The 112,546-nt window shown below is 57.1% G+C and carries 115 protein-coding genes (2 of these 115 cut by a window edge); 60 read left to right on the plus strand and 55 right to left on the minus strand.

The genetic code is table 11. The annotated features are described in order from the left end of the window. Together QZQ97_RS02375 and QZQ97_RS02380 are read right to left on the minus strand one after the other, a co-directional pair. Positions 1–287: the 5' portion of a phosphoglycerate mutase gene (locus QZQ97_RS02375; RefSeq protein ID WP_311992085.1), read on the minus strand. 286 nt of this gene lie to the left of the window's left edge; only the first 287 of its 573 coding nucleotides appear in the window; its start codon is at positions 285–287; its stop codon lies off the left edge, out of view. A gap of 182 nt (positions 288–469) precedes the next feature. Next, positions 470–2,845, minus strand: a complete 2,376-nt coding sequence (locus QZQ97_RS02380) for a glucose/quinate/shikimate family membrane-bound PQQ-dependent dehydrogenase (protein WP_311992086.1) — start codon at positions 2,843–2,845, stop codon at positions 470–472. Positions 2,846–3,317: 472 nt separating this feature from the next. On the opposite strand from QZQ97_RS02380, the gene QZQ97_RS02385 reads away from it, so the two are divergent. Further along, complete coding sequence (locus QZQ97_RS02385; RefSeq protein WP_311992087.1) at positions 3,318–4,307, plus strand: aldo/keto reductase; 990 nt, start codon at positions 3,318–3,320, stop codon at positions 4,305–4,307. 45 nt (positions 4,308–4,352) lie between these two features. Here QZQ97_RS02385 and QZQ97_RS02390 read toward each other — a convergent pair whose 3' ends face one another. Continuing rightward, positions 4,353–5,246 carry a LysR family transcriptional regulator gene (locus QZQ97_RS02390; RefSeq protein ID WP_311992088.1) on the minus strand — a complete coding sequence of 298 codons (894 nt, stop codon included), beginning with the start codon at positions 5,244–5,246 and terminating at the stop codon, positions 4,353–4,355. A 247-nt stretch (positions 5,247–5,493) separates the two neighbouring features. Here QZQ97_RS02390 and QZQ97_RS02395 point away from each other — a divergent pair, with 247 nt between their 5' ends. Then, a complete protein-coding gene (locus tag QZQ97_RS02395; protein ID WP_006319298.1) occupies positions 5,494–5,889 on the plus strand; it encodes a (R)-mandelonitrile lyase in 396 nt (131 codons plus the stop codon). 63 nt (positions 5,890–5,952) lie between these two features. Here QZQ97_RS02395 and QZQ97_RS02400 read toward each other — a convergent pair whose 3' ends face one another. Both QZQ97_RS02400 and gabD read right to left on the minus strand, forming a co-directional pair. Further along, on the minus strand, positions 5,953–6,321 hold the full coding sequence (locus tag QZQ97_RS02400; RefSeq protein WP_311992089.1) for a glyoxalase superfamily protein: 369 nt from the start codon (positions 6,319–6,321) through the stop codon (positions 5,953–5,955). A 98-nt stretch (positions 6,322–6,419) separates the two neighbouring features. Then, on the minus strand, positions 6,420–7,895 hold the full coding sequence (gene gabD / locus QZQ97_RS02405; RefSeq protein WP_311992090.1) for an NADP-dependent succinate-semialdehyde dehydrogenase: 1,476 nt from the start codon (positions 7,893–7,895) through the stop codon (positions 6,420–6,422). Positions 7,896–8,085: 190 nt separating this feature from the next. On the opposite strand from gabD, the gene QZQ97_RS02410 reads away from it, so the two are divergent. Beyond that, on the plus strand, positions 8,086–8,301 hold the full coding sequence (locus QZQ97_RS02410; RefSeq protein ID WP_311992091.1) for a glycogen synthesis protein: 216 nt from the start codon (positions 8,086–8,088) through the stop codon (positions 8,299–8,301). A gap of 45 nt (positions 8,302–8,346) precedes the next feature. On the opposite strand, the gene QZQ97_RS02415 is transcribed toward QZQ97_RS02410, so the two are convergent. Both QZQ97_RS02415 and QZQ97_RS02420 read right to left on the minus strand, forming a co-directional pair. After that, the gene (locus QZQ97_RS02415; RefSeq protein ID WP_311992092.1) at positions 8,347–9,261 is read right to left on the minus strand and encodes a pyridoxamine 5'-phosphate oxidase family protein; all 915 of its coding nucleotides are present in this window, start codon (positions 9,259–9,261) and stop codon (positions 8,347–8,349) included. A 5-nt stretch (positions 9,262–9,266) separates the two neighbouring features. Beyond that, positions 9,267–9,884, minus strand: coding sequence for a glutathione S-transferase family protein (locus QZQ97_RS02420; protein ID WP_311992093.1), 618 nt, complete (start codon positions 9,882–9,884; stop codon positions 9,267–9,269). A 98-nt stretch (positions 9,885–9,982) separates the two neighbouring features. Between QZQ97_RS02420 and QZQ97_RS02425 the strand changes: the two genes are divergently transcribed. The 6 genes from QZQ97_RS02425 to QZQ97_RS02450 all read left to right on the plus strand — a co-directional run bounded on the left by QZQ97_RS02425 (position 9,983) and on the right by QZQ97_RS02450 (position 15,892). After that, on the plus strand, positions 9,983–10,882 hold the full coding sequence (locus tag QZQ97_RS02425; protein WP_311992094.1) for a LysR family transcriptional regulator: 900 nt from the start codon (positions 9,983–9,985) through the stop codon (positions 10,880–10,882). A 161-nt stretch (positions 10,883–11,043) separates the two neighbouring features. Continuing rightward, complete coding sequence (locus tag QZQ97_RS02430) at positions 11,044–11,838, plus strand: alpha/beta hydrolase (RefSeq protein ID WP_311992095.1); 795 nt, start codon at positions 11,044–11,046, stop codon at positions 11,836–11,838. A 3-nt stretch (positions 11,839–11,841) separates the two neighbouring features. Continuing rightward, positions 11,842–12,213 carry a RidA family protein gene (locus QZQ97_RS02435; RefSeq protein WP_311992096.1) on the plus strand — a complete coding sequence of 124 codons (372 nt, stop codon included), beginning with the start codon at positions 11,842–11,844 and terminating at the stop codon, positions 12,211–12,213. Positions 12,214–12,273: 60 nt separating this feature from the next. Then, on the plus strand, positions 12,274–13,461 hold the full coding sequence (locus tag QZQ97_RS02440) for an amino acid aminotransferase (RefSeq protein WP_311992097.1): 1,188 nt from the start codon (positions 12,274–12,276) through the stop codon (positions 13,459–13,461). Between the two features lie 18 nt (positions 13,462–13,479). Further along, entirely contained in the window at positions 13,480–14,880 is a 1,401-nt protein-coding gene (locus QZQ97_RS02445; protein ID WP_311992098.1) for an amino acid permease, read from the plus strand. Positions 14,881–14,974: 94 nt separating this feature from the next. Beyond that, on the plus strand, positions 14,975–15,892 hold the full coding sequence (locus tag QZQ97_RS02450; protein ID WP_311992099.1) for a DMT family transporter: 918 nt from the start codon (positions 14,975–14,977) through the stop codon (positions 15,890–15,892). A gap of 11 nt (positions 15,893–15,903) precedes the next feature. Here the strand turns inward: QZQ97_RS02450 and pdxR are convergent, their stop codons facing one another. The 14 genes from pdxR to paaA all read right to left on the minus strand — a co-directional run bounded on the left by pdxR (position 15,904) and on the right by paaA (position 28,754). Further along, positions 15,904–17,382, minus strand: a complete 1,479-nt coding sequence (pdxR, locus tag QZQ97_RS02455; protein WP_311992100.1) for a MocR-like pyridoxine biosynthesis transcription factor PdxR — start codon at positions 17,380–17,382, stop codon at positions 15,904–15,906. Between the two features lie 81 nt (positions 17,383–17,463). Next, positions 17,464–18,060 carry a phenylacetic acid degradation protein PaaY gene (gene paaY / locus QZQ97_RS02460; RefSeq protein ID WP_311992101.1) on the minus strand — a complete coding sequence of 199 codons (597 nt, stop codon included), beginning with the start codon at positions 18,058–18,060 and terminating at the stop codon, positions 17,464–17,466. Positions 18,061–18,062: 2 nt separating this feature from the next. After that, positions 18,063–19,007 carry a phenylacetic acid degradation operon negative regulatory protein PaaX gene (paaX, locus tag QZQ97_RS02465; protein WP_311992102.1) on the minus strand — a complete coding sequence of 315 codons (945 nt, stop codon included), beginning with the start codon at positions 19,005–19,007 and terminating at the stop codon, positions 18,063–18,065. A gap of 78 nt (positions 19,008–19,085) precedes the next feature. Then, positions 19,086–20,393, minus strand: coding sequence for a phenylacetate--CoA ligase PaaK (gene paaK, locus QZQ97_RS02470; RefSeq protein WP_311992103.1), 1,308 nt, complete (start codon positions 20,391–20,393; stop codon positions 19,086–19,088). A gap of 16 nt (positions 20,394–20,409) precedes the next feature. Further along, positions 20,410–21,615, minus strand: a complete 1,206-nt coding sequence (gene pcaF / locus QZQ97_RS02475) for a 3-oxoadipyl-CoA thiolase (RefSeq protein ID WP_311992104.1) — start codon at positions 21,613–21,615, stop codon at positions 20,410–20,412. Then, positions 21,612–22,052, minus strand: coding sequence for a hydroxyphenylacetyl-CoA thioesterase PaaI (gene paaI / locus QZQ97_RS02480; protein ID WP_311993863.1), 441 nt, complete (start codon positions 22,050–22,052; stop codon positions 21,612–21,614). Before paaI ends, pcaF (QZQ97_RS02475) begins: the two co-directional genes overlap by 4 nt. Further along, positions 22,052–23,572, minus strand: coding sequence for a 3-hydroxyacyl-CoA dehydrogenase (locus QZQ97_RS02485; RefSeq protein WP_311992105.1), 1,521 nt, complete (start codon positions 23,570–23,572; stop codon positions 22,052–22,054). Before QZQ97_RS02485 ends, paaI begins: the two co-directional genes overlap by 1 nt. Before the next feature lie 2 nt (positions 23,573–23,574). Continuing rightward, complete coding sequence (paaG, locus tag QZQ97_RS02490) at positions 23,575–24,366, minus strand: 2-(1,2-epoxy-1,2-dihydrophenyl)acetyl-CoA isomerase PaaG (protein WP_311992106.1); 792 nt, start codon at positions 24,364–24,366, stop codon at positions 23,575–23,577. 3 nt (positions 24,367–24,369) lie between these two features. Continuing rightward, complete coding sequence (paaF, locus tag QZQ97_RS02495; RefSeq protein WP_311992107.1) at positions 24,370–25,143, minus strand: 2,3-dehydroadipyl-CoA hydratase PaaF; 774 nt, start codon at positions 25,141–25,143, stop codon at positions 24,370–24,372. A 9-nt stretch (positions 25,144–25,152) separates the two neighbouring features. Next, positions 25,153–26,211, minus strand: a complete 1,059-nt coding sequence (gene paaE / locus QZQ97_RS02500) for a 1,2-phenylacetyl-CoA epoxidase subunit PaaE (protein ID WP_311992108.1) — start codon at positions 26,209–26,211, stop codon at positions 25,153–25,155. A 26-nt stretch (positions 26,212–26,237) separates the two neighbouring features. Further along, positions 26,238–26,735, minus strand: coding sequence for a 1,2-phenylacetyl-CoA epoxidase subunit PaaD (gene paaD, locus QZQ97_RS02505; RefSeq protein ID WP_311992109.1), 498 nt, complete (start codon positions 26,733–26,735; stop codon positions 26,238–26,240). A gap of 10 nt (positions 26,736–26,745) precedes the next feature. Next, positions 26,746–27,504, minus strand: coding sequence for a 1,2-phenylacetyl-CoA epoxidase subunit PaaC (gene paaC / locus QZQ97_RS02510; protein WP_311992110.1), 759 nt, complete (start codon positions 27,502–27,504; stop codon positions 26,746–26,748). An 8-nt stretch (positions 27,505–27,512) separates the two neighbouring features. After that, the gene (gene paaB, locus QZQ97_RS02515; protein WP_311992111.1) at positions 27,513–27,800 is read right to left on the minus strand and encodes a 1,2-phenylacetyl-CoA epoxidase subunit PaaB; all 288 of its coding nucleotides are present in this window, start codon (positions 27,798–27,800) and stop codon (positions 27,513–27,515) included. Between the two features lie 15 nt (positions 27,801–27,815). Then, entirely contained in the window at positions 27,816–28,754 is a 939-nt protein-coding gene (gene paaA, locus QZQ97_RS02520) for a 1,2-phenylacetyl-CoA epoxidase subunit PaaA (RefSeq protein WP_311992112.1), read from the minus strand. Positions 28,755–29,073: 319 nt separating this feature from the next. On the opposite strand from paaA, the gene paaZ reads away from it, so the two are divergent. Next, positions 29,074–31,146: a phenylacetic acid degradation bifunctional protein PaaZ gene (gene paaZ / locus QZQ97_RS02525; protein WP_311992113.1), complete on the plus strand. Its 2,073-nt coding sequence runs from the start codon at positions 29,074–29,076 to the stop codon at positions 31,144–31,146. Positions 31,147–31,187: 41 nt separating this feature from the next. Here the strand turns inward: paaZ and QZQ97_RS02530 are convergent, their stop codons facing one another. Then, on the minus strand, positions 31,188–32,750 hold the full coding sequence (locus QZQ97_RS02530; protein WP_311992114.1) for a sensor domain-containing diguanylate cyclase: 1,563 nt from the start codon (positions 32,748–32,750) through the stop codon (positions 31,188–31,190). 278 nt (positions 32,751–33,028) lie between these two features. Here QZQ97_RS02530 and QZQ97_RS02535 point away from each other — a divergent pair, with 278 nt between their 5' ends. Continuing rightward, the gene (locus QZQ97_RS02535) at positions 33,029–33,223 is read left to right on the plus strand and encodes a hypothetical protein (RefSeq protein WP_311992115.1); all 195 of its coding nucleotides are present in this window, start codon (positions 33,029–33,031) and stop codon (positions 33,221–33,223) included. Positions 33,224–33,276: 53 nt separating this feature from the next. Here the strand turns inward: QZQ97_RS02535 and QZQ97_RS02540 are convergent, their stop codons facing one another. Continuing rightward, positions 33,277–33,693: a VOC family protein gene (locus QZQ97_RS02540; RefSeq protein WP_311992116.1), complete on the minus strand. Its 417-nt coding sequence runs from the start codon at positions 33,691–33,693 to the stop codon at positions 33,277–33,279. A gap of 268 nt (positions 33,694–33,961) precedes the next feature. On the opposite strand from QZQ97_RS02540, the gene QZQ97_RS02545 reads away from it, so the two are divergent. The 5 genes from QZQ97_RS02545 (at position 33,962) to QZQ97_RS02565 (ending at position 37,032) form a co-directional block, all read left to right on the plus strand. Then, positions 33,962–34,735 (plus strand): SDR family oxidoreductase, encoded by a 774-nt coding sequence (locus QZQ97_RS02545; RefSeq protein ID WP_311992117.1) that lies wholly within the window; start codon positions 33,962–33,964, stop codon positions 34,733–34,735. A 53-nt stretch (positions 34,736–34,788) separates the two neighbouring features. Continuing rightward, positions 34,789–35,691, plus strand: a complete 903-nt coding sequence (locus tag QZQ97_RS02550; RefSeq protein WP_311992118.1) for a LysR family transcriptional regulator — start codon at positions 34,789–34,791, stop codon at positions 35,689–35,691. Between the two features lie 393 nt (positions 35,692–36,084). After that, positions 36,085–36,282 (plus strand): glycine zipper domain-containing protein, encoded by a 198-nt coding sequence (locus QZQ97_RS02555; RefSeq protein WP_311992119.1) that lies wholly within the window; start codon positions 36,085–36,087, stop codon positions 36,280–36,282. A 15-nt stretch (positions 36,283–36,297) separates the two neighbouring features. After that, positions 36,298–36,546, plus strand: coding sequence for a GlsB/YeaQ/YmgE family stress response membrane protein (locus tag QZQ97_RS02560; RefSeq protein WP_153859874.1), 249 nt, complete (start codon positions 36,298–36,300; stop codon positions 36,544–36,546). A gap of 93 nt (positions 36,547–36,639) precedes the next feature. Beyond that, entirely contained in the window at positions 36,640–37,032 is a 393-nt protein-coding gene (locus tag QZQ97_RS02565; RefSeq protein WP_311992120.1) for a YidB family protein, read from the plus strand. Between the two features lie 3 nt (positions 37,033–37,035). Here the strand turns inward: QZQ97_RS02565 and QZQ97_RS02570 are convergent, their stop codons facing one another. After that, positions 37,036–37,968, minus strand: coding sequence for a LysR family transcriptional regulator (locus QZQ97_RS02570; protein WP_311992121.1), 933 nt, complete (start codon positions 37,966–37,968; stop codon positions 37,036–37,038). 111 nt (positions 37,969–38,079) lie between these two features. Here QZQ97_RS02570 and QZQ97_RS02575 point away from each other — a divergent pair, with 111 nt between their 5' ends. Next, positions 38,080–39,132, plus strand: coding sequence for an SDR family oxidoreductase (locus QZQ97_RS02575; RefSeq protein ID WP_311992122.1), 1,053 nt, complete (start codon positions 38,080–38,082; stop codon positions 39,130–39,132). Positions 39,133–39,241: 109 nt separating this feature from the next. Continuing rightward, positions 39,242–40,324, plus strand: a complete 1,083-nt coding sequence (locus QZQ97_RS02580; RefSeq protein ID WP_311992123.1) for an endonuclease/exonuclease/phosphatase family protein — start codon at positions 39,242–39,244, stop codon at positions 40,322–40,324. A 38-nt stretch (positions 40,325–40,362) separates the two neighbouring features. Here the strand turns inward: QZQ97_RS02580 and QZQ97_RS02585 are convergent, their stop codons facing one another. The 3 genes from QZQ97_RS02585 to QZQ97_RS02595 all read right to left on the minus strand — a co-directional run bounded on the left by QZQ97_RS02585 (position 40,363) and on the right by QZQ97_RS02595 (position 42,622). Then, positions 40,363–41,370, minus strand: coding sequence for an NAD(P)H-quinone oxidoreductase (locus QZQ97_RS02585; protein ID WP_311992124.1), 1,008 nt, complete (start codon positions 41,368–41,370; stop codon positions 40,363–40,365). 161 nt (positions 41,371–41,531) lie between these two features. After that, positions 41,532–41,741 (minus strand): hypothetical protein, encoded by a 210-nt coding sequence (locus QZQ97_RS02590; RefSeq protein WP_006319262.1) that lies wholly within the window; start codon positions 41,739–41,741, stop codon positions 41,532–41,534. Between the two features lie 509 nt (positions 41,742–42,250). Next, on the minus strand, positions 42,251–42,622 hold the full coding sequence (locus tag QZQ97_RS02595) for a hypothetical protein (RefSeq protein ID WP_311992125.1): 372 nt from the start codon (positions 42,620–42,622) through the stop codon (positions 42,251–42,253). A 547-nt stretch (positions 42,623–43,169) separates the two neighbouring features. Here QZQ97_RS02595 and cspE point away from each other — a divergent pair. Together cspE and dsrB are read left to right on the plus strand one after the other, a co-directional pair. Further along, entirely contained in the window at positions 43,170–43,382 is a 213-nt protein-coding gene (gene cspE, locus QZQ97_RS02600) for a transcription antiterminator/RNA stability regulator CspE (protein WP_004946278.1), read from the plus strand. Between the two features lie 346 nt (positions 43,383–43,728). Then, the gene (dsrB, locus tag QZQ97_RS02605) at positions 43,729–43,923 is read left to right on the plus strand and encodes a protein DsrB (protein ID WP_311992126.1); all 195 of its coding nucleotides are present in this window, start codon (positions 43,729–43,731) and stop codon (positions 43,921–43,923) included. 237 nt (positions 43,924–44,160) lie between these two features. On the opposite strand, the gene rcsA is transcribed toward dsrB, so the two are convergent. Both rcsA and QZQ97_RS02615 read right to left on the minus strand, forming a co-directional pair. Then, on the minus strand, positions 44,161–44,790 hold the full coding sequence (gene rcsA, locus QZQ97_RS02610) for a transcriptional regulator RcsA (RefSeq protein WP_311992127.1): 630 nt from the start codon (positions 44,788–44,790) through the stop codon (positions 44,161–44,163). Positions 44,791–45,542: 752 nt separating this feature from the next. Further along, positions 45,543–46,958, minus strand: a complete 1,416-nt coding sequence (locus QZQ97_RS02615; RefSeq protein WP_311992128.1) for a pyridoxal phosphate-dependent decarboxylase family protein — start codon at positions 46,956–46,958, stop codon at positions 45,543–45,545. A 100-nt stretch (positions 46,959–47,058) separates the two neighbouring features. On the opposite strand from QZQ97_RS02615, the gene QZQ97_RS02620 reads away from it, so the two are divergent. Next, positions 47,059–47,931, plus strand: coding sequence for a LysR substrate-binding domain-containing protein (locus QZQ97_RS02620; RefSeq protein WP_311992129.1), 873 nt, complete (start codon positions 47,059–47,061; stop codon positions 47,929–47,931). Between the two features lie 2 nt (positions 47,932–47,933). On the opposite strand, the gene QZQ97_RS02625 is transcribed toward QZQ97_RS02620, so the two are convergent. Together QZQ97_RS02625 and QZQ97_RS02630 are read right to left on the minus strand one after the other, a co-directional pair. Continuing rightward, entirely contained in the window at positions 47,934–49,319 is a 1,386-nt protein-coding gene (locus QZQ97_RS02625) for a CoA transferase (protein WP_311992130.1), read from the minus strand. Positions 49,320–49,384: 65 nt separating this feature from the next. After that, on the minus strand, positions 49,385–51,568 hold the full coding sequence (locus QZQ97_RS02630; protein ID WP_311992131.1) for a glycoside hydrolase: 2,184 nt from the start codon (positions 51,566–51,568) through the stop codon (positions 49,385–49,387). Positions 51,569–52,083: 515 nt separating this feature from the next. Between QZQ97_RS02630 and QZQ97_RS02635 the strand changes: the two genes are divergently transcribed. Next, on the plus strand, positions 52,084–52,782 hold the full coding sequence (locus QZQ97_RS02635) for an MgtC family protein (protein WP_311992132.1): 699 nt from the start codon (positions 52,084–52,086) through the stop codon (positions 52,780–52,782). Positions 52,783–52,982: 200 nt separating this feature from the next. Continuing rightward, complete coding sequence (mgtA, locus tag QZQ97_RS02640) at positions 52,983–55,682, plus strand: magnesium-translocating P-type ATPase (protein WP_311992133.1); 2,700 nt, start codon at positions 52,983–52,985, stop codon at positions 55,680–55,682. A gap of 32 nt (positions 55,683–55,714) precedes the next feature. Here the strand turns inward: mgtA and QZQ97_RS02645 are convergent, their stop codons facing one another. From QZQ97_RS02645 to QZQ97_RS02660, 4 genes are all read right to left on the minus strand, one after another. Next, a complete protein-coding gene (locus QZQ97_RS02645; RefSeq protein WP_311992134.1) occupies positions 55,715–56,488 on the minus strand; it encodes a DUF3307 domain-containing protein in 774 nt (257 codons plus the stop codon). A 2-nt stretch (positions 56,489–56,490) separates the two neighbouring features. Continuing rightward, positions 56,491–57,087 (minus strand): hypothetical protein, encoded by a 597-nt coding sequence (locus QZQ97_RS02650; protein ID WP_311992135.1) that lies wholly within the window; start codon positions 57,085–57,087, stop codon positions 56,491–56,493. Positions 57,088–57,214: 127 nt separating this feature from the next. Beyond that, positions 57,215–57,664, minus strand: a complete 450-nt coding sequence (locus QZQ97_RS02655) for a DMT family transporter (protein WP_311992136.1) — start codon at positions 57,662–57,664, stop codon at positions 57,215–57,217. Between the two features lie 4 nt (positions 57,665–57,668). Next, positions 57,669–58,133 carry a DMT family transporter gene (locus tag QZQ97_RS02660; protein ID WP_311992137.1) on the minus strand — a complete coding sequence of 155 codons (465 nt, stop codon included), beginning with the start codon at positions 58,131–58,133 and terminating at the stop codon, positions 57,669–57,671. 101 nt (positions 58,134–58,234) lie between these two features. Between QZQ97_RS02660 and QZQ97_RS02665 the strand changes: the two genes are divergently transcribed. Then, the gene (locus tag QZQ97_RS02665; RefSeq protein ID WP_311992138.1) at positions 58,235–59,155 is read left to right on the plus strand and encodes a LysR family transcriptional regulator; all 921 of its coding nucleotides are present in this window, start codon (positions 58,235–58,237) and stop codon (positions 59,153–59,155) included. A 69-nt stretch (positions 59,156–59,224) separates the two neighbouring features. Here QZQ97_RS02665 and QZQ97_RS02670 read toward each other — a convergent pair whose 3' ends face one another. Next, the gene (locus QZQ97_RS02670) at positions 59,225–59,404 is read right to left on the minus strand and encodes a hypothetical protein (RefSeq protein WP_006319248.1); all 180 of its coding nucleotides are present in this window, start codon (positions 59,402–59,404) and stop codon (positions 59,225–59,227) included. Between the two features lie 131 nt (positions 59,405–59,535). After that, the gene (locus QZQ97_RS02675; protein WP_311992139.1) at positions 59,536–60,645 is read right to left on the minus strand and encodes a YbdK family carboxylate-amine ligase; all 1,110 of its coding nucleotides are present in this window, start codon (positions 60,643–60,645) and stop codon (positions 59,536–59,538) included. Between the two features lie 166 nt (positions 60,646–60,811). Here QZQ97_RS02675 and QZQ97_RS02680 point away from each other — a divergent pair, with 166 nt between their 5' ends. The 3 genes from QZQ97_RS02680 to arsC all read left to right on the plus strand — a co-directional run bounded on the left by QZQ97_RS02680 (position 60,812) and on the right by arsC (position 62,957). Further along, positions 60,812–61,150 carry a metalloregulator ArsR/SmtB family transcription factor gene (locus tag QZQ97_RS02680; protein WP_311992140.1) on the plus strand — a complete coding sequence of 113 codons (339 nt, stop codon included), beginning with the start codon at positions 60,812–60,814 and terminating at the stop codon, positions 61,148–61,150. A gap of 71 nt (positions 61,151–61,221) precedes the next feature. Then, complete coding sequence (locus QZQ97_RS02685; RefSeq protein WP_311993864.1) at positions 61,222–62,505, plus strand: arsenic transporter; 1,284 nt, start codon at positions 61,222–61,224, stop codon at positions 62,503–62,505. Between the two features lie 20 nt (positions 62,506–62,525). Then, positions 62,526–62,957 (plus strand): glutaredoxin-dependent arsenate reductase, encoded by a 432-nt coding sequence (gene arsC, locus QZQ97_RS02690; protein ID WP_311992141.1) that lies wholly within the window; start codon positions 62,526–62,528, stop codon positions 62,955–62,957. Between the two features lie 16 nt (positions 62,958–62,973). Here arsC and pcaD read toward each other — a convergent pair whose 3' ends face one another. From pcaD to QZQ97_RS02710, 4 genes are read right to left on the minus strand one after another with little or no spacing between them, the layout of a single operon-like run. Further along, positions 62,974–63,741, minus strand: a complete 768-nt coding sequence (gene pcaD / locus QZQ97_RS02695; RefSeq protein ID WP_311992142.1) for a 3-oxoadipate enol-lactonase — start codon at positions 63,739–63,741, stop codon at positions 62,974–62,976. Then, positions 63,738–64,940 (minus strand): 3-oxoadipyl-CoA thiolase, encoded by a 1,203-nt coding sequence (gene pcaF / locus QZQ97_RS02700; protein WP_311992143.1) that lies wholly within the window; start codon positions 64,938–64,940, stop codon positions 63,738–63,740. Before pcaF (QZQ97_RS02700) ends, pcaD begins: the two co-directional genes overlap by 4 nt. After that, complete coding sequence (locus QZQ97_RS02705) at positions 64,918–65,598, minus strand: 3-oxoacid CoA-transferase subunit B (protein ID WP_311992144.1); 681 nt, start codon at positions 65,596–65,598, stop codon at positions 64,918–64,920. Before QZQ97_RS02705 ends, pcaF (QZQ97_RS02700) begins: the two co-directional genes overlap by 23 nt. Before the next feature lie 11 nt (positions 65,599–65,609). Next, the gene (locus QZQ97_RS02710; protein WP_311992145.1) at positions 65,610–66,296 is read right to left on the minus strand and encodes a 3-oxoacid CoA-transferase subunit A; all 687 of its coding nucleotides are present in this window, start codon (positions 66,294–66,296) and stop codon (positions 65,610–65,612) included. 232 nt (positions 66,297–66,528) lie between these two features. On the opposite strand from QZQ97_RS02710, the gene QZQ97_RS02715 reads away from it, so the two are divergent. Then, entirely contained in the window at positions 66,529–67,365 is an 837-nt protein-coding gene (locus QZQ97_RS02715) for an IclR family transcriptional regulator domain-containing protein (protein ID WP_311992146.1), read from the plus strand. Between the two features lie 307 nt (positions 67,366–67,672). Further along, positions 67,673–68,092: a translesion error-prone DNA polymerase V autoproteolytic subunit gene (gene umuD / locus QZQ97_RS02720; protein WP_442995184.1), complete on the plus strand. Its 420-nt coding sequence runs from the start codon at positions 67,673–67,675 to the stop codon at positions 68,090–68,092. Between the two features lie 140 nt (positions 68,093–68,232). On the opposite strand, the gene QZQ97_RS02725 is transcribed toward umuD, so the two are convergent. Both QZQ97_RS02725 and QZQ97_RS02730 read right to left on the minus strand, forming a co-directional pair. Then, positions 68,233–71,667: an autotransporter outer membrane beta-barrel domain-containing protein gene (locus tag QZQ97_RS02725; protein WP_311992148.1), complete on the minus strand. Its 3,435-nt coding sequence runs from the start codon at positions 71,665–71,667 to the stop codon at positions 68,233–68,235. Positions 71,668–71,804: 137 nt separating this feature from the next. Further along, positions 71,805–72,197: a hypothetical protein gene (locus tag QZQ97_RS02730; RefSeq protein WP_311992149.1), complete on the minus strand. Its 393-nt coding sequence runs from the start codon at positions 72,195–72,197 to the stop codon at positions 71,805–71,807. A 511-nt stretch (positions 72,198–72,708) separates the two neighbouring features. Between QZQ97_RS02730 and QZQ97_RS02735 the strand changes: the two genes are divergently transcribed. After that, positions 72,709–74,109, plus strand: a complete 1,401-nt coding sequence (locus QZQ97_RS02735) for an HdeD family acid-resistance protein (protein ID WP_311992150.1) — start codon at positions 72,709–72,711, stop codon at positions 74,107–74,109. A 5-nt stretch (positions 74,110–74,114) separates the two neighbouring features. After that, a complete protein-coding gene (locus tag QZQ97_RS02740) occupies positions 74,115–74,900 on the plus strand; it encodes an Lnb N-terminal periplasmic domain-containing protein (protein WP_311992151.1) in 786 nt (261 codons plus the stop codon). A gap of 101 nt (positions 74,901–75,001) precedes the next feature. On the opposite strand, the gene QZQ97_RS02745 is transcribed toward QZQ97_RS02740, so the two are convergent. Continuing rightward, positions 75,002–75,496, minus strand: coding sequence for a thioredoxin family protein (locus QZQ97_RS02745; protein WP_311992152.1), 495 nt, complete (start codon positions 75,494–75,496; stop codon positions 75,002–75,004). 216 nt (positions 75,497–75,712) lie between these two features. Between QZQ97_RS02745 and dsbG the strand changes: the two genes are divergently transcribed. Next, positions 75,713–76,474, plus strand: a complete 762-nt coding sequence (dsbG, locus tag QZQ97_RS02750) for a thiol:disulfide interchange protein DsbG (RefSeq protein WP_311992153.1) — start codon at positions 75,713–75,715, stop codon at positions 76,472–76,474. Positions 76,475–76,523: 49 nt separating this feature from the next. Here the strand turns inward: dsbG and oxlT are convergent, their stop codons facing one another. Then, positions 76,524–77,780, minus strand: a complete 1,257-nt coding sequence (gene oxlT / locus QZQ97_RS02755) for an oxalate/formate MFS antiporter (RefSeq protein WP_311992154.1) — start codon at positions 77,778–77,780, stop codon at positions 76,524–76,526. Positions 77,781–78,386: 606 nt separating this feature from the next. Between oxlT and umuC the strand changes: the two genes are divergently transcribed. Continuing rightward, a complete protein-coding gene (gene umuC / locus QZQ97_RS02760; RefSeq protein WP_311992155.1) occupies positions 78,387–79,655 on the plus strand; it encodes a translesion error-prone DNA polymerase V subunit UmuC in 1,269 nt (422 codons plus the stop codon). Positions 79,656–80,123: 468 nt separating this feature from the next. Here the strand turns inward: umuC and QZQ97_RS02765 are convergent, their stop codons facing one another. Continuing rightward, complete coding sequence (locus QZQ97_RS02765) at positions 80,124–80,474, minus strand: hypothetical protein (RefSeq protein ID WP_311992156.1); 351 nt, start codon at positions 80,472–80,474, stop codon at positions 80,124–80,126. Positions 80,475–80,909: 435 nt separating this feature from the next. Between QZQ97_RS02765 and kynA the strand changes: the two genes are divergently transcribed. The 3 genes from kynA to pcp all read left to right on the plus strand — a co-directional run bounded on the left by kynA (position 80,910) and on the right by pcp (position 83,023). Beyond that, positions 80,910–81,752, plus strand: a complete 843-nt coding sequence (kynA, locus tag QZQ97_RS02770; protein WP_006326156.1) for a tryptophan 2,3-dioxygenase — start codon at positions 80,910–80,912, stop codon at positions 81,750–81,752. A 46-nt stretch (positions 81,753–81,798) separates the two neighbouring features. Further along, a complete protein-coding gene (gene sbmC, locus QZQ97_RS02775; RefSeq protein ID WP_311992157.1) occupies positions 81,799–82,269 on the plus strand; it encodes a DNA gyrase inhibitor SbmC in 471 nt (156 codons plus the stop codon). A gap of 106 nt (positions 82,270–82,375) precedes the next feature. Next, on the plus strand, positions 82,376–83,023 hold the full coding sequence (gene pcp / locus QZQ97_RS02780) for a pyroglutamyl-peptidase I (protein ID WP_311992158.1): 648 nt from the start codon (positions 82,376–82,378) through the stop codon (positions 83,021–83,023). 60 nt (positions 83,024–83,083) lie between these two features. Here the strand turns inward: pcp and QZQ97_RS02785 are convergent, their stop codons facing one another. From QZQ97_RS02785 to ydgT, 3 genes are all read right to left on the minus strand, one after another. Beyond that, positions 83,084–84,118 (minus strand): NADP-dependent oxidoreductase, encoded by a 1,035-nt coding sequence (locus QZQ97_RS02785; protein WP_311992159.1) that lies wholly within the window; start codon positions 84,116–84,118, stop codon positions 83,084–83,086. Between the two features lie 172 nt (positions 84,119–84,290). Beyond that, on the minus strand, positions 84,291–84,710 hold the full coding sequence (gene uspC, locus QZQ97_RS02790) for a universal stress protein UspC (RefSeq protein WP_311992160.1): 420 nt from the start codon (positions 84,708–84,710) through the stop codon (positions 84,291–84,293). A gap of 152 nt (positions 84,711–84,862) precedes the next feature. Continuing rightward, positions 84,863–85,078: a transcription modulator YdgT gene (ydgT, locus tag QZQ97_RS02795; protein ID WP_006319160.1), complete on the minus strand. Its 216-nt coding sequence runs from the start codon at positions 85,076–85,078 to the stop codon at positions 84,863–84,865. Between the two features lie 1,442 nt (positions 85,079–86,520). Between ydgT and flhD the strand changes: the two genes are divergently transcribed. The 6 genes from flhD to cheW all read left to right on the plus strand — a co-directional run bounded on the left by flhD (position 86,521) and on the right by cheW (position 91,977). Beyond that, complete coding sequence (flhD, locus tag QZQ97_RS02800) at positions 86,521–86,871, plus strand: flagellar transcriptional regulator FlhD (RefSeq protein WP_006319158.1); 351 nt, start codon at positions 86,521–86,523, stop codon at positions 86,869–86,871. Next, positions 86,871–87,455 (plus strand): flagellar transcriptional regulator FlhC, encoded by a 585-nt coding sequence (gene flhC / locus QZQ97_RS02805; protein ID WP_158586339.1) that lies wholly within the window; start codon positions 86,871–86,873, stop codon positions 87,453–87,455. The genes flhD and flhC overlap by 1 nt, the downstream gene beginning before the upstream one ends. A 158-nt stretch (positions 87,456–87,613) precedes the next feature. Further along, positions 87,614–88,504, plus strand: a complete 891-nt coding sequence (gene motA / locus QZQ97_RS02810) for a flagellar motor stator protein MotA (RefSeq protein WP_006319154.1) — start codon at positions 87,614–87,616, stop codon at positions 88,502–88,504. After that, the gene (motB, locus tag QZQ97_RS02815) at positions 88,501–89,466 is read left to right on the plus strand and encodes a flagellar motor protein MotB (RefSeq protein ID WP_311992161.1); all 966 of its coding nucleotides are present in this window, start codon (positions 88,501–88,503) and stop codon (positions 89,464–89,466) included. The genes motA and motB overlap by 4 nt, the downstream gene beginning before the upstream one ends. Positions 89,467–89,470: 4 nt before the next feature. After that, on the plus strand, positions 89,471–91,444 hold the full coding sequence (cheA, locus tag QZQ97_RS02820) for a chemotaxis protein CheA (RefSeq protein ID WP_311992162.1): 1,974 nt from the start codon (positions 89,471–89,473) through the stop codon (positions 91,442–91,444). Positions 91,445–91,476: 32 nt separating this feature from the next. After that, complete coding sequence (gene cheW / locus QZQ97_RS02825; RefSeq protein ID WP_004946138.1) at positions 91,477–91,977, plus strand: chemotaxis protein CheW; 501 nt, start codon at positions 91,477–91,479, stop codon at positions 91,975–91,977. A 100-nt stretch (positions 91,978–92,077) separates the two neighbouring features. On the opposite strand, the gene QZQ97_RS02830 is transcribed toward cheW, so the two are convergent. Beyond that, positions 92,078–92,281, minus strand: coding sequence for a hypothetical protein (locus QZQ97_RS02830; protein ID WP_311992163.1), 204 nt, complete (start codon positions 92,279–92,281; stop codon positions 92,078–92,080). Positions 92,282–92,538: 257 nt separating this feature from the next. Here QZQ97_RS02830 and QZQ97_RS02835 point away from each other — a divergent pair, with 257 nt between their 5' ends. The 9 genes from QZQ97_RS02835 (at position 92,539) to QZQ97_RS02875 (ending at position 103,040) form a co-directional block, all read left to right on the plus strand. Then, a complete protein-coding gene (locus QZQ97_RS02835; RefSeq protein WP_442995185.1) occupies positions 92,539–94,194 on the plus strand; it encodes a methyl-accepting chemotaxis protein in 1,656 nt (551 codons plus the stop codon). A gap of 85 nt (positions 94,195–94,279) precedes the next feature. Beyond that, positions 94,280–95,905, plus strand: a complete 1,626-nt coding sequence (locus tag QZQ97_RS02840; protein ID WP_311992165.1) for a methyl-accepting chemotaxis protein — start codon at positions 94,280–94,282, stop codon at positions 95,903–95,905. 28 nt (positions 95,906–95,933) lie between these two features. After that, positions 95,934–96,806: a protein-glutamate O-methyltransferase CheR gene (gene cheR / locus QZQ97_RS02845; protein WP_311992166.1), complete on the plus strand. Its 873-nt coding sequence runs from the start codon at positions 95,934–95,936 to the stop codon at positions 96,804–96,806. After that, positions 96,806–97,855 (plus strand): protein-glutamate methylesterase/protein-glutamine glutaminase, encoded by a 1,050-nt coding sequence (locus QZQ97_RS02850; protein ID WP_311992167.1) that lies wholly within the window; start codon positions 96,806–96,808, stop codon positions 97,853–97,855. Before cheR ends, QZQ97_RS02850 begins: the two co-directional genes overlap by 1 nt. A gap of 337 nt (positions 97,856–98,192) precedes the next feature. Further along, positions 98,193–98,582 carry a chemotaxis response regulator CheY gene (cheY, locus tag QZQ97_RS02855; RefSeq protein WP_311992168.1) on the plus strand — a complete coding sequence of 130 codons (390 nt, stop codon included), beginning with the start codon at positions 98,193–98,195 and terminating at the stop codon, positions 98,580–98,582. 10 nt (positions 98,583–98,592) lie between these two features. Further along, positions 98,593–99,237: a protein phosphatase CheZ gene (gene cheZ, locus QZQ97_RS02860; RefSeq protein WP_311992169.1), complete on the plus strand. Its 645-nt coding sequence runs from the start codon at positions 98,593–98,595 to the stop codon at positions 99,235–99,237. 176 nt (positions 99,238–99,413) lie between these two features. Next, on the plus strand, positions 99,414–100,565 hold the full coding sequence (flhB, locus tag QZQ97_RS02865) for a flagellar biosynthesis protein FlhB (RefSeq protein ID WP_311992170.1): 1,152 nt from the start codon (positions 99,414–99,416) through the stop codon (positions 100,563–100,565). Then, entirely contained in the window at positions 100,558–102,636 is a 2,079-nt protein-coding gene (gene flhA, locus QZQ97_RS02870; protein WP_311992171.1) for a flagellar biosynthesis protein FlhA, read from the plus strand. The genes flhB and flhA overlap by 8 nt, the downstream gene beginning before the upstream one ends. Next, the gene (locus QZQ97_RS02875; protein WP_311992172.1) at positions 102,636–103,040 is read left to right on the plus strand and encodes a flagellar protein FlhE; all 405 of its coding nucleotides are present in this window, start codon (positions 102,636–102,638) and stop codon (positions 103,038–103,040) included. The genes flhA and QZQ97_RS02875 overlap by 1 nt, the downstream gene beginning before the upstream one ends. A gap of 42 nt (positions 103,041–103,082) precedes the next feature. On the opposite strand, the gene QZQ97_RS02880 is transcribed toward QZQ97_RS02875, so the two are convergent. From QZQ97_RS02880 to flgA, 5 genes are all read right to left on the minus strand, one after another. Beyond that, positions 103,083–103,385, minus strand: a complete 303-nt coding sequence (locus QZQ97_RS02880; RefSeq protein WP_311992173.1) for a helix-turn-helix domain-containing protein — start codon at positions 103,383–103,385, stop codon at positions 103,083–103,085. Beyond that, complete coding sequence (locus QZQ97_RS02885; protein WP_311992174.1) at positions 103,378–103,749, minus strand: type II toxin-antitoxin system RelE/ParE family toxin; 372 nt, start codon at positions 103,747–103,749, stop codon at positions 103,378–103,380. Before QZQ97_RS02885 ends, QZQ97_RS02880 begins: the two co-directional genes overlap by 8 nt. A gap of 218 nt (positions 103,750–103,967) precedes the next feature. Continuing rightward, positions 103,968–104,402, minus strand: coding sequence for a flagella synthesis protein FlgN (locus QZQ97_RS02890; protein WP_311992175.1), 435 nt, complete (start codon positions 104,400–104,402; stop codon positions 103,968–103,970). 82 nt (positions 104,403–104,484) lie between these two features. Beyond that, the gene (gene flgM / locus QZQ97_RS02895) at positions 104,485–104,811 is read right to left on the minus strand and encodes a flagellar biosynthesis anti-sigma factor FlgM (protein WP_311992176.1); all 327 of its coding nucleotides are present in this window, start codon (positions 104,809–104,811) and stop codon (positions 104,485–104,487) included. Between the two features lie 121 nt (positions 104,812–104,932). Next, positions 104,933–105,586 (minus strand): flagellar basal body P-ring formation chaperone FlgA, encoded by a 654-nt coding sequence (gene flgA / locus QZQ97_RS02900; RefSeq protein WP_311992177.1) that lies wholly within the window; start codon positions 105,584–105,586, stop codon positions 104,933–104,935. A gap of 159 nt (positions 105,587–105,745) precedes the next feature. On the opposite strand from flgA, the gene flgB reads away from it, so the two are divergent. From flgB to flgJ, 9 genes are all read left to right on the plus strand, one after another. Next, positions 105,746–106,159, plus strand: a complete 414-nt coding sequence (flgB, locus tag QZQ97_RS02905; protein ID WP_311992178.1) for a flagellar basal body rod protein FlgB — start codon at positions 105,746–105,748, stop codon at positions 106,157–106,159. A gap of 5 nt (positions 106,160–106,164) precedes the next feature. Next, positions 106,165–106,569 carry a flagellar basal body rod protein FlgC gene (gene flgC / locus QZQ97_RS02910; RefSeq protein WP_004946094.1) on the plus strand — a complete coding sequence of 135 codons (405 nt, stop codon included), beginning with the start codon at positions 106,165–106,167 and terminating at the stop codon, positions 106,567–106,569. Positions 106,570–106,581: 12 nt separating this feature from the next. Next, entirely contained in the window at positions 106,582–107,259 is a 678-nt protein-coding gene (flgD, locus tag QZQ97_RS02915) for a flagellar hook assembly protein FlgD (RefSeq protein WP_006321445.1), read from the plus strand. A 61-nt stretch (positions 107,260–107,320) separates the two neighbouring features. Then, positions 107,321–108,553 carry a flagellar hook protein FlgE gene (gene flgE / locus QZQ97_RS02920; protein ID WP_311992179.1) on the plus strand — a complete coding sequence of 411 codons (1,233 nt, stop codon included), beginning with the start codon at positions 107,321–107,323 and terminating at the stop codon, positions 108,551–108,553. A gap of 12 nt (positions 108,554–108,565) precedes the next feature. Then, complete coding sequence (locus QZQ97_RS02925) at positions 108,566–109,321, plus strand: flagellar basal body rod protein FlgF (RefSeq protein WP_311992180.1); 756 nt, start codon at positions 108,566–108,568, stop codon at positions 109,319–109,321. A gap of 18 nt (positions 109,322–109,339) precedes the next feature. Beyond that, entirely contained in the window at positions 109,340–110,122 is a 783-nt protein-coding gene (gene flgG, locus QZQ97_RS02930; RefSeq protein ID WP_004946081.1) for a flagellar basal-body rod protein FlgG, read from the plus strand. 75 nt (positions 110,123–110,197) lie between these two features. After that, a complete protein-coding gene (gene flgH, locus QZQ97_RS02935; protein ID WP_064799270.1) occupies positions 110,198–110,899 on the plus strand; it encodes a flagellar basal body L-ring protein FlgH in 702 nt (233 codons plus the stop codon). Positions 110,900–111,044: 145 nt separating this feature from the next. After that, positions 111,045–112,145 carry a flagellar basal body P-ring protein FlgI gene (locus QZQ97_RS02940; protein WP_311992181.1) on the plus strand — a complete coding sequence of 367 codons (1,101 nt, stop codon included), beginning with the start codon at positions 111,045–111,047 and terminating at the stop codon, positions 112,143–112,145. Then, positions 112,145–112,546 carry the 5' end (the start) of a flagellar assembly peptidoglycan hydrolase FlgJ gene (flgJ, locus tag QZQ97_RS02945; RefSeq protein ID WP_311992182.1) on the plus strand. It continues 540 nt past the right edge of the window, so 402 of the gene's 942 nt are visible here — the first part of the coding sequence; the start codon lies at positions 112,145–112,147; the stop codon falls past the right edge of the window. Before QZQ97_RS02940 ends, flgJ begins: the two co-directional genes overlap by 1 nt.

Genomic DNA, 112,546 nt, shown 5'->3' on the forward strand with positions numbered 1-112,546 from the left:
CGTAAACGTAGCAGCGGTACAGATAAAACCGGCAGTTCGGCTTCGCAGAACAGGGCGTCGCTCTCGTGGGGGTGCAGGCCCAGCAAGGCAAGTGAAGCCAAGGCTCTGGGCAGGGTGCTGGCGACGACATAACGGGGTTGCGCAGACAGCGTTCTGGCGTTTTCGGGCGGCGTATCGGCGATGCCCGCAAGATTGTATTGATCGATCCAGGCGCGCATTTCGCGGGCGCGCTGAAGTTTGTCGGTATCGATGTTTGGCTGACCATGACGCAGTAGAATGATGTCCATTTATCGCCCCCCTTCGGCGGCGCATTATGGCACAGAGCCGAGGATGTCGGCAGCGGTTTGCATTGCCTGACGCACCGGATGCTCATTGGTTGACTGTCTGCGGTGGGAATGTATTGCGAATGAAGATTTGGGGGAGGTGGGGGGATAGAGCACGCCGGATGGCGTGCTCCAGAGTCAGGCGATTATTTCTCGTCCGGCAGAGCGTAAGCGACGATGTAGTCGCCCAGCTTGGTGCCGAAGGAGCCATGTCCGCCTGCGGAAATCACCACGTACTGCTTGCCGTTAACCTCATAGGTCATTGGCGTTGCCTGGCCACCGGCCGGCAGACGCGCTTCCCACAGTTTGTCACCGTTGGTTACGCTGAAGGCGCGCAGGTAGTTGTCCGCGGTTGCGCCAATGAAGAACACATTACCGGCGGTAGAAACCGGCCCGCCCAACATCGGCATACCCATCTTGAACGGCAGCGGCAACGGAGAGCTGTCGCGCACGGTACCGATGCGTTTTTTCCACACGATGTCGTTGGTTTTCAGGTCTACGGCGGAAATATAACCCCATGCCGGCTGTTTGCAAGGCAGGCCAAACGGCGACAGGAACGGGTTCAGGGTAACGCCGAACGGCACACCATACTGTGGCTGCACGCCGGCTTCGGTGCCGCTGCCGCCTTTGTCGCCGGCTGGCGGTTCAATCGGGTTGCCCGGGCCGCGCGGGATCAATTTGGAAACGAACGGCAGCGCGATTGGGTTGGCAATAGCGATTTGACGGTCGGTGTCGACAGACAGGCCGCCCCATTCGAACATGCCGAGGTTACCCGGGAACACCAGCGTGCCCTGCTCGGAAGGTGGGGTGAAGGTCCCTTCGTAACGCAGGCTGTGGAACATCACCCGGCAGACCAGTTGGTCATAGATGGTAGCGCCCCACATATCCGCGCCGGTCAGTTTTTTCTCCGGACGGAAAGTCAGCTCGGAGAACGGTTGGGTAGGTGACAAGCGGTCGCCCTTGGCCGGGCCTTGCGGGACCGGTTTTTCTGGCGCCGGTACCACCAACTCGCCGTTGGTGCGGTTCAGCACGAAGATATTGCCGGTTTTGGTCGGCACATAAATCACCGGCACCTTGTTGCCGCTCTTGTCGGTGATATCCGCCAGAGTAGGCTGAGCCGGCACGTCCATATCCCACAGGTCATGGTGCACGGTCTGATAGAACCAGGCCAGCTTGCCGGTGGACGCATTCAGCGCCAGCAGACCGCTGGCATAACGCTCCATTTCCGGCGTGCGGTCGCCGCCCCAGATATCCGGCGTGGTCACGCCCATCGGCAGATAGACAATGTCCAGTTTGGCGTCATAGGCGGCTGGCGCCCAGGAGTTCGGCGAGTTCGGCGTGAAATGATGCTCGTCCGCCGGGATGGCGTTCGGATCTTTGGCGCCCGGATCAAAGGCCCACAGCAGCTTGCCGCTGTTGACGTCAAACCCGCGGATCACGCCCGAAGGCTCACGGTTGGAGTAGTTATCGGTAACCGCACCGGCAACGACAATCACCTTATCGGTGATCACCGGCGGCGACGTTGGCTCATAGTGGCCTGGCGTCGCATACGGCATATTGCTTTGCAGATTCAGCTCGCCGTTGTTGGCGAAATCGGCGCATGGCTTGCCGGTTTCCGCATCCAGAGCAAACAGACGGCCGTCATTCACCGGCAGGATAATGCGGCGTGCGCACTGTGCCGGAGAGGCATCGGCCGTTGCGCCGGCCGCTGCGGTGGTTTCATGGTAAGAGACGCCGCGGCAGGTGATGTGCTGGAAGGTCGGGTTGAATTTCAACTGAGGGTCGAACTTCCACTTCTCTTTACCGGTGGCGGCATCCAGCGCGAACAGCTTCTGGTGAGGCGTACACAGATAAAGCGTGTCGCGGATTTTAATCGGGGTGACTTCGTTGGTGATTTCACCCGGATCGTTGGCGGTTTTCAGATCGCCGGTCTGGAAGGTCCAGGCTTCCTTGAGTTGACCCACGTTTTTGTCATTGATTTGGCTCAGCGGGGAATAGCGAGTGCCTTCCTGCGTGCGGCCATAAGCCGGCCAGTCGGCGGCAGACGCGTCCGTTTCGGCCTTGACCTGCGCCGGTTCAAGCGTGCCGTGGATCTCTTGCGGATCGTTAAACACCGCATAGGCCAGAACGCCCACGGTAATGACCAACGCGATGCTCAACGCACCATACGCCAGCTTGCCGTTGGCGATAAGTCGACGATAGATAAAGGGCAGCACCAGCCACAGGCCGAAGAAGAAGGTGACGTCCAGGCGCGGCGTCAGCGCCCAGAAATCCGGGCCGACTTCCCACAGTGCCCAGACCGTGGTACCGAGCAGAAAGATGGCGTACACCAACAGCGCAGTGGCACGGCGGCGCAACAGCAACCAGGCCGTTACCAGCAAGACCGCGCCGGCGATGATGTAGTACAGCGAACCGCCGAGCTTCGCCAACCAGATGCCCCCGGCCAGCAGGTAGAGCCCGCTCAACACGGCGAACAGCGCCGTTATGATGACGAGCGGCGACAATGACGCTTTATTTTGCATAGTATTATCCTTACCAAAAATGAAAAGTCCCCGATTTAGAGATTAAGCTAAATCAAAAAAAACACTCGGTTTCTCCTTAAAAAACCAGGGTGACACAAACCCTGTCCCGCGCTTTAGCCTTCGGGTGCTTTGCTTTCTCCAAAGGGAGACGGTGGCACGGGTGATAGCCTTGGCTGCCGCCTGGTCTTGGTTTTATCATTGGTCAACCGATCATTGTTACCGGTAACGGTGCGAGAGTATCCGGATGCTTCCAACAGGTGTCAATGCCCCGATGTAAAGGCGGGGCTTGACGCCGGACAATGATGCCATGAGGGCGACGGTGGGCACCGCCGTCTGATTCATGAGCCAAACTCATAAACTCAAGCGGATTTGCTCCATAGTCACCGCCACCCCGCTCTTCTACAGTAATCACACGATAATCGGCCCCCGGCAAGCACGTCGGGGGCCAGTGCGATTCACCCGGAGGAATGAAATGCAAACACGCAAATTGGGCAACGGCGGTCTGGACGTCTCGGCGTTAGGGCTGGGCTGCATGGGCCTGAGTTTCGGTTACGGCCCGGCGACCGACAGGCAGCAGGCGATTGCCCTGATTCGCTCGGCCGTGGAGCAGGGTGTGACTTTTTTCGATACGGCGGAGATCTATGGCCCGTTTACCAATGAGACGCTGGTGGGCGAAGCCCTGGCACCGGTGCGCGATCAGGTGGTGATCGCCACCAAATTTGGTTTTGAACTGCCGCAGCCGGATGGCAGGCAGGTGCTTAATAGCCGGCCTGAACATATCCGCCAGGCGGTGGAAGGATCGCTCAAACGTCTCAATATCGAGACCATCGATCTGCTTTATCAGCATCGGGTCGATCCCAACGTGCCGATTGAGGACGTCGCCGGCACGGTAAAGGCGCTGATCCGGGAAGGGAAGGTAAAACATTTCGGGCTGTCGGAGGCCGGGGCGGAAACTATCCGTCGCGCCCATGCGGTGCAGCCGGTTGCGGCGTTGCAGAGCGAGTATTCGCTGTGGTGGCGCGAGCCGGAGCAGGATATTTTACCGACTCTGGAAGAGCTGGGCATCGGCTTTGTGCCGTTCAGCCCACTGGGGAAAGGCTTCCTCACCGGGACCATCAATGAAAACACCACCTTCGACAGCAGCGATTTTCGCAACCTCGTGCCGCGCTTCAGTGCCCAGGCGCGCAAAGCCAACCAAAGGCTGGTGGACGTGCTGGGGCAGATAGCCCGGCGAAAAGGCGTGACTCCGGCGCAGATTGCGCTGGCCTGGCTGCTGGCGCAGAAACCCTGGATTGTACCGATCCCGGGTACCACCAAACGCCATCGCCTTACCGAGAACCTCGATGCGGCGGAGGTCGTGCTGGCGGCGGGTGAACTGAGCAGTATCGAAGAGGCGCTTGCCGCCATTGAAGTGCAGGGCGCGCGTTATCCGGCGCATCTGCAAAAAAACGTCGGGCGTTGATCACATCCTGCCTGCCACGTTTGTCGGCAGGCGGGTTACCAACGATTAGCGCTGATAGCGCAACGCTTCGACAAAAAGGGCGAAGGCGGTGGTGTGCTGCCTGCGGCTGGGGTAATAGAGGTAATAGCCGGGAAAAAGCGGGCACCATTCATCGAGAACACTCACTAAGCGGCCGCCGGCCAGCTCGTCGGTGACGGTATCCTCCGGCACAAAGGCGATGCCGAAGCCGAGCAGCGCCGCGTCAATGCGTTGGCGCAGGCTGTTAAAGATCAACTGGCCCTCTACGCGCACTTTTATCTCACGGCCGTCTTTGGCAAACTCCCAGGCGTAAAGCCCGCCCATAGTGGGTAAGCGCATATTGATGCAGCGGTGGTTTTGCAACGCCTGCGGCGTATTCGGGATGCCGTATCGCTCGAAATAAGCGGGTGAAGCGACCGGCACCATGCGCATATCCGGCGCTATCCGTACGGCGATCATGTCTTTGGCCACCTGTTCGCCCAAACGAATACCGGCATCAAAGCGGCCGGCGACAATGTCGGTCAAGGTGTTATCGACCGTGATTTCGACATTAATGTCCGGATAGTCGGCCAGAAATGACCTCAGCATCGGCCAGAGCACCGAGTCGACGGCATGTTCCCCGGCTGTGATGCGAATGTTGCCCGCCGGCCGTTCACGCATTTCGCTTAAGGCGTCCAGCTCGTTTTCGATTTCCGCAAAACGCGGGCCGATACTGTTGACCAGCCTTTCGCCGGCTTCGGTAGGGGCAACGCTGCGCGTGGTGCGGGTCAATAGCCGCAGTTCTAGCCGCTCTTCCAGGCCCCTGATGGCATGGCTTAATGCCGATTGGGAAACGCCGAGCTTGGCCGCCGCTTTGGTGAAGCTGCGTTCACGCGCCACGACAAGGAACGAAATCAAATCGTTAAAGTTTTCTTTTAACATGCGGCACCTTCACTCAGGCGGGGTTGATAGCGGCATTCTATACGCTTGCCCAGGCTACCACACCCGATCACTCATGAATTCAACTCATAGGTCCTTGCGTATTTTGCTATCTAGTCCCGGTGGCGGCGCGGCGTTATCTTTCTCTTTCGCGCCATCTTGACGGGAGCATCCAGTGAGATTACTCGCAGCGTCTACCCTTATCTTGTCCATGTCAGCACCGGCAGCCATTGCCGAAACGGAGGAAAAAGTGAAAATTCAACGCAGCGGTTCCCTGCCATCCCGGCCGGGTCCCGAGGATTACTTTACCGGCAAAGTGCGGATTGATGCGCCTTTTGCCGGTACTGAACCGGCCCGCGTGGGCGGCGCCACCGTGACCTTCGAACCCGGTGCCCGCACCGCCTGGCATACCCATCCGCTGGGGCAGACGCTGATCGTCACCCAGGGGCGCGGTTGGATCCAGGTATGGGGCGACCCGATCCAGGAGATGAATCAGGGCGATATCGTTTGGATCCCCGAAGGCGTCAAGCACTGGCACGGCGCTACCCCCGAAACCGCCATGACCCACATCGCCATTGCCGAATCCCTCAACGGCAGCCCGGTTGACTGGATGGAGAAGGTCAGCGACGAGCAATACCGGCAATAGGATCGGCGGCGTAGAACGGGGATTGCCTGCGTGCCGAAGCGATAAACGCGTGTTTAACGGAGGTTATGCATTGTCAGTTTGCTCGCAAAAACGCAGGCAATTGCCGAAGGGATCGGTGAGGTTCACCTGTTTTCCCCAATCCAGGGTTTCAACCCCCGGACGGGCGTAACGGTACTGTTTCGCTATTAACTCCCGATGCAGGGCATCGATATCGCGGGTCGGAATAAACACCGCTGAGCCGGGCGTAGCGTCGCCGTAATGCTCACTGAGATGCAGGGTCAGACCGGAGCGTGATATTTGGGCATAAAGCGGCAGGTCCTCGCTAAAGCGGTGCTCCCAATCCAGCGCGAAACCGAGAAAATCCAGATAAAACTCTTTGGCTTTTTCAACCGAGAAGATACGGATAATGGGAATGGCGGCGGAGAATTCCATGTGAGAGTCCTTGTAAGCCCCTGATGGGCGATCCAAAGTAGCAGAAACGGCAGCAGATTAGCCAGTGTTCAGCCCCCATGCGGGGGCTGGTGACAGATTCAGATATCCAGCCCGCCAAGGCACAGATATTTGATCTCGAGATAATCCTCGATGCCGTACTTCGACCCTTCGCGCCCCAGGCCGGAGCTTTTAACCCCGCCAAAGGGCGCGACCTCGGTGGAGATCAGCCCTTCATTGATGCCGACAATGCCGTATTCCAGCGCTTCGGCCACGCGCATCACCCGGCCGATATCGCGGCTGTAGAAATACGAGGCCAGGCCGAACGGCGTGTCGTTCGCCAACGCGATGGCTTCGGCTTCATGCTCAAAACGGATCAAGGGCGCCACCGGACCAAAGGTTTCCTCATGGAAGATTTTGGCGTGCCTCGGTACGTCGGTCAGGATGGTCGGCGTATAGAAGTTATTGCCCAGCGCATGGGGCCGGCCACCCAACAACACCGAAGCACCGCGCTTCACGGCATCGGCGATATGCTCGCTGACTTTCTCCACCGCCTCCCGGTTAATCAATGGGCCGATAGTGACGCCTTCGTCCATACCATTGCCTACTTTCAGCTTCGCCACTGCCGCTTTCAGCTTTTCCGCAAAAGCGTCGTAGACGCCTTCTTGCACCAGAAAACGATTGGTGCACACGCAGGTCTGGCCGGCGTTACGGTATTTTGAGGCTACTGCCCCGGCGACGGCGGCGTCCAGATCGGCATCGTCAAACACGATAAAGGGCGCATTGCCACCCAACTCCATGCTGGTTTTTTTGATGGTGGGCGCACACTGGGCCAGCAACTGCGCGCCCACCTCGGTGCTGCCGGTAAAGGAGAGCTTGCGTACGTCCGGGTTAGCGGTCAGTTCGCCGCCGATCGCCTTGCTGGGCCCGGTAATCACGTTGCAAACGCCCGCCGGTAAACCGGCGCGTTCGGCCAGTACCGCAATCGCCAGCGCCGAGAACGGGGTCTGGCTGGCGGGGCGGATCACCCCGGTACAGCCCGCGGCCCAGCCGGGGCCGGCCTTGCGGGTGATCATCGCCGCCGGGAAATTCCACGGCGTAATGGCGGCGAATACCCCTATGGGCTCTTTTTGCACGATAATGCGCCGACCTGGCAGGTTTTGCGGAATGGTGTCGCCGTAAACGCGTTTCCCCTCTTCGGCGAACCACTCGATAAACGAAGCCGCATAGGCAATCTCACCGCGGCTTTCTGCCAGGGGTTTGCCCTGTTCTGCGGTCATGATGCGTGCCAGATCGTCCTGGTTTTCCATCATCAGTTCGAACAGGCGGCGCAGTTTGCCGGCACGCTCTTTGGCGGTCAGCGCGCGCCAGGCCGGCTGGGCTTTTTTGGCGGCGGCTATCGCCTGCGCGGTTTCTTCGGCGCCGAAGGCCGGTACCTGGCCGACTAACTCGCCGGTGGCCGGGTTATGGATCTTGATGGTCTGGCCGTCTTTGGCCTGCAGCCATTGCCCATCGATGTAGTTTGCTTCGCGAAACAGCGCGGGATCTTTGAGGGTGGCGGAGAAGGTCGTGCTCATCGGTTATCTTCCTTTTCAGAATTCAACACACTGTGGTTTGTCCCAAACACTTCCCCTTTACCCTAGCAAACTTTCCCGCATCCATTTGCCGCCATGCGCACCTTCTGTACAAAAAACACTCGCCATCGGGGAGATACTGAATTCAGTAAGCATATGACCCTTTTCGAGATAACAAAAAGGAGTGTGCAGAATGGTAAATTCAGTGAGTCGGCACCTTGCGGCCTACAGCAGCAACATGGATTTTATCGCTTCCAGCATTGCGCTGATGGAGTGGCAGGGGCGCGAAATCGATGCCGGCAAGGTAGCCGGCAATATGTCGGAATCGCAAAGCCGTTTGTTTTTCGAGCGTCTGAGCTATTTTCGGCAGCTTTATCAGGCCACCGCGATGGCGGAACACAGCGTATAATCCTTATATCCCCGACCCCGCCAACGCGGGGTTTTTTATGACAATTTACCCTTGCCACACCCCGGTGTTCAGCGTGGACGGGGAGTATTCCAGGTTGCGGCCGCGCCAGGGCAGAGCCTGTGGGAAGCGCCACGCCCTGCGCATATCAAATCGCCAGTAGCGCTCCGCCCCCTCCACCGGGTGGTCGATATCCGCTTGCCAGAGGATCTGCGTTTCCCCTTGCAGATGCAAAATATCGCCGCTGTCGAAATCGATAAACAGCAGCGCCGCCCGTGGCTCAGCCAATAGATTACCCAGCGTGTTCATGTAGCGGTTGCCGCGAAAGTCCGGGATCCACAGGCTGTTGTCCGCCAGATGGATAAACCCCGGTTTGCCGCCCCGGTGCGATATATCCACGCCGCCCTGCGCCAGCCCGGCGTGGGCGCAACTGGCGACGAAAAAGGTGTCTGCCCGGCGGATCAGCGCCTGCGCCGCAGCATCCAGCGTCGGGAGATATTCAATCGGCGCCGGAGTGCCGGCTACCGGGTAAAGCTCGCGTCGCTGAATATATTGCGGGCAGTTGCCGAAGCTTTGCCGGACCTCGATTTCAATGCGGTTCTTGTCGGTGCGGCCAATCACGCCGTTGGCCCGATTGCGCCTGCGATTGCTGAAATCCAGTCCCAAGGCGCCAACCAGTTTGCCGCTTTGCAATGCGGCCTGCGCCGGATCGTCGTTGCGGCGCGGTGCGCTGATGCGCAGGTGGCTGTCATCCGGCGTGCGCAAGAAACCGGGCGGACCGCTGAACAGCGTGGCCACTGGCCAGCCCTGATCGTCCAGCGTGGCGACGAACAGGTAAGGCAGCGCGGCGAAGAATTCCCGATGCTGGTCGGGCATGGCGGCATAAATACCCGCGCCCACGCGGTCAAAACCGGCCAATGCCTGGGCCCGCAGTTCGTCGGGGTGGAACAGTGGCTGTCTCATCAGCGTTACCTCCCGGTGGGTTCCGGCAGCGCCGGCATGGCGAAGAAACCGGGCAGCGCGGCGATGCGATCTACCCAACGCCGGATGGCCGGAAAAGGTGCCAGCGAGATGCCGCCTTCCGGCGCTACTGCCACGTAACTGTAGCAAGCCAAATCACCGATGGTGGCGTGTTCCGTCGCCAGAAAATCACGTTCCGCCAGATGCTGTTCCATCTGCGGCAGGAAGCGGGCCGCGATCGCCAGCGAAGCCTGATAATCCTCCGGAGCGGAAAACTGGGCGATTAGCCTGCTGGAAGCCGGGCCGTAGCGCACCTCTCCGGCGGCTTTGGATAACCACTCTTGCACCTGCGCCGAAGCCTGCGGCGTTTCCGGTAGCCAGTGGCTGCCCGGCGCGTAGCGTTTGACCAGATACACCAAAATGGCGTTGCTGTCGGCGAGTGCCAAATCGCCGTCCACCAGCACCGGGATTTGGCCGAGTGGATTGAGGCGGCGGAAAGCCTCGCTCTGGCGCACGCCGGCGGGAGCCTCGATAAATTCGTAGGGCAGGTCAAGCATGCGCAGCAGTAACGCCACGCGATGAACGTGGCCGGAAAGCGGGGTACCGTACAGTTTGAGGGTTTGCATGATGAGGCTCCTGAATAATTTTTATCAGCATACTCTTGCGGGCAGCGAGCGGAATCCGGCAATGTAGAAATTGATAATTTCACTTTTTGGAAGAATCTATGGATCGGTTGGACGAACTGGCTATCTTTGTGGCGGTGATTCAGCACGGCAGCCTGGCTGCGGCTGGGCGCAAGCTGCGGCGTTCCGCGCCGGCGATCACCCGTGCCATAGCTTCGCTGGAGCAGCGCTTCGGCACCCGGTTGGTGGAGCGCACCACCCGGCGGCTGGCACCTACCGAGGCGGGTTTGCGGCTGGCGGAGCGTGCGCGCCTGCTGCTGCATGACTATGACTCGGCGGTGCTGGACACGGCGGACAGCCAGCTCTCCGGCATGTTGCGCATTACCTCGCCGGTGCAGTTTGGGCGCAAACACGTTGCGCCGCTGGTAATGGCGTTTCTTGACCGCTATCCGCAGATGCAGATTGAAATGGTGCTCAACGATCGCAACCTGGACTTGATCGACGAAGGGCTGGATGTGGCGGTGCGCATTGGTCATCAGCAGGACTCTTCCCGGGTGGCGCGCCGGTTGGGGCAGGTGTCGCGGGTCACGGTCGCCAGCCCGGCTTATCTGGCGCGGCGCGGCGAACCGCAACACCCGGCGCAGTTGACCGATCACGATACCATCGTCGGCACTCAACGCGCGTCGCTGCGCGAATGGCGTTTTGGTCCGCAGGAAAATGGCGAGCGGGTGCGGCTGACGCCCCGGCTGTTGATCAACGAAGTGGAAACCCAACTGCTGGCGGTGCGGGCGGGCAAGGGCATCGCCCGATTATTGTCGTACCAGGTGGCGGACGATCTGGCGGCGGGCACGCTGGTACGTTTGCTGCCGGCGTATGAACCCTTGCCGATGCCGGTGCAGCTGGTGGCGCAGAACGTACAGCGCATGCCGCTGAAGGTGCGCACCTTCTGGGACTACGCCTGGCAAGAATTAAGCCGGTTGGCGCAAATTCAGCCGGTATAAACCGGTAAATCAATACCGATAAGTTTCACTGGTTAAACTTATTTGGCGCAAAAATAAGATTTATTTTACCGCGCACGCATTGCTGCGGTTCCCTTCTTGACAATATTTTGGCCGGTGCTAATAGTTAACGCATATCTTAAATAATAAACGAAGTTTAATATATGAAACTTGTCCCGGGAAGTTATGATAACGGTTCGACGGTAGACAATGAAAATGAGATCCTGAGCTCATTTCAAACCCGCAGTCAGGACGTTTATCAGCAAGTACGCAGCGAACTTGATATTTCTTATGGTTATTCGGAACGGGAAGTTTTTGATTGGTTATATTCTGATGCGCCCTCTAAAGGAACATTAATATTTATTCACGGCGGTTATTGGCAATTTTGCCGTAAAGACGACTTCGCTTTTATTGCCGAGGTGCCGTTGGCCCTGGGCTTTGATGTGGTGTTGCTGGAATATACGTTGGCGCCGGTGGCCACATTGGACGATATTTGCCGGCAAATCGGCGCGGCGCTGGATGCCATTGAACTGCGGCTGGCACCGCAAAAAAACGCGCCGGTCTATTTGTGCGGCCATTCCGCCGGCGGGCATCTGGCCAGTTATTGGCAGCAGCATGCCGTTGTTGACGCGGTATTGTCCATCAGCGGCATTTTTGAACTGGAACCGCTGTTAAGCACTTACGTAAACCGGCAATTGCAACTGACCCGGCGGCAAATCGCGCAGCTGAGTCCGGCTCGCCATATCCCTGAACACTTAAAACCCACGACGCTGTTTTACGGCGCAGCAGAGCTGCCGGAGCTGATGGGGCAGTCGCTTCATTATTACGCCGCGCTGCGGGAGAAAAATCTGCCGGCTGAACTGGTTGCCGTAGCGGGAGCCAATCATTACAACGTGCTGGATGCGCTGTTCGCCGTTGACGGTGCGCTGATCCGGCAGCTAATCACCACGGGGAAATAAGCCATGCGCAGCATCATTGATACCGGCCTGCCGGAGATTGGGCAACCCTTTTCCTGGGCTACCAAAGGCGGGGGCATGTTGTTCACCGCCCACGGCCCGGTCAGGCCTGACGGCAGTATTGAAACCGGGGCGTCTGAAAGCCAGATTACTCTGACGTTCGATAATCTGGCGCAAACGCTGAAGGCGGCCAATAGCCACAGCGATAACGTATTGCAGGTGATTGTGTATCTCACCGATGTGAATGACGTTAAATTACTCGATGAGATTTATAAAAAATACTTTAATTATCCTTATCCCAATCGTTCAACCGTTATTGTCGATAAATTGGTGGTGCCGGGAATGAAAATAGAAATAACCGTCAGCGCCATGGCTTGAGCCTTATTTAATTATCGTCTTCACCTGAAAGTTCATTAAATAATGAATTAAGGAATCGCTATGTTTAATCATATCGGCGCGTCTGCGCCCGATCCTATTATGTCGTTGATGGAAGCTTATTTACAGGATGACAATACGCAGAAAGTGAATTTGGGTATTGGTCTTTATTATGACCGGCAAGGCAGGATCCCGCTGATGCAGGCGGTTGAAGCGGCCGAACGGCGCTTGCTTGAACAGCGAAGTCCCCACGGTTACCCACCGATAGAAGGTTCGCCGCTGTTTACCCAACAGGTGCAAAGCTTGCTGTTTGGCGAACAGGATACCTCCGCTATCGCCACGGTACAGACCCTCGGCGGCTCCGGCGCGTTGAAACTGGCGGCAGATTTTATCCATCACTATTTGTCCCGGCGCGATATCTGGGTGTCTGATCCCACCTGGGCCAACCATTGGGCCATCTTCGAAGGCGCCGGGCTGAAGGTTCACACCTATCCGTACTTTGATGAGGCCACCGGCGGCCTGCGTTTTGACGCCATGCTCGATACGCTCGCCAGCCTGCCGGAAGGCAGCGTGGTGCTGCTGCACCCATGTTGCCACAACCCGACCGGCACCGATCTCACTCAGGCGCAGTGGCGCGCCACGATCGAAGTGCTGCAACGCCGGCGCCTGCTGCCGTTCTTCGATATCGCCTATCAGGGGTTTGGCGACGGCCTGGCAGAAGACGGTTTTGCGTTGCATGAGACGCTGAAAACCGATCTGGAATTTTTGGTCGCCAACTCGTTTTCTAAAAATGTCGCGCTGTACGGCCAGCGGTTGGGGGGCTTGTCGGTGCGCTGTGGCAGCCCGCAAAGCGCGGTGAACGTGAAGGGCGCTTTGAAAACGCTGATCCGCCGCAGCTACTCCTGCCCGCCGACCCACGGCAGCCGGATTGTGGAGACCCTGTTGGCGGACGCAGCGCTGCGACACCAGTGGGAAAGTGAACTGGCCGGTATGCGCCAGCGCATTAAGCAGATGCGCCAAATTCTGGCCGCAGGGCTGGAGCAGGGCGGTTCGCGGCTGGATCACCGCCGCATCCGCGATCAGAAAGGCATGTTCAGCTATACCGGGCTGAACCAACAGCAACTCGCCCGGCTGCGGCAAGAGTATGCCATTTATCTGGTCGCGCCCGGCCGCATGTGTCTGCCTGGCCTGAACCAAAATAATGTCGATTACGTTACTGCCGCCATTCTGGACGTCACCCGCGCTGTGTGAACAAGGTAGGACATTGCCATGAAAGAGATGAAAGGTTTTGACGAAATAGCCCGGCGGCAGGGCGGGTTGAAAAAGCAGCTCACCGCCGGGCAGATGTCGATGCTGGCGATAGGCGGTGCGATCGGTACCGGGCTGTTTCTCGGTAGCGCTTACGCCATACAAATGGCCGGCCCCAGCGTATTGCTGAGCTATTTTATCGGTGGCGTGGTGGCTTTATTGCTGATGGGATGCCTGGCGGAGATGACTTCCGAACACCCGACGCCCGGTTCTTTTGGCGACTACGCCGAGTTTTATATCAGCCCACTGTTCGGTTTTCTGGTGCGCTACTCTTATTGGTCTTGCGTGGTGCTGGCGGTAGGCACCGAAGTTACCGCCATCGGTATGTACATGCAGTTCTGGTTCCCCGGCACGCCAATCTGGCCCTGGGTGCTGCTGTTTTCTGCGGCGGTGATCGCCATCAATGTGATTGGCGTAAAGTCGTTCGGTCAGGTGGAGTACGCGCTGTCGACCATCAAGGTGGTGGCGATTGCGGCCTTTATCGCCATTGGCATCGGCATCTTGGCATTTTCCGCCAATCCGGCCTTTGGCTTTAAAAACTTTACCGACAACGGCGGCTTCTTCCCCTTTGGCGTCAAAGGCATGTGGTTCGCGGTGATCGTCTCCATTTTCAGTTATCTGAGCATTGAGATGATTGCGGTGGCCGCCGGTGAGGCCAAAAACCCGGTGATTGCGGTCAAAACCGCCTTCAAGGGCACTATTTTACGGTTGTTTATCTTTTACATGCTGTCGATTGCGCTGATGTTGGCGATCGTGCCCTGGCGGCAGTCCGGTACCGGCGAAAGCCCGTTCCTGGTGGCGATGAACGTGATCCATCTGCCCGCCGCAGCCGGCATTTTCAACTTCATCGTGCTGGTGGCCGCGCTGTCGGCGATGAACAGCCAGCTATACATCACCACCCGCATGATGTTTTCACTTTCCCGCGCCGGGCAGGCTCCCGCTGCGCTGGGCCGCGTCAGCCAACGCGGCATACCGGTGAGCGCGCTGGCAATGTCGTGCATCGGCATTGTGGTGTCGATCGTGCTGAGCCTGGTTTATCCGGAGAAATCGTTCGCCGCCATGATGTCTATCTCGGTGTATGGCGCCTGCTTTACCTGGTTGATGATCTTCGTCACTCATCTGTTTTTCCGCCGCCAGCACCGCAAAACCCACCTGAAATTCCGTATGTGGGGGTTCCCGTATACCACGCTGGCGGGGGCCGGGTTGATGGCTGCGTTGCTGATCTCCACCGCATTCACCGAATTTTTCAAAATGACGCTGTGGTTTGGCATTCCGTTCACCCTGCTGCTGGTGGCGGTCTATTTCCTCTATAGCCGTCACCAGCCCACGCCGGTCCGGGTGGAAACGACGGGCGCGGAGTAAACCGGTTTACTGAAAATGTGTCTATCTGGCTCTGGAAATAAACCACTTTATCTGGAGAATCAACCCTCTTTGAAGCGTGTGGAGCCTTATTGGAATGGCAAGTCAGACAGCAAAAAACGGGGTTAACGTTGGCGTGGGGCATACGGGCGCTACGCGTTCGGCGCAGGGCTGGATCAACGGCTTTTTGGGCATGTTGATTTTCAGCGGTTCTTTGCCCGCGACTCGTGTGGCGGTGCAGGAGTTTGATCCGGTATTCCTGACGGCGATGAGGGCGACGATTGCAGCGCTGCTGGCCCTGAGCGCGCTGCTGTTGATGCGCCAACGTTGGCCACGGCGCGCTGATATCGCGCCGCTGATTTTTGTCGCCGTCGGGGTGGTGATCGGTTTTCCGCTGCTGACGGCGTTAGCGTTGCAACACACCACCTCGGCGCATTCGCTGGTTTACATTGGCCTGCTGCCGCTGGCGACGGCCTGTTTCGGCGTTTTGCGCGGCGGGGAGCGCCCGAGGGCGATCTTCTGGGTCTTTTCGATGACAGGCGCTCTGTTGGTCGGCGCTTTCGCACTGAGCCAGGGGGCAGGCGGTTCCTGGACAGGAGACGCGCTGATGGTGGTCGCGGTGCTGCTTTGCGGATTGGGCTACGCCGAAGGGGCGGTGCTGTCCCGCCGGCTTGGCGGCTGGCAGGTGATCTCGTGGGCGCTGGTGATCGCGTTGCCGTTGGCGGCGGCGGTCGCGGCCTGGGCGGCGCCGACAGCCTGGACAGGGGTAAGCGCCGGGGCCTGGTTCTCGCTGGGCTATATTTCGCTGTTCAGCATGTGGATAGGTTTTATTTTCTGGTATCGCGGCCTGGCGCAGGGCGGTATTGCCGCGGTGGGGCAACTGCAATTGCTGCAGCCGTTCTTTGGCTTGGCGTTGGCGGGGCTGGTACTGCATGAAACCGTCCAGCCTTCGATGATCGCGGTGATGGCCGGCGTCGTGGCTTGCGTGTTCGGCGCCAAGCGTTTTTCGCGCTAAACCCGGCAGAGTCAGCCTGCCAGCGATAAGATTACCCGATTCAACTTTTGGGCGGCGCGGTGAATAGCCTCGTCGTCGTAACCTCCCAGCCCCAGGATCAACCCGCTTTTTCCGCGGCCAGAGGCGTACATCGGCGACAGCGCGCTGACCGCTACTCCGGCTTCGGCGGCGCCGGCGGCCACCCGCTGGTCGTCCAGGCCCGCTTTCAACCACAATACCCGGTGCATACCCTGGTCACTGGGGAGCAAAGCGGCAAGCTGCGGCGAAATATGCGCGTTGACGGCTTCGGTCAGCACACGTCGCTTTTCCGCATAGACGCCGCGCATTCTGCGTATATGGCGATCCAGATGCCCCAGCGCCATAAAGCTGGCCAGTACGTGCTGGTCGGCGGTGGGCGGGTGGCGGTCCATCAGCACTCGCGCACCGCAGAAGGCATCCACCAGCGGTTCGGGGACAATGGCGTAACCCAGCCGCAATGACGGGAACAGGATTTTGCTGAAGGTGCCGAGATAAATGACTCTCGCGGGATCCAACCCTTGCAGAGAGGGAAAAGGGTGACCGGCGTAGCGCATTTCACTGTCGTAATCGTCTTCGACAATCCAGGCTTTTTGCTCTTTCGCCCATGCCAGCAGTTCAAGCCTGCGCGACATGCTCATCGGCATGCACAGCGGGTATTGATGAGACGGGGTGACAAAGACGGCCCTGGCCTGCGGCGCGATCTCCCGGCCCGCCGCCACGTCTAGACCTTGGTCATCGACCGGCACCCGCGCCATGTGTCGGTCCCTGAGCAGGTTGTCAAAAATAGCGGTAATACCGCGATAGGCGGGGTTTTCCACCCAGGCGGTATCACCGGCGTCCAGTAATATTTGCGTGGCGAGATAAAGCCCCTGCTGGGTTCCGGAGGTGATGATCACCTGTGCTGGCGTACAGAGCACCGAACGCGATTTACGCACATATTCGCAGATCGCTTTGCGCAGCGGCAACTCGCCAAGAGGATCACCGTAGCCTGATGGGGCACCAGGCCCCCGGGCGCGGATCCGGTTGCCGAGCCGGCGCCAGACGTCATCGGGGGCAGTATCATTGATCGGTACCGAGACGGTGAAAGGGACGGGCGGCAGGGGGGCGCGTTGGGTGGCAAATTGCGCCAGCGCCTGTGCCTGGGCGGTCATGGGAATGTCGCAGGCCTCCGGGTTTTTGGCTGGTGGAGGGGTTTTGCGGTTGAGCGCCATCGCCACGCGGGTGCCCGATCCGGGGTACGCCTCCAGAAACCCTTCGGCGGTTAGCTGCTCAAAGGCGGCCAGCACCGTTCCTCTGGCAAGTTGCAATGCACCTGACAGTACCCGCGTCGAGGGCAACGGATCGCCTGCTTTCAGCTCGCCTTTATGAATGGCGGCCCGCAGCGCTTGGGCAAGCTGGACACTGAGTTGCCCCGCATGTCGGTCAAGTTCGCCGATCGCGGGGATTTCAACGGTTTTGGCGGTTCTTGGCATGGATTCCGGTCCAGGAGCAAGTGGCGATACAGGGTATTAACTGTAAACCACTTTTGATCGGAATGCGGTAGCGAATCTCGTTTAAAGCCGGTTTTTCGGGATCAGGTGATCGCCAAAACTCAGGCGCTGCCGGCCTGGCTCCACTTCGGCCAGCGGTTCGACTTCGTTCAGCGTGGATTTGCAGCGCAGCACCAGATCATGATATTCGCGGGTGCCGGTCACTTTCCACGCCAGCTCTTGCTCGGTCAGGTCACGCAGCACTCGCGCCGGGCTGCCGACCACCAGTTTGTTGGCCTCAATCACCGCGGCCGCCTTCACGAAAGCCATTGCGCCGACGATGCTGTTCTCGCCAATCTCTGCGCCGTCCATGATCACCGCGTTCATGCCGACCATGGCGTTACGGCGGATGCGGCAACCGTGCAGGATGGCGCCGTGGCCGATATGGCCGTCTTCCTCCACCACGGTGTCCTGCTGCGGAAAGCCGTGCATCACGCAGTTGTCCTGAATGTTGGCGCCGTCGCAGATAACCAGCCGGCCAAAATCGCCGCGCAGGCTGGCGTTCGGGCCGATGTAGACCTGCTTGCCGATAATCACGTCGCCAATCAGCACCGCCGTCGGGTGCACATAGCTGCTCGGGTCTACCACCGGCGTCAGGCCGTCAATCTGATACACGGGCATAGCTAAATCTCCTTGAGAGTATCGCGCGGCAGGCCGCCGAAGCGCCGGTAATAGCCTGCAGCCGGGGCGGGCAGGGCTCCGATAGTGGTTTCCGCCAGTGCGCTGACATAGTCGGTTGCGGCGCGGTCTACCCGCTGATAAATATTGATGCACAAATTGCGGGCGATCTGCCCCTCCCATTGCGCCGGCAGCAAGGCGTCCGGCAACAGCGGATCTTTCAGCGCCACGCGCCGGAAGAAGTGGATCAATAATAGCTTAATCTGGAAGCAACGCTGGGGCGTCAACAGGGCGTCGTCGGCTTCGCGCAGCAGTTGCATCAGCGGGCGGAAAGAGACGATAAACTCGTGATAACCCGCAGCTACGTCAGCCAGCGACCAACAGGTGGCCACCAGCTGTTGCAGGGTATGTTCGGAACGGTTGTACGGGTAGTCGGCGCGGAAATAGATAACCTGCTCGCCGGCATCAAGCTCGCCGAGCAGGGCCGTCACGTCGGTTTGCGCATGAGTGGGTGCCGCCATCAGATTGTTGGCGATCTGGCCGAACCCCAGCCAGCCCAGCTCTTTTTTCAGCCGTGCTCGCTCGCTTTTGTCCGCGCTTTCCAGCAGCAATAAATCCCACTTGCCGTCCCAGGCCGGCGGTTCGCTGAGATAGATTTTCGACTCGGCATGGCGGAACTGGCGCATGCCCTGATCGGTCACCCGATAGAAGCTGCGACGGCCGATTTTTTCCACCGCCAGCCAGCCCTCTTTTTGCAGACGAAACACCGAGGTACGCACGAAGCGATCGCCGAAACCGAGCGCCTCCAGCAACGCGCTCAGACTGCCGAGCCACACTTCGCCACCGCGATGGCTGAGCGCATCGCCATACAGGGAGATAATCAGTGAAGTGCCGCTGATCGGCTGGGCGTCTACAGCATGGCGGATAAACTCATCCAGTTTATGTTCCATATTTTTCCATGGGTTAGCCGTCGATGAGACACAACATTAACACAGTTTATTGAGGCGTCATCCGTGACGCCGGCTGAATTAGCGTGGCCGCAGATCGACCACGCGTTGGGCCTTGCCTTCCGAACGAGGAATGTCGCCGCAGTTGGCGATGCTGACGTCGGTGCTGACGCCGATAATCGATTTGATGTGGTGACGCAACTGGTGGCAGATATCGCAGCGCTGCTGGTGGCTGAGGCCAAGCGCCGACTCTTTCAGCTCAACGCGCACCGCCAGGGTATCCAGATGCCCGCTGCGGCTGACCTGCAGTTGGTAGTGCGGCGACAGCTGTTCGAACTGCATAATCTGCTCTTCGACCTGCGACGGGAACACGTTGACGCCGCGAATGATCAGCATGTCGTCCGAACGGCCGGTGATTTTCCCCATGCGCCGCATCTGGCGCGCATCGCCCGGCAGCAGGCAGGTGAGATCGCGGGTGCGGTAGCGGATCACCGGCAGCGCCTCTTTGGTCAGGGTGGTGAACACCAGTTCGCCGTGCTGGCCGTCCGGCAGGACTTCACCGCTGTCCGGGCAGATGATCTCCGGCAAGAAGTGGTCTTCCCAGATGGTCGAGCCGCCGCCGCTTTCGGCGCACTCCATCGCAACGCCTGGCCCCATCACTTCGGACAGTCCATAAATATCCAGCGCCTTGATGCCCAGGCGGGACTCAATCTCGTGGCGCAATGCCTCGGTCCAGGGTTCGGCACCGAACACCCCGAGGCGCAGTGAACAACTGCGGGCATCGCCGCCCATTTTGCGTTCCAGTTCGTCGATCAGAGTCAGACAATAAGATGGCGTCACCATAATGACATCGGGTTTGAAATCGAGGATCAGCTGTGCCTGCCTTTCGGTCTGCCCGCCGGATACCGGGATCACCGTCGCCCCGAGCCGCTCTGCGCCGTAATGAGCGCCCAGACCGCCGGTGAACAGGCCATAGCCGTAGGCCACATGCACCTTGTCTTTGGCGGTGGCGCCGGCGGCACGCAGGCTGCGGGCGACGATATCGGCCCAGTTATCGATATCCCGTTGGGTATAGCCGACTACCGTCGGTCGCCCGGTGGTGCCCGACGAGGCGTGAATGCGCACCACCTGTTCCATCGGAACGGCAAAGGTGTCAAACGGGTAGTTGTCGCGCAGATCCTGCTTGGTGGTATAGGGGAAGCGCGACAAATCGCTCAGTTGCTTGAGATCGTCGGGGTGTATGCCAGCCCGATCGAACTTGCGTTTATACATCGGCACGTTGTTGTAGGCGTGATGCAGAGTCCATTTCAGGCGTTCCAGCTGCAGCGCTTCTATTTCATCGCGCGAGGCGAACTCAATGGTGTCGAGTGGCCGTGTAAGGGTTGTCATAGTTAGCCTCGGAGAGTCATACCCGTTCAATGATCATAGCAATCCCCTGGCCGACGCCGATGCACAGAGTGCAAAGCGCGTAGCGGCCGGAGCGCCGTTCCAGTTCAAACAGGGCGGCCAGCGCCAGACGCGCGCCGCTCATGCCCAGCGGATGCCCAAGGGCAATCGCGCCGCCGTTGGGGTTTACCTGCGGGGCGTCATCGGGCAGGCCAAGTTGGCGCAGCACGGCCAGCGCCTGTGCGGCAAACGCCTCGTTCAGTTCGATAACATCCATTTGCGCCAGACTCAGTCCGGCGATTTCCAGCACCTTGCGGGTGGCCGGCAGGGGGCCAATGCCCATCAGGCGCGGCTCAACACCGCAGGTGGCGGTGGCGACAATGCGTGCGCGTGGCGTTAACCCCTGGCGAACGGCCATGGCCTCGGAGGCGACAATCAGTGCCGCTGCGCCATCATTCAAGCCGGAGGCGTTACCGGCGGTCACGGTACCGGGTTGGCGGAACGGGGTTTTCAGCACCTGCAACTGTTCCAGCCGGGTATCGGCGCGCGGGTGCTCGTCCTGGCTGAACAGCGTTACCGCCCCTTTTTTGTCGGGAAGGCTGACCGGTACGATCTCCTGCGCCAATATTCCCGATGCCTGCGCTCGGGCGGCACGCTGCTGGCTGCGCAACGCAAAGGCGTCCTGATCGGCGCGGCTGATTTTGAACTGCGCCGCGACGTTTTCGGCGGTTTCCGGCATGGAGTCAGTGCCGAACCCTGCCTGCATCAGCGGGTTGATAAAGCGCCAGCCCAGGGTGGTGTCATGCAGCTGCGCCTGACGGCTGAAGGCACTGTCGGCCTTGCCCATGACCAGCGGGGCGCGGGTCATGGATTCCGCCCCCCCGGCCAGCACCAACCCGGCTTCGCCTGCCTTGATGCTGCGCGCCGCCATCGCCAGCGCATCTAACCCCGAGCCGCACAGGCGGTTGACGGTGGTGCCGGAAACCGTGACCGGCACGCCCGCCAACAGCGCCGCCATGCGCGCCAGATTGCGGTTGTCTTCTCCGGCCTGATTGGCGCAGCCGAGGATCACATCGTCCAGTTGCGACCAGTCCACCTGGGGATGGCGTTCCAACAGGGCACGCAGCGGCAGCGCCGCCAGATCGTCGGCACGTACCTGAGCCAATGCGCCGCCATAGCGGCCAATCGGCGTGCGGACGCCGTCGCAAATAAATGCCTGACTCATGGCTGCTCCTCTAAAACAGTGTGGCCGAGGCGGTGCGCGCGGCCGCGGAACCAGGCGACGGTTTTGCCCCGTTGGTTGACTATCTCTACGTCATACAGCCCGGTGGTTTTGCCCTGATGGCGCAGCTCGGCGCTGGCGGTGAGACGATCGCCCGCCAGCGCCGGGCGGATAAAATCTATGCTGCAACCGGAGGCCACCGCCGCCAGCCCCTGGCTGTTGCAGGCATAGGCGAAAGCGGTATCGGCCAGGCTGAACAGCTGGCCGCCGTGGCAGGTTCGGTGGCCGTTAAGCATCTGCGGGCCGACGGTCATGCTGACCCTGGCGAAACCGGCGTCGACTTCATCTACCCGCATACCCATCGCCTGCGCGCAGGTATCTTGTTGAAACATCTGTTCGGCGCAGCGCTGCGCCAGCGCATGGGGCGTATTGGCGTTCATCATTCGTCTCCTGAAGAGAGGGAAGCGTAGTGGCGCAGCAACGGCATTGGCCGATAGCGCGGCTCGCCGTAGTGGCGATGCAGGTTTTCCAACGTGGCGAGGATATGCCCCCAGCCGAGCGCGGCGCCCCATTCCAGCGGGCCGCGCGGGTAGTTGACGCCGCAGCGCAGGGCGCTGTCGGTATCTTCGGCGCTGGCAACGCCTTTGTTCACCACGTCGAGTGCTTCGTTGGTCAGCATGGCGAGGGTGCGCATCACCAACAGGCCAGGGTAGTCCGGCAGTAAAATGACCTGCTTACCGAGGGATTGCAGCAGGTGCACCACTTTATCGTTGTGTTGTGCGGCGTTTTGCGTTGCGCAGCTGATGGCGACGCAGGGGGCTTGCGAATAATTGGCGGACAGATCAAACAGCACCACGGGGGTTCCGGTCTCTTTGGCAACCTGGCTGGCTGTTTTACCACTTGTTAACATAAATGTAACTTCGTCGATCCGGGCAAAGGCGCTGGTCTGTCCAGGTTGTATGATCGCCTCCGCATTTCCCGTCAGCAATCCGGCCAAAAACTGCACGCCCGCTTCGTCGCCGTGCAGTTGGATGCTGCGTGGCGGCTCCGCCTGTGAGAGGGGCAGGCAGATGGCGGTCGGCGACGCTTGTTCGCCATCATAACGATAAAAACCGCAGCCGCTTTTACGGCCCAGGCGCCCGGCTGCCACCAGCTCTTGCTGTACCAGCGACGGCGTAAAGCGCGAATCCTGGAAAAAGGCCTGAAACACCGACTCGGTGACGGCGTAATTAATATCCTGGCCAATCAGATCGGTCAGTTGCAGCGGCCCCATGGCGAAACCGCCGGCATCGCGCATCACCGCATCGAGCGTGGCGACGTCGGCCACCTGTTCTTCCAGCGCGCGCAGGGTTTCGGCGTAAAAAGGCCGCGCCACGCGGTTAACGATAAACCCCGGCGTGGAACGGCACAGCACACTCTGTTTGCCCCATTGCCGGGCCAGCGTTTGCAGGGTGGCGACGGTGTCGGCGCTGGTGTCCAGCCCACTGACGATCTCCACCAGTTTCATCAACGGTGCCGGGTTAAAGAAGTGCAACCCGGCCAGGCGTTGCGGATGCCGCAGCGCCCCCCCGATGGCGGTAATCGACAGTGAGGAGGTATTGCTGGCGAACAGCGTGGCGGGTGAACACAGAGCTTCCAGCTCACGAAACAGGCTTTGTTTGATCGTCAGTTTTTCTGCTACCGCTTCAATGATCAGTGCGCTATCGGCCAGTTGAGCAAGCGTATCTACCGGCTGGATGCGTGCCAGCAACGCCTCGGTGGCATCGGCGTCGGCCTTGCCGGCCGCAGCGCGCCGGCGCAACCGCATGCCCAAGGCACTCCGCGCGTTTTGGGCGGCGGTTGCGGCGATATCAAACAGCTTTACCTGATGCCCGGCATGGGCCGCTACTTGGGCAATGCCGATGCCCATGGTGCCCGCGCCAATCACTGCCACGGTCGTGTTGAAGTTCGGCAGGCTCATGATTATTTCCCGCTGAAATTGGGTGTGCGTTTGGCGAAGAAGGCGCTGACGCCTTCACGATAATCGTCGCTGCGGCCACCGAGGCGCTGAAGATCGCGCTCCAGATCGAGCTGTTGATCGAGGCTGTTGGTCGCCGAACTGTAGAGGGCTTTTTTAATCAACCCCAGCCCGTAGGTCGGCTGGGTGGCCAGATGCCGCGCCAGCGCTTGCGTATGGTCGGTCAATTCGCCTGCGGCCACCACCTGCCAGATCATGCCCCATTCCAACGCCTGCTGTGCGCTGACCTTGTCGCCGAGCAGCGCCATGCCCATGGCGCGGGCATGGCCCGCCAGACGCGGCAGGAACCAGCTGCCGCCGGAGTCCGGCACCAGCCCCAGGCGGCAGAACGACTGGATAAAGCTGGCGTTGTCGGCGGCGATCACGATATCGCAGGCCAGCGCCAGCGCGGCCCCGGCACCCGCCGCCACGCCGTTGACGGCGCACACCACAGGTTTGGGCAATGCGGTCAGGCGGCGGATCAGCGGGTTATAAAAACGTTCGACCGACAGGCCGAGGTCCGGCGCCTGTTGCTCAACGCTGACGTTGCGATCGTTCAGGTCTTGCCCGGCGCAAAAACCGCGTCCGGCACCGGTAATCAGCAAGCAGCGCACCTCGTCGTCACGTTCGGCACGGGTCAGCGCCTCGCTGAGCTGGCGGTGCATCTCGTCGTTAAAACTGTTCAGCCGATCCGGCCGGTTGAGGGTCAGGGTCAGCACCCCGGCGTCGAGGTGGGTGAGAATCAATGCGTTATCCATAAATCAGCGCCCCTGATAGTTTGGCGTACGTTTTTCGAAGAAGGCGGCGATGCCTTCACGACGATCGTCGGTGGCGGCCAGTGCGACAAACTGCTGGCGCTCAAAGGCCAGCCCCTGGCTGAGGCCGGCTTCTTCCGCCTGTTTCAACGCCAGTTTGGCGGCTCGCAGCGCCAGCGGGGCCTGCAAGCTGATGCGTTCGGCGATCTGCTGAGTGCGTTCCAGCGTCAGTGCGTCGACGCACACTTCACTGACCAGCCCGGCTTGCAGCGCGCGGGCGGCGTTGATGGCTTCGCCGGTCAACACCATCTGGCTGGCCAGGGATTTCCCTACGCAGCGAATCAAGCGTTGAGTGCCTCCCGCCCCCGGCATCAGGCCGAGGGTAATTTCCGGCAGGCCAAAGCGGGCGCTTTCGCCGCAGATAATGAGGTCGCAAGCCAGCGCCAGTTCGCAACCGGCACCGAGCGCGTAGCCGTTCACCGCCGCCAGCAGCGGTTTACTGAACTGTGCCAGCCGCTGCCACAACAACGGGCGGCGATCCGCCAGTGCAGCGGGCAGATCCTGCTGTTGCAGTTCCCGCAGATCGGCACCCGCAGCAAAGAAGCGCGCGGCACCGGCAATCACCACCGCGCCCACGCCTGCGTCGGCATCGGCCTGTTCCAGCCGATACACCAGCTGTTCCAGGCAGGGAGTGCTCAGGGCGTTACGCGCCTCCGGGCGATGCAGCGTCAGGGTCACCACGCGCTGCCGCTGTTGCTGCAGGATCAAAGGGGTTTCCATTACCGGCTCCTATACGTCAAAGTCCAACACCACGCCATCACCGCGCGGCCACGACTGGCAGCTCAATACGTAACCCGCCGCCAACTGATCCGGCTCCAGGCTGTAGTTGACGCCCATCTCCACCTGGCCGGCCTTCAGCCGGCATTTGCAGGTGGCGCATACCCCGCCTTTGCAGGCGTAGGGCAGGTCAGCGCCCTGACGCAGCGCCGCGTCCAGAATGCTGTCGTCCTGTGCGCCAACCTCGATATTCAAACGGCGTCCATCGAGCAGGATCTCCACCTGGGTGGCGTTGCGGCTGCCGTCGTTGACAGGGCGGGCGGCAAGGCCGCTGGTGTTAAAGCGTTCGCTGTGGATATGCGCGGCCGGGACGCCGGCCTGTTCCAGCACGGTTTGCGCGTCGTCCATCATCGCCTCCGGCCCGCAGATAAAGGCGTGGTCGTAGTCGCGATAATCCAGCAGTGCGCCGCCGATAGCCGTCAGGCGTTCACGATCGATACGGCCGCTGAGCAGCGGGCTGTCGAGGCTCTCCTGGCTGAACAGGTACAGCGGCTGAAAGCGCTGCGGATAGCGGTTTTTCAGGTCGCTCAACGCCTCTTTGAACATCACCGAGCGACTGCTGCGGTTGCCGTAGATCAGTGTGAAGCGGCTGTTGGCTTCCAGCAGCAGCGTAGCCTTGATGATCGACAGCATCGGAGTGATGCCTGAGCCGGCCGCAATCGCCAGGTAGTTACCGCAGTTTTCCGCCTGCGGCTGATAGCCGAAACGTCCCTGCGGCACCATGACTTCCAGCGCATCGCCGACTTTCAGCATTTGGTTGACGAACGCGGAGAAACGACCCCGATGTATCGCTTTGACGCCGATCTGCAGCAACCCTTCCTGCGGGGCGCTGCAAATGGAATAGCAGCGGCGCAGCTCTTCGCCGTTGACCCGCGCCTTTAACGTCAGGTGCTGGCCGGGGGTATAGCGGTAATGATTTTTCAACTCGTCGGGTACGCGCAGCGTGATGGCCACGGCGTCCGGCGTTTCGCGCTCGATGGCGGCGACGTTCAGGCGATGGAAGACCGTCATGGTGTTCTCCTATTGCAGGGCGCAGCCTATATGCATTTGAAATAGTCGAACGGTTCCCGGCACTCGCAGCAGCGGTACAGTGCCTTGCAGGCGGTGGAGCCGAACTCGCTGATTTTTTCGCTGCGGGTGCTGCCGCAGCGCGGGCAGGGCACCGGGCCGTGGATTTCGGGTTTATCGCAGGTGTGGCCCTGCGGCGGCGCGATGCCGTAATCCCGCAACCGCGCACGCGCAGCCGCATTCATCCAGTCGGTGGTCCAGGCCGGGCTGAGGCGAAGGGCCACTTTCACCGGACTGAAACCGGCTTCGGCCAGCCGCTGCTCGATGGCGTCGAGCAGGAATTCGGTGGCGGGGCAGCCGGAGTAGGTTGGCGTGAAGGTAATGCGCCAGCCCGCGCCGTCTGGCTCCACATCGCGCACCATACCCAGATCGGTGATCGACAGCACCGGCAGTTCCGGATCGCTGATCTGTTGCAGGCAGTGCCAGATTTGCGGGATCTCGGCAGCCTGCAGTCGGGTGATGTTCATGGCGGCCTCTTTACCAGTTGCTGTTGGGGTAGGCGCGCTGCAGGAATTGCATTTCTGCCAGCAGCGGGCCGAGATGTTCGCTGTGCCGCCCCTGTTTGCCGCCGTGGCGAAACGCAGGTTCAGCCGGCGGCGTCAGGGTGGCCAGGTGCAGCGTGTCGTTCACCAGCGCCCGCCACGGTGCCTCAAGTTGACGCGGATCGGCGGCGATGCCCTGTTCCGCCAACGCCAGCTCGAGATCATCGGCATGGAACAGTTCGGCGGTAAAGCGCCACAGGTCATCCAGCGACTGCTGAATCTTTTGATGGCTGACTGCGTTGCCGTCGCCGAGGCGAATCATCCAGCCACGGCTGAAGCGCAGGTGATAATCCGCCTCCTTCAGCGATTTGGCGGCGATGGCGGCCAGCTGCGGGTCACGGCTGCGGCTTAGCGCCTGGTGCAACTGTACGTGGTAGGCGTCGAGCAAAAATTGCCGCACCAGGGTGTCGTTGAAACCGCCGTTCGGCTGTTCCGCCAGCAGCAGGTTATGGAATTCGCGCTCGTCGCGGCCGAAGGCCAGGCGATCTTCGCCGTATTGCGGCCCGGCCAGTTCGGCGGCATAGCCGAGAAAGTTGCGCGCCTGCCCGAGCAGGTCCAGGCCGATATTCGCCAGCGCCAGGTCGATTTCCAGCTCCGGCGCGTGGCCACACCAGGCACACAGCCGCTGGGCGAGGATCAGTGGCGTATCGCTCTGACGCAGTACATAGGTAATTCGCGGATCGTTAAAGGTCATGGCCGCCTCTACATGTTCTTGATGCCGTCGGGAATGGTGTAGAACGTCGGATGACGGTAGATCTTGTCATCGGATGGATCGAAGAACGCCCCGCGATCTTCCGGCTGCGAAGCGATCAGATGGCTGGATTGCACCACCCAGATTGAGCAGCCTTCATTGCGGCGGGTGTAGGCGTCGCGAGCATTTTCCAGCGCCATTTGGTCATCGGCGGCGTGCAGGCTGCCGACATGACGGTGCGCCAACCCTTGTTTGCTGCGGATAAACACTTCATACAGCGGCCATTCGGCGTGAGTCATTTTCGATTCCTTAATCTATGCGGCGGTGGCGGCGTTTTTCGTCGCGTGGGCCAGCGCGCCTTCACGCACCCAGGCACCTTCGTTCCAGGCGCGACGCTTGGCCTGCAGGCGTTCGTGGTTGCATTGCCCGCGTCCCTTGATCACCTCGTGCAACTCGCTCCAGTCGATAGCGCCGAAGCGGTAGTGACCGGCGGCTTCGTCCCAGGCCAAATCGGCATCGGGGGCGGTCATGCCCAGCGCTTCCAACTGCGGCACGGTATTGTCGACAAACTTCTGCCGCAGTTCGTCATTGCTGTGGCGTTTGATCTTCCACGCCATGCTCTGCGCGCTGTGCGGCGAGTCGGTATCGCTCGGGCCGAACATCATCAGCACCGGCCACCAAAACCGGTTAATGGCGTCCTGCAGCATCGCTTTCTGCTGCTCGCTGCCGTTAGCCATCGCCATCGCCGCTTCGTAACCCTGGCGCTGGTGGAAGCTTTCTTCTTTGCAAATTTTCACCATTGCCCGCGCATAGGGGCCGTAAGAGGCGCGGCATAACGCCACCTGATTGACGATGGCAGCACCGTCGACCAGCCAGCCGATCACCCCTATATCGGCCCAATTGAGCGTCGGGTAGTTGAAGATGGAGGAATACTTCATCTTGCCGTCGAGCATCTTCTGGTAGATCTCCTGACGCGAGCAGCCCAGGGTTTCGGCGGCGCTGTACAGGTACAGACCGTGCCCGGCTTCGTCCTGTACCTTGGCCAGCAGCACCGCCTTGCGGCGCAGGGTCGGCGCACGCGTTAGCCAGTTGGCTTCCGGCAGCATGCCGACCACTTCGGAATGGGCGTGTTGGCCAATCTGGCGGATCAGGTTTTGGCGATAGGCGTCAGGCATCCAGTCTTTGGCTTCGATGGCGGTATCCGCCGCCATCTTGTCGTCGAAGTGCTGCTGATGTTGCGCGTCAGTTGTCATGCTTGCCTCTTGATGATTCGTATTTTTCACATTAAACATAAAAATGTGAATCACGTTAATTCACCTTAAGGCTACAAATTGATAACAAAAAGATCAAACGGCCTTTATGTGGTTTTGTGATGTCACTCGCAAGGTGTTTATTTAATGTGTTGTTTTTTAATTGATTATAAAATTTACCCAAGCGTGTTTTTCAACGCGTTTGACGCGTGCACAGGCGGTGTTGTTTGGTTTTTGTTAAATTTTGACCCGACAGAGACTGGACAATATGTGATACGTAATTAAGCTATCTAATGTAAATTTATGAATTCCGGAGATGCACATGCAGCAGTTACACAGTTACCTTTCTGGCGGCTGGGTATTCGGCCAGGGACAAGCCCGCGAAATCCATCACGCCATTACCGGCGAACCGTTGTATCAGGTTTGCTCCGACGGCTTGCCGTTGGCCGCCAGCCTGGATTATGCGCGCAATAAAGGCGGCAGGGCGCTGGCGCAGATGACATTCCAGCAGCGCGCTCAAATGATGAAGGCAGTGGCTAAACATCTGTTGGCGCACAAAGAGGCGCTGTATGAGATTTCATACCAGACCGGTGCCACGCGCAGTGACGGCTGGGTGGACATCGAAGGTGGCATCGCCACGCTGTTCGCCTATGCCGGCATGGCGGGACGTGAACTGCCGGACGATACCCTGTGGCCAGAGGATGAGCCGATTTCGTTATCCAAACAGGCGCAGTTCGCGGCTCGCCACGTGCTGACCTCGCGGCCGGGCGTGGCGCTGCATATCAACGCCTTTAACTTCCCCTGCTGGGGGATGCTGGAAAAACTGGCGCCGACCTGGCTGGCGGGCATGCCGGCCATCATTAAACCGGCTACCGCCACCGCGCAGCTGACGCAGGCGATGGTCCGGCTGATTATCGACAGCGGGCTGGTGCCGGAGGGGGCTTTGCAACTGGTGTGCGGTGGTATCGGCGACATGTTCGATCACCTGGATTACCAGGACGCGGTGACCTTCACCGGCTCGGCGCAGACCGGTCAGCGGCTGCGCGCACATCCGCGCCTGCTGGCAAAATCGATCGCTTTCACTATGGAGGCCGATTCTCTCAACTGCTGCGTGCTGGGGGAGGACGTCACGCCGCAAATGCCGGAGTTCACGCTGTTTATCAAAGAAGTATGCCGTGAAATGACCGCCAAAGCCGGGCAGAAATGTACCGCCATCCGGCGGATTATCGTGCCGGCGAAGCGGGTGGTTGAGGTGCAACAGGCGCTACTGCAGCGGTTGGCTGGGGTGACGGTGGGCGATCCCAAGCTGGAACAGGTACGCATGGGGGCGTTGGTCAGCCGTGAGCAGCGCGATGATGTTCAGCAAAAGGTGGAGTTCCTGCTGCACCAGGGCTGCGAACCGCTGTGCGGCGCGGCGCTCGATAAGCTGGAACTGGTCGGTGAAGGGGCGCAGAACGGTGCGTTTTATCCGGCCACGCTGCTGTATTGCGCCGATCCGTTTTCCCACCGGGCAGTCCACGGCACCGAGGCGTTCGGGCCGGTGGCGACGTTGATGCCGTATCATCAGACTGACCAGGCGATTGAGTTGGCGTTGTTGGGACAGGGCAGCCTGGTGGGGTCGCTGGTCACCGCCGATGAGGCGCTGGCGATGCGCTTTATTCGCGGCACCGCCTGCGCTCATGGCCGCATGCTGATCCTGGATCGCCACGCAGCAACGGAGTCTACCGGTCACGGCTCACCGCTGCCGATGCTGGTGCACGGCGGGCCAGGGCGTGCCGGTGGAGGCGAAGAGTTGGGGGGATTGCGTGCGGTGAAACACTATATGCAACGCACCGCCATCCAGGGTAGCCCGTCGATGTTGGCGGCTATTGGCCGTGAGTGGATGCGCGGGGCGACGGTGATTGAGGATCCGGTTCATCCGTTCCGCAAATACTTTGAACAGCTGCAACTGGGCGAAAGCCTGCTGACCGCTCGCCGCACCGTGACCGAAGCCGATATCGTTAACTTTGCCTGCCTGAGCGGCGATCATTTCTATGCCCATATGGACAAGATTGGCGCCGCCGAATCGCTGTTTGGCGAGCGTGTGGCGCACGGCTACTTTGTGGTTTCAGCCGCCGCTGGGTTGTTTGTCGATCCCGGCGTGGGGCCGGTGATCGCCAATTATGGCATGGAAAACCTGCGCTTTATCGAACCGGTGAAAATCGGCGATACGATCCAGGTGCGCCTGACCTGCAAAAAGAAAATCCGTAAGCCGCAAAAAACCGCAGAGGATCGTCCGCATGGGGTGGTGGTGTGGGATGTTCAGGTGTTGAACCAGCATCAGCAGGCCGTTGCGTTATACAGCATTTTGACGCTGGTGGCGCGGCAGGAGGACGATAGGGGGCCGGTAAACTGACCGGCAACTGATGCCGGCCATTCACCGCCGTGAGAACCGGGTTAAACCGCCGCGCTGTTGCAGGCGATGCGGTTTTTACCTTCTTTTTTGGCCTGATACAGCGCGCTGTCCGCCAGATTGATAAAACCAATTGGCGTGTCGTTGTACATATGCGGCACTTTGGCGCAGATGCCAATGCTGAGGGTAATCACGCCATGCGGATTCCCCTGATGCGGTATCTTCAGTTCATGCACTGCCTGCATCACGCGTTCGGCGAAAATCAGCGCTCCCTGGGCATCGGTATCCGGCAATATGATACTCATTTCTTCCCCGCCGTAGCGGGCCATGATGTCATTGCTGCGGCTGGCCAGCCCCTTGAGCATTTGCCCGATCTGCTGCAAGCATTGGTCGCCGGCGACGTGGCCATAGATATCGTTGTACTGCTTGAAATAGTCGATATCCAGCATCAGCAGCGCCACGCTGCGGTAGTTGCGCGCCGCACGCGCCAGTTCGTTCTTTAAGGCGATATCAAACTGGCGGCGGTTGGCCAGCCCGGTCAGACCGTCCAGCAGCGCCAGCTCTTCAAGCCGCAGGTTGATGCTGGTGAGTTGATCGCGGGTGCGCATCAGCTCGGCTTCGGTGCGCATGCTGTGGTTTATCTGCCGCATCAACACCAACCCCAATGCCAGTAGAATGGCCAGCAGAATAGCGCCGCCGGCCACAAACAGCCCGGAATCGTTGCGCCAGTCGGCCAGCGCGTCTTCTTTCGACAGCCCGGCGGTGATCACCAGCGGATAGCGGTTGACCCTTGAATAGCCATAAATCCTTTCCACCTTGTCGAACGACGAGGTGATGGTGGCGTTACCGAATTCGGAATGCGGCAGAATTTTGCGGAACAAGACACCCTGAGAGATATTTTTCCCGATCGAGGCGGCGGAATAAGGGCGGCGGTAGAGAATGGTGCCGTCCGCCAGCAGCAGACTGAGCGCCGCGTCGCTGTTAAGCGCGAAGGTGTCGTAAAACTGGCGGAAATAATCGACGTAGAGCGTCGCCAGTACCACGCCGGCAAAACTGCCGTCCGGATGGTTTAAACGGCGCGACACCGGAATGATCAAATCGCCGGTCGAACGGCTGCGCACCACTTTGCCGATGTAGATCGCGTTGCTGTTGTGCTCGAGGTGGTATTTAAAATACTCGCGGTCAGCATTGTTGGCGTTCTGCACGAACCTTCCGGAGGAGGTGACTATCCAGCTGCCGTGCGAATCATAAATAAACAGGCCGTGCAGCTGAGGCAGATTGCCGACCTGTCCTTGCATCAACTTTTGCAGCCGCAACTGTTGCGGTTGGCCCAACCCGTCGGTTTGAATGCGTTCGGTCAGATCGGATAGCGTAGTGTCCACTTGCAAGAAAGTGTCATCGGCATGTTGCGCCAGCGAGCGCGCCAGGTTGGCGGACTCATATTCGGCGCTTTTCAGATCGCGCTGATGCGCATTCCAAATTTGCCAGACGTTAAACAGAATCAGCGTGGCGGCAACGATGATGACAAACACGCCAGCCTGAAATAATAACGGGGAATTTTTACCGTTGTGCGGCAGATCGGCATCCTGCGGTTGCTGCTGTGTCATGTCACCCTTTTTATGATGTGATTTTTATACCCGTCGTCTTTCAAGCCGCAGCGTTGTTGCCTGCACTCGCTCACCTCAGTTACTTACCAGAGTAAGCGCCTGAGGATGAGCGAACTGGGTGCCTGGCTGCAACTTGAAAGTCATAGGGTATCGATAAAGTTAAGAACTATCTTACATCTTATTCGTTAATTCTGCTGACCACTACTCCCTTAAACAAGTTACCCTCGGCAGAGGTTACAATTTGCCAAGAAATACCCCGAAATGAGAGGATCGCGAGTGTGTCTGACATCATCATTATTACTTTACTGACGCTGGCGGTGTATTACCCGGTGACGCTGGGCGTATTGGCGTTGATGATATTTTTTGCCTGGCGGCGGCGTAAGTCGCCTTACTGGCGTTTGGGGGTGGCGCTGTTGACGGTGTTGTTTGCTCTGTTCGCCATGGCGGCCTACGACTGGCATCACTATAGCTGATTGCCGAAGGCGCGGTGTCCGCCATAGGCCGTGGGCACCGCGACGGGGTGGGATTATTCAACGTTAATCATCCAATTGACGCCAAATTGGTCGGTCAGCATGCCAAATCCCTTGGCCCAAAAAGTGGGCCCATAAGGCATGGTTACCTGTCCACCCTGCGACAATTTCTCAAACAGTTCACGCCCTTGTTCCACGTCGGTCGGATTGAGCGACAGGGAAAATCCTTTATGTGACGCGTCGGCGCCATCCTGTGGGCAGCCGTCGGAGGCCATCAGCGCGCTTTCGCCAATCAGCAACCGTGCATGCATGATGGACTCCGGATCGGCATCCTGAGGGCCGCCCTGTTTTGCTTCCTCGGGCATCTCCTTGTAACGCATGATCATTTCTATTTTACCGCCCAGTTGCTGCGCGTAGAAATTCACCGCTTGTTCGCAATTACCGTTAAAAAATAAATAGGGTTGAATCAACATGACATCGACCTCGGTTATGGCCCATCAGGCTGTAAACCGGCCCGCGGGCGGGAAAAAAAGATTTCGCCTGGCAACTATTGCCAAAGGTGACTTACAAGTGTAGTGCGAATTGGGGTGAATGCCCGGTGGGCGATCACGCTCTGGCGCTTTGGTGCGCGGCCAAACGGATTGGGCAAAAAATCGGGATGGTTCATCCCGATTTGGACAGATTATCTGATCGGTCAGGCTTTCTATACTCAGGGCACCTTTTACGAACGGAGCCATTGTCATGAGCAAGCAATCTTTGAATGGAAAAGTCGTGTTGATCGCCGGTGGCGCGAAGAACCTGGGTGGCCTGGTGGCGCGCGATCTGGCGGCCAGCGGCGCGGCGGCCATTGTGGTGCATTACAACAGCGACGCGACCCGTGCGGCGGCGGAAGAAACGCTGGCTGCGGTTAAAGCGACGGGGGCGCAGGCGATAGCGGTGCAGGGCGATCTGACCCGGCCGGCCAATGTAGCGCAGGTGTTTGAGGAAGCGATTAAGGCGTTCGGCAAGGTGGATATTGCGATCAATACCGCCGGCCTGGTGATCAAAAAACCGATTGCCGAGGTGACCGAAGCGGATTACGACACCAGTTTTGACGTCAACGCCAAGGCGGCATTTTTCTTTATTCAGCAAGCAGGCAAGCATTTGGCGGATAACGGCCGCATCGTGACCATCGTCAGTTCGCTGTTGGCAGCCTATACGCCGTTTTATGCGGTGTACCCCGGCAGTAAAGCGCCAGTGGAGCATTTCACCCGCGCGGCTTCCAAGGAGTTTGGCGAGCGTGGCATCAGCGTGAACGCCATCGGCCCCGGCCCGATGGATACGCCGTTCTTCTATGGACAGGAAAGCAAGGAGGCGGTGGAATACCATAGTGGTGCCGCTGCGCTGAGCAAATACTCGAAAACCGGTCTGACCGACATTGAAGACATCGCGCCCATCGTCAAATTTTTAGTCACCGACGGTTGGTGGATTACCGGGCAGACGTTGTTCGCCAACGGTGGCTATACTACCCGTTAATCTTACTTCTGCTGCGGCCGACGCCGCAGCCCCTTTTTCAGGATGCACAGCCGGTGGATAAAATAGGGAGATTACGGGTTTTTATCCAGGTTGCCGAGGTGGGCAGTTTTATCCGCGCTTCGCATATTCTGTTGATGCCGAAAACCACGGTGTCGGCGGCGATCCAGCAGTTGGAACATGAAATGGGCACCCGCCTGTTTCATCGTACGACCCGCAAAGTGCAGTTGACCAGCGACGGCGAACTGCTGCTCGACAAAGCGCGCAGCCTGCTGTGTGAGGTGAATGCGCTGGACAGGCTCTTTCAGCAGGAAAACGGGCCGATCAGCGGCCGGTTGACCGTCGATGTACCCAGCCGTATTGCCCGGCGGATGATAGTGCCGGCGCTGCCTGACTTCTTCCTGCACTACCCCGATATTCAACTCTTTCTTAGCGCCAGCGACCGCTCAATCGATTTGATTCAGGAAGGGGTAGACTGCGTGGTGCGTGTCGGTAGCCTCAGTGACAGTAGCCTGGTCAGCCAACCGCTTGGCCGTTTGAGCATGATCAACTGCGCCAGCCCGGAGTATTTGCGGCGCTACGGGACGCCGGAGCATACCGAACGGTTGGACGATCACTGGGTGGTGGGTTATGCGCAGCCTAATCTGGCGGGCGCGGACACATGGCTGTGGGAGGAGGAAGGGCGACGCGTTGAAAAAACGCTGCGCAGCAGGGTGACGGTCAATAATGCGGAGAATTATATCGGCTGCTGCCTGGCGGGGCTGGGAATGATTCAGAACCCGAGATTTGATCTTCAGCATCATCTGGATGAGGGCAGCCTGCGCGAAATTTTACCGCAGGCCCGGCCACCGGCAATGAGCATTGCGCTGCTTTATCCCCACCGACGACAGCGTTCGGCGCGTTTTACGGCGTTTGCCGAGTGGTTCAGCCGTTTAATCAAGCCGTTTTGCGAAAGCTGAGCCGGGGCACAGCATCACATCAGCAACTGCGCGGCAGAGCCATCCCAGAGGGCGGCAAAGGCGTAGATAACCGCCAGTATCAGCACAAATGGCGTATTGTTCATTGCCTATCTCCAGCGGAAATATTCACTTCAAGTATAGCCCGCGGAAATGACAGCCAGATGAATTAGATCGTTTTTTGTACAGTTAAATTCAGACAGACGGAAATGTGTAAACTGCTGATATTTGTCTATAGTAACAGTGTGAAGCTGCGTGTTTGTCGCGAATCACCCTGTATCGCGCTGCCGGCAACGGCAAGCATAGGGAAACATAGGTGTAAAAGTATCGGCCAGGGTTGGAGCAAGTGCGAAACTCGGTGTGAACTTTTCGGCTGTGTTAACTTAAGGATATGAAATGTCAGTAAAAAATGACGTTAAAGGCAATGTTGAACAGTTGTGTGACGGTGCAAAATCTGCCGCATGCGAAGTGCGGGCCGGTTTGAAAGACGTGGCCGGGCACTCCTGTTCTTACATTAAGGACAATCCCTGGGCTGGGGTTGGCGCCGGTGCCGTTGTGGGCCTGGTGATAGGATTTCTTTTAGGCAAAAAGTAAATAGGGAGAGTAAGAATGGGCATCATTTCCTGGATCATTTTTGGTTTAATCGCCGGTATCCTGGCTAAATGGATCATGCCGGGCAAGGACGGCGGTGGCTTTATCGTGACTGTTATCCTCGGGGTCATTGGTGCGGTAGTCGGCGGCTATATCAGTACCTTCTTCGGTATGGGTCGCGTAGATGGCTTTAACCTGGGCAGCTTCGTTGTCGCAGTAATCGGTGCCCTGGTGGTGCTTTTTGTCTACAGAAAGATCAGAAGCTAATCAGGTGCTGATCAACAGGGTCGCTGCGGCGGCCCTTTTTCGTTAAATCATAGCGGTCGTGCGGCTTGAGCCGGCGGCCAGAAGGGGATGACCATGGGTCTGTTTGATAACGTATTGGGCAGTATTCTGGGTGGCGGCGCTAACGGCGGCAAAGGCATTGACTATGTCGCCATCATGCAATGGGTCCAGCAACAGGGCGGCCTGCAGGCGATCCTGGACAAGTTCCGCCAGGGGCAATTCGGCGATGTGGTCGGTTCATGGCTGGGCAACGGCGAAAACCAGCCGATCAGCGGCGATCACGTTCAGCAGGTGCTGGGCAGCGATGCCATCAATCAGTTGGCCGAAAAGCTGGGGATCGATCCGGCTCAGGCTTCCAGCACTATCGCGCAATTCCTGCCGACGGTGGCTGACGCCGCATCGCCAAATGGCGAAGTGCAGCAGGACAGCAACGAACTGGGCGATATGGTCGGTAAGTTGTTCAAATAATACTTATGCCCCCGACATCGGGTCGGGGGCATTGTTTAACGTAATGCCTTCAATCGCTTTCAACGCCTCCAGCAAATAATCTACCCATGCCCGCACTTTGCCGGGAATAAACCGCGCCGCGGGGTAGACGGCATGCAGCGCCATCGGCGGGTAGCGCCAGGCCGGCAGTACCTGCACCAGCGTGCCGGCGGCCAGTTGCCGACCAATCAATGGCCGTTGCGCACCGCCGATGCCCAATCCAGACTCGATGGCTGCCAGCAGTGAGAACGTGTTGTTGGCGCGGAATACCGGTCGCAGATTCACCATCTCGGCGCCCTGAGGCCCGATGAGCGTCAGTGCATCGCCGTCGCGAAGGCCGCTGTAGCGAATGTGCGCATGGGCCGCCAACGCTGCCGGTGTTTGCGGTGCGCCATGCGCCGCCAGATAAGCCGGCGAGGCCACGAGAATGCGCTGTAACTCCCCCAGCCGCCGCGCCACCGTGCCCGGTGCGCTCAGCTCGCCAAAACGAATCGCTACGTCAATGCCTTCGCCAATGACATCCGCCCGGCGATCGTCCAGCAAAAGCTCAATATTCAGCTCGGGATGGCGTTGTTGAAAGGCGATCGCCAACGGCGTCAGGTGCTGCTGGCCGAACCCCGTTGGTGCATGAATGCGTAAATTTCCTTGCAGCCGTTGGTTCAGGCCGTGCAGCGCTTCTTCCGCTTCGTTTACCGCCGCTAAAATCGGCTTGATTTGCCGGTAATAGCCACCGCCGGCATCGGTCAGGGAGACGGCGCGGGTGCTGCGAAACAGCAACTGTGCGCCCAGTTGCTGCTCCAGCCCGGCGATTTGCTGGCTGACCGCCGGCTGCGTCAGCCCCAGATCGCGGGCCGCCGCCGAGAGGCTGCCCAGCTCCGCTACGCGGACGAAAGTCTTCATGGCGCTCAGCTTGTCCATCGTTCCTCCACTTATAGAATTTACTTATAAGTGTTAGTTAAAAATGGCGTCTACCGCAAGTTTTGCTAATCGATCACAGTAGCTGCATCCATGATGAACGGGAGACACAACATGCAAAGCAGCAAACTGGCGCTGGTAGTCGGCGCTAACGGCGTTATCGGTCGTAAACTGATTGAGGAACTGGTCGAGCAGGGGTGGCAAATGGTTGGCTTGTCGCGCCGCGGGGGCGTGGACCGGCCGCAAGTGCGCTATCTGGCGGTTGATCTGCTGGATGCGCAGGCGACGCGCGACGCGCTGCAACCGCTGACGCAGGTCAGCCACATTTTCTATGCCGCTTATCAGGACGCGCCAGATTGGGCGGGGTTGGTGGCACCGAACCTGACGATGCTGGCGAACGTGGTGGAAGCGTTGGAGCCCGTGGCGCAAGGGCTGGAGCACATCAGCCTGATGCAGGGGTACAAGGTATACGGCGCGCATTTGGGGCCATTTAAAACCCCGGCGCGGGAAAGTGACGCCGGGCATATGCCGCCGGAGTTTAACGTGGATCAGCAAAACTACCTTGAACGGCGCCAGCAGGGCAAACGCTGGCGCTGGAGCGCGATTCGTCCCAGCGTGGTCGGCGGTTTTTCGCTTGGCAATCCAATGAATCTGGCACTGACCATTGCCGTTTATGCCTCAATCAGCAAGGCGTTGGGGCTGCCGCTGCGTTTTCCCGGCAAACCGGGCGCTTACCACAGTTTGTTGGAAATGACCGATGCCGGCCTGCTGGCGCGCGCTACGCTGTGGGCGGCGACGGAGCCTGCAACGGCTAATCAGGCCTTTAACATCAATAATGGCGATTTATTCCGCTGGAGCGAGATGTGGCCGAAAATTGCCGATTATTTTGGTCTGGAGACGGCGCCGCCGCTGCCTATGTCGCTGGAGCAGATGATGGCGGATAAAGCCGCGTTGTGGCAGAGCCTCGCGCAGCAGCATGACTTGGCGGTGACAGATTATCAGGCGGTGACCGGCTGGCGCTTTGCCGATTTTGTCTTCTCGTGGGACTACGACATGTTTGCCGATGGCAGCAAGGCGAGACGTTTTGGCTTTACCCAATTTGTCGACACCGAAGCGATGTTCTTTGCGCTGTTTGATGAATTCCGTCAGCGAAAGATTATTCCTTAGTGCCTGCTGGCGGGGCGGGCGCTTTTTGTGGCACTCTTTGACAGCCGCCCGGTAGGGCGGCCAGAGCGGCCGTCAGCCTGACCGGCCCGGGGATGATGAGGACATAAACGTGACAGGGATTACCGCCATACTGACGCTTTTGCTGGCGCTGGTGACCATTGCGCCACTCTCAAAGCATGCGGCTTGGTGGATTCGAATATGGGATTTTCCACGCCTGCAAATACTGACGCTTTCATTACTGGTGTTATTGCTTAACCTGCTTTTTCTGCCCCTGTCCTCGCCGCTGGTATGGGGCATGATGGCGGTGAACCTGGCCTGCGCGGCATATCAGGCGGTATGGATTTTCCCTTATACCCGGTTGAGCAAGCCCCAGGTAATAGACTTTACCGGCTACCAGCACCAGCCGCGCTTGCGCATTCTGGTGTGCAATGTGTTAACCCCCAATCGCCAGGCGGATAAACTGCTGGCGCTGGTGGCGACCGAACGTCCGGACGTACTGGTGGTGGTGGAAACCGACAGCTGGTGGGAGCAACGATTGACGCCGCTGGAACAGGACTATCCCCACAGTTTGAAATGCCCGCAGGATAATCTGTACGGCATGCATGTTTATTCGCGACTGAAACTCAGCGATGCTGAAATTCAGTATCTGGTGGATAAAGAAATCCCGTCAATGCATATGATGGTGCATTTGCCGCAAGGGCAGCAGGTGCGCCTGCATTGCGTGCATCCGATGCCGCCAAGCCCCACCGAGAATGAAGAGTCGGAAGATCGCGACGCCGAACTGGTCATGGTGGGCAAAAGCGCCGCCAAATCGACATTCCCGGTGATAGTGACCGGCGATCTGAATGATGTGGCTTGGTCGACGACCACCCGCTTGTTCCTTAAAGTCAGCGGCCTGTTGGATCCGCGTCGCGGCCGCGGCATGTTCAGCACTTTCCATGCCGGTTATCCGTTCCTGCGCTGGCCGCTGGATCATGTGTTCCACAGTGATGATTTTGTGCTCGGCTCGCTGCGTCGTTTAACCAGCGTCGGTTCGGATCACTTCCCGATTCTGGTGGAATTGGTGTACGAGCCGAAGCAGGGAGCTGAACAGGAAAGCCTGGAGAAAGACGGTGAGGATGAGGCTCTGGCGCAGGAAAAACTGGCCAATACCGGTTCTTCTCCGGCAGAAGTCCATACGCCGGGAGCCTGAAATATCACCCCGCGGGACCGGCTGCGGGGTGTTTCTTTTTAGAGGGTCAGCATAATCTTGCCGATATGCATGCTGGACTCCATCAAGGCATGCGCTTCGGCTGCCTGGGCCAACGGGAAAGTTTTGAAGATCTGCGGTTTTAACGCACCGCGCTCCAGCAGCGGCCACACTTTCTGCTGCAAATCTGCAGCAATTTGCGCCTTATCTTCCACGCTGCGCGCACGCAGGGTAGAGCCGGTGTGGGTCAGACGCTTGAGCAGCAGCGGCATCAGGTTCAATTCCTTGACCACGCCATTCTGGGTGCCGATTTGCACTATGCGGCCATCCATCGCCGCCGCCTGATAGTTCTTCGCCACGTAATCCCCGGCGATCAGGTCGACAATCACGTCCGCGCCCTTGCCGTTGGTAGCGCGTTTGGTTTGCTCGACGAAGTCTTCGTTGCGGTAGTTAATCGCCACATCGGCGCCCAGCGCCAGGCTGGCCTGACGTTTCTCCTCGGAACCGACGGTGGTGATCACATGGGCACAGAACGCTTTGGCCAGCAGGGTGGCGACGGTACCGATGCCTGAAGTACCGCCGTGGATCAGCACGGTTTCACCGGCCTTTAGATGCCCGCGCTGGAACACATTGACCCAGACGGTAAAGAAAGTTTCAGGGATGGCTGCCGCCTCAATCAGGCTCATGCTCTGGGGTACCGGCAGCGCATTGCTCTCATGCACTTTGCAGTATTCGGCGTAGCCGCCGCCGGCAATCAGGGCGCACACGCGATCGCCCAGGGTATAATTTTGAACCCCAACGCCGGTAGCAACCACTTCACCGGCTATTTCCAGGCCGGGGATATCCGATGCACCGGGTGGCGGCGCGTATTGGCCACGGCGTTGCATGACGTCAGGCCGGTTAACCCCGGCAGCGGCGACTTTTACCAAAATCTCACCCTGTTGCAGCGTCGGCAATGGCCGCTCGGTGACAATCAGCACTTCCGGTTCGCCTGGCTGGCTGATTTCGATCGCTTTCATGGTGTCGGGCAGTGGTGGGTTTGCTGACATGGTCATTCTCCTCCAATTGGGGTTCAGGTGCAGTGAACAGTGTAGATAAGCGCCTGCTGTAATTCATATTTTATCTTACAGAAATGCCGACAGGAGAATGTGGATCATAGGGCGGTTTTTAGGGGGCAGAAGAGGGGAGCCGCCGCAGGGGCGGCATGGTATCAGTCGTTTGGCGGGATACGGAAACCTTTGAGCGAGACGATAAAGTGCTCTTTCCCTTTGGAGATCTTGGCGCCTTTATCACACCACAGGCTGGCGAGCTGGAAAAAGTCGTCGCTGTCGATGTCATAAGCCAGTTCTATTTTCTTGGCTGTGCCATAGCGGATCAGCTTTTCTGCTTCCTGGTGGTTTGTTGCTTTAATGGTGGTCATAACGAAATCCTTGGTGTAAGCCAGTGCGGATAATCGACGACCATGATATGGCTGTATTGTGACAATTTTGTGATGAAAACATGACAGTGAACGGTTGTGTGGCCTGGAGCATAGCCCGAAGACTATGCTCTCACTGTTCTGTCAGCGATCTTGCGGACGTCTCAGCATGCTTTTCTTCTGCGATTTAAAGTGTTTGTACAGTGCATATCCTGCAATGCCGGCCAAAACTGCCAGTAAAGACATATATTCTGTCGCCATGAGACTAATCCCCGATAAAGAGTGGCTAAGGAGGCGCTATTTGTGACAGCTATCACGTTATAGTGCAATGAGACCATTCTGTAACGTTGCAGGACATTGATATTTAGATATAAAAAAAGCGCCTATAGGAAGGCGCATAAAAATTTACAACACAGCTTGTCATATCCAGCACCAGGAGGAGTGGTGGACAGGGCGCCATTGTATGAACTCGGCACGGCGGCAGATATAGGGATAACTCTTAAAGCACGGCTCTACCACTGATAGCCCATATTCAGGCTGTAATCGTCATCCTGATTGGTGGAGTAAGGATCTGACTGGCGACGGCGGTCAGTTTTTTTCACCGGGCCGTTAAGCGCCGAATAGGGTTTGGCGCGCGGACGGCTGCAACCGGGGTGATCGCATTCCATTTCAACGCGAAAACCGGTTTTGTCCTCTGACTCAGACCAGACAACCGGCGGCTTGACCGTTTTGGCTGCCGGGCCAAGGGCGGTTTGCGGTATCGGCGCAGGCGCAAGGCTTGGCTCCGGTGCGGTATAAGATAAATCTAGTGCCTGGGCTGAGTGAGCGCTCAGCATCAACAGGGCGGTGCAGCAGGATACTGCCAGCGTACGCTTTCTCAGCATGGTCTATCTCCCTTCATAATTACGCGTCGCAACTATAAAACAGCGCAACGAGAATGACTATCATTTATGGGATTGGCGTCTTCTTTTGGGGCTGGTCTATAAAAAATTTCTCTTTATCAGACATCGGACCAGGGGCATTGAGAGGATAAAAGACGAAATTGTGTTCAATCTCAACAAGGTGGCTACTTGGTCGCGGCGAAATTTTAAAAAAATTCAGGCTGCTTCAGGCTCCTGCTATTGGGCAAATACTGCCAATAACGCTGATAAATTAAACGGGCGGGGTTAAATTCTGTGCGTTTAACTCCGTTTCCACCAAAGGGCCAACAAAAAGAGTTGCTATTAAAGCGCTGTCATGAGTTAATGCTTCTCGGCCTGTGGTACAGACCTATTTATGCACGACATTTTGAGTAAAGTAGTTCAAATTTAAAGCGTTATCCTAGATAGCTCTTCTCTGACGAATTTCCTTTCTAGTGCCTCCATAAGTAACTGATGACCGGCTATATCATATGCCCATGGTGGCTTACATTTAATATTGAAGGAATTAGACATGTCTAACATGATCAAAGGTCAAGTGAAGTGGTTCAACGAGTCTAAAGGTTTTGGTTTCATCACTCCAGCAGACGGCAGCAAAGATGTGTTCGTACACTTCTCTGCTATCCAGGATCAAGGCTTCAAGACCCTGGCTGAAGGCCAGAACGTACAGTTCTCTATCGAGAACGGTGCTAAAGGTCCGTCAGCGGCTAACGTTACCGCTATCTAATCGGCTTCTGCTGATTAATAAAAACCCGCCAAGGCGGGTTTTTTTGTGTCTGTAATTTGCCTAAGACGAAAAAAAGCCCGCAAGTCTGCGGGCAAAAGTTCCTTGTTACTTCTTCATTTGCAGGCACCTCTCTGGGGGGAAGCGCCTGTGAACAGACTATCTTTTGTGCCCTTAAGATTCTGCGGCCAAAACGTTAAGAAAGTGAAAAAATGCGGGGCACGCTGGCCTGCTAAGCTTTAGGAAAGCGCTAAAACGGGTATGTCGCGGGTCGATGTCGCAACTGTACAGTGTTTTTCAAACCTCATTTTGTAATACACTGACATCAATGATAAATGATGGGGGAAATATGAAAGTTAACGATCTGGTAACGGTAAAAACTGACGGTGAACTGAGACGTGAAGGGGTGATACTGGCGGTAGAAGAATTTAATGAAGGGATCATGTATCTGGTCGCTCTGGACGACTATCCTGCCGGCGTCTGGTTCTTCAACGAGATTGACAGCCGTGACGGCACCTTCGTTGAGTTGCGAAAGGGCAGGTAAGCTATCGACAAACAGCCAATATCTTTCCAGCTCATTAAGTTAATTCGCAAGTTTTTCGCAAAGTTATTATTTCCTGGGGATGGGAATTTTCTATCTTTTGCTACGGGAATACCCGCCGCGGCCGAGGATGTCGTCGCGAGCAGGTATTGAGGTTATTTAAATGCTTTATATCCAAGATACTTGGTGGTAAGACATTTAAAACCAAATTTGAGCAGAATACACGGTTAAGTTCTTAACCTAGCGGCTATTGACAAATATCCCACTGGTTAAGGTATCGGTTAAACGGACAACATGATAAATAATTTGCTTGTTGTGCGTTTTAATTTTTCTTTTGATATTTCCCTTGTGGGAAGAGACTGTCTTGGCTTTAATTTGCATCTGGTCGGATATCTGGATGGTTCCCTGACCTGACATCCACATGCGCAACATGTTTGATTCTGTTTGACTTAACGTAACGGGCGTCTGGTCAAATGAGGTCTTTTCCGTGCGAGTGGTTTTTTTCTCAAGATAGTGACTAAGTAGCTGATTCATAGTCTCTGGCTTGATGGATTTTGACGAGATGATGACATTTTTACGAACATATAAATAATCGTCAAAATGTACGTTGGTGATAGCCATAAAGATGAAGAATAAGGTGTCCGGGTGCAGTGAAATCACCCGTTTTATACGTTCTGTCGCATTGGCTTCGTGTATAAAGCAATCTTCGTTAATAAACACCAGGCTAGGTTTCAACTTGCTGCATTTTTCATGCAGATCGTCGATGTCGTTGATGGCATTAATTTGGCGTTTTTTTACTCCGTGTGCTGTCAGGTAGTCTGTTAAACCCAATCTTGTATAGCTGCATGAATCCATAATGATCGTTGGCATATCGCACCCCCACTTAAATCCGTTTTACCGCGGTAACAAAGAGAAAAAGCCTGAAGCCTAAAGGCAAAAAAGGAACAAAATTTCACATATAGCGAGTGTTCTATCAATAAATACGACGGCACTCAACGATATTTTCTTTCTAAACTAATTAATCATGTGAATCTATAAGTTTAGCTTAAGTCAGAACATTCTGCTAATCGATAATCTGGCAGGCAACAACGCTAACTTATGCTTGAGCCGCGTGCCTACAGGCATCGTTATGATTGAATCTATGCATCATGTCACGAAATGAAATTTTTGATTGCTAGGAAAATTCTTAAAAAAAATTCATGTGTTGTTTTTTTAACATTTTTTAGCCTGATTTTTCAGCGTACTGAATGTTGTCAAATCTTGGTGATCCAATAATTGTTGTTATATATCAGTTGATTGGTGTTGTTTTTTTCGGTTTTGGTAATGAGAATTCTTTCTTTTTTTATCAGTTGTGATATCCAATAATCACATCGAGTTAACATGGAACCGGTTCTTTGTTAAAGAAACTGAAGATATAACAACGAGTTGATGTGGCCGTATGTGCTATTTCACAAAATGTGAGAAATGTCAGAGTGTGATTAATTGGTTTCTCTGAACTGTTTTCGTTCGTTATGGCTAGCATGCTGTTGATGGGGGGCGGTAACTCTATACTATGCCTGGCCTGCGGCTGGCCGCAATCAATCATGAAATGGGCGCCGCCATGGCGCCCTTAAACTCGGTGATTAAAACGCTTCAGTCAGGCAGTGCCGCAACGATTCCAGCGCCAGGCGGATATCTTCTTCTTCGGTCATCCAATTGACCAATGCCGCACGGATCCCGGGCTGTCCGTTATAACGTGTGGGGGTACAACGCACCACGCCATGTCGATCGAGCCGTGCGATAAAGCGATCCCGTGCGGTTTCGGCATCCCCTTTAACGTGACTGAGAGCAAAGCACACCACGTTCAAATTGACCGGTGCCAGCAGGTGGAAACCCTCATCAGCATCCAACTCTGCGCCCAGCCGGCGCGCCAACCGGACATTACGATCGACCATGTCCCGCATGCCGCTGCGCCCATAGGCTTTCAGCGCCATCCATAACGGCAGGGCGCGGAAACGCCGTGAGTTTTCCGGCGTCAGGTGCAGGTAGTCGTCCGGGCGCAACGTCGGCGCTTCCATATAGACCGAATGGTTTTGGAAAACCTGCATCTGCAGTTCCAAATGACGGGTGAATTGAATGGCGCTGTCGTAGGGCACATTCAACCATTTATGCGCGTCAACGGTGATTGAATCCGCTTGTTCCCAGCCGGTTAACAGCGGGGAGTAGTGCGGTGAACAGGCGGCGACACCGCCAAAAGCGGCATCAACGTGCAACCAGAACGGGTAGCGCTCGCGCAGTGCCAGCAGGCGAGGTAGATCGTCGAACGTCACGGTATTGACCGTGCCGGCGCTGGCCAGCACCAGAGTAGGGACGCCATTGCTGGCGGCCAGTTGCCGCTCCAGCGCGGCGGTGTCGATGGCTTCGGAGTCCGGCAGGCAATCGATGATTTTCAACGCATCGCGGCCTATCCCGAGCATGCTGAGCGCCTTCACGCTGCTGGCATGGGCATTCGCCGACAGCACCTGAATCGGGCCTAATGCCGCTAATCCCTGTTTGGCGATATCAATTCCGCGTTGCTGTCCCAGCCACTGGCGGCCGATGGCGAGGCCGACAAAGTTGGCCATGGTCGCCCCGCTGACAAAGCTGCCGCTAAATGCTTTCGGTAAACCCAGCAGCGACTTCAATTGCTCAATAGTGGCCAGCTCAATCGCTGCGGCAACGGTGTCGTGGCTCAGTAGGCTGTTTTGGTCTATGGCACTAACCAGCCAATCCGCCGCCAGCGCGGCCGGAGTAGCGCCGCCGGTGACAAAACCAAAATAACGCGGCCCGGCGCTGCCTGAGAGACCGTCAGCATAGCGTGACCAGAAATCCTCCAGCGTGGCCAACGCGCCGTTGCCACTGTCCGCCAGTTGGTCGTCGCCCAACTGCAGTTGCTGGGCCTCAAGAGGAGGGTAAACCGGGCGCTGCTTCAACCCGGCCAGAAATTCGTCTGCCAACTGGCGGGTCCGGTCGAGTATCTGTGGAAATTGGTCAAGATCCTGCTGTAAACGAGGGTGCATCTGTGGCTCCGGAGAGAAGAGATAAGGATTACACCATAGACCATTTGCTTTAGTGCGAAAATCGATGAAAAATGCCCCTTTTGGATAGCTGGACTAACCAATGTTCAATGAGCGTGTTCCCTTGCATACCTTGCCGACTTTTGTGATTGCCGCCCAACTGGAGAATTTGCGCGCCACCGCGCAGCAGGTGCATCTAACCCACGGAGCGGTAAGCCAACAGATCCAGCAGCTCGAGCAGGCGATCGGCTGCGCGCTGTTTGAACGGCATGGGCGCGGGGTGCGTCTGAATGCCGCCGGCCGTGAACTGCTGGCGGTGGCGGAACCGGCGCTGCAGGCACTGCAACAGGGGATTGGCCGCGTCAGGCGCGTTGCACAAAGCCATACGCTGCGCATCAGCGTGCTGCCTTCCTTCGCACACTATTGGTTAATGCCGCGCCTGCCGGCTTTCCGCGAGGCTTGCGCCGGTATTGTGCTGGATATTGACGCTTCGCTGGCGGTGCAAGATCTGGCGCGTAAAGGGTTTGATGCGGCCATTCGTGTTGGCGAGGGGCAATGGCCGAACTTGCAGGCACGGCGTATCGCTTCCGGGGATGTGGTGCCGGTCGCCACTCCAGAGTTGGCCCGGCAGTGGCAGGTGGCATTCGACAACGCTTCACCGAACACGCCGCTGTTGGAGCATGATGTTGCTCCGTGGCGCAGTTGGTTCACGGCGCACCGACGGGGGGAATGCGGCCGGCAACTGGCGCTGTTCAATGACGCCGGTTTGCTGATCCGCGCCGCCGAGCAGGGGTTCGGCATTGCGCTGGTGAAAAGGCTGCTGGTGAGCGATGCCCTGGCAGAGGGACGTTTGGTGGCTCTGGCCGAGGCAAAGCATCTGGATAAGGGCGATTTTTACCTGGTTTGGCCACAGAACGCCGGGTTGACGCCGGCGGTCGAAGAGTTATTGCACTGGTTGCAGTGCCAACTGGCCTGAGATCAGCGGCGCAGCCATTCCGGCTGGGAAGTGCCAAGAGCGGTGGAGGGCAGTGCCCAGAGCAGCGCCGTTCCCTTCAAATGCAGCGGGGCGCAAAGGCGCAGCGCTGCACCCCAGTGGGTCAACTCGGTTTCCGGGTTTTCATCGGCCGCGGTGACTGGCGTCAGCGGCTTTGACAGGTGCCCCTGCGGATAAGGATTATCGAACAGCAGCTGCGCGGTGCGGGCCAGGGAAAGCCGTGCACTGTAACCGGTGCCGCGCGCCAGCCGCTCGCGCATGCCATGCAGCACCGCCGCCGCCATCAGGTAACCGGTAGCGTGGTCCAGCGCCTGTACCGGTAATGGTAGCGGCATGGCGGCGTTTTTCCACGTCATGCCAGAGGACGCCAGTCCGCAACTCATTTGCACCAGGCTATCGAAGCCGCGCCGCCCACGCCACGGGCCGCTCCAACCGTAAGCATTCAGACAGACGTCAATCAACCCCGGCGACAGTGCGCGCCGTTGTTCCGCGCCATAGCCTAATTTTTCCAGCGCGCCTGCGCGGTAGCCATGAACGATGACATCGGCATTTTTCAGCAGATGCTCAAAGGTGTGGCGATCGTGAGCGTTATGCAGGTTCAGGCGTGCGCAACGTTTACCGAGGATCACTTCATGCTCGACGCCTGGCTCATCCCAACCGTAGGGATCGATACGCAATACGTCCGCGCCCAAGCCAGCCAGAAAACGGGTGGCGATAGGCCCGGCGATAATTCGCGTCAGATCCAGCACTCGCACGCCGTGCAACGGTCTGGCGGCCGGCAGCGCCCAGTCAGGTGGCGGGGCTTCCGGTTGCAGTGTTTGGTGGATTAACGGCTCCAGCGCGACGCTTTTGCCTTGAATATGCTGCCGCCATGCCTCGACCGGGCGCATTTCCGCCGCGCAGCCGCCGGCCTCGATCACCGCCTGTTCCAATTCGCTTTTTTGCCACCCCAGCACCTTTTGCGCCAGTGTGCCTTTATCCTGATGCGGCCCCAGTATCTGCTCCACCGCTTTACGGTGATGCGGCGCATTGGTATGCAGGCGGATCCAGCCGTCGCGCGTGGCATAATCGCCAGCCAGCGCATCCCAGGCGGCAGGCAGTTGCCACCCCAGCGGCCGCAAGGTCCAGCCGAACCACAGCGAAGCCAGTCGGCGATCGACAAATACCCTCGGCATACCGCCTTTACTTTGTTGCAACAGCCCGGCGCAGGCCAGGCCGGCAGCTCCCCAGCAAGCCGTAGCCAGTTCGGTCACCGGGAATGCGCTCGCCAGTTCACCTTCACCGCTGACCGTTAATGAGTCCACTGGCGTGGCGCCGTGACCCAGACTTTGCCAGATCTCTTCGAGCAGCTTTTGAGTAAGGGTAGTCATCAGTAAACTCCATCGTGGCCGATCGGGGGGACTGAGCCTAGCGTAGTTCACCCCGGCCGGAGTTGCTATTGCATGATGTTCAAGATGCGGCCATCCGCTAGCTTGGCGCGCAGACTCTGGGCGGCGATGCCCTCGAAAGGCCGGCTGCCAAAGTTGGCGATCAGCGTTGAGCCGTCGCTGAAAGTGGTTTGTTGTACACTGCCCGCCGAGTCAAGCCAGCGGAAGTCCGTCAGCGCCTTATCCCACAGCACCTGATGCAGCGGGCGGAACGCCGCATCGGCCCGCTTGATCTCCGGCAGACGTGCCTGCAGGGTGGCGCGACTGAGATGGAACATTGGCGCGGTGTTGTACAATTGGCTGAGCAGGCTGCGCGCGGTTTTGACATCGCTGAACTTCAGGTTGTCGTAATTCCAGTGGTGGCTGCTGATAACGGCATCGTGAAACACCGCCTGGTACAGCGGCAGACGATAGCGTGGATCAAACTCCACCGTTCGGTAGGGTTCTTTTACCTTGGCCGGGCTAAAGAAAAAGGCCGGCTGGGCATTCGGCCACCAGGCTCCGAGGTAGTAAGGAGAGGCTTTATCCTGATTCATCTGCTTGTCACCCCAGCCGAAGCCCCAGGTTTCCATACCGTGAGCAAACATGATGTGGCGGGCGGTCACCGCATTGCCATCCTCGGAGCCGAGCGGCAGTTTTAGCGTGTCGCTGAACCAGGCCAGCCGCGCGTTGCGCGCCTGTGCCATTTGAGCTGCACCGGTAGGGTGATGGGGCTGATAGTCATCAGACACCATTCCGGTGCCGTCAACGTCAAGGAACAGGCTGTTCAGCCCGGCCAGTTGCACCAGATCGCGCATGCGCCGCTGGGAATAGGGCAGTACGCAACCGGGATTCAGGTAGTAGCCCTGCTTGCCGAAACCGGGTTTTTTAGTGCCGTCGGCGCGTACGATGGCACAGTCTTCACGCAGCGCAGTCGGCAACTGGGCCGTCAGCCAGCTGTCGTTGACTCCGCGGGGAATCGCCGTGTCGTAAGAGTCGTAACTGGCGATGAGATAACCGAATTCCCTGGCGCTCTCCACTGCCTGCGGATGCAGGAACTCTGCGGTCCAGTTATCGGTGCTCAACCACAGGCGCGGCAGCCCGGCCTGATGCAGCGCCTCGATCAGTGGCTTTGCCAATCCCTGGCCCCAGTTGTCTGCCGGTGTCAGATAGGCGCCAAGCTGCCGTTGCGCCAGCTCACGCACGTTGGCGGCCTGCCGACGCTGCGCTTCCAGGAAGTTTGAATCGTCTGGCGTAGCGTTGAGCGGCGTCAGCGTTATCAATGCCTGGTTCAGGGCGTCGATCAGCGGCAGTTGTTGCCAACCCTCCGGCGTCTTTCCCGCCAGTTGGCGCAGCGCTTTCTGGCTGTCAGCATCCATTTTCTGCCGCAGTGTTTCGCCAGGCGGGGAACTGAGCCAGGACAGCAGGCCCGGCCAGTTTTTCACGTCGGCGGGGGCTAGCAGTTTGTCGCCCCACAGATAGATATGCGTGGCGCCAATCAGCTTTTCGCCGTCCGGGGCCGTGCGAATTTTATCGCGCAGGCTGCTGAATTGACCGCTTTGCTGCAAATACTGGCGATAACGACGCGCGCCGGATAATGGCGTTTCACCGACATGCAGCAACACGTCGAAAGCCTGTTGCTGATTAAAACGGTTGAACTGGTGGCTACTGCGCATGCCGAATACGCCCTCGGTACCGGTAAAGCTGACCTGATTGCTGAACGGCGTAAGCAGCAGCCAGCTATACACCTTGCCTTGTTGTTCCTGGCTCCACAGCGGCAGTTTCAGATCCCAGTTGGTATCCAGCGGCGTCATTTCTTTAACCAGATAACGCTGCCAGACGGCGTTATCCAGTGGGATGCGGCTGCCTTCACCTATTGGCAGCAGCAGGGTGCTCGCCTGTTGCGGCAGGGTGAACCAGTTCAACGTTTGCGCCCGGCTGCTGCTGAAGCTAAGACGCAGATCGCCGTCCTCGAGCTTGACGGACACCTGCATGGCGCTGTCCGCCCACAGCCAACGGGCCTGCGTTGGCGCGCTTTGCAGGTCGGCCACGGTTTGCCTGGCCTGAGCCTGATTGACGATGGTGTTGCCAGAAGCGATTTGCAGCGTGGCCGGGTCGATGTCAAAACGGGTCGCTCCCTGTTGCAGTAACAGGGCGTCGGCGGGCAAGGCGGCAAGCAGGGCGAGGCTGATGGAAAAGCGAAGCATGTGCATCGGGTTGGCTGTCCTTCGGGGATGAATGTCCTGTTGAGGTGCCAGTCTATAGATAATAGAGGGATCACCCAAAGCCAATGCGGCAGATTGCGTTGCACGTCAAATAAATGGCGCTATTCAGTTTAATTTCCGTTTAATAAATTCGCCTTTACATCATTACCCTGCGTCACTATACTCAGCCAAAATTTCAGTGGGGAAACACAATTGGACAGTTTTAGTTGTAGCGATATAAATAAGGCAAGTTGACCAATCCTCTTCTGATTTGTTGCTTGCCGAAAACGGCGGGCAGCACCCCTCTCTTGTTATTCCGAGCTGTGCAAACCCGAATCTCATTGTTGTACCTGAGGCCCAATGGCATCAGGCGAATTGATTTGGACGTTATTATGGTAATTTGCAGCCACAGCCTTTTCCCTCCAGGCACTGACACGCTCGTTCGCTAATATATTATTGGCGAAATTTTGCGTGTGCTAAAAAGCACATGATTTTATCTCCTGCAGTTTATTAAGGGGACAGTCATGGCTATGACTCCTTTTGTTTTAAATTTATTACTGGCGATGAGCCTGGGCGCTGTTATTGGCGCCGAGCGGCAGTGGCGTCAGCGTATGGCCGGCCTGCGTACCAATGCGCTGGTGGCCACCGGTGCGGCGGTGTTTATTCTCAGTTCCATGTCCACCGATCCGTCCAGCGCCGGGCGGGTTGCCGCACAGATTGTTTCCGGCATCGGCTTTCTGGGCGCCGGGGTGATCATGCGTGAAGGGCTGAACATCCGCGGTCTCAATACCGCCGCCACGCTGTGGTGCTCGGCGGCGATTGGCGTACTGTGCGGGCTGGGGCAGTATTGGAATGCGGTATTGGCGACGCTGGTGATCCTGTGCGCGAATATTCTGCTGCGCGAAGCAGCCCAGCGCATCAATCTGCAACCTCAACAGCAGGCGACCGATCTGGAACTGTGTTATCGCATTCAGGTTACCTGCGGCGAACAAGATGAAATACTGGTACGCACCCTGATATTGCAGGCGCTGAACGGCGTGGCATTAAGATTGCAATCCTTGCGTAGCGCCGATATATCCCTCCCTGGTCAGCTTGAGGTTTGTGCGGAGATAACGGCCAATCCCGCAGCGCAAAAAGAAATTGAAGGTATTGTCTGCCGCGTCAGCCTGGAAAAAAGCGTTAGCGCCGTACGCTGGCGAGTGGTTTCTGAATTGCCGGTTTAATTTTTCATTCATATTCACTTTATTTTGGTGATAAGGAGGCGTCATGGACGGTGACCCCATAATATTAATTATTCGGCGTGATTGCCCGCAGTGATAAACAGCGGTAACTACGCTAATTAAATAAATTCCATTTTGCGCCTGTTCACCTGTTAATCAGGCGGGGTAACCCTGTGCGCAGAATAAGATAAGAGAATAGCGTTATGACCTATATCAATGACAACCCACGCCGCCGCGATAAAAAAACGGCACCTTACGCCATTGCGCAAGAGGCGAAAAATAGCGTCGACCAGACGCTGGCAAATTTAAAATGCAACCGCACTGGCCTGACCCAGGAGGATGCCGATGAACGCCTGGAGCAATTTGGCGTTAACCAGGTCGCCCATGAGAAAGCGCCGCACGCATTGGTGCAACTGATTGACGCATTTAATAATCCGTTTATCTTTGTTCTGATGGTGCTGGCTGCGATCAGTTTCTTTACCGACTACTGGTTGCCTCTCCGGCGCGGTGAAGAAACCGATCTCATTGGCGTGATCATCATACTGGTGATGGTTGCACTCAGTGGGCTGTTGCGTTTCTGGCAGGAATACCGCACCAACAAGGCGGCGGAAACGCTGAAATCGATGGTGCGTACCACCGCAACGGTCTTGCGTCGCAGCAGCTTCAGCGCGCAACCCTTGACGTTGGAAGTCCCCATCCGTGAACTGGTGCCGGGCGATATCATCCAGCTTTCCGCCGGGGACATGGTGCCGGCGGACGTGCGCCTGCTTGCTTCACGCGATCTGTTCATCAGCCAGGCGATCCTGACCGGGGAGGCGATCCCAATCGAGAAATACGATGCGATGGGCAACGTCAGCCAAAAATCGAGCGAGGAGGAAGTCTCCAGCGATCATGCGCTATTGGAGTTGCCGAACATCTGCCTGATGGGCACCAATGTCGCCAGCGGTACCGCCACGGCGGTCGTGGTGGCGACGGGAGGGCGGACCTATTTTGGTTCGCTGGCCAAGTCGATCGTCGGTTCCCGTTCGCAAACCGCCTTCGATCGTGGGGTGAACAGCGTCAGCTGGCTGCTGATCCGTTTTATGCTGGTGATGGTGCCGATTGTGTTGCTGATCAACGGCTTTACCAAAGGCGACTGGAGCGAAGCGGCGCTGTTCGCTTTGGCGGTGGCGGTGGGTTTGACGCCGGAGATGCTGCCGATGATCGTCAGTTCCAACCTGGCGAAGGGCGCAATCGCCATGTCGCGGCGCAAAGTGGTGGTCAAGCGCCTGAACGCCATTCAGAACTTCGGTGCGATGGATGTGCTCTGTACGGATAAAACCGGCACGCTGACCCAGGATCGCATCATCCTCGAGCATCATCTGGACGCCAGCGGCACCAAAGACAATCAGGTGTTGCATCTGGCGTGGTTAAACAGCGCCCACCAAAGCGGCATGAAAAATCTGATGGATCAGGCGGTGATCCGCTTCGGGCGCGGCAAGCCGGGCATCGAGGCGCTGGGGCGTTTTAGCAAGGTGGATGAGCTGCCGTTCGATTTTGTGCGCCGCCGTTTGTCGATCGTGGTGGCGGACGAAAATGGTCACCAGCGGCTGATCTGCAAAGGGGCGGTGGAGGAGATGCTGGCCATCGCCACCCACGTACGTGAGGGGCAGCAGACGCTGGTGCTGGATGAGACGCGGCGTGCGGCGCTGCAGGCGCTTGCCGCCCAGTATAATGAGGACGGATTCCGTGTGCTGGTGCTGGCGACGCGGGAATTGGGTGAGCCGAAAGATTCCTTGCCTCTGAGTGTGGCCGATGAGCGCGATATGGTGATCCAGGGCGTTCTGACCTTCCTCGATCCGCCAAAGGAGAGCGCGCAGGAAGCGATAGCCGCGCTGCAGGAAAACGGCGTGGCGGTGAAAGTGCTGACCGGCGATAACCCGGTGATCACCTGCAAGATTTGCCGCGATGTGGGGCTGGAGCCGGGCGAGCCGCTCTCCGGCCCGCAAATCGAACAGATGGACGATGAAACGCTGGCACGCGAAGTGGAACAACGCACTGTCTTTACCAAACTGACGCCGTTGCAGAAATCGCGAGTATTGCAAATGTTGCAGGCGAATGGCCATACCGTTGGCTTCCTCGGCGACGGCATTAACGATGCTCCGGCATTGCGCGATGCGGACGTCGGTATCTCGGTGGATACCGGCACCGACATCGCCAAGGAGTCGGCGGATATCATTCTGCTGGAAAAAAACCTGATGGTGCTGGAAGAGGGGGTGATCAAAGGCCGGGAAACTTTCGGCAATATCATTAAATACCTGAACATGACCGCCAGCTCCAACTTCGGCAACGTGTTTTCGGTGCTGGTGGCCAGCGCGTTTATCCCGTTCTTGCCGATGCTGGCGATCCATCTGTTGATTCAGAACCTGATGTACGATATTTCCCAGTTGTCGCTGCCGTGGGACAAGATGGACAAAGAGTTCCTGCGCAAGCCGCGCAAGTGGGATGCGAAGAACATCGGCCGCTTTATGCTGTGGATTGGGCCAACCTCATCCATTTTTGATATCACCACCTATGCGCTGATGTGGTTCGTTTTCGCCGCCAACAGTGTCGAACATCAGGCATTGTTCCAGTCCGGCTGGTTTATTGAAGGGTTGCTGTCGCAAACGCTGGTGGTCCATATGCTGCGCACCCAGAAGATCCCGTTCATCCAGAGCACCGCGGCATTGCCGGTTCTGCTGACCACGGCGCTGGTAATGGCGTTGGGCATTTATCTGCCGTTCTCGCCGCTCGGTGCCTGGGTTGGGTTGCAGCCCTTGCCGTGGGAATACTTCCCGTGGCTGGCCGGCACGCTGATCAGCTATTGCGTCGTGGCGCAGATGATGAAGCGTTTCTATATTCGCCGCTTCGGTGAGTGGTTGTAATTACCCTAACCGCCGGGCGCAATGTCCGGCGGTCATAACAATTTTTTCACCAGCAGACCGAGCACGATGGTCAGCGTAAAGGAAAACAGCGTGCCGAGCAGGACATACTCGGTACGCATTTTGTCATCACTCTGCCGCAGATCGCCAAAGCGAAAAATAGACTTTGCGGCCAGCAAAAAGCCGATCGCCGGAATTTGGCCGATCAACACAAACGTCAGGATCAGCGTTCTTTCCAGATAGCCAATCTGCTTGCCCGCACGCAACAGCGAGTCGTTGTCGGCTTTGGCCGAGAGCGGCATTTGCGGCGTCCAGTGCGCCAGCAGTTGCCCAATCAGTACGCCCATCGGCATGTAAATCACTAAATACGCCAGCAGCAGCAGCCCAAACTGCGCACCGGTAGCGGCGTTGCCAAGCGCGGCCAGCAGGCTGCGAGGTTCCGGTACCAGGCATAGCCACAGCAAAACAATCACCGCCAGATGCAGGCATTGATCGAGAAGAAAACCGCCGGCCCGGCTGACACGAGCGAGGAGCGTGACTTTCAGCAGGTCGATAATATAATGGCTGATGGCGATAACCGGCAACGTAGCCAGCGCCTCGGCGGTGGAGATCCCGCCATGCAGCAGACTGAAGCCCGCCACCGCACAGGCGGCCAGCACACCGTGTAGCAGAGCATGCAGCAGCAGCAAACGCGATCGCGCGCGCCGGCGGATTTTATCTTCCACCCAACTGAGCGGTTGCAGCGGGAAATCAGCCAGTAAATGGGTAATCAGCAACCAGGTCAGTAACGGCGCGTAGGTCAAATCCATATTCAGGTGATCCTGTTAATCGCGTGAATAAATCGCATGATCTCCTCATAGGCCGCTCGTTTTAGCGTTGCGGAGACCGTGGACGCGGCTTTATGCAGTTTCTCGGCCACCTCCAGGTTGGTGGCGGCAAATATCCTCGCCTGTACTATCTGCGCCTCGGTTTGCGACAGGCGGCCAATCACATGATCTAACATCGGCAACAGATCGCTGACAATGGCATTCGTCTCGGCATGGTCATTTTTCAGAGCCAGCCTGCAATTTTTCGCCAGGCTGTCCAGCGCGTGGCCGGAATTTACAAAGGCGCTGGCATAACCGGCCGCTTGCGCCTGGCCGTCACCCAGCCCGACAGCGATACGGGCATCCCACTGGCCGGCGTCCATCGCTTTGAGCGCGATGCGGATATACGCCGCCAGCAGCAGGCCGGATTGCGGTTCGGCCACCGCCTGGAAGCTGTCGCCGCGGAAAATCTCGAACCGCTGTATAAGCTTAGCCCGTTGCAGTCGGTTGAGCAGGGCGTTTAGCCCGGTAATGTAATTTGCGGTGTCGAGCTGCCGCGAGTTGACCAGATCGCCGGTGATCACGCTGAGTTGTGTTTGCATGCTTTTCTCTGCTTTGAAGCGATAACCTATCATTAAAATTCGCATCTAAATGCGAATATGTCAATTATTCGTATCTTAATACGAATTTATTGTTTATTCGCTTCTAAAGGCGAATTGTTCGCGCAATTTAAGGGCGTTGGATCAGCGCAATAAGGGGTTTTTCCCTCCGTGCCAGATAGACGCCGAGCAGGATCAGCCCAACACCCAAGATCTGCGCGCTGGCTGAACCGCCGCTGTCACGCAGGCGATCGATGACGACGCCCGCCAGCATTTGGCCGCTGATAATCAGCAGTGCGGCGCGCAGCGTGCCGAGGCGTGGCAGTACATAACTGTTCAGCGCCACGAACAGCGCGCCGATGACCCCGCCAAAATAGGCTCCCCACGGGGCGTGACCAAGGGAGAGATCATTGAACCTACCGCCCACCGCCAGCAGCAGGCTGAGGAACAAAAAGCCGATGACGTGATTACAGAGCGAGGCGTGGAAGGCGCCGCGGCTCAACGCCAGGCGGCCATTGACCGCACGGCTGATGCTGATGCAGACGCCATTGAACAGTGCGAGGAGTATCAGGGTTAGCATGGGGTTATCTCACAAAAATAAGCAGGCCGCAGCCGAAGAGGATCAGCAGTGTGGCGATAATATCGTTGGCGCGCAGGCGGCGTTTCATGACGCCAAACCAACCGCAGCCGTCGGAAAGCATGCCGAACAACACCTGGCCGGTAAGCATGAGCGCCAGGCTGCCGGAAAGCGCCAGCGGGCTATTGACGGTGATGGCGGCCACCACCACCGTCAGGGCGCCGGGAATGCCACCAAAATAGGCCCAACGGGGGGCCACCACAGCCACCGCAGAGGAGAGGGGCTTACGGCGAAACAACAGCAACTGCAACAACAACCAGGCGGCGATCGCGCCAACGCCATGAGCCACCCACGAAGCGAATAGCGGGCTGTTGTAGCTCGCCAGCACGCTGTTGACGCTGATCATCAGCGCCAGCAGAGCACCGGCGCTTAATGCCAGCAAAGGATCGGAAAAACGTCCGCGTATCATCATCTCAGGTTCCATTTTTACTGTGGCGCATAGCGTACATTGTTTTTTTTATCGCCATAATCCACTACAATGGAAACTCATTGTTGAGTAAAAGTTGACGATAAATGAGCGATAATTTTGCGGCGATCCCGCTGTTTGTGGCGGTAGTGGAATGCGGCAGTTTTTCAGCGGCCGGCCAGCGGTTGGGCATTACCAAGTCTGCGGTAAGTAAACGCATTGCCCAGTTGGAAGGATCGTTGGGCGTGCAGTTGCTGCATCGCACCACCCGTCGCCTGAGCCTGACCGAAGCGGGCGAGCAGTATTTTGGTTATGCCCGTAACGCCTGTGCGGTGGCGCAAGAAGGGGAAGATGCCATCACGCGTTTGCAGGGGCAGCCGCAGGGCATTTTGCGGCTCAGCGTGCCGATGGTGTTCGGCCGTTTGCATATTGCGCCGTTAATTCCGGTTTTTTTGGCAGCCTGCCCGGAAGTGGAAATCAATATGATGATGGACGATAAGCTGGTCGATCTGGTGGAAGGGGGCTATGACCTGGCAATCCGCATTGGCCGGCTTGCCGACTCTAGCCTGATCGCCCGGCGCATCGCGCCCTGTTACAGCGTATTGTGCGCCGCGCCGGCTTATCTGGCGCGCAGCGGCACGCCAAAGGATTTGACGCAATTGGCGCAGCACAACTGCCTGTTTTACAGCTACTACCGTGCCGGCAGCGAATGGCAGTTTCAGGGGCCTGAGGGGGCGGTGCGTTTTCAACCGCGGGGGAATTACCAGGTGAATAACAGTGAGGCGCTGCGCGAAGCCTTGATCGCCGGCCTGGGGATTTGTCAGATGCCGACCTTTATCGTCGGTGACGATCTTGCGCAGGGGCGGTTGGTCGAAGTGTTGCCGGATTACAAGCTGCCTGAACACGCGATTTATGCTGTGTACCCGGAACGCAAACACGTGCCGGCGAAGGTCATGGCCTTTGTCGATTTCCTGCTGGCGCAGCTGGGTGGGGAACGGCCTTATTGGGACGTTCTGCGTGGCTCATGAAAGCGCGTTGCCATTCAGCCGGGAAGACGCACGCCTGTTCGGCATGCCACCGGCGAAGGCGCGGTGGGTTTAAAAACTCTTGACCAACATTTCGCGCGGCTGCTCGGCACCGTGCTTCAGCAAGTATTCAAAAGATCTTTCGCTGCTTTTCAACTGCTGCAGAAATTCTTGCGGCGACAGATCGTGTTTTTTGCCGCTCATGTAAGCCAGCGCCAGCTCTTTTGCCTGATAGCGTGAGAAATTGTACATCGTGCCCCCGGTGAGAATAATGATGTTTTGTTAAGGCTGATTGTAGGGGAATAGCACGTAATGAACAGACGCTTTGGCGTATGGAATCGATAGCTGAAACCTGTGTGGCCTCTTCGCCGTGGTACACCGTTTTAATGCTGCGGTTGCAGCAGTTCGTGGCAAAGTTGTTTGATCACTTCCTTTTGCTGCAGGCCGCTATGCCGCAGACGGCGTATGTGGTCCGCATCGTTCACCGCGATTTTGACGTAATGCTCAACATCGTCGAGCAGCGCGTTTTCTTCGCTATTTTGCGCGCCGGGCCGCAGTGCGGCGAAGGTGGCCAGCATGTGCGACGTCAGGCTGTAACGGCGCAGCGTAGCGGGATCCACATAGTCGGCGCCAAAGCCGTGGCGACAGGCGTTGATCTTGTTGTAGTGGGTAAAGGCGGCATATTCCGCAACCACCTTTTGTCTGTTATCCAACAGGTATCTGGCCAGCAGACGACAATAGCCGGCCAATGTCACCGCATGATGAATATGCAACGGCGTATCGCAGACCCTGATTTCCACCGTACCCAACTCCGGCTTGGGCCGAGTGTCCCAATAAATGTCCTTGATGCTTTCAATGACCCCTGTGCTGGTAAGCCTTTCATAATACAGGGTGAACTCGTCCCAATTATAGATTTGCTCAAGGCAGCCGTAGTTGGGGAAAGAGTTTTGCGCGCTGAAGCGTGAACTGGCAAACAGGGTATCGACACCCTGGTAGATCGGCGAAGAGGCGCTCAGGGCAATCAGATGGGGCAAATAGGGCGTCATGGCATGGCACAGATACATAGCCTCATCACCGTCGTTGACGCCGATATGGATATGCTGGCCGAACACGCAGGCCAGCTTGGAAAGATAACCAAAGCGGCTGGCCAGCAATTTGTAGCGTTCAGAATCGGTAATGATCTGTTGACGCCAGTCGTTGCTCAAATGGCGGCCTCCACCGCAGACGTCGCAATCAATGCGCTGCGCTCCGGCGCGTATCTTTGCGGTCAGTTCGTTCAGTTCGGCCAGCAGTTCACCGAGATTGGTATGTACCGAGCTGTTTAACTCCACCATCGATTTGGTCAGCTCGTGTTTGACGCGTTTTTTGTCGCCGATGTCTTCAACCAACCGATCGGCCTTGTGCGACAGATCGTAGTTTTCGTTATCCACCAGTTGCAGCTCTATTTCCGTGCCAAGAGTAAGCCTTTCCGAGCGTTTGAAGGGTAGCGGCATCACACATCTCCAGATCTACGGCGGTGCATTCAGTATAGTGCGCCAGTGGGTTTTTAGCGTTTTCGGATACCGGGTAAAAAGGGTTATTACATTTGATTATCCATATATATGTTTGACATCGACCTGCTGCGGATTATGATGGCGGTTATCATTCGGAGAGAAATTTATGCCATCGCTGACGCCGCTGAAACTGTTTAAAAATCTGTCGGACGATACCCGGTTGAACCTGGTGTTGTTGTTGCGCCAGGCGGGGGAACTGTGCGTGTGCGAACTGTCCAGCGCGTTAGGCGAATCGCAACCCAAAATTTCCCGTCATCTTGCTATGCTGCGAGAAAGCGGCCTGTTGCTCGATCGCCGTGAAGGTAAGTGGATCTATTACCGATTGTCGCCACATATGCCGGCCTGGGCTGCGGCGATTATCGAGCAAGCCTGGCTCAGCCAGCAGCAACGGTTCAGCGAGCTGGCGCAGCAAGCCGCAACGGGTGGCCGGGCGCTCTGCCGGTAAGGTTAAAAAATTTACTTTTATATATTCGAAAAAACATATGTGTTTATGGCGTGATGCGCCAGGGAGCGATGATGGTACTGGCTGGGGCAATTTTTATTCTGACGCTCGTTTTGGTGATCTGGCAGCCAAAAGGGTTGGGTATTGGCTGGAGCGCTTCGCTCGGGGCAGTGCTGGCACTGTTGACCGGCGTGGTGCACCCCGGTGATATTCCTCTGGTTTGGCACATTGTCTGGAATGCCACGGCGACCTTTATCGCGGTGATTGTCATCAGTCTGCTGCTGGATGAATCCGGCTTCTTTGAGTGGGCGGCGTTGCACGTGGCGCGCTGGGGCAAGGGTAAAGGTCGTGGGCTGTTCACTTATATCGTGCTGTTGGGCGCTACCGTGGCGGCGCTGTTCGCCAACGACGGCGCGGCGCTGATCCTGACGCCGATTGTGATTGCGATGCTGCTGGCCCTGGGGTTCAGTTCGGGCGCCACGCTGGCGTTCGTCATGGCGGCGGGCTTTATTGCCGACACTGCCAGCCTGCCGCTGGTGGTTTCTAATCTGGTGAACATTGTCTCGGCAGATTTTTTCAAGCTGGGCTTTACTCAATATGCCGCCGTGATGGTGCCGGTGGACATTGCCGCTATCGTCGCGACGTTGGTGATGCTGCACCTGTATTTTCGCAAGGATATTCCGGTGAGCTATGACCTGGCGCTGCTGCGGCCGCCGCGTGAGGCTATCCGCGACTTGCCGACCTTTAAAGCCGGTTGGGGCGTGCTGTCCTTGCTGCTGGTGGGGTTCTTTGGCCTGGAGCCGCTCGGCGTGCCGGTCAGCCTGGTCGCCGCCGTGGGGGCGGTGATCCTGCTGGCGGTGGCGAAAAAGGGCCATGCGATTGACACCGGCAAAGTCTTGCGCGGCGCGCCCTGGCAGATAGTGGTGTTCTCGTTGGGCATGTACCTGGTGGTTTATGGTCTGCGCAACGCGGGGCTGACCGATTTGCTGTCCGGTGTGCTGGATGGTCTGGCCGAACGGGGGTTGTGGGCGGCCACGTTCGGCACCGGATTCCTGACGGCGTTCCTGTCTTCGATCATGAACAACATGCCGACCGTGCTGGTGGGCGCGCTGTCGATCGACGGCAGCAGTGCAGAGGGCGTGATCAAGCAGGCGATGATTTACGCCAACGTAATCGGCAGCGATCTGGGGCCGAAAATTACGCCAATTGGCAGTTTGGCTACGCTGCTGTGGCTGCATGTGCTGTCGCAGAAAAATATCGTCATCACCTGGGGATATTACTTCCGGGTGGGAATAGTGATGACAATTCCAGTGTTGTTTTTCGCGTTGGCCGCCCTGGCCCTGCGCCTGTCGCTTTAGTGTTAACGAGAGAGAACCCCATGAGCCAGATAACCATTTACCATAACCCGGCCTGCGGCACTTCGCGCAATACGCTGGCACTGATCCGCAACAGCGGCGTGGAGCCTGCGGTGATTTTGTATCTGGAGACGCCGCCCAGCCGTGACCAACTGGTCAAACTGATTGCCGACATGGGCATTTCCGTGCGTGAATTGCTGCGCAAAAATGTCGAACCTTACCCACAACTGGGGTTGGCGGATGCGCAGTGGAGCGACGATCAACTGATCGACTTCATGCTGCAGCAGCCAATTTTGATTAACCGGCCGATCGTGGTGACGCCGTTGGGCACGCGGCTGTGCCGTCCGTCGGAAGCGGTGCTGGATATCCTGCCGGATCCCCAGCAAGGCGCGTTCAGCAAAGAAGACGGCGAGCCGGTGATTGACGCGCAGGGGCAACGAATCACGGGAAAATGACGGGCCTGCCAGCCAGTCATCCCTTTTCGGTGAGGAAATCCACAACGCTTTGGCCGAACATCTCTGCGCAGGCCACGTTGGAGATATGCGAGGCTGGCAACACGTTTAATGTGGCGCATGGCGCATTGGCGACCAAAAATTCGGCGTCCGCCACGGTGGTGACCGGGTCATGCTCCCCGGCGATGACCAGCATTGGCCGCGTCATCTGGCGGGTTTGGTCACGAAGGTCGGCCTGCGCCAGCGCATCGCAGCAGGCGGCGTAACCGGCGGCGTCGCCGGCCGCCAGCCCGTCAACCAGCGCGGCAACCCGCTGCGGCGAACGCTGCAAAAAGGCTTCGGTAAACCAGCGGGAAGGGGAGGCGGCGGCGACCGCCGTCAGCCCTTCGTTGCGCACTTGCCGCGCACGCTGCTGCCAGCCTTCGGCGCTACCGATGCGTGCGGCGGTGTTCGCCACCACCAGGCGACCGATGCGCTGCGGGTGATAGCGGTTGAGCCACAGCCCGGTCAGCCCGCCCATCGAGATACCGCAAAAGTGGGCGCTTGGCGCTTCCAGCCTGTCGAGCAGGGCGATAACGTCATTGCCGAGTGTTTCCAGCCGCAACGGGGTTCTCGGCAGCGGCGTAGTGCCGTGGCCACGTTGGTTGTAACGCAATACGCGAAAGTGTTCACGCCAGGTCGGCAACTGCGCCTGCCACATGTCGAAGGTGGTGCCGAGCGAGTTGGACAAGACCAACAGCGGCGCACCGGCACGGCCATCAAGACGATATTCAATGTCCATATTCATACCCGTTCTATGATCAGCGCAATACCTTGACCAACACCGATACACATGGTGCACAACCCGTAGCGCCCCCGGGTTTTCTGCAATTGCCAGGCGGCATTCATCACCAGCCTGCCGCCGGAAGCGCCCAACGGATGGCCCAGGGCAATGGCGCCGCCGTTCGGATTCACCTGTGCGGCATCGTCCTTCAGCCCCAGTTCGCGCGTCACGGCCAGCGCCTGTGCCGCAAAAGCTTCGTTAAGCTCGATAACGTCCATTTGATCGAGCGTCAGACCGGCGATCTTCAGCACCTTGCGCACCGCCTCAGCCGGGGCAAACCCCATAATTGCAGGCTCAATGCCTGTCACGGCGCTGGCGACGATACGTGCCATCGGTTGCAAGCCGTGGCGCGCCACCCCACGTTCACCTGCCAGCAACAGTGCGCAGGCGCCATCGTTCAGCCCGGAGGCATTGCCGGCAGTGATGCTACCTTGCGGATTAACCACCGGTTTCAACTTCGCCAACGCGTCGAGCGTCGTGGCGCGCGGGTGTTCATCCTGGCGGAACAGCAGCGGGTCGCCTTTTTTCTGCGCCAGGCTGACTTCAATCAGTTGCTCGGCGAAAAAACCGCTTTCCTGGGCGCTAGCGGTGCGCTGCTGGCTGCGCAGAGCGAAGGCATCCTGATCCTGGCGGCTGATGCCAAACTTCAGGGCCACGTTTTCGGCGGTTTGCGGCATAGAGTCCACGCCGTATTGCGCTTGCATCTGCGGGTTGATAAACCGCCAACCCATGGTGGTGTCTTCTATTTTCATCGCCCGGCTGAAGGCGCTTTCCGCCTTGCCCATCACAAACGGCGCCCGCGACATGCTTTCCACGCCGCCGGCAATCATCAACTCGCTTTCACCGGTTTTGATGGCACGGGCCGCCATCGCCACGGCGTCCAGGCTGGAGCCGCACAGACGGTTGAGGGTGCAACCGGGGATCTGCACCGGCAGGCCGGCCAGCAGCAGCGCCATGCGCGCCACGTTGCGGTTGTCTTCCCCGGCCTGATTGGCGCAACCGAACAGCACGTCGTCTACCGCGCCCCAGTCAAGCTGCGGGTGGCGCGCCTGCAACGCTTTCAGCGGCAGGGCAGCCAGATCGTCGGCGCGGACAGTGGCGAGACTGCCGTTCAGGCGGCCAAAAGGCGTGCGGACGGCGTCACACAGATAGGCTGGATTCATGCGTTGGTTCTCCGTGCTGAAGGGCAAAGGTCAACTCGACCGGGGTGATTTCCTGTAATTGTTGCGGGGTCAGCCCGCCGAATATTTCGCGCACCACCAGGCCCTGAGGCGTGACGTCCATGACCGCCAGATCGCTGTAGATGCGATCAATGCAGCCGATGCCGGTCAGAGGATAGGTACAATGGCGGACAATCTTGCATTCGCCTTTTTTGGTCAGGTGTTCAGTCATCACAAATACCTGACGCGCGCCAATCGCCAAATCCATCGCGCCGCCGACCGCCGGTATCGCCCCTGGCGCACCGGTACTCCAGTTGGCCAAATCGCCCTGTTCGGAGACCTGATAGGCCCCCAGCACGCAGATATCCAGGTGGCCGCCGCGCATCATGGCGAAGGAGTCGCCGTGATGGAAAAAGCAACCGCCTTTCAGCAGTGTGACCGGCTGTTTGCCGGCGTTGATCAAATCAGGATCTTCCTCTCCTTCGGCCGGTGCCGGCCCCATGCCGAGAATGCCGTTTTCGCTGTGCAGAAAAATTTCTTTGTCAGCCGGCAGGTAGTTGGCGATTTGCGTCGGGATGCCGATGCCCAAATTCACATAGGCGCCTTCCGGGATATCGCGCGCAATGCGCTCGGCCAACTGCTGATGAGTGAGTTTTGACATAAATCCGTTCCTTAAGCCGACAACTGCGCGGCGTTTGCCGGGGTGGCCACCAGGCGTTGCACGAAGATGCCCGGCGTGATGATGGTTTCTGGATCCAGATCGCCCAGCGGCACTAACTGATTGATTTCAGCAATGGTGCAATGGGCCGCCATCGCCATGATCGGCCCGAAGTTGCGCCCGGTCTTGTAATACAGCAGGTTGCCCCAGCGGTCGCCTTTTTCAGCCTTGATCAGGGCAAAATCAGCCTTCAGCGGCAGCTCAAACACATACTGGCGACCGTCTATCTCACGGGTTTCCTTGCCTTCCGCCAGTTTGGTGCCGTAACCGGTCGGCGTGTAGAAACCACCGAGGCCGGCACCACCGGCCTGAATGCGGGCAGCCAGATTGCCCTGCGGGATCAGCTCCAACTCCAGTTCGCCGCGGCGATACAGATCGTCAAACACCCAGGAGTCGGACTGGCGCGGAAAAGAGCACACCACTTTGCGCACGCAGCCGGCTTTCAGTAAGGCCGCCAGGCCGAAATCCCCGTTGCCGGCGTTATTGCTGATCAACGTCAATTCGCGCGGGCGGTGGCGGATCAGCGCATCCAACAGGGCGCAGGGTTGGCCGGCAGGGCCAAAACCACCGACCATAATGGTGGCGCCATCCGGTATATCTGCGACGGCGGCGTCTGCGGACGCCACGTTTTTATCGATCATCTGCTCTCCTGAGTAGGCTGAGGGTATTCCAGCGTCATACGAGTGGTTCTGATCTAAGTTAAATGATGAAAAATACAGCGACAAGTGCGAATATCAGCGTGTTGTGCGATTATCGAATCATTGATGGTTTGGCTACTCGTTTTGTGATGCAGGTAACTAAATCGCTATTTGGCGTCGTTCCGGTACTGCGGACGTATAAATTCCGGTGTTATCGAAAGAAGGGGAGATCAGGATGGATGAGGTTTCAGAGTTTGGCGGCGGGGAACTGCGTCGGCTGCAGGAGATCGGCGATTTAAGCAACGATAGGTACAAGGGCGATCCCAACTTTATGGCGTCGTTGGCCAGAGGGTTAGAGGTGCTGCAGGCCTTCCAACCGCAGTATTCGCAGATGTCGGTTTCCGAGATAAGCCAGATTACCGGCATTCCGCGCGCCGCGGTGCGCCGTTGCCTCTACACCCTGCGGGCGCTGGGGTTCGTGCATTGCCCCGATGGCCGACATTACCGACTGCTGCCGCGGGTGCTCACCATCGGCCATGCTTATCTTTCTTCTTCCGAGTTGGCGAAGGCGGCGCAGAACTCGCTGGATTACCTCAGCAAGCTGCTCAATGAATCCTGCTCGGTGGCGACGCTGGACGGCGACAACATACTGTACATCGCCCGCGCCTCGGTGAAGCGCATCATGACGATTGATCTGGGGCGCGGCAGCCGCTTGCCGGCCTACGCCACGTCAATGGGGCTGGTGTTGCTCAGTGCGCTGGACGAGGAACAGCTGGAGGATTATCTGTCGCGGGTGAGCTTTGAAGCGCTGACCGAGCACACCGTGACCAGCGCGGAACAGTTGCGTGAACAGTTGGCTAAAGTGCGCAGGCAGGGATATGCCATCAACGATCAGCAGTTGGAGATTGGCCTGCGTTCGATCGCGGTGCCGATGCATTCGCGCAAGGGCGGAGGTGTGGTGGCGGCAATGAACGTGGGGGTCAATGCTTCGCAAATTTCCTCGGCGGAGCTGCGTGAACGGGTGCTGCCACAGCTGCAACGCGCGGCGATGGAGTTGGCGCTGCTGCTGTAACGCTACTGCATGTCGCCGAGTTGAGGATTAAATTCTTATTCATCATGTTCTCGTGAGCGTCGGGTTTAAATACCGGCGCGGGCCAGCAGGCTCACCCCGGTTTCTGCTGCAGGTTATCCACAATTTTGGTGGATAACGTGTGAGCAACCCCCTGGCAAAGGGTCGGCGGGCGCAAAAAAAATCATTTAGAAAATTATTATATTACGCTGCCCAACGCGCTCTGGTGCGGCGTTGGGGGTTGCGTGTTTTAGGGTTTAGTTTATGATTTACTGTATACATATACAGTTAAATTGTGATTATTATGAACATGTCAAAATTGTATGCATTTTCACCCGGTGAGCCCGTCACGCTGCCGCTGTTTGCCGATCCCGTGGCTTGCGGTTTCCCTTCTCCGGCGCAGGATTATGTGGAGGCCCGGCTGGATATCGGCAAACTGCTGGTGCGGCACCCCAATGCCACTTACTTTGTGCGCGCCAGCGGCGATTCGATGGTCGACGGCAACATCAAGGATGGCGATCTGCTGATCGTCGACAGTTCACTGCGGGCGGAGCACGGGAACATTGTCATTGCCGCCATCGACGGCGAGTTCACGGTGAAGAAGCTGCAGCGCCATCCCGATCTGCGGCTGTTGCCGATGAACCCGGCCTATTCGCCGATTGTCTTCGGCGACGAAGACGCGCTGGAGATCTTCGGCGTGGTCACCTTTATTGTCTATGCTGCGGTGTGAGGGCGGGGCGAGCCCCCAAGGGGGTTACGCGGGTAAGATTGGCGTTGAAGAGGCATCTTCGGCTACCCAGGCATCTTTGGGCGGCTGAGTCGCCCCCCGGAAGTGACCAGCGGCATCCCTGCCGGTTCAGGAAAAAACCGTCAGAAATGCCATACCACGCCGGCATTCATACCGTTATCTTGATAATTCTGAGATAACAAACCGGTGTAGTTGAGGGAAACGGCAACCGATTTTGTGACGTTGATTTCGGCCCCCGCCTTCATCACCATGCCGTCGCGCGAGGCTGCGACCGTGGCGGTATTGAAGGTGGCGTCAGTGCCGGTAAAGCGTAAGCCGACTTCGCGTTCAGTCGCGTTGTACTGATGTTGCCAACCCAGTTCACCACGCAGGGTGACGGCGCTGTCTTTGCCGGCACTCCAGCGTTTGTCCGCACGCATACCCAGGGTGGATAAGGTTGCGCTGGTGCTCTGGCTGTCTGCTTTTAATGCGGCGGCACCGCCGTTCTCCGTCATATCATCACTGCGGTAATTCACCCACGCCAGGTTGGCGAACGGCTCCAGATTGAACCAGGCATTGTCCAGACGGTAACCCGCTTCTGCGAAAATCTGACCCGTTCCCGCGTTATAGCGTGCTCTGGCGTTATCGGACTGGCCGTAATACCCGATACTCCGGGAGGTTTCAATCCGGTGCCAGGTATAGGCGGTACCCGCGCGCAGATTCAGGTTGTCATAGGTTTTGCCGGCATAGACCGCCAGATGATAATTATCACTGTCGGCAGATGCGCCGTCTCCGTGCAATGAGGTGCGGGTGTAACCGGTGGCCAGGCCCAGACGCCAACGATCGGCCAGCTCATTATCCGCACCGAGCAATACCCCAAAGGTAGAATCGTGGAAGCCCGTGGCATTATCATTGCCGCTGGCGTGCTCCCAGTTGCCCAACAAACTGACCCAGGCGCCGTCCTCGTCTTGTTTGATGTCGCTGCCGTCCGCTGCGCCCTGAGTCTGGCGTAAACGGCCGTTAAGCGTATCCCGGACATAACGGCTGTTATTCACCAGCGCGGAGGCGGTATCCGCATGTATCTGCCCGGACAATTGACGATAGGCTTGTCGCGCCAGTTCCGCAGAAGGGGCTATCAGCAAGCTTTGATACACGGGGTTATCAGCCGGTAAGCGTTCCATTGCCGTCGCGAGGTTACGTTGATTGGCCGTGACGGCGACATCCGCAAAACGGGTGGCGTTACGTTGTAAACCCAATGAGAGGCTAGTGGGCTGATAGGTCAGATCGGGGGTTAAAAACAGCCCGGCCTCGGCAGGGCCAAATTGCCCCGTAATACCTTGCGCGGCAGTGAGCAGGGTATAACGCTGTGCCAGGATATTGCCGGCGGAGGAGGTTGAGGCCAGCAGGTTTTGCCCCGCTTGCGGCACCACGGCAATCTCGCCGCCGTTCAGTGTCGCCTGACCATTGACCTGCAGCAAATCGCTGCGGCCGGCCTCGATTTCAGCCAGATAACGGGAGCCATTTCCCAGCGTCAGATCGTTATCAATCGTCAAGGTACCGATGGAATTGCCGGGTGCCACCGTGCCTCCTTTATTTGCCGTCAGCGTGCCGATATGCCCACTGCCGCCTACCAGCCCGTCTTCGCGCACCACAGTGGCGCCGGCGGCGTTACCGTTGGCGATAAAGAGCCCGTCAGCCGCGACATCGCTGGCTAATGCGCCGGTGTTGGCCAGTTGCAACGCAGCGCCTTTGGCAATCCGCGTCTGGCCGGCGTAGTCATTATTCCCGCTGAGCGTTTGGCTACCGCCCGCTATTGTCAAACCGCCTTTATAGTGCGTTCCGTCAGGATTACTGAGGTCAGTGTCTGTGATACGGCCCGAGAAATTATCCTTCGCCTGGCTCAATACCAGCGTTCTGTTCCCCAGCGTGACTACGCCATTGCCGCTTAAGCTGCGGAGAGTGGCGTTGTTCATGCTGTCTGGAACGCCCCATAGCGGATTGAAATTACCGTGTTCGGTGATGTCAAACCAACCGTTATTTTCCAGCGATGCGGAGTGGGCGAGACTGCCGGGGCCGGTAAGGTATAACACCGCGCCCTTATTCACCCGGGTCACGCCGGTATAGGTGTTCATGCCGGTCATGTTGACGACTACATCTTGCATGAGCGTTAAGTCGCCGGCGCCGGAGATGGTGCCCGCCAACCCTAGATAACCTTTCCCCCCATGCGGATCACCCGAGGGATCCCCGGCTGGGGCACTCATCAGATTTCCCATTTGCCTGGTCACGCGGTTAAGGTGCAATCCGCTGCCGTTGGCATCCGTAGAAAAATTATCGGCATTGACGACGAAAGGGGTAAACGCCGTGAGCTGATTTTGCAAATCATACATCACTGAATATTGAGTGAAAAAACCTATACCCATCGTGATGTTCCAGGTTTTTGTGTCAGTGCTGTCACGATCGATAATCAGGCGATCATCACCGGCTCCCTGCAGAGTGATCCCGTTGCCGACTTTCTGTCCATTGGCGTCGACAGGCTGAAGCGTCAGGGCGGTCACTGACGTATTGTTTTCGCCATTCTTGTCAAATTTCACGCCATGCTGTTCGAGGATGTCGCCGACTTTTTTGCTGTCTATCGTTGCGTGGGTGGGATTGCCCGTATCGAATAAAATTGCGCCGCTCAGTGCCTCTGCGGGAAGCTCAAGGGTGCTCGACTGACCCTTGATATTGAGCGTGAAGGCGTATTTGAAGCGGCCTTCATGTTGTGATGACGCCGGTGCGCCAGAGTTGGGGAAATGGGTGATATCTCCCTCTTCACGTTTCGGTGCCCAGGGAACCTGGGTATCAAACTGCGCCCGCAGGCTGGGTGTCAAATGGAGGATGGTGCAAGGCGCGCAACCCGGTGAAAGCGTTGTCCCATTTTCGTTGGTATTGTCATTACCGGCGACGATGAAACCGGTTTTCGTGATGGTGCTAAAGGGGCTGCCGCCGTTGGGATTGCCTTTTGCATCCGTAAAAAGAAAATCCCCTACGCCAAAGGTGCCGTAGAAGTGCTTTTCTTCTGTCGGTTTGCCTGAAATTATGTTTTTTTCCGCACCCAGATCAATATAGTAAGGTTTTCCCTCTATCACTTTAAACGGCTTTTGATTTGCTTGCTGGGGGTGGTCGAGCAACAGATGTTCAACCTGGCCAATGACATAGCCTTTATTGTTGCTGCCGGGGGTCGCTACCGGTATCGGGGTGGCATCATCGGTGTAATAGGTCAGGTCCGTTATTTGTTTGCGCTGCAACCAATAACCCCCCCAGCCATCGTTGCCATAGAGATATTCGTATGCCTGATTCACATTCGGCCAGCGCGAAGTATCTTGCTGCCCGAGAACGGCGTTGAATTGATCCGAACCCGTATCAAAGATATATTTTTGTGCCGGGCCGCCATTCACACCCACATTAATGGTTAGGCGCTCCTCTGAATGCCCAAGGGGGATGTTGATGGGCGCCGGTGCCGCCAGAGCATAAGGTACCGGGTGTAAAAGCAATAGCGAACTGACCGCGAGTTTCAATGGTTTGATTTTTTTTATCATATCCATGCCCCATATTTTGCAATTGATTTAAAGTAAAAGGTAAGTGAAAAAGTTATTTCAAAGTTATCTTGTGAAAAGCCAGTCAGTCATTTTGATGATAAAAATTGGTTTTTGATTACGGTGCCGTATAGTTATGTTCATCGAATAACAATGGAATCGAAAAAACATTGCGCTAATTTATCGGGGACATGAATCTCTCGCGTCCATTTTAATACATTGTTTTTTTCTTCTGGCGAGACATCACCTCCCCAAACATCGACAAATTTATTGTTTTTAAAGAATAATACGCCAGGATCGGAGATGTCTGTTGCGGCATAAATGGCAAGCCATTCGTTGTCGGCCAAAATACGAGATATTTCTATGGTGCTTGGTTTTATTTTTTGGGTAAGAGATTTTTGCACCAACTCTTGGTAGAAGCCCATGTTGTCAGTATTGATGTCTTTCTTTAAAGACTCGCAATCTTGAGAGGACATTGCCATTTTCGCCATGAAAAATAATGATAGGGTTAATGTTAATGCGCTTTTATTCATCTGAATGTCTCTGGCTTAATGCAGGGTGAATATGATTATAGATTATGATGATTAATTGAGCTTTCTGGTTTGTAATTTATTGATAATAATGGGTAAATTGTTTTTATGATGACCGGGTCCAATTTTTTCTTGCGACTCGGCGAACAATATTTGGATAAATTTATCGGGGCTTAAAGGGCGAAGGTGGCGACAGCGTATTCTGATCGGGGTTATAGGGCTGCAGACAGGCGTTACTTGCGGACGACTTAAAAAGTCGCGCCGCATTTGGATGCTCAACCCTTAACTTGGCTTTTAATTAATTTTCAATTAGTTATGTAAATTCCTCCTCGGTTTTATCTGAAGTGATCGCCTACGACAGCACATTCATAAATCATCTGCTAGGTTTAATGGAATTAAAAACCTCCATGGGTCTCTGGAACTCAAGGGGGCTGTTCAGAGTGTTTACTCTAAGGCTCGTCTGGTGGGGGGCCAGCTATCTTATAATTAAAAACTATGGGCAGAGGTGACAGGCATGGTGCAGTTGGTCATGATTTTACTGGGGGTGGATTATTTGCGTAACCGCTGGCGAGGGTTGATGATTGCCGGTTGGTTAGGTGTATTGGCTGGTTTAATCGTCTTCATCGATGCGTTGGATAACGCGATTTATTTCCCCTTGCATCCCTTCGCTTTCCTGTTGTTGATCGAAGGCCTGGCAACGTTGATGGTCGCGCATACCGGCATCGGCGGGCAACGTACCTTGCGTTACGTAAAAGGAGGGGCATTTTCACTGGCCGCGTTATTGATCTTGAGCGGGCATCATCATGGTCATTTCATTTTATCGATGATTTTTGGCATTTTGTTTTTGACCGACGGGTTATTGCAAATCGTCTCGGCCGGCGTTGTGCGCTATAAAAACTGGAAGTTTGTGGTGGCCGGCGGTGTAATAGAAATCATGTTAGCCATTTTCTTCTTTCAACCCTATCCCACCCATTATGTCGGCACCGTGCCTTATTGCTTAGGTCTGGGGTTGATATTCGGCGGGTGGAATATGGTTATGCTCGCGATGCGCGTCAAAAAGCTGGAGGTCAACCCGGCGGTTTTGGGCAATACGGCCGCGGAGGAAGCCAGCAGTGCAGAAACCACGCCGTTGGTCACGGAATGGGACGGCCCCCCGGCTGCCGATGAACCTGCACTGACCATACATGTCTGGACGCCTGTGGGATCCTCGAAGAGTGCAGTAGTGCCTCATCCTGTCATTGATCGTTATATTGCCGCGGTGGATAAAAATGGGGTGATTTCCACCGGCCATGCTGCGCTGGAATCTCCGGAGGGCGTCTATATCAGCCTGTATCCGGCGGTCGATATTGATCGGTCGCCCGATCAATTTACCCGCTTGCTGCGGGCAACGGCAGACAATAATGTCGAAGGGCTGTTTCAACCGGATTATGTGACTGAATCCGAAAAATGGTGTCCTTCAACCATGCAGGTGCGGATCAGAAACTACGATGCCGAACGTTTGCAACGCTTCTGGGAAATCTATCGGGAAGACAATACCTATAATCTTACGCACCGTAACTGTTCAAGCAGTGTGGCGCGGGGGCTTGAAGCGGCGCTGGAAGGCGTGGTGGGTAAGATATGGGGACAGCGTGGCCACTGGTGGGTGTTGAGTAAAATTCTCACGACGCCGGAGTTATGGGTGGCGGTACAAATACGTAAACGCGCAAAAACGATGGCCTGGACGCCCGGGCTGACGCTCGACTACGCACGGGCATTAAGCATGTTGGCGGACCCCCGGCCGGCCGGTTGGATAACCACCATACGACGAGCCCTAAAGAAAACGTTTTCTTTGCGCAAACAATGGCGCGATGAAAAAGTGCAGGGCACGATAGCGTCAGGTGCTGGCAGTGAAGCCTCAAATGACAAAGGCAACTAGCTGTTATGGCCATGTTCTCGTGGTTGACCTCACCAACGGCAAGCAACGAACAAGACTGGGTGTTGGAATACGCTCGGCTACCGCAGGTGGAATGGGGGGAGCAGGGCGCAATAGTATTGCGCAATATTCGCAACTTCAGATATCAACCTACCCGCGACGATTATGTGCCCGATTGGTACGATGCAGAAATTGATATTAGCCAGTTAAAAACGGTCGATGTGGTCTCCTCCTATTGGTCAGGCAAGGCTATTGCGCATCTGTTTTTGAGCTTCGGTTTCGACGACGGCCGCCATTTGGCGGTATCGATAGAAACGCGGCGTAGCCGCGACCAGCGATATTCGACCTGGCGCGGTTTTTTCAAACATTACACGTTGACCTATGTGCTTGCCGATGAACGGGACTTGATTGGCGTCAGAACCGATGTTCGCAAAGAGCGGGTGTATCTTTATCCCCTTCAGATTTCGCCAGACACGGCCCAGACTCTTTTTCTGGGCTATCTGCAACGTATCGATCAACTGAGCCACCAACCCGAGTTTTATCACACGTTATTTAATAACTGCACGAGCAATATTTTGCATCATGCTACTGCGGTTTCTGCCGACATTCGTTATAGCTGGAAAGTCTTGGTCAGCGGCTATGCCGATAAGTATATCTATGAGCTTGGCTTATTGGATAACAGCCTGTCTTTTGAACGGTTGAAAAAACGATGCCTGATCAAAAGACCGGACAATGCCGTGATAAATGAGGATTTTTCGCGTTTGATTCGCGAGGGCGTTGAGAGGGAAAGCTGAATAAGCCACCCTCCCTGGTTTTATCGTGAATATGTTACCCAGCACCAGGCTCAGTTGCCTGGCGTTGAGATTCACATTTTGATCGGGTTTTCTGGCGATCCTCAGCCCTGAGGGAAAATTGAGGTCACTTCACGGGCGGTATCGGCCAGAAGTTCCCCGTTTTTGTAACTCTCGGTCACTTCTCCATTCTTGCCGATGGCTGTTTTAGGTCGTTCAATAAACTGCCCCAGCGGAGTCGCGTTCTCATCCAGTACCACCGCAAACGGAATTTTGACTTTATCGACACCAAAGTGTGCTTTAAAGACGGCTTCCGCCTTATCGCGCGTAACGATGCCCAGACGAATAGCCGGTGTTGACGCGGCAATGGCATGGATAACGGGCAAGTTTTTATGGCAGTCGGGGCACCACATTTCAGCTGCAACCAGAATGCTGTACGAACCCGGAAGCCGTGACAGCTTACTGATGACATCGTCAGGTAATGCCTCTTTGGCAAGCGCCTCAAAATGTCGCAATGCCTTGCTGTCTTCTTCTGTTCCGCCGGCAGCAAATTCGCTGTAACCCGATGCGGTATCAAGCAGTGCTTTGAAATCTTGCATGTATTCTCCTTAGTAGTAACCGGCACTCGGCATCACATCACTCTGGCATTGATAAAGGTCAATGGGATCTGTTTTGCCATTCTACCTCAGCCAAATGGGGCAGGAGAATTTGTTACTATGAGATGGAGGCGAGTGTTGCCGTTTCGCGAGTGACGGGAGGGGCGGTGGTTTGTGATATAAAAGCCCATAACGAGTACCCATTATCTGGAAATAAGAATGAACAAATACCTCCTCGCGTTATCCGCTGTGCTTATCGGCACGCAGGTTCAGGCTGCAACGCCTGCCGAGCTTCCCGCACCGGTCAAACAACTGGAAAAACAAGGTATTGAAATCATCAAACCCTTCACTGCGCCAGGTGGCGTTCAGGGTTGGCTGGGCAAATATCAAGGAACGGGGGTGACAATTTATCTGACCCCCGACAAAAAACATGCCATATCAGGTTATATGTACGATGAGAACGGAAGTAACCTGAGCGAAAAAGTCATACAAGAGGAGATGTACATCCCTGCTGGCCGGGAGATGTGGCAAACGCTCTTAAAAGCGCCAGGCATCATGGAAGGCAGCGATAAGGCAAATTGCCAGATTGTCGTGTTTGCCGATCCTTTCTGCCCTTACTGTAAAAAGTTCAGACAGGAAGTGCAGCCCTATATCAAAGACAATAAAATCGCCATGAAAACGCAGTTGGTCGCTGTCATGCAGCCCGACAGCGGCCGTTATGCGGCAGCGATATTGTCTTCTGACAACCCCGCGAAGGTCTGGCAGGATTTCGAGCTGTCTGGCGGCAAAAACAAGCCGACACTTTTGGAAAAAACGCCACAGCCGATTTTTTCCCGGATTCAGTACAACCAGAAATTGATGGACGATCTGGGCGCCAACGGCACGCCGGCGATTTATTATCTGAACCGCGCCAACATGCTTCAACAGATCGCCGGTCTGCCGGATAAAGATCAAATGGCCAATCTTGTGGCTTGTAAATAGTTCGCATGCCGTTTGCAGGGTGGCCGCGGCTCAGACACCCTGCTTATTATCAGCCGTGTTGGCGCATAAAGCGTGAACGCCAGGGTTTCAGCACCCAAAGGGCCAGTGCGGCGGTGATAAAATCAAAGGAAATCGCCATGCCAAAAACAACGTGCCATCCTTGCGTGTGCTGATAAAGCAGCGCCGCCAACGGGCCGCCAAAAATAGAACCTATCCCTTGCGACATGTAAAGCCAGCCATAGTTTGCGGTGGCGTTTTGGCTGCCGAAGGTATCGGTTAATGTTGCAGGGAACAAAGAAAATATCTCACCCCACCCAAAAAACACCACCCCGGAGAGCAAAACGAATAACAGTGGGTCCTCACGGCACATCAGCCACAGTGTCATTGCGACACCTTCGAGCGCAAAGGCGATAAACATGGTTTTTTCCCGGCCATAGCGATCGGAAATAAAACCGAACAGCGGGCGAGTCAGCCCATTGGTGAAGCGGTCCAGGGTTAACGCCAGGGGCAGCGCCGCCAGGCCGAAGACCACCGCCTGACTGATGCCAAAATCTTCCGCGAAAATAGCCATCTGTGACGTCACCATCAACCCGGAGGTGGACATCATTGCCATCATTACAAACATCAGCCAGAACAGAGGCTGACGCAGCATTTCTTTTGACGTGAACTGGCGTTTGTTCTGCTCCAGCCGGGTGTTGGCCGGTTGCGAGCCAATATTGACCGGTACTTTCAACCCTTGGCTGGCCAGGAAACCCACCAGGGCAAAGAGGCCGCCGAAGACCATCATGGTCTGCTCCAGGCCGTAGGTCCCCAGGGAAATGCTGATGGGGAAGGTGGTTAAAATCGCCCCCATGCCATATCCGGCAGCCACGGCTCCGGCAGCAAAGCCGCGCTGTTGCGGAAACCACTTGACCATCAACCCAACGACGCCGATGTACACAATGCCGGTACCCAGTCCACCGAGACAGCCATAAACCAGATAGAGCTCAGTCAGGTCGCTGACCTGGGATGAAATAATCCAGCTAAATCCCGAAAGCAGCGTGCCGATGGAGATTAATATCCGTGGTCCAAAGCGATCAATAAGCTTGCCCTGGAAGGGCGAGAAGAACGTTTGCAATATGATGAGCAGCGAAAAGGTGACCTGCAACGCGGGCAGATCAACGCCCAATTTGGCCGACAGCGATTTGGTCAATAATGTCCAGACATATTGCGGGCTGGAAATCGCCGCCATACAGATCAATCCCAACAGGAGTTGTGTCCACCGCTGATTGCTTTTTTCTATTACTGACTCGCTGACTAGGGTCATTTCAATCTCCCAAGATATAAGTGTTGTATCTGCCGATGCAGATGAATGAGCATTAAGCGTGCCAGAATAAAAAATAAATAATAAAGTTGTTATTTAACAATGTGATATGTTTTGTTTTTTGAGACTAAAGATACGTTTAAATTAAATACTTGTGGAATTGATGGATGATATTTCGCACGGGTATAGTGCAGATGAGCAACGTTAGTGCGGTATTAATTAATATAATTGATAGTTTAAGTATAAATATTCCTAAATAGGTCGGGGAATAGCCAATGATTACTCCGTGACGTTATACATGCCTTTATGATGAACAGCATGTTGAATGGGGTACCGTCTGTAGCGAAGCCTGTATACCAACCGCGCGTTCATATGAGGCCGAATGCGGTTTCGGCTCACGGGTGCCAGGCAAACCAAATTTCGCTGAAAATGATTGTCTTAGCGATTCACACCGCATCCTGCCGGCAAAGTTGCTTGCAGGGCGGTGATTTTTGTTTATCATTGGCTGTATATATATACAGTAAATTTATGCATTATGAAGACATGTCAACCCCGTTGCCCAGAACCCGATGCGCTCATGCCGCTCCCTTGCTATGGAGCGGTCTGACGATGTTTGCCCTGGTAGATGTGAACAGCTTTTATGCCTCTTGCGAGCAGGTTTTTCGGCCAGATCTTAAAGGTAAGCCGGTGATAGTCCTGTCCAATAACGACGGCTGCGTGATTGCCCGCAGTGCCGAGGCCAAGGCGCTGGGCGTGCCGATGGGGGCGCCGTATTTCAAGATCAAGGAGGAGATGCGCCGCCGCAACGTGGCGGTTTTCTCTTCCAACTACGCGCTGTATGCCGATATGTCCCATCGGGTGATGAGCATTCTGGGCGAGATGGCGCCGGCGGTAGAAATCTATTCGCTGGACGAAGCCTTTTTACGGCTGGATGGTGTTAACCGTTGTGCCGATCTGGCGCTGTTTGGCCGTCAGGTACGGGACAGGATCTTGCAGGAGACACATTTGACCGTCGGCGTGGGCATTGCGCCGAGCAAGACGCTGGCCAAACTGGCTAATTATGCCGCCAAGCGTTGGCCAGGTACCCGGGGCGTGGTGGATCTTTCGGATCCTGCCCGTCAGCGCAAGCTGCTGGCATTGATACCGGTAGAAGAAGTGTGGGGCGTCGGCCGCCGACTGACCCGGCAACTGCAGGCGATGGGGATTGAGAACGCATTGCAACTGGCGGACTGCGACACCCGGCTGGTACGCAAAACCTTCAGCGTGGTGCTGGAACGCACGGTTCGTGAACTGCGCGGGGAATCCTGCCTGCAATGGGAGGATGAGGCTGCCGCCAGAGAGCAGATCATCTGTTCACGCTCATTCGGCCAGCGGGTGACCCATTACCCGCATATGCGGGAGGCGATTTGCAGCTATGCGGAGCGCGCGGCGGAAAAGCTGCGGCAAGACGAACGCTATTGCCGCAGCGTGTCGGTCTTTATCAAGACCAGCCCGCATTCCGCAGGTGAGGGTTACTACAGCAACCTGGGCACCGCCCGGCTGCAAACGCCGAGCAACGACAGCCGCGATATTATCGCCATGGCGGTGCGTGCGCTGGAAAGCATCTGGCGGGAGGGGCACCGTTACCTGAAAGGCGGCGTAATACTGGGGGATTTCAGCGCAGGTGCCATGGCGCAAATTGACCTGTTCGACGACTGTCCGCCACGGCGCAACAGCGGCCAACTGATGGCGACGCTGGACAAGCTCAACCGGGAAGGGCGCGGCCGCATCTGGTTTGCCGGGCAAGGCATCGCCAAGCCGTGGCAGATGAAGCGTAAGATGCTCTCGCCGGCCTATACCACTAAATTTAGCGATATTCTCAGAGTCAGGATAGGTTGAACCCGGCCCAATATGGAGCAGGGAATTGCGTCTTAAAATTGCTGTGATATGAATTTACTTTTTTCTTAAGAACTCATAAATCTTTAAGGATAAAGAAACAAAAAAGTAGCCGGTGGCGAGGGTAATCATAAATTTGGATAGGCCCGCGGGTGCGGAGAACGCCAGACCAGGGGCCATCACTCCGGCACCACTAAGGAAAGGGGAGATGGAAAGTATGGCGAAAAATATGATTATGGGTCTGATAATTTTATCCATATATAACTCTTTGCTAATCGATAAGACGGCAGGTGTTAACTGCCGTCTTTAATTAATAAATTCCCTGGCGATTTAGGTATTACAGTTCAAAATGAACAGGTTAATCTTATACATGACATTTTCAAAAAATGAACTTGATAACAATATACAAAAATCTTCCGATGGCAACGGAAGCGCTAATTGAAACCATTGTTATTTTCTTTAGCTTAACGCTTACCAGGAACAACTACCGCCAGAGCTTGTCCCGCACTTGTTGCCACCTTTGCCCATTCCTACGTTGCCACCGCCTTTACTGGTGTCCTGGAAACATTTTCCAGTAATCGCGCCGCCAATCAATCCGGCAGCCACACCGGGTAATCCACCAAATACGCCCAATGCCGCACCAACGCCCATCCCATTGATACAGTCTGCCGAGGTATTGTTGGCGTAGTAATTACCTGAACCACTCTTGTTGTTGGAACGACTTCCACCCTTATTTCTTCCGCCATTGTCGGTACGATCGCCACCATTATTACCGCGACCGCCGGCGATAGAGTCTAACCAAACTGCATCAACTATTTCCATAACCAACTCCTTTTGAATATATGATTTATTTTAATGCTGACCTCTGTAAGGTGGTTAATTATTAACTTATCGCACTCATCATATCAAGCGTTATTTTATTAAGGTGGGTCAGCAAGCGAATTGTGTTATTGATTGGCGTAAGTTTAAATATTAAATAATGCTCGTAAGCTTAATCGGTATAATTAATCTTTAATATTTTTGCTCAACTTGTTATTGATTTCCGTTGTTTGTCGGCTTCTTGCGCCCGCGTTCTGCGCCGGGAATGATGTGCCTTCCGTACCTTTAGCCATACGGGATTACCCCAGCCTCGTCATGACCGAGATCTGCGAGGCAACTCTCGTTTATAGTCCTTCGGGCGTGAGGGTTCTGTACTATTGTTTTCTCTTTGCAGCACGTTCCACGCCGCTTCCGGCCGTGGTACCGCGGAGAGTACTGATGAACAAACGAGAATTAGAAAGCGCGATTGTCACCGATTTTTCCAAACGCATGAGTTACGGCGATTACCTGTGCCTGGACCAGTTGCTGGATTGCCAGCATCCGCTGTCCAACCCGCAGCATCATGATGAAATGCTGTTCGTGGTGCAGCACCAAACTTCTGAGTTGTGGATGAAGCTGATGCTGCATGAACTGCAAGCGGCACGGGCGTTGGTGCAGCAGGACAAGCTCAGCCACTGTTTCAAGATCCTGGCCAGGGTCAAACAGATCCAGCGGCTGCTGTTTGAGCAATGGGCGGTGCTCGAAACTCTGACGCCGTCGGAGTATGTAGAGTTTCGCGACGTGCTGGGCAACTCTTCGGGTTTTCAATCCCATCAGTATCGCTCCATCGAGTTTTTACTGGGCAACAAGAATGCGGCCATGCTGGCGGTATTCAGTAATGATGCGGAAAAACACGCGGCGCTGAAGGCGATCCTCGAGGCGCCAAGCCTGTACGACGAATACCTGCTCTACCTGTCACGCCACGGCCTGCCGATCCCGCAGGAATGTATCGACCGCGACTGGACGCAGCCGTACCAGCGCAACCCAAATCTGTTGCCGGCATTCAAAGAGATCTACGACCACCCGCAAAAATACTGGGAAGCCTATGAAATGGCCGAGAAGCTGGTGGATATAGAAGAAAGCTTCCACCTGTGGCGTTTCCGTCATATGAAGACGGTGGAGCGCATTATCGGTTTCAAATCGGGTACCGGCGGCTCCAGTGGCGTCAGTTTCCTGAAAAAGGCGCTGGATCTGACCTTCTTCCCCGAACTGCTGGATGTGCGCACCGAAATTGGCGCCTAGCGGGTGTGCGGAAACCAGGGCGTAATCTTTTGGCAAGGAGATCGTGATGGCGATAAGAATTGAGGATAGGGCAGCAGAACAGGTGGCGGGTGTGCGGGTGGTCGGGCCTTACCCGCAGACCATTCCTTTGGGCCTCGAACGGTTGATGGCCTGGCAACGGCAACAGGGTATTGTGCCAGGCAAATGGCTGGTGCTGTACTGGGACGATCCGGCTGAGGTCGCGCCAGAACGGTTGCGGGCCGATGTGGTGTTTACCGTGGCGAGCGATTTTACGCTCCCGACGCCGGGCAGTGAGGGATTTGCGCTGCAAACGCTGCCGGCCGGCCTCTACGGGATTTATCACGTCCGCATTACCGACGGCGATTTTGAGCGGGCATGGGGCGATTTCTATCAAAAGGAACTGCCGGCCAGCGGTTATCAGCCGACGGAGGGCGTGTGCTACGAACACTATCTCAACGACTGCGAAGCCGATGGTTATTTCGATCTCGATATTTATCAATCGGTGAAGAAGATATAACCGCAGGCCCCGGCGCACCGGCATATGCGGATAACATATTTCCATAATCATTTTGCCTCGTTTAGGCTGATACCCTGTGAATTTAAACGCGGCATAAGGTGTGACGATGGAGAGGGTATTGGTGACCGGCATCGAGCCGTTTGATGGCGACGACGTAAACCCGTCATGGCAGGTTGCGCAGGCTTTGGCAGGGGAACATATCGCCGGTGCGGAAATCGTGGCGCGCGAGCTTGCCTGCGTGTTGGGGCTGTCCAACCAACAGCTGATTGCGGCGATCGAAGAACTGCATCCCGTTGCAGTGATATGTCTGGGATTGGCCGGCGGGCGCGGGGAGATCTCCGTTGAGCGGGTGGCCGTCAATCTGATCGACGCCCGCATTCCCGATAACGCCGGTAAACAGCCGATAGACGTACCGGTGGTAGAGGGCGGGCCGGTCGGTTATTTCGCTACGCTGCCGGTGAAGGCGATTGTGCAGAATTTGCGCCGGCAAGGTATTCCGGCGGCGGTGTCCCATACTGCCGGTACCTATAATTGCAACCAGCTTTTTTACGGGCTGAGTCACCACATTGCCAGCCATCATCCGGCGATAAAAGGCGGGTTTATTCACATTCCATACAGCCATGAGTTGGCAGTCAATCATCCGGGTAAACCGAGCATGGCGTTAGCGACCATGATCGATGCGGTGCGCAGCATCGTGCATACCACGTTGACGGTTGAAGAAGACTTGGCGATCGGTGGCGGCGCGCTGCACTGAGACAGCGGCATTGAGGTAACGCCAGGGCATGGCAGACTGGAACTGCGCCCTGGCTTTCGGTTACTCGTCGGCGACGCGGATCACCAGCTTGCCGAAGTTTTTGCCCTGTAACAGGCCGATAAACGCCTGCGGCGCATTTTCCAGCCCGTCGACCACATCCTCGCGGAACTTGATTTTGCCCTGTCCGACCCATTCCCCCATCTGTTGCAGGAAGTCTCCATACTCCGAACCGTAGTCATCGAAAATAATAAAACCCTGCATGCGGATGCGCTTGCGCAAAATCAGTCCCTGCAGCATCGACAGGCGATCCGGGCCGTCGGGTAAATCGGTAGCGTTATAGTGGGCGATAATGCCGCAGACCGGAATACGCGCTCTGGCGTTCAGCAGCGGCATCACCGCATCAAACACCGCACCGCCGACGTTCTCGTAATAAATGTCGATACCCTGTGGGCAGGCTGCGGCCAGTTGTTCGGCAAAGTCGGCAGCCCGGTGATCGACACAGGCATCGAAGCCCAGTTCTTCTACCACATAGCGACATTTTTCCGCACCGCCCGCCACGCCGACCACACGGCAACCTTTCAGCTTGGCTACCTGGCCAACGACCGAACCGACGGCGCCGCTGGCTGCGGCAACCACCAGGGTTTCACCGGGTTGCGGCCGGCCGATATCCAGCAGGCCCATATAAGCGGTAAAGCCCGGCATGCCCAAGACCCCGAGCAGGCGGGAGGGCTGCGTTTGTTGCGCGCCGAGGTTACGTAAGCCGCTGCCGTCAGACAGCGCATAATCCTGCCAGCCGTCGTAGCCCAACACCCAGTCTCCGGGTTTGAAATTCGGGTGTTGCGATGCAACAACGCGCGACACCGTGCCGCCGACCATGACCTGGCCGATCTCCACCGGCGGAGCGTAAGACGGGGCATCGCTCATACGGCCGCGCATATAGGGATCAAGCGACAGATAAACGGTGCGTAAAAGCACCTGGCCGGCGGCGGGTTGAGGTATATCCGTCGTTTCCAGGCGGAAATTGTCTGCGGTAGGTTCACCGTGCGGACGTGAAGCCAGCAGAATGCGGCGATTTTGTTGTTCGGATTGAGACATCAGGAACTCCTTATGCGGACAGAATCCTAAGTCTAGTCAATCATCGGCAAGGGGAAATGGCCTAATGTGCTTAGGCATCCCTTAAATCGACAGGGGCTATCGCAGAGTCAAAAGCGCGTGATGACGAAATAAGAGCGCCGTAGCGGCGGTCTTGCAATCAAACCTTCGGGTATCAGAGCGGAACGATCAGCACGTCGATACGGCTGGTATTGATAAAGCGCGCCGCAGAACAGGAGATTTTGTTCATCATGCTGTCGCTGTGGTTGCCGCAAATCACCAGATCAAACGGCTGGCGCTGGCGGGCGTAGCTCAGGCTGTCGCTAAGTTCACCATGAACGATCAGCGTCTCGGTGATGGGATAATCGGCCCGCAGCCGCAGCTCCTCCATAAACAGCAGCGTCTCTTCTTCCATCAGTGCCCGCAGATCGCCCAACATCGGCCCGGCGAAGTTATTGTACATTTCCGGATTGGCAATCGTGCTCAGCAGAGTGATTTTACCGTTAGCGGGGCGCACGATGGAGACGGCTTTTTCAACCAGGCGGTGGCTGTCAGCCGCCACGGCGACAGTAACCAGAACGTTTTGATATCCCATTTTCCACCCCCGTTTCCCCTACTTAGGGTAATAGAGTAGAGCCTGATGCATTTGATAAATGTGGTTTGTATCACGCGCGACAATAAATCGGAGATTATTGCCGTTATTTAGCAATAAAAGATAAAGGGGCGTTCGCGCGTAATGACGGAAAATTAAAACACCTGCGCCCACAGCGTTTTTGGCACCTTGCCCAAGTCGAACAATTTACCGGCAACCAGCTCGGCGCGACGGTGATCGGCTGCGCGGTACATATTGCTGATTTCAATATCATTATCAATGGAGTAGTTAAGCTTGTCGTACACTTTTTCCACGCTGTCCAAACTGGAGCACTTGCGGAACGTCATCAGGTAATCGAAGGTATCAGTCATGATTAAAATATAACCTGTCAATAGTTGTAGCCGGACGAAGAAACATCACGCTGTCATGCAGGGCTGCGCCAAAAGCGTGATGTGCGACCTGAAAATTAATTTCAAATAAATAAATTGCAATAGGGTAATAATCGGCTGCGTTACCCGCGCCTTTACGCTAAGAATAATAATATGCCCACGCGGTATCGGCAATGCCATCCTGTCGCTAAAGACACGAATTAGGGAAAGTCTCAGATTGCAGGGGGAGGACGTCGACGTCAAGGGAACAAGGGACAGCACGCTTGTGAGCAAACCGGGGGGGTAAGGCTGAGTTCCACCCTTTGGCGGGGATTTTTTTGCGCCATGCTGAACCTCTTCGGCGGGCGGCCGTATCCATCTGAAAGTTCCGCCGGGAATCTTCAATCCTCCCACCTCTGGCGATGGCGATATGACCGGCGCTATATGCGTGGGTTCTCCGGCGGTAGTGAATGACGAAACAGATAATCCGGTGAGCAAAAATAAAAGCCAACCTGCGTTTTTTATTGGGCTACCAAAAATACGTTGTGAAGTTTTATCGAAAAGCGGCGCCGCTGAGATTTAAGCTTTTTCGCCAATGAAGAAAAAATGATTAAAGTTTTAATTATTGCTGCCGATAAAACGTATTGGGGAGATCTTTAATAAAAATAAACCCAGGCTTGTCGCTTTAGCTCTGCTTATCGAGAAACATATCGTTACCTCTGTTTTCTTGTTCACAACCTAAGCGAGCCCTTGTTAACCTAATATACCCATTCGCTGAAAATTAAAACAGGCAATCCGCCGTTTTTTAAGTCAAATCTGAAACCTCATATCCTTATAGTTTCCATGAGTTACTTTATTGGTGTTGATAGTTTATTGTTAATTAAACGGTTATTTATACTGTGTTTGTTGGCTGCGAGCAGATTTTTGTTCTGTTATTTTGGTTTGGTAATGCTTTTGTTCGAATTGATCTAAAAATGATATATTTTTGGCTTATATACATTGTTTTTAAGACGTTTTTTTACTTATGGCGGCTTTTTGAGCGAAAACACGGTTGAAAAATGGCCGAATAAGAGGGTGTTTGGCTTAATTATTTTTTATTTTTGTGATCTACATCACATTGTATTTAAAATTGCCTCTCACTTACATTGTGTGTGCTAATGGTTCGGGGGTAGAGTTGCGCTGCTTTAGGAATAATCTTATTAATTTTGTAAAAATAGTTTCATGGTGACTACACACTATCGAAGCAAAATGCTGTACATCCATACACGTTGGTTTACGCACGTCTCAAATACTGAATGATGGTCCGAATTTAGAGATGTTGAAAAATTTATAACGGCCGTTATTCAGGGATTCATTTGCCAACTTCGGGAACAAACCCAGGTCACGGGCGATAAAAATTATCACCCAGCGTATGTTTTTAAACATAGTCTGTCGGGATGGGGAATATGGGTACGTCTGAATTACTTAAGCATATTTATGACATAAATTTGTCATATTTACTTTTAGCACAGCGTCTGATTAATGATGAAAAAGCATCGGCAATGTTCCGTCTGGGTATCGACGAAGCCATGGCCGACGCGCTCGCTCAACTCACGTTACCGCAAATGGTCAAACTGGCTGAGACTAACCAGTTGGTCTGTCACTTCCGTTTTAACGAAAGCCATACCATCGAGCGCCTGACGAAAGAGTCACGCGTGGACGATCTGCAGCAAATCCATACGGGCATTTTGCTATCAAGCCATTTACTGCAAGAACTATCGGATAAAAACGGTAGTGCGACGAAGAAAAGAGCCTGATGATGGTAGAGAAAAGTATTGTTCAGGAAGCCAAGGACATTCAGCTGGCTATGGAATTGATTACGCTGGGTGCGCGTTTGCAGATGCTGGAAAGTGAAACCCAGCTCAGCCGCGGGCGTTTGATCAAACTCTATAAGGAATTGCGCGGCAGCCCGCCGCCGAAGGGCATGTTACCGTTCTCTACCGACTGGTTTATGACCTGGGAACAGAACATCCATTCGTCCATGTTTTACAACGCCTACAGTTTCTTGATGAAGAGCGGACATTGCACCGGCGTTGAGGCGGTGATCAAAGCCTATCGTCTGTATCTGGAGCAATGCCCGCACCAGCCGGGGGAGACGCCGTTGTTGGCGCTGACCCGCGCCTGGACGCTGGTGCGCTTCGTCGATAGCGGCATGTTGCAGCTCTCCGCTTGCAACTGCTGCGGCGGCACTTTCATCACCCACGCACACCAACCCTTGAACAGTTTTGTTTGCAGTTTATGCCAGCCCCCTTCCCGCGCAGTAAAAAGACGTAAACTTTCGCCGCAACTGGCCGATATTATTCCTCAACTGCTGGACGAGCAGGTTAAACGCGCAATTTGAGCCGGCGGTAGCGCCGGTTCATCCAGATCTGAACAGACTTGTGAAACGCAGGGTTCGGCATACCGAACCCGTAGGCGCAGCCTGGCCTGCTGCGGCCTTGCGGCTCAAAAGCGCGCTTATCCCACCTTCCATCCACATTGTTAATTTAAGGAATGCGTGTGTTAGTTATTTTGGGTTATCTCGTGGTATTGGGTGCGGTCTTTGGGGGGTACCTGATTGTGGGGGGCCATCTCGGTGCGCTTTATCAACCGGCGGAGTTTTTGATTATCGGCGGTGCAGGCATCGGGGCTTTTATCGTAGGTAACAACGGTAAGGCGATAAAATCCACTCTGCGCGCCATTCCCAAGCTGATGCGTCGTTCAAAGTACAGCAAGGATCTGTATATGGATTTGATGGCGCTGTTGTATCGGCTGCTGGCCAAATCCCGTCAGCAGGGCATGCTGTCCCTCGAGTTCGATATCGATAACCCGCAGGAAAGTGAAATTTTCTCTAATTATCCCCGCATCCTTGCCGATAACACCCTGGTGGAATTTATTACCGATTACTTACGGCTGATGGTGAGCGGCAACATGAATGCGTTTGAGATTGAAGCGCTGATGGATGAAGAGATCGAAACCTTCGAACAGGAAAGCGAGGTACCGGCAGGTAGCCTGGCGATGGTCGGCGACTCGTTGCCGGCGTTCGGCATTGTGGCGGCGGTAATGGGCGTGGTGCATGCGCTGGCCTCGGCCGATCGCCCGGCGGCCGAGCTGGGGGCGCTTATCGCCAACGCGATGGTCGGCACTTTCCTCGGCATTTTGCTGGCTTACGGTTTCATCTCGCCGTTGGCAACCCTGCTGCGGCAGAAAAGCGCGGAAAACGTCAAAATGATGCAGTGCATCAAGGTTACGCTGCTGTCGAGCCTGAACGGTTATGCACCGCAGATTGCGGTCGAATTCGGCCGTAAAACGCTGTACACCACCGAGCGACCGTCCTTCGTTGAGCTGGAAGAGCACGTGCGCCGCGTGAAAGCGCCGGCGCAGCAGGCGACGGAAGAAGAACAGGTATGAAGCAGAATCACCCGGTTGTTCTGGTCAGGAAACGCAAATCGCATCAGGCGGCGCACCACGGTGGCTCCTGGAAGATTGCTTATGCTGACTTTATGACCGCCATGATGGCGTTCTTCCTGGTGATGTGGTTGTTGGCTATCGCCAGCCCGCAGGAGCTGACGCAAATCGCCGAATATTTTCGCACGCCGTTGAAGGTGGCGCTGACCACCGGCGACAAGAGCAGTTCGGAGAGCAGCCCGATCCCAGGGGGTGGGGATGACCCCACCCAGCAGGATGGGTTGGTGAAAAAACAGATCGAGACGCTGGAGAAGCGCGACGAAGAACTGCGCCTCAACAAGCTGCGGGAAAAACTCGATGAGCTGATTGAGTCCGACCCGCGCCTGAAAGCGCTGCGCCCGCATCTGCTGATCAACATGATGGATGAAGGTTTGCGCATCCAGATCATCGATAGCCAGAACCGGCCAATGTTCAAAACCGGCAGTGCGCAGGTGGAAAGCTACATGCGCGACATCCTGCGGGCGATTGCGCCGATCCTGAATGATCTGCCGAATAAAATCAGCCTGTCTGGCCATACCGATGATATTCCCTATGCCACCGGCGAGCGCGGTTACAGCAACTGGGAGTTGTCAGCCGATCGTGCCAACGCCTCACGGCGGGAGCTGATCGCCGGTGGGTTGTCTGAGGGCAAAGTGCTGCGCGTGGTGGGCATGGCCGCCACCATGAGCCTGAAACAGCACGGCGCCGATGATGCCATCAACCGTCGCATCACCGTGCTGGTGCTGAACAAGCAAACCCAGCAGGGCATTGAACACGAAAATGCCGAAAGCAACGCGATGGGCGTCGCCCGGCCGGTAGACCTGAAGCCTTTGGCACCGTCGGCGACGGCCCCGGCCACCCTTATCACCCCGGAGCAGCCGGTGGCTGTCCCTTCACCGACTAACAGCGACTCACAGCAGAGGTGACCCCGTGAGCATGGATATTAGCGCTTTTTATCAGACCTTTTTTGATGAAGCAGATGAGCTGCTGGCCGACATGGAGCAACACCTGCTGGAGCTGGATCCGCTGGCTCCGGACATTGAGCCGCTGAACGCCATTTTCCGCGCAGCGCACTCTATCAAGGGCGGCGCGGCGACCTTCGGCTTTTCGGTGCTACAGGAAACCACCCATCTGCTGGAGAACTTGCTGGACGGTGCGCGGCGTCAGGAGATGAGCCTGAGCACTGAAATTATCAACCTGTTTCTGGAAACCAAAGACATTATGCAGGAGCAACTGGACGCCTATAAAACGTCGCAAAAGCCAGATACCGACAGCTTTGAATATATCTGTCAGGCGTTGCGGCAGCTTGCGCTGGACGCACAGCAGCAGGATGCTCCCGCTGCGCTTGCGTTGCCGGAAACCGCCGTCGCCGCGCCTTCGGCGATAGAAGGCGGGATGCGGGTTTGCCTGAGTGGCCTGAAGCCGAATGAAATCCCGCTGATGCTGGAAGAGTTGGGCAATCTGGGCGAGGTGAAAAATCCGCAGCAGACCGAAAGCAGCCTGGAAGTGACGCTGCTGACCTCCGCCCGCGAAGAGGATATCAGCGCGGTGTTGTGTTTCGTGCTGGAGCCGGAGCAAATCAGCTTCGCCACGCCGCTGCCGGCTGAGTTGCCGCCGGAGCCGCCACAGCCCGTTGCCGTTCAGGCCGCAGAGCCGTCGGTAGCCAAACCGGCGCCTGCGGTTGCCGAAGCGCCGAAAGCACGCGCCAAGGCCGGCGAATCTACCAGCATCCGCGTGGCGGTGGAAAAAGTCGACCAATTGATCAATCTGGTGGGAGAACTGGTGATCACCCAGTCGATGCTGGCGCAGCGCTCCGGTAGCCTGGATCCGGTCAACCACGGCGATCTGCTCAACAGCATGAGCCAGTTGGAACGTAACGCGCGCGATCTGCAAGAGTCGGTGATGTCGATCCGCATGATGCCGATGGAATACGTGTTCAGCCGCTTCCCGCGCCTGGTACGCGATCTGGCAGGCAAGCTGAACAAGCAGGTGGAGCTGCAGTTGCAGGGCAGTTCTACCGAGTTGGACAAGAGCCTGATTGAACGCATTATCGATCCCCTGACGCACCTGGTGCGCAACAGCCTGGATCACGGTATTGAAGATCCGGCCACGCGCGTTGCCGCCGGTAAATCGGCAGTGGGTAATCTGGTTTTGTCGGCGGAGCATCAGGGCGGCAATATCTGCATTGAGGTGACCGATGACGGCGCCGGGTTGAACCGGGCAAAAATTCTCGCCAAGGCGGCGTCGCAGGGGCTGGCGGTCAGCGACAGCATGAGCGATGAAGAGGTCGGCATGCTGATCTTCGCACCGGGTTTTTCCACCGCAGAACAGGTGACCGACGTGTCCGGCCGTGGCGTCGGCATGGACGTGGTGAAGCGAAATATTCAGGAAATGGGTGGGCATGTAGAAATCCATTCGCAGGCAGGCAAGGGCACCGCCATTCGCATTTTGCTGCCGTTGACGCTGGCGATCCTCGACGGTATGTCGGTCAAGGTGAACGATGAAGTGTTTATCCTGCCGCTCAACGCGGTGATGGAGTCCTTGCAGCCGCAGGCCGAAGACCTGCATCCGTTGGCTGGTGGCGAACGGGTGTTGCAGGTGCGCGGCGAATATTTGCCGCTGGTGGAGCTGTTCCGGGTGTTCGAGGTGGCAGGCGCCAAAACCGACGCCACTCAGGGCATTGTGGTGATCCTGCAAAGCGCCGGCCGCCGCTATGCGTTGCTGGTGGATCAACTGATCGGCCAGCATCAGGTGGTGGTGAAGAACCTGGAAAGCAACTATCGCAAAGTGCCGGGGATTTCCGCCGCAACCATTCTGGGCGACGGCAGCGTGGCGCTGATTGTCGATGTCTCGGCGCTGCAAACCCTGAACCGCGAGCAGCGTCAGACGGACGCGGCTGCATAATAATTAATCTATTGATTTAAAGGGTGAATGACATGGCAGGACTGGCAACCGTCAGCAAACTGGCTGGCGAAACGGTAGGGCAGGAGTTCCTGATTTTTACCTTGGGTAACGAGGAATACGGCATTGATATCCTCAAGGTGCAGGAGATCCGCGGATACGATCAGGTTACGCGCATTGCCAATACGCCGGCCTTTATCAAGGGCGTCACCAACCTGCGTGGCGTGATTGTGCCGATTATCGATCTGCGGGTGAAGTTTGCCCAGCAGGACGTGTCCTACGATGAAAACACCGTGGTGATCGTGCTGAACTTTGGCCTGCGGGTGGTGGGGATTGTGGTTGATGGCGTATCCGACGTGCTGTCGCTGACCACCGAACAGATCCGCCCGGCACCGGAATTCGCCGTAACGTTGGCCACCGAATACCTGACCGGCCTGGGGTCGCTGGGCGATCGCATGCTGATTCTGGTGGATATCGAAAAGCTGCTGAGCAGCGAAGAGATGTCGCTGGTCGACAGCGTGGCGAAAAGCGCCTGATTGACGATGATACGGGTTCAGCATGCGGCAATTGATCTCTGCCGCATGCTGCGCAAAAAACGGGTAGCGCCTGATGATGTAAGCCGGGAGGGCTGCCCGACTAATCGATATCCTTCAACCGCAGCACGTATTTTTTCCAGCCGCGACTGGTCACCAGCAGATAGCCGGCAGCGAACAGCGCCGCAACCGTGGCGCTGCGCAACAGGCTGATCTGCGTCGTTGAGCTCAATAGGCTGCTCAACAGGTTGGCGATCAAGAACCCTGCAAATACCCACGCCGCCCGTTTGATTCGTCGACTCTCCATCTCGTCCTCACAAATGCTTCCCTGGGATGACAGGATATTACGCCTGGCATGCGTGCGAACCAAGCCCCCACCTATGACTAGCCAATAGCGGCAATTGATCTCGCCGTGGGGGCGCCGGATGCTGCGCCCAAAAAACCAACCAAAAATAGTTACCTCCTTGCATAAAGTTCTGCTCCCTCGCGCCGATAACTCTGTCAATCAACAGACTCCGGGCCTGTCCGCGCGGGCTTTCAACAAGGGAAAACATGTTTAATCGTATGAAGGTGGTCACCAGCCTGTTGCTGGTGCTGGTGTTATTTGGCGCCTTGCAGCTGGTCTCGGGCGGGCTCTTTTTCTCCTCACTGAAGAATGACAAAGAAAACTTCACCGTTTTGCAGACCATTCGCCAGCAGCAGTCCGATTTGAACGAAAGCTGGGTTAACCTGCTGCAGGCTCGCAATACGCTGAACCGCGCCGGGATCCGCTACATGATGGATGCCAATAAGATTGGCAGCGGCGCCAGCGTTACCGAACTGTTGGCTGGGGCCAAGAACAACCTGCTGGTGGCGGAACAACATTATGCCGCTTATGACAAAATCCCTCTAAACCCTCGCCAGGACGCGCAGTCTGCCGAAAAGCTCAAACAGCAATACGGTATTTTGCACGGCGCGTTGTCCGAGTTGGTCCAACTGCTGGGCGAAGGCAAGATCAACGCCTTCTTTGACCAGCCGACGCAAAGCTATCAGAACGCGTTCGAAGATATCTACAACACCTACCTGGCGCAAAACGACAAGCTCTATCAAAGCGCGGTGGAAGACAGCAACAACTCGTTCAGCTTCGCAATCTGGACGCTGGCGGTGGTGCTGCTGGTGGTGCTGGCGGTGATCGTATTGGTGTGGAGCGGCATTCACCACATTCTGGTGCGCCCGCTGAACCGCATGATCGAGCACATCAAAATGATTGCCGCCGGCGACCTGACCCAACCGATCGCCGTAACCAGCCGTAATGAAATGGGCGTGCTGGCCGCCAGCCTCAAACACATGCAGAGCGAACTGATCGAGACCGTCAGCGGCGTGCGTCAGGGGGCCGATGCCATCTACAGCGGCGCCTCCGAAATTGCCGCCGGCAATAACGATCTCTCTTCCCGTACCGAACAGCAAGCTGCCTCGCTGGAAGAAACTGCCGCCAGCATGGAGCAGTTGACCGCCACGGTGAAACAGAACGCCGAAAACGCCCGTCAGGCCAGCCAACTGGCGCTGAGCGCCTCCGAAACCGCGCAGAAGGGCGGTAAAGTAGTGGCCAACGTGGTGCAGACCATGCACGACATTGCCGGCAGTTCGCAGAAAATTGCCGACATTACCGGCGTGATCGACGGCATTGCTTTCCAGACCAACATTCTGGCGCTGAATGCGGCGGTAGAAGCGGCGCGAGCCGGCGAACAGGGCCGTGGTTTTGCCGTCGTAGCGGGTGAAGTGCGTAACCTGGCCCAGCGCAGCGCGCAGGCAGCGAAGGAAATCAAGGGCCTGATCGAAGACTCCGTCAGCCGCGTAGACATGGGCTCGGTGCTGGTGGAAAGCGCCGGTGAAACCATGGGCGATATCGTCAATGCGGTCACCCGCGTCACCGACATCATGGGTGAAATCGCCTCGGCGTCCGACGAACAGAGCCGCGGTATCGACCAGGTCGGCCAGGCGGTGGCGGAAATGGATCGCGTCACCCAGCAAAACGCCTCGCTGGTCGAAGAGTCCGCTTCTGCGGCGGCGGCATTGGAAGAGCAAGCCAGCATGCTGACCCAATCGGTAGCGGTATTCCGACTGAAAACGGAAGGCCAGGACGAATTCAAAATGCCCGCCGGCAAAACGGCCGTTACCCCGGTACTCAATCATAAAAAAACGAACGCCAGCGATCTGCAGGATAACTGGGAAACGTTCTAACCGGCATTGGGCCTCCTCGCCCGTTCCGGGGGAGGCTTATTCCCCGTCGTAAGCTGGCCGTCGGCCGGCTGCAAGGAGGTTCACAGTGTTTAACCGAATCCGCGTCTCTACCAGTCTGTTTCTGTTGTTGATGACTTTTTGTGTTATGCAGTTGGCCACCAGCGGCTTGTCGTACACCGCTTTCCGTTCCGATCACCACAATCTCAATCTGATCACGCTAGGCAGCCAGCAGCGCGATGCCCTCAGCCTGAGCTGGGTCTCATTGTTGCAGGCCCGCAATACGCTGAACCGCGCCGGCACCCGTTCGGCGCTCAAGCTGCCGCAAGATCAGGTGAATGCGTTGATGGGCAATGCGCGCAGTTCATTGCAGAAAGCCGATCTCTATTTCAACCAGTTCCTGGCGGTACCGCGCCACAGCGAGCAGGAACAGCAACTGACCGAAACTACCCAGGCCAGCTATGATCGGCTGCGTAGCGCGCTGCGTGAGCTGATTGGCTTCCTGGAGAACAACAATCTGCAGGCGTTTATGGACCAGCCGACGCAGAAAACCCAGGACCTGTTTGAGGCCGACTTTGTCCAGTATCTGCAATTGGTGAACGCCAACGTCGCCGAAGCCAACGCCGCCAATCAGCGCTCCTTCACCCTGTCCGGCTGGTTGGTGGGCGGTGCGGTGCTGATGCTGATCGTGGTGACCGGCAGCGCTCTGTGGTGGCTGCGCAATATGTTGGTGCACCCGCTGAATATTATGCGCAGTCATTTTGACCGCATCGCCGGCGGCGACCTGGCTACGCCGATCCAGGTCTATGGCCGCAATGAAATCAGCCAACTGTTCGCCAGCCTGCAGCGCATGCAGCATTCGCTGATTGGCACCGTCGGTGCGGTGCGCGATGGCGCGGAATCCATTCTGATTGGCCTGCAGGAAATCTCCGAGGGCAACAACGATCTCTCTTCACGTACCGAACAGCAGGCTGCCTCGCTGGAAGAAACCGCCGCCAGCATGGAGCAGTTGACCGCCACGGTGAAGCAGAATGCCGACAACGCACGCCAGGCGTCGCAACTGGCGCGCGATGCCTCAGCAACGGCGGCCAAGGGGGGCGCATTGGCCGGTGACGTGGTGACTACCATGCAGGATATCGCCAGCAGTTCGCAGAAAATTGGCGCCATTACCAGCGTGATCGACGGCATTGCTTTCCAGACCAACATCCTGGCGCTGAACGCGGCGGTGGAAGCGGCGCGCGCCGGCGAACAGGGACGCGGTTTTGCCGTGGTGGCCGGTGAAGTGCGCAATTTAGCCAGCCGCAGTGCGCAGGCGGCAAAAGAAATCAAAGGTCTGATCGACGAGTCGGTCAGCCGCGTGAAACAGGGCTCGGTGCTGGTGGAAAACTCCGGCGCCACCATGCAGGACATCGTGCGTTCGGTCACCCGGGTTACCGACATCATGGGTGAAATCGCTTCGGCGTCCGATGAACAGAGCCGCGGCATCGAACAGGTCACGCAGGCGGTGACCCAGATGGATCAGGTGACCCAGCAGAACGCCGCATTGGTGGAGGAAGCCGCCTCGGCGGCGGCCGCGCTGGAAGATCAGGCGATTACCCTGGCCGACGCGGTGTCGGTATTCCGTCTGGCGGACGATAACTTCGCCGCGCCGGGCAACAATCAAGACGCAATTTCACCCGTGGTAAAGGAAGCCCCAGATTGTCAAACCGCATAAGCAGCACGTTTTTTATGAGTCATTGGGTATGAAACAGGCGCCGTCGACCCCTAACCGTGATCCTGGATCCTTGCTGACGCAGATGGTCCAGCGCCTGCCGTTGCTGGACGTGCATTTTCGGCGTATCAGCCAACTGATTTACCAGCGCGCCGGCATTGTGCTGGCGGAGCACAAGCGCGAGATGGTCTACAACCGCCTGGTGCGCCGCCTGCGGTTGCTGGGGCTGAACGATTTCGGCGATTACCTGGCGCTGCTGGAAAGCGATCCGAACAGCGCCGAATGGCAGGCGTTTATCAATGCGCTGACCACCAACCTGACGGCATTTTTCCGCGAGGCGCACCACTTCCCGATCCTGGCTGAGCATGCGCGCCAACGGCCCAACGGCTATAGCGTGTGGAGCACGGCGGCCTCTACCGGGGAAGAGCCGTACTCGATCGCCATCACCCTGAGTGAAGTGCTGGGGCAACGTGCCGGCGGTTGCCAGGTATGGGCCAGCGATATCGATACCCAGGTGTTGGAAAAGGCCGAAGCCGGCGTTTACCGCCACGAAGATCTGCGCACCCTGACGCCGGCGCAGATGCAGCGCTATTTTCTGCGTGGTACCGGGCCGCATCAGGGGTTGGTGCGGGTACGGCCGGAACTGGCGGCGCAGGTGAATTTCCAACCGCTCAACCTGCTGGCGCCGGAATGGGCGCTGCCGGGGCAGTTTGACGCCATTTTTTGCCGCAACGTGATGATCTATTTCGATAAGGCGACGCAGGAACGCATCCTGCGCCGCTTCGTGCCCTTGCTTAAACCGGGGGGCCTGATGTTTGCCGGTCACTCCGAGAATTTCAGCCAGATCAGCCGGGATTTCTACTTGCGTGGGCAGACCGTGTATGGCCTGACCAAGGAGAGGTAATGAGTAAAATCAGAGTATTGAGCGTAGACGATTCGGCCCTGATGCGGCAGTTGATGACCGAAATTGTGAACAGCCATCCCGATATGGAGATGGTAGCGACCGCGCCGGATCCGCTGGTGGCGCGCGACATGATCAAAAAGTTTAATCCGCAGGTGCTGACGCTGGACGTCGAAATGCCGCGCATGGACGGTCTGGATTTTCTGGAAAAGCTGATGCGCTTGCGGCCGATGCCGGTGGTGATGGTGTCGTCTCTGACCGGTAAAGGATCGGAAATCACCCTGCGCGCGCTGGAGCTGGGGGCGGTGGATTTCGTCACCAAACCGCAGTTGGGTATCCGCGAAGGCATGCTGGCTTACAGCGAACTGATTGCCGAGAAAATCCGTACGGCGGCCAAGGCGCGGCTGCCGCAACGTTCCAACAGCCCGGCACCGGCGATCCTTAGTCATACGCCGCTGCTGAGCAGCGAAAAGCTGATTGCCATCGGCGCCTCCACCGGCGGTACCGAAGCGATCCGTCAGGTGTTGCAACCGCTGCCTGTCACCAGCCCGGCGCTGTTGATCACCCAGCATATGCCGCCGGGTTTTACCCGTTCGTTTGCCGAGCGGTTGAACAAGCTGTGCCAGATCACGGTGAAAGAAGCCGAGGACGGTGAACGCGTGCTGCCGGGTCATGCCTATATCGCGCCGGGCGATCGCCATCTGGAACTGTCGCGCAGCGGTGCCAACTATCAGGTGAAGCTGAATGACGGCCCGCCGGTCAACCGCCATCGGCCTTCGGTGGATGTGCTGTTCCGCTCTGTCGCGCAGCACGCCGGGCGTAATGCGGTGGGCGTGATCCTGACCGGCATGGGCAATGACGGGGCGGCGGGCATGCTGGAAATGCACCGCGCCGGCGCTTATACCCTGGCGCAGAACGAGGCCAGTTGCGTGGTGTTCGGCATGCCGCGCGAGGCTATCGCCACCGGCGGGGTGAACGAGGTGGTGGAGCTGGATCGCATGAGCCAGCGCATGCTGGCGCAGATTGCCGGTGGCCAGGCGCTGCGTATTTGATTTTTACCCTTAATTATACCCGTCGCCTTTCGAGCCGCAGCGTTGTTACCTGCTTACAAGCCCCATCCGTGGGGCTTGCCCCTGCGGGGCCGCTGCGAGCAGCGTTCAAATCTGTTCCCGACAGATTTGTCGCTCACCCCAGTCACTTACTTGAGTAAGCTCCTGAGGATGAGCGAGCTGGTCGCCTAGCTGTGCTGTACAGGGATGTACGAATGCCGCGAGCGCATGGATACGCTAGAGCGGCCAACTCGAAATTCATAGGGTATATAGGGGGTTATAGCGAACAGCTGCCGTGAGGCTGGCTGTTGTTTGGATTAGGTAAACCTTGGGAGTGAACATGGCAGATAAGAACCTCAGATTTCTGGTAGTGGACGATTTCTCCACTATGCGTCGCATCGTCAGAAATTTGCTGAAAGAGTTGGGCTTTAACAATGTTGAAGAGGCTGAAGACGGCGCGGATGCGCTGAACAAGCTGCGCGCCGGCGGTTTCGATTTCGTGGTGTCCGACTGGAACATGCCGAACATGGACGGCCTCGAACTGTTGCAGACCATCCGCGCCGATGGCGCATTGGCGTCTATGCCGGTGCTGATGGTGACGGCGGAAGCCAAAAAAGAAAACATTATCGCAGCGGCGCAGGCCGGGGCCAGCGGTTACGTGGTGAAACCTTTTACGGCGGCGACGCTGGAAGAAAAGCTCAATAAGATCTTTGAAAAACTGGGCATGTAAGGAGAGGGTGATGAGAGACATTCCAATGCCTGCCAGCGATGCGGCGACCGCGGGAGAGATAATCTCCCGCATTGGTCAACTGACGCGCATGTTGCGCGACAGCATGCGTGAACTGGGGCTCGATCAGGCGATCGCCCAGGCGGCAGAGGCAATCCCGGATGCACGCGATCGGCTTGATTACGTGGTCACCATGACGGCGCAGGCGGCGGAACGGGCGTTGAACTGCGTGGAGGCGGCGCAACCGCGCCAGGCGGAGTTGGAGTCAGAGGCCAAAGCTCTTAAAGGGCGCTGGGACGACTGGTTTGCCGATCCGATCGAATTGGCCGATGCGCGCTCGCTGGTCACCGACACCCGCCAGTATCTGGAGCAGGTGCCGGAGCATACTGCGTTCACCAACGCCCAGTTGCTGGAAATCATGATGGCGCAGGATTTCCAGGATCTGACCGGGCAGGTGATAAAACGCATGATGGATGTGGTACAGGAGATCGAAAAGCAGCTGCTGATGGTGCTGATGGAAAATATTCCTGAACAGCCGGCGAAGGAGAAAAAACCGAACGACAGTCTGCTCAACGGCCCGCAGCTCGATCAAAACGGCGCCGGCGTTATCGCCAACCAGGCGCAGGTAGATGACCTGCTCGACAGCCTCGGTTTCTGACGCTTTCTGGGGCGCACATTATTGCGCCCCAGATGCCGCATGTGGGCGCAATGCTTGCGCTTCCTCCTCATCCCCCAAATAACCCGCCTTTTCCCCCGTTGTTCCATCAATGAAATCAGCATTTTTTTGGCATGCTGGCCGCAATTTTATTCCCCCCTGGCACAGGAACCTCGCTCGTGGCTGAAGACAGCGATCTGGAGAAAAGCGAAGCCCCCACGCCCCACCGGGTGGAAAAGGCGCGCGAGGATGGCCAGATCCCGCGTTCGCGCGAACTGACATCGGTGTTGATGCTGGTCGCTGGCCTGTCGATCATCTGGGTGGCCGGCGGCAACATGGCGCAGCAGCTGGCGGCGATGCTGACCCAGGGGCTGAATTTCGATCACGCGATGGTCAGCAACGACAAACAGATGCTGCGCCAACTGGGCATGCTGCTGCGGCAAGCGGTGTGGGCGCTGCTGCCGATCATGGCCGGGTTGGCGCTGGTAGCGCTGACGGCGCCGATGCTGCTGGGCGGCCTGCTGCTGAGCGGTAAATCGCTCAAGTTCGATCTCAAGCGCCTGAACCCGCTGTCGGGGCTGAAGCGAATATTTTCCAGCCAGGTGCTGGCGGAACTGCTTAAGGGCATTTTGAAGGCGACGTTGGTGGGGTGGATCACCGGGTTGTACCTGTGGCACAACTGGGCGGAGATGCTGCATCTGGTGACGCAACAGCCGCTCGATGCGCTCGGCAATGCGCTGCGAATGATCATTTTCTGCGGCCTGCTGGTGGTACTCGGGCTGACGCCGATGGTGGCGTTTGATGTGTTTTACCAACTGTGGAGCCACTTCAAAAAGCTGAAAATGACCAAGCAGGACATCCGCGACGAGTTCAAGGATCAGGAAGGCGATCCGCACGTTAAAGGCCGTATTCGCCAGCAGCAGCGCGCTATTGCCCGACGCCGCATGATGGCCGACGTGCCGAAAGCCGACGTGATAGTCACCAACCCGACGCATTACGCCGTGGCGTTGCAGTATAACGACCAAAAAATGAGCGCACCGAAAGTGCTGGCCAAAGGCGCCGGCGAAATTGCGCTGCGCATTCGCGAGCTGGGCGCGGAACACCGCATTCCGATGCTGGAAGCACCGCCGCTGGCGCGTGCGCTGTATCGGCACAGTGAGATTGGACAACACATCCCGGCCACCCTGTATGCCGCCGTGGCCGAAGTTTTGGCCTGGGTTTACCAACTGCGACGCTGGCGGCGCGAAGGCGGCCTGATCCCGAAAAAACCTGAACGTTTACCGGTGCCGGAAGCACTGGATTTTGCTGGAGAGAGTAACTCTAATGGCTAATTTAGCCGCCTTGCTTCGTTTGCCGGGCAGTTTTAAAGATACGCAGTGGCAGGTACTGGCCGGCCCGATCCTGATCCTGATGATCCTGTCGATGATGGTGCTGCCGTTGCCGGCATTTATTCTCGATTTGTTGTTCACCTTCAATATTGCCTTATCGATCATGGTATTGCTGGTAGCGATGTTTACCCAGCGCACGCTGGAATTCGCCGCATTCCCCACCATTTTGCTGTTCTCGACCCTGTTGCGCCTGTCGCTCAACGTGGCCTCGACGCGCATCATCCTGATGGAAGGGCATACCGGATCTGCCGCCGCCGGCCGCGTGGTGGAGGCCTTCGGCCACTTCCTGGTCGGCGGCAACTTCGCCATCGGCATCGTGGTGTTCATTATTTTGGTGCTGATCAACTTTATGGTCATCACCAAGGGTGCCGGGCGTATCGCCGAAGTGGGTGCGCGCTTTGTGCTGGATGGCATGCCGGGCAAGCAGATGGCGATCGATGCCGATCTCAACGCCGGTTTGATCGGTGAAGAAGAGGCGAAAAAACGTCGCTCTGAGGTCACGCAGGAAGCGGACTTCTACGGTTCGATGGACGGTGCCAGTAAGTTCGTGCGCGGCGATGCGGTCGCCGGTCTGATGATCATGATGTTAAACGTGGTCGGCGGCTTGTTGGTCGGGGTGATCCAGCACGGCATGGAACTGGGTACGGCGGCGGAAACTTACACCTTGCTGACTATCGGTGACGGCCTGGTGGCGCAGATACCGGCGCTGGTGATTTCGACTGCCGCCGGCGTTATCGTGACTCGCGTGGCGACCGATCAGGACGTGGGCGAGCAGATGGTCGGCCAACTGTTCAACAACCCGCGCGTGATGTTGCTCAGCGCTGCGGTGCTCGGCCTGTTGGGCCTGGTGCCGGGCATGCCGAACCTGGTGTTCCTGCTGTTTACCGCCGCCCTGTTGGGGCTGGCCTGGTGGCTGCGCGGGCGCGATCAGCAAGCACCGAAGGTGCAGGAGGCACCGTTGGCGCAGGATAATCCGCAGGCGGTGGAGGCCAGTTGGTCAGACGTACAACTGGAAGATCCGCTGGGCATGGAGGTGGGTTACCGGCTGATCCCAATGGTGGATTTCCAACAGAATGGTGAATTGCTGGGCCGTATTCGCGGCATCCGTAAAAAATTCGCCCAGGAGATGGGCTACCTGCCGCCGGTGGTGCATATCCGCGATAACCTCGAGTTGCCGCCGGCCGGCTACCGGATCCTGATGAAGGGCGTAGAAATCGGCAGCGGTGAGGCGCAACCGGGGCGCTGGCTGGCGATTAACCCCGGCAATGCGGTGGGCGAATTACCGGGGGATAAAACCGTCGATCCGGCCTTCGGGCTGGAAGCGGTATGGATCGACAGCGCGCTGCGCGAGCAGGCGCAGATCCAGGGCTTTACCGTGGTGGAAGCCAGCACCGTGGTGGCGACCCACCTCAATCATTTGATTGGGCAGTTCGCCAGCGAGCTGTTTGGTCGGCAAGAAACCCAGCAGTTGCTGGATCGCGTAGCGCAGGATATACCGAAATTGACCGAAGATTTCGTGCCGGGCGTGGTGTCGCTGACCACCTTGCATAAGGTATTGCAGAACCTGCTGGCGGAAAGGGTCTCGATCCGCGATATGCGCACCATTATCGAAACGCTGGCGGAGCATGCGCCGTCACAAACCGACCCCTACGAGCTGACCACCGTGGTGCGGGTTGCGTTGGGGCGGGCGATCACCCAGCAATGGTTCCCGGGCAATGGCGAAATTCAGGTCATTGGTCTGGACACCCAGCTCGAGCGCTTGTTGTTACAGGCGTTGCAGGGCGGTGGCGGATTGGAGCCGGGGCTGGCGGATCGCCTGCTGGATCAGGCCAAACAGGCGTTGCAGCGGCAAGAAATGCTCAGCGCGCCGCCGGTGCTGCTGGTGAACCACGCGCTGCGGGCGTTGTTGGCGCGCTTTCTGCGCCGCAGCCTGCCGCAGATGGTGGTGTTGTCTAATCTGGAAATCAACGACGACCGCCAAATCCGCATGACATCGACCATTGGAGCCGCATAATGAAACACTGTTTGCCGTTGATCTGCCTGTTGGCGCCGCCTGGCGCGCAGGCGGTGTCGGGATCCTGGGTGGCCGACAGCATTGGCGCTACGCTGGAATATGGCGGCATACGCGGCGAATCGCCTGGCTTGCGCAGCCCTTACGCGTTGCCGGACCCGAATGCGCGCATCACCAGCGTCAGTTGGCGCTACCGGTTGCTGGCCGCCGAACCTGCTGGTTTGCAGGTGCAGCTTTGTACGCTGACCCGTTGCATTGCGTTGGGCGGCGGCAGTGGCAGCAGCAACGGGTTGAACGGGGAACCGGCCAATGCCGAATTGCGCTTTGTCTATTACGTGCAGGCGCGCGACGGGCTGAATCCGCCGCTGCGGGTGATTAGCAATCAGGTGATTGTGAATTATCAGTGATGTATAAGCCGTGACGGCATCAGGGAAAAGGGTGGACGCAGCCTAGGCCAGAATCGCCAACCCGTTGTGATCGACCAGCGAAAGCAGTTTCATCGCGGCGGAATCAGGCCGCGCTTCGCCACGTTCCCATGCTTCCACGATTTCATAATCGACATTTAAATAGGCGGAAAAGGTGTGTGAGCTGACCTTTTCACGCATGCGTAATCTTTTGATTTGGTTTGGGCTGTAATTTTTAACTCTTTTTTTGCACAGCAGATCAAAACCGCCCATGGTTGCTTCGTCCAAAAAACCTTTGTCGTATAGACTTTTCATTTCCTGGTGAATTTCAGCGAGTATCTTACTCATAATAAATTCTCCTTAATTCATTACATTTTACTAATTGGTGCAATTGATAGATTGAGTAGTTAAATAAAACATTGGCTCTGGCCTTAAGGGTTTGTAATTCAATCCGGGGGAGGCTTTGTTGCTCATTTTTGGCGTAACCCTGCATGAAAAAACACTTCAGCTTGATATCCGAGGCAACCAGGGCTCGGTAACTGCTACGTTTTCCACTGCCGGGGCGGGGAATACGTTTTTTATATATGTTGCCTCCTGGATTGGCCTCGTATTGATGGCAACTTATTTCGTAGGCTGACAACCTTATTCTGGCCTCGTCGAGGGGGTTACGTTTCATGAAAGCCAAAAAAGTCTTGGTGAGGTAAATATCCAATATCTGCACTCCCTGTGCAATCTATATCCAGTTTGGGCGTATTTCAAGGGATTAACCATGGGGGCAGTATGAAGCGTGTTTTGAACGGCGAAAAAGTCTGATTCACCGGAATGCGAAGGACTTCGCGTGAAGATTTTAGATGTTTAGCAGGATGAACCAAAATTGAGAGGAAGATGGCAAAACGAAGGGGGCCTGTCTGCCCCCTTCGTCAAAAGATCCTAAACGCCGATTTTTCGCCCCAGCAGGCTGCCGCTGCGCGACTGACCATCCGGGCCATAAAGGGATTTGTTGTTCTTGCCGAGGATCGCCAACGCCTGGGCGTTATGGTCAATCTGCTGAGTGAGCAACAGGCCATTATGCTGATTTTTCTCGCGCAACTTTTTGCTGAGCAACTGTACTTGTTGCCAGGCGTCCGCCAAACGCGGGTGGGCGGAATAGGGCGCCTGTTGCCTTTGCGCGCGCTCTCGTTCCAACCGTTGCTGCTCCAGGTAGTTGACCGTGGCCAGCAACTGGCTTTTGACGTCGGTAACGCGCTGCAACGCTACCCCCGGCAATTGGCCGGAGCAAAGCAAATCATGCTCTTCCGTCAGCGCACTATCCAGGGCATTCAGGGTTTCCAGTAAACTATCAAGCAGCTGCGCCAGGTTTTCCATTGCGATTCATCACCTTCAGAGTGTCCCTAGATTTTCCACGTCGCAGCCGTAGGGGCAATGCAGCCCAGGTTGCATCATCTGACTACGCCTTCGGCGGCCGGCTGCCGTTTGACAGCCATTGGGCATCGCTTTGCGCGTCTTGCAGCAGCGCATCGGCAATTTTGCCGGCATCCATTTTCAATTCGCCGTTGCGGATTGCCTGCTTGATAGCGTCCACCCGGCTCATATCAATATCCTGAGTACCCGGTTGCATCAGGCGCGCTTGAGCGTCGCTCAATTTTACCTGGGTGCCGCTGACGGTGCTTTCCGTCTGGGCAGCTTTGCGCGGCTGAAGGGGGCTTTCAGTCGCGGTTTCACGAGGTTGCACCGTAGGAACGGGTTGCAGCCGTTGGGTGCGATCGATACTCATGGTCAATCTCCATCGATGCCGTCGCCGCGAAGGCAATGGCTGATATTTTTGTGGCCCTGGCGGCCAATAAAAGTCTGCTTATGATTTTCTTATCGGCAGGTTTTGATAAACCTTTACCTTTTTATAACCCAATACGGATCGTGCCATCGCCATCGGCTATGCCGCTGACGATTTGTCCGGAAGCCATGCGTACGCGGACGCTGTCCTGGGCGGCGGCGTTGTTCATGGCTTTGCCTGCGCCGCTGATGTTAAACCCGGTGCCTTGCGCCGTCACCTGCACCGGCTGGCCGGCCTTGATCACCCAGGCGCGGCGCAGCATGGCGAAGGTCAGGGGTTGGCCGGGGCTGATATTGCGCAGGCTGACCGCACCGATCGCCTTGCCCGCTTCGGTAAGAGTGCGCGGCGCCAGAGTATCGAGCCGGCCGCTTTTCAGCTTCACGTCAGCTGCCGTCAGCCGGGTACCGGCGCTGATGCCGCGGGCCGACACCAGGTAGTTGCCGATCACCTGAACCTGCGTTTGTATAAAACGCCGATCCTGGCCACAACGCGCCGAAACGCTGATATTGCCCCAGCGGCGGGCATTCGGCGCGAGTGACAGCTGCGGAAACTCGCACTGTGGCCATTGGGCCGCCGGCGTACGCACCAACACCTTGACCTGCACCGGGCTGCCGTTGAACTGGCTGCCGATGAAGCGATCGATCTGCGCCGCCAGATCGTCGGCGCGTGCGTTCAGGCTGCACAGCAGAGCGGCGAACAGCAGCATTTTACTTTTCATCTTCGCTTCCTCAAGCGCCATCGGGTGCGGGTAAGTTTACCCGGACTGCGCGCAGGCTAAGCAGACAAATAGCGACGCATTTTGCCCTTATTCCCACGATAGGCTGGCGGAAGGGGCGTTTATGCTGTCGGCTCCAAATTTTAACCTCGCGGAGGGAGCATGATCGACAAACTGGACGCTGCTCTGCGCTTTGGTCAAGAGGCGCTGAATCTGCGCGCCCAGCGGCAAGAAATTTTGGCCGCTAACATCGCCAACGCAGACACACCGGGCTATCAGGCGCGGGATATCGATTTCGCCGGCCAGTTGAACAAGGTGCTGGCACAGGGCCGCGCCAGCGGCAGTGGCATCGCGTTGAATATGACGTCTGCGCGCCACATTCCCGCGCAAAACATGCAGCCACCGCAGCTCGATTTGCTGTTCCGCGTGCCGGACCAGCCGTCGATGGACGGCAATACGGTAGACATGGATCGCGAGCGTACCCATTTCGCCGATAACAGCCTGAAGTATCAGACCGACCTGACGCTGATCAACGGTCAGATCAAAGGGATGATGTCAGTGTTACAACAAGGATAAGGCGCATGTCGCTACTGAATATTTTCGATATCTCCGGCTCGGCGCTGTCCGCCCAGTCGCAGCGCATGAACGTCAGCGCCAGCAACATGGCGAATGCCGACAGCGTCACCGGCCCGGACGGCGAACCCTACCGCGCCAAGCAAGTGGTATTTGAAGTGGCCGCTGCCGCCGGGCAACCCACCGGCGGGGTGCGCGTATCGCAGGTGGTTGATGATCCTGCGCCGGAACGCCTGGTGTATCAACCGGGTAACCCGTTGGCGGACGGAAAAGGGTATGTACGCATGCCGAACGTGGATGTAGTGAGCGAAATGGTCAATACCATTTCCGCCTCCCGCAGCTATCAGGCCAACGTCGAGGTGCTCAACACCACCAAGTCGATGATGATGAAAACCCTGACGCTGGGTCAGTAACCGGAGCTTTGCATGGCTATTGCCGCAACCACCAATGAATCGCTGGATAACACCGTCACCGGCGTCAACGCCAAAAACAACACCAGCCAGGATCTGCAGAACAACTTCCTGACGCTGTTGGTGGCGCAGTTGAAAAACCAGGATCCGACCAACCCGATGCAGAACAATGAACTGACCACCCAGTTGGCGCAGATCAACACCGTTCAGGGCATCGAAAAACTCAATACCACGCTGGGGTCGATCTCGGGCCAGATCAACAGCAATCAGTCGTTGCAGGCGACCGCACTGATCGGTCACGGCGTGATGGTGCCCGGCAGCAACATTCTGGTCGGCAGCAAAGACGGCAAGGTCAGCACCACGCCGTTTGGCCTTGAGCTGGAGCGCGCCGCCGATACGGTAACCGCCACCATCACCGACGCCACCGGCAAAGCGGTGCGCACCATTGATATCGGCGGGCTGACCGCCGGCGTGCACTCATTTACCTGGGACGGCTCCCTGTCTGACGGCACCACCGCACCCGACGGCGCCTACACCGTGGCGATCAACGCCAAGGGCAATGGCGAACAACTGGTGGCGCGCAGCCTGCACTTCGGCATGGTCAATGGCGTTATCCGCGGTTCAGACGGCGCGAAGCTGGATCTGGGCCTGGCGGGGAGTGCGACGCTGGAAGACGTTCGGCAGATTTTATAACTCTATCACTTGTTTCTCAGGCGTTATCGGACGATAGCCTGCACATTATTCGGAGAATGACATGGCCTTTTCTCAGGCAGTAAGCGGTTTGAACGCAGCGGCAACCAATCTGGACGTGATCGGTAACAATATCGCTAACTCCGCCACGTCCGGCTTTAAATCAGGCACCGTATCCTTTGCCGACATGTTCGCCGGCTCGCAGGTCGGGTTGGGCGTCAAGGTGGCGGGGATCACTCAGAACTTCAAGGGCGGCACCACGACAGGCACCAGCCGTGCGCTGGACGTCGCCATTTCAGACAACGGTTTCTTCCGCATGCAGGACAAGGACGGCGGCATTTTCTACAGCCGCAACGGCCAGTTCAAGCTGGATGAAAACCGCAATCTGACCAACATGCAGGGCCTGCAACTGACCGGTTTCCCGGCGGCCGGCTCACCGCCGACCATTCAGCAGGGCGCCAACCCGGTGCCGTTGAGCATTCCCGAAGGCATGATGAACGCCAAGGCCACCACGTCGGGCACCATGGTCGCCAACCTGAAATCCACCCATAAGGTGCCGGATAACAAGACGTTCGATCCCGCCAAGCAGGATTCCTACAACTACGTCAATTCGATCACCGCCTATGACTCGCTGGGCAATGTGCACAACATCAATGCCTACTTTGTGAAGACGTCCGACAACAACTGGCAGGTGTACACCCAGGAAGGCAACATTCCCGGTTCCCCGGTGACTGACGCAGGCACCATGGCGTTCGATACCAGCGGCAACCTGGTCGGCACCACCAGCAAACAGGGCACCACCGGTGAATTCAGCATGCTGATCCCGATGTCCGCCACCAACGGCGCACCGGCGCAAAACTTCAGCCTGAGCTTTGCCAAGAGCATGCAACAGAGCGTCAGCAGCGACTCGGTCAGCAAGGTGTCGCAGGACGGCTATACCGCCGGCGAGTACACCAACTTCCAGATCAACAATGACGGTACCGTCGTGGGGATCTATTCCAACCAGCAAACCCAGTTGCTGGGGCAAATCGTACTGACCAACTTCTCCAATCCGGAAGGCTTGTCCTCGCAGGGCGATAACGTATGGCAAGAAACCGGCGCATCCGGCCAACCGCGCGTAGGGCTGGCGGGCAGCGGCGGTTTCGGCAAGCTGACCAGCGGTGCGCTGGAAGCCTCCAACGTCGATCTGAGCCAGGAACTGGTGAACATGATCGTCGCACAACGTAACTACCAGTCGAACGCCCAGACCATCAAAACGCAGGACTCCATCCTGCAGACGCTGGTCAGCCTGCGCTAATAGGATTGATTTATGGATCACGCGATTTATACCGCGATGGGCGCGGCGCGACAGACGCTGGAACAACAATCCGTCACCGCTAACAATCTGGCCAACGCATCGACGCCGGGCTTTCGTGCTCAACTTTCGGCGCTGCGTGCCGTGCCGGTGGATGGGCCTAGCTTGCCGACGCGTACGCTGGTCACCGCTTCGACGCCGGGGGCCGACATGAGCCAGGGGGCGCTGAACTACACCGCGCGCCCGCTGGACGTCGCGCTGCAGCAGGACGGTTTTCTGGCCGTCAGCCTGCCGGACGGCGGCGAAGCCTACACCCGTAACGGTAACATCCAGATCTCCTCCGCCGGGCAGTTGACGGTGCAGGGCGTGCCGCTGATGGGCGATGGCGGACCGATTGAGGTGCCGCCGTCGGCGGAGATCACCATCGCCGCCGACGGCACCATCTCGGCGTTGAACGCCGGCGATCCGCCGAACACCATCGCCCAGATCGGTCGGCTGAAGCTGGTGAAGGCCGACGCGCGTGAAGTGATGCGCGGCGACGACGGGCTGTTCCGCCTGACGCCGGAAACCCGACAGCAACGCGGCAATCAGTTGCAAAACGATCCGCTGGTGCGGGTGATGCCGGGCGTACTGGAAGGCAGTAACGTCAAACCGATGGAAACCATGGTCGACATGATCGCCAACGCCCGTCGCTTTGAAATGCAGATGAAGGTCATCCACAGCGTGGATGAAAATGAACAGCGCGCCAACTCGTTGTTATCACTGAGTTAAGTAGCAAGGAAATCACCCATGATCCCCTCTTTATGGATTGCCAAAACCGGCCTGGATGCGCAGCAGACCAATATGGACGTGATCGCCAACAACCTGGCGAACGTCAGCACCAACGGCTTCAAACGCCAGCGTGCGGTATTTGAAGATCTGCTGTACCAAACCATGCGCCAGCCGGGCGCGCAGTCTTCCGAACAGACTACGCTGCCGTCCGGGTTGCAGATCGGCACGGGCGTACGTCCGGTGGCGACCGAGCGCCTGCACAGCCAGGGCAACCTGTCCCAGACCAACAACAGCAAAGACGTGGCGATTAAAGGCCAGGGTTTCTTCCAGGTCATGTTGCCGGATGGCAGCCAGGCCTACACCCGCGACGGGTCGTTCCAGATCGATCAGAACGGCCAACTGGTGACCGCCAGCGGTTTCCAGGTGCAACCGGCGATCACCATTCCGGCCAACGCCCTGAGCATTACCGTCGGCCGTGACGGCATCGTCAGCGTTACCCAGCAGGGGCAGACCGCCGCCCAGCAGGTAGGCCAGTTGACCCTGACCACTTTTATCAATGACAGCGGCCTGGAAAGCGTGGGCGAGAACCTGTACCAGGAAACCGAAAGTTCCGGCGCGCCGAACGAGAGCACGCCAGGGCTGAACGGCGCGGGCCTGCTTTATCAGGGTTACGTGGAAACCTCTAACGTCAATGTGGCGGAAGAGCTGGTCAACATGATCCAGACTCAGCGCGCCTACGAGATCAACAGCAAAGCGGTATCAACGTCCGACCAGATGCTGCAAAAACTGACGCAACTGTAATTGATGGGCGCCGTCGGTGCGCCCGTCACCCTATTTCGTGAAACAAAGGCGATACCCGTGGTAACCACATATCTGATGGCAAACGCGCCGCAGCAAGGAAAGCGCTGGCTGGCGGCGATGGCGATGCTGACGCTGAGCGGCTGCGCCTATATTCCGCATAAACCCTTGGTTGATGGCGCTACCACGGCGCAGCCGGCACCGGCGGGGGCGCCGGTGCCGAACGGATCGATTTTCCAGACGGTGCAGCCGATGAATTACGGCTATCAGCCGCTGTTTGAAGACCGCCGTCCGCGCAATATCGGCGATACCCTGACCATCGTGTTGCAGGAGAACGTCAGCGCCAGCAAAAGCTCCTCCGCCAACGCCAGCCGCAATGGGGCGAGCAAGTTCGGCGTCGCCACGTCGCCGCGCTATCTCGACGGCCTGCTGGGCAACGCGCGCGCCGACATGGATATCTCCGGCGACAGCACCTTTGGCGGCAAGGGCGGAGCCAACGCCAACAATACCTTCAGCGGCACCATTACCGTCACGGTCAATCAGGTGCTGGTCAACGGCAACCTGCACGTGGTGGGAGAAAAACAGATCGCCATCAATCAGGGCACCGAATTTATCCGTTTCTCCGGAGTGGTTAACCCGCGCACCATCAGCGGCAATAACTCGGTCACCTCCACCCAGGTGGCGGACGCGCGCATTGAATATGTCGGCAACGGCTATATCAACGAAGCGCAGACCATGGGGTGGTTACAGCGCTTCTTCTTAAATGTCTCACCGTTTTGAGTACAGGCTATTTTTCTTGCCATTTTGAGGTTGGGCAGTGCTCGGGGCAGTCACGTACTGCGTGTACGCTCCATTCCCTGTGCGCCGCCCGCCCCCAAACTGCCTGCGACAATAACGCCTTGTGGGTAAGGCGAATGAGGTTCCAATGTTAAAGAAATTTCTAATGGCGCTGGTGATCAGTGCGCTGAGCCTGCCGGCGACGGCGGAACGCATCCGCGATCTGGTGACGGTGCAGGGAGTGCGCGACAACGCCCTGATCGGTTACGGATTGGTGGTGGGGCTGGACGGCTCCGGCGATCAGACCATGCAAACGCCGTTCACCACGCAGAGCCTGAGCAACATGCTGTCGCAACTGGGCATTACCGTACCGCCGGGCACCAATATGCAGCTGAAAAACGTGGCGGCGGTCATGGTCACCGCCAAGCTGCCGCCGTTTTCGCGTACCGGGCAGAACATTGACGTGGTGGTCTCCTCGATGGGCAACGCCAAAAGCCTGCGCGGCGGTACCTTGCTGATGACGCCGTTGAAAGGCGTGGATAATCAGGTTTACGCGCTGGCGCAGGGCAACGTGCTGGTGGGCGGTGCAGGCGCGGCGGCGGGAGGCAGTAGCGTGCAGGTCAATCAGCTGGCGGGCGGGCGCATCAGCAACGGCGCTACCATTGAGCGCGAGTTGCCGACCACTTTCGGCAACGGCGGGGTGATTAACCTGCAACTGAATGACGAAGACTTTACCCTGGCGCAGCAGATCAGCGACGCTATCAACCGCCAACGCGGCGGCGGCACCGCCTCACCGCTGGATGCCCGCACCATTCAGGTGCTGGTGCCACAGGGCAACAGCTCGCAGGTGCGTTTCCTGGCGGAGATTCAGAACATCAACGTCAGCGTCGGGGCGATTGACGCCAAGGTGATCATCAATTCACGCACCGGTTCGGTGGTGATGAACCGAGACGTGATCCTGGATTCCTGTGCGGTGGCGCAGGGCAACCTGTCGGTGGTGGTGGATCGGCAAAATACCGTCAGCCAGCCGAACACCCCCTTTGGCGGCGGGCAAACCGTGGTGACGCCAAATACCCAGATCTCGGTGCAGCAGCAGGGCGGTTCGCTGCAGAAGGTGAACGCCAGCGCCAACCTGAACAATGTGATCCGTGCGCTCAATGCGCTGGGCGCTACGCCGATCGATCTGATGTCGATCTTGCAGGCGATGCAAAGCGCCGGTTGTCTGCGTGCCAAGCTGGAAATCATCTGATGGCCGGCGATCTGATGGCGATGTCGGGCGCCGCCTATGACGCCCAGGCGCTGAACGGCCTGAAACGCGACGCCGCGGCCGATCCGCAGGGCAACCTGAAACAGGTGGCGCAGCAGGTCGAAGGCATGTTCGTGCAGATGATGCTGAAAAGCATGCGTGCCGCGCTACCGCAGGATGGGGTGCTGAGCAGCGATCAGTCTCGGCTTTATACCTCGATGTATGACCAGCAGATCGCCCAGCAGATGTCGCAGAAGGGGCTGGGGCTGGCCGATATGATGGTGAAGCAGATGGCCAATGCTAATGCCGTTCCGAGCGAAACGGCGGGGATGTCGCCGATGGCGTTAGATAACGAAGTGCTGCAAACGCTGCCGAATCAGGCGCTGGAGCAGATTCTCCGCCGT

Source organism: Serratia sp. root2 (assembly GCF_031931805.1).
In the GTDB taxonomy this organism is placed as follows: Bacteria; Pseudomonadota; Gammaproteobacteria; order Enterobacterales; family Enterobacteriaceae; genus Serratia; species Serratia inhibens.

Bases quoted from the DNA above. Each gene is read 5' to 3' on its own strand.
- QZQ97_RS02745 (WP_311992152.1), bottom strand. From the start codon at position 75,496: ATGCAAGATTTCAAAGCACTGCTTGATACCGCATCGGGTTACAGCGAA.
- QZQ97_RS02635 (WP_311992132.1), top strand. From the start codon at position 52,084: ATGGCTATGACTCCTTTTGTTTTAAATTTATTACTGGCGATGAGCCTG.
- QZQ97_RS02575 (WP_311992122.1), top strand. From the start codon at position 38,080: ATGCAAAGCAGCAAACTGGCGCTGGTAGTCGGCGCTAACGGCGTTATC.
- paaF (WP_311992107.1), bottom strand. From the start codon at position 25,143: ATGGAAACCCCTTTGATCCTGCAGCAACAGCGGCAGCGCGTGGTGACC.
- QZQ97_RS02850 (WP_311992167.1), top strand. From the start codon at position 96,806: ATGAGTAAAATCAGAGTATTGAGCGTAGACGATTCGGCCCTGATGCGG.
- QZQ97_RS02710 (WP_311992145.1), bottom strand. From the start codon at position 66,296: ATGATCGATAAAAACGTGGCGTCCGCAGACGCCGCCGTCGCAGATATA.
- QZQ97_RS02645 (WP_311992134.1), bottom strand. From the start codon at position 56,488: ATGGATTTGACCTACGCGCCGTTACTGACCTGGTTGCTGATTACCCAT.
- QZQ97_RS02540 (WP_311992116.1), bottom strand. From the start codon at position 33,693: ATGTTGATTCAACCCTATTTATTTTTTAACGGTAATTGCGAACAAGCG.
- flhC (WP_158586339.1), top strand. From the start codon at position 86,871: ATGATGGTAGAGAAAAGTATTGTTCAGGAAGCCAAGGACATTCAGCTG.
- QZQ97_RS02595 (WP_311992125.1), bottom strand. From the start codon at position 42,622: ATGCTGAGAAAGCGTACGCTGGCAGTATCCTGCTGCACCGCCCTGTTG.
- QZQ97_RS02560 (WP_153859874.1), top strand. From the start codon at position 36,298: ATGGGCATCATTTCCTGGATCATTTTTGGTTTAATCGCCGGTATCCTG.
- QZQ97_RS02880 (WP_311992173.1), bottom strand. From the start codon at position 103,385: ATGAGTAAGATACTCGCTGAAATTCACCAGGAAATGAAAAGTCTATAC.
- ydgT (WP_006319160.1), bottom strand. From the start codon at position 85,078: ATGACTGATACCTTCGATTACCTGATGACGTTCCGCAAGTGCTCCAGT.
- paaZ (WP_311992113.1), top strand. From the start codon at position 29,074: ATGCAGCAGTTACACAGTTACCTTTCTGGCGGCTGGGTATTCGGCCAG.
- QZQ97_RS02440 (WP_311992097.1), top strand. From the start codon at position 12,274: ATGTTTAATCATATCGGCGCGTCTGCGCCCGATCCTATTATGTCGTTG.
- QZQ97_RS02925 (WP_311992180.1), top strand. From the start codon at position 108,566: ATGGATCACGCGATTTATACCGCGATGGGCGCGGCGCGACAGACGCTG.
- paaE (WP_311992108.1), bottom strand. From the start codon at position 26,211: ATGACGGTCTTCCATCGCCTGAACGTCGCCGCCATCGAGCGCGAAACG.
- QZQ97_RS02730 (WP_311992149.1), bottom strand. From the start codon at position 72,197: ATGAATAAAAGCGCATTAACATTAACCCTATCATTATTTTTCATGGCG.
- QZQ97_RS02620 (WP_311992129.1), top strand. From the start codon at position 47,059: ATGTTCAATGAGCGTGTTCCCTTGCATACCTTGCCGACTTTTGTGATT.
- paaK (WP_311992103.1), bottom strand. From the start codon at position 20,393: ATGACAACCCTTACACGGCCACTCGACACCATTGAGTTCGCCTCGCGC.
- QZQ97_RS02830 (WP_311992163.1), bottom strand. From the start codon at position 92,281: ATGGAGAGTCGACGAATCAAACGGGCGGCGTGGGTATTTGCAGGGTTC.
- QZQ97_RS02380 (WP_311992086.1), bottom strand. From the start codon at position 2,845: ATGCAAAATAAAGCGTCATTGTCGCCGCTCGTCATCATAACGGCGCTG.
- dsrB (WP_311992126.1), top strand. From the start codon at position 43,729: ATGAAAGTTAACGATCTGGTAACGGTAAAAACTGACGGTGAACTGAGA.
- QZQ97_RS02665 (WP_311992138.1), top strand. From the start codon at position 58,235: ATGAGCGATAATTTTGCGGCGATCCCGCTGTTTGTGGCGGTAGTGGAA.
- QZQ97_RS02450 (WP_311992099.1), top strand. From the start codon at position 14,975: ATGGCAAGTCAGACAGCAAAAAACGGGGTTAACGTTGGCGTGGGGCAT.
- pcaD (WP_311992142.1), bottom strand. From the start codon at position 63,741: ATGAATATGGACATTGAATATCGTCTTGATGGCCGTGCCGGTGCGCCG.
- QZQ97_RS02545 (WP_311992117.1), top strand. From the start codon at position 33,962: ATGAGCAAGCAATCTTTGAATGGAAAAGTCGTGTTGATCGCCGGTGGC.
- cheW (WP_004946138.1), top strand. From the start codon at position 91,477: ATGGCAGGACTGGCAACCGTCAGCAAACTGGCTGGCGAAACGGTAGGG.
- kynA (WP_006326156.1), top strand. From the start codon at position 80,910: ATGAACAAACGAGAATTAGAAAGCGCGATTGTCACCGATTTTTCCAAA.
- QZQ97_RS02705 (WP_311992144.1), bottom strand. From the start codon at position 65,598: ATGTCAAAACTCACTCATCAGCAGTTGGCCGAGCGCATTGCGCGCGAT.
- cheY (WP_311992168.1), top strand. From the start codon at position 98,193: ATGGCAGATAAGAACCTCAGATTTCTGGTAGTGGACGATTTCTCCACT.
- paaD (WP_311992109.1), bottom strand. From the start codon at position 26,735: ATGAACATCACCCGACTGCAGGCTGCCGAGATCCCGCAAATCTGGCAC.
- pcaF (WP_311992143.1), bottom strand. From the start codon at position 64,940: ATGAATCCAGCCTATCTGTGTGACGCCGTCCGCACGCCTTTTGGCCGC.
- pcaF (WP_311992104.1), bottom strand. From the start codon at position 21,615: ATGAGTCAGGCATTTATTTGCGACGGCGTCCGCACGCCGATTGGCCGC.
- QZQ97_RS02565 (WP_311992120.1), top strand. From the start codon at position 36,640: ATGGGTCTGTTTGATAACGTATTGGGCAGTATTCTGGGTGGCGGCGCT.
- pdxR (WP_311992100.1), bottom strand. From the start codon at position 17,382: ATGCCAAGAACCGCCAAAACCGTTGAAATCCCCGCGATCGGCGAACTT.
- paaC (WP_311992110.1), bottom strand. From the start codon at position 27,504: ATGACCTTTAACGATCCGCGAATTACCTATGTACTGCGTCAGAGCGAT.
- QZQ97_RS02385 (WP_311992087.1), top strand. From the start codon at position 3,318: ATGCAAACACGCAAATTGGGCAACGGCGGTCTGGACGTCTCGGCGTTA.
- mgtA (WP_311992133.1), top strand. From the start codon at position 52,983: ATGACCTATATCAATGACAACCCACGCCGCCGCGATAAAAAAACGGCA.
- QZQ97_RS02420 (WP_311992093.1), bottom strand. From the start codon at position 9,884: ATGCAAACCCTCAAACTGTACGGTACCCCGCTTTCCGGCCACGTTCAT.
- gabD (WP_311992090.1), bottom strand. From the start codon at position 7,895: ATGAGCACGACCTTCTCCGCCACCCTCAAAGATCCCGCGCTGTTTCGC.
- paaX (WP_311992102.1), bottom strand. From the start codon at position 19,007: ATGGAACATAAACTGGATGAGTTTATCCGCCATGCTGTAGACGCCCAG.
- flgE (WP_311992179.1), top strand. From the start codon at position 107,321: ATGGCCTTTTCTCAGGCAGTAAGCGGTTTGAACGCAGCGGCAACCAAT.
- QZQ97_RS02740 (WP_311992151.1), top strand. From the start codon at position 74,115: ATGGCCATGTTCTCGTGGTTGACCTCACCAACGGCAAGCAACGAACAA.
- umuD (WP_442995184.1), top strand. From the start codon at position 67,673: ATGTCAAAATTGTATGCATTTTCACCCGGTGAGCCCGTCACGCTGCCG.
- QZQ97_RS02625 (WP_311992130.1), bottom strand. From the start codon at position 49,319: ATGACTACCCTTACTCAAAAGCTGCTCGAAGAGATCTGGCAAAGTCTG.
- flgG (WP_004946081.1), top strand. From the start codon at position 109,340: ATGATCCCCTCTTTATGGATTGCCAAAACCGGCCTGGATGCGCAGCAG.
- QZQ97_RS02415 (WP_311992092.1), bottom strand. From the start codon at position 9,261: ATGAGACAGCCACTGTTCCACCCCGACGAACTGCGGGCCCAGGCATTG.
- paaB (WP_311992111.1), bottom strand. From the start codon at position 27,800: ATGACTCACGCCGAATGGCCGCTGTATGAAGTGTTTATCCGCAGCAAA.
- flhA (WP_311992171.1), top strand. From the start codon at position 100,558: ATGGCTAATTTAGCCGCCTTGCTTCGTTTGCCGGGCAGTTTTAAAGAT.
- QZQ97_RS02765 (WP_311992156.1), bottom strand. From the start codon at position 80,474: ATGGAAATAGTTGATGCAGTTTGGTTAGACTCTATCGCCGGCGGTCGC.
- QZQ97_RS02940 (WP_311992181.1), top strand. From the start codon at position 111,045: ATGTTAAAGAAATTTCTAATGGCGCTGGTGATCAGTGCGCTGAGCCTG.
- QZQ97_RS02670 (WP_006319248.1), bottom strand. From the start codon at position 59,404: ATGTACAATTTCTCACGCTATCAGGCAAAAGAGCTGGCGCTGGCTTAC.
- QZQ97_RS02650 (WP_311992135.1), bottom strand. From the start codon at position 57,087: ATGCAAACACAACTCAGCGTGATCACCGGCGATCTGGTCAACTCGCGG.
- QZQ97_RS02390 (WP_311992088.1), bottom strand. From the start codon at position 5,246: ATGTTAAAAGAAAACTTTAACGATTTGATTTCGTTCCTTGTCGTGGCG.
- QZQ97_RS02410 (WP_311992091.1), top strand. From the start codon at position 8,086: ATGGTAAATTCAGTGAGTCGGCACCTTGCGGCCTACAGCAGCAACATG.
- sbmC (WP_311992157.1), top strand. From the start codon at position 81,799: ATGGCGATAAGAATTGAGGATAGGGCAGCAGAACAGGTGGCGGGTGTG.
- QZQ97_RS02875 (WP_311992172.1), top strand. From the start codon at position 102,636: ATGAAACACTGTTTGCCGTTGATCTGCCTGTTGGCGCCGCCTGGCGCG.
- QZQ97_RS02485 (WP_311992105.1), bottom strand. From the start codon at position 23,572: ATGAGCCTGCCGAACTTCAACACGACCGTGGCAGTGATTGGCGCGGGC.
- QZQ97_RS02675 (WP_311992139.1), bottom strand. From the start codon at position 60,645: ATGCCGCTACCCTTCAAACGCTCGGAAAGGCTTACTCTTGGCACGGAA.
- QZQ97_RS02655 (WP_311992136.1), bottom strand. From the start codon at position 57,664: ATGCTAACCCTGATACTCCTCGCACTGTTCAATGGCGTCTGCATCAGC.
- paaA (WP_311992112.1), bottom strand. From the start codon at position 28,754: ATGACAACTGACGCGCAACATCAGCAGCACTTCGACGACAAGATGGCG.
- cspE (WP_004946278.1), top strand. From the start codon at position 43,170: ATGTCTAACATGATCAAAGGTCAAGTGAAGTGGTTCAACGAGTCTAAA.
- QZQ97_RS02590 (WP_006319262.1), bottom strand. From the start codon at position 41,741: ATGACCACCATTAAAGCAACAAACCACCAGGAAGCAGAAAAGCTGATC.
- QZQ97_RS02835 (WP_442995185.1), top strand. From the start codon at position 92,539: ATGAAGGTGGTCACCAGCCTGTTGCTGGTGCTGGTGTTATTTGGCGCC.
- paaI (WP_311993863.1), bottom strand. From the start codon at position 22,052: ATGAACGCCAATACGCCCCATGCGCTGGCGCAGCGCTGCGCCGAACAG.
- oxlT (WP_311992154.1), bottom strand. From the start codon at position 77,780: ATGACCCTAGTCAGCGAGTCAGTAATAGAAAAAAGCAATCAGCGGTGG.
- QZQ97_RS02435 (WP_311992096.1), top strand. From the start codon at position 11,842: ATGCGCAGCATCATTGATACCGGCCTGCCGGAGATTGGGCAACCCTTT.
- QZQ97_RS02430 (WP_311992095.1), top strand. From the start codon at position 11,044: ATGAAACTTGTCCCGGGAAGTTATGATAACGGTTCGACGGTAGACAAT.
- flgB (WP_311992178.1), top strand. From the start codon at position 105,746: ATGATCGACAAACTGGACGCTGCTCTGCGCTTTGGTCAAGAGGCGCTG.
- cheR (WP_311992166.1), top strand. From the start codon at position 95,934: ATGAAACAGGCGCCGTCGACCCCTAACCGTGATCCTGGATCCTTGCTG.
- flgC (WP_004946094.1), top strand. From the start codon at position 106,165: ATGTCGCTACTGAATATTTTCGATATCTCCGGCTCGGCGCTGTCCGCC.
- QZQ97_RS02715 (WP_311992146.1), top strand. From the start codon at position 66,529: ATGGATGAGGTTTCAGAGTTTGGCGGCGGGGAACTGCGTCGGCTGCAG.
- QZQ97_RS02735 (WP_311992150.1), top strand. From the start codon at position 72,709: ATGGTGCAGTTGGTCATGATTTTACTGGGGGTGGATTATTTGCGTAAC.
- motB (WP_311992161.1), top strand. From the start codon at position 88,501: ATGAAGCAGAATCACCCGGTTGTTCTGGTCAGGAAACGCAAATCGCAT.
- QZQ97_RS02445 (WP_311992098.1), top strand. From the start codon at position 13,480: ATGAAAGAGATGAAAGGTTTTGACGAAATAGCCCGGCGGCAGGGCGGG.
- QZQ97_RS02680 (WP_311992140.1), top strand. From the start codon at position 60,812: ATGCCATCGCTGACGCCGCTGAAACTGTTTAAAAATCTGTCGGACGAT.
- QZQ97_RS02585 (WP_311992124.1), bottom strand. From the start codon at position 41,370: ATGTCAGCAAACCCACCACTGCCCGACACCATGAAAGCGATCGAAATC.
- QZQ97_RS02615 (WP_311992128.1), bottom strand. From the start codon at position 46,958: ATGCACCCTCGTTTACAGCAGGATCTTGACCAATTTCCACAGATACTC.
- flhD (WP_006319158.1), top strand. From the start codon at position 86,521: ATGGGTACGTCTGAATTACTTAAGCATATTTATGACATAAATTTGTCA.
- umuC (WP_311992155.1), top strand. From the start codon at position 78,387: ATGTTTGCCCTGGTAGATGTGAACAGCTTTTATGCCTCTTGCGAGCAG.
- QZQ97_RS02630 (WP_311992131.1), bottom strand. From the start codon at position 51,568: ATGCACATGCTTCGCTTTTCCATCAGCCTCGCCCTGCTTGCCGCCTTG.
- QZQ97_RS02555 (WP_311992119.1), top strand. From the start codon at position 36,085: ATGTCAGTAAAAAATGACGTTAAAGGCAATGTTGAACAGTTGTGTGAC.
- QZQ97_RS02785 (WP_311992159.1), bottom strand. From the start codon at position 84,118: ATGTCTCAATCCGAACAACAAAATCGCCGCATTCTGCTGGCTTCACGT.
- paaY (WP_311992101.1), bottom strand. From the start codon at position 18,060: ATGCCCGTGTATCAGATTGACGGCCTGACGCCGGTGGTAGACCCGAGC.
- QZQ97_RS02890 (WP_311992175.1), bottom strand. From the start codon at position 104,402: ATGGAAAACCTGGCGCAGCTGCTTGATAGTTTACTGGAAACCCTGAAT.
- pcp (WP_311992158.1), top strand. From the start codon at position 82,376: ATGGAGAGGGTATTGGTGACCGGCATCGAGCCGTTTGATGGCGACGAC.
- QZQ97_RS02425 (WP_311992094.1), top strand. From the start codon at position 9,983: ATGGATCGGTTGGACGAACTGGCTATCTTTGTGGCGGTGATTCAGCAC.
- QZQ97_RS02685 (WP_311993864.1), top strand. From the start codon at position 61,222: ATGGTACTGGCTGGGGCAATTTTTATTCTGACGCTCGTTTTGGTGATC.
- uspC (WP_311992160.1), bottom strand. From the start codon at position 84,710: ATGGGATATCAAAACGTTCTGGTTACTGTCGCCGTGGCGGCTGACAGC.
- arsC (WP_311992141.1), top strand. From the start codon at position 62,526: ATGAGCCAGATAACCATTTACCATAACCCGGCCTGCGGCACTTCGCGC.
- QZQ97_RS02725 (WP_311992148.1), bottom strand. From the start codon at position 71,667: ATGATAAAAAAAATCAAACCATTGAAACTCGCGGTCAGTTCGCTATTG.
- QZQ97_RS02400 (WP_311992089.1), bottom strand. From the start codon at position 6,321: ATGGAATTCTCCGCCGCCATTCCCATTATCCGTATCTTCTCGGTTGAA.
- QZQ97_RS02570 (WP_311992121.1), bottom strand. From the start codon at position 37,968: ATGGACAAGCTGAGCGCCATGAAGACTTTCGTCCGCGTAGCGGAGCTG.
- rcsA (WP_311992127.1), bottom strand. From the start codon at position 44,790: ATGCCAACGATCATTATGGATTCATGCAGCTATACAAGATTGGGTTTA.
- flgM (WP_311992176.1), bottom strand. From the start codon at position 104,811: ATGAGTATCGATCGCACCCAACGGCTGCAACCCGTTCCTACGGTGCAA.
- dsbG (WP_311992153.1), top strand. From the start codon at position 75,713: ATGAACAAATACCTCCTCGCGTTATCCGCTGTGCTTATCGGCACGCAG.
- flgD (WP_006321445.1), top strand. From the start codon at position 106,582: ATGGCTATTGCCGCAACCACCAATGAATCGCTGGATAACACCGTCACC.
- QZQ97_RS02660 (WP_311992137.1), bottom strand. From the start codon at position 58,133: ATGATGATACGCGGACGTTTTTCCGATCCTTTGCTGGCATTAAGCGCC.
- paaG (WP_311992106.1), bottom strand. From the start codon at position 24,366: ATGGATAACGCATTGATTCTCACCCACCTCGACGCCGGGGTGCTGACC.
- flgA (WP_311992177.1), bottom strand. From the start codon at position 105,586: ATGAAAAGTAAAATGCTGCTGTTCGCCGCTCTGCTGTGCAGCCTGAAC.
- QZQ97_RS02530 (WP_311992114.1), bottom strand. From the start codon at position 32,750: ATGACACAGCAGCAACCGCAGGATGCCGATCTGCCGCACAACGGTAAA.
- flgH (WP_064799270.1), top strand. From the start codon at position 110,198: ATGGCAAACGCGCCGCAGCAAGGAAAGCGCTGGCTGGCGGCGATGGCG.
- cheZ (WP_311992169.1), top strand. From the start codon at position 98,593: ATGAGAGACATTCCAATGCCTGCCAGCGATGCGGCGACCGCGGGAGAG.